Origin of the sequence: Pseudomonas sp. MH9.2 (assembly GCF_034353875.1) — a bacterium.
Classification (GTDB): domain Bacteria; phylum Pseudomonadota; class Gammaproteobacteria; order Pseudomonadales; family Pseudomonadaceae; genus Aquipseudomonas.
Map to the genome: position 1 here is coordinate 5,380,195 of NZ_CP133784.1, position 115,343 is coordinate 5,495,537.

At 56.6% G+C, this 115,343-nt stretch carries 92 protein-coding genes and 7 pseudogenes (1 of these 99 running past the window's edge); 63 read left to right on the top strand and 36 right to left on the bottom strand.

Translation table 11 applies throughout. The annotated features are described in order from the left end of the window. Positions 1-301 precede the first annotated feature (301 nt). Positions 302-1,870, top strand: a pseudogene (locus RHM55_RS24870) (IS3 family transposase). 135 nt (positions 1,871-2,005) lie between these two features. Here RHM55_RS24870 and RHM55_RS24875 read toward each other — a convergent pair. The 6 genes and pseudogenes from RHM55_RS24875 to RHM55_RS24900 all read right to left on the bottom strand — a co-directional run bounded on the left by RHM55_RS24875 (position 2,006) and on the right by RHM55_RS24900 (position 7,479). Then, complete coding sequence (locus tag RHM55_RS24875) at positions 2,006-2,167, bottom strand: hypothetical protein (protein ID WP_322178779.1); 162 nt, start codon at positions 2,165-2,167, stop codon at positions 2,006-2,008. Positions 2,168-2,413: 246 nt separating this feature from the next. Next, positions 2,414-2,536 carry a hypothetical protein gene (locus tag RHM55_RS24880; protein ID WP_322178780.1) on the bottom strand — a complete coding sequence of 41 codons (123 nt, stop codon included), beginning with the start codon at positions 2,534-2,536 and terminating at the stop codon, positions 2,414-2,416. A 122-nt stretch (positions 2,537-2,658) separates the two neighbouring features. Continuing rightward, the gene (locus RHM55_RS24885) at positions 2,659-3,117 is read right to left on the bottom strand and encodes a winged helix-turn-helix domain-containing protein (protein WP_322178781.1); all 459 of its coding nucleotides are present in this window, start codon (positions 3,115-3,117) and stop codon (positions 2,659-2,661) included. A 331-nt stretch (positions 3,118-3,448) separates the two neighbouring features. Continuing rightward, entirely contained in the window at positions 3,449-4,156 is a 708-nt protein-coding gene (locus RHM55_RS24890) for a winged helix-turn-helix domain-containing protein (RefSeq protein WP_322178782.1), read from the bottom strand. 1,018 nt (positions 4,157-5,174) lie between these two features. Then, a pseudogene (locus RHM55_RS24895) lies at positions 5,175-6,164 on the bottom strand (IS5 family transposase). A gap of 352 nt (positions 6,165-6,516) precedes the next feature. After that, on the bottom strand, positions 6,517-7,479 hold the full coding sequence (locus RHM55_RS24900) for an IS30 family transposase (protein WP_322178783.1): 963 nt from the start codon (positions 7,477-7,479) through the stop codon (positions 6,517-6,519). A gap of 920 nt (positions 7,480-8,399) precedes the next feature. Between RHM55_RS24900 and RHM55_RS24905 the strand changes: the two genes are divergently transcribed. Then, a complete protein-coding gene (locus RHM55_RS24905) occupies positions 8,400-9,488 on the top strand; it encodes an IS630 family transposase (protein ID WP_322178784.1) in 1,089 nt (362 codons plus the stop codon). A gap of 13 nt (positions 9,489-9,501) precedes the next feature. Here the strand turns inward: RHM55_RS24905 and RHM55_RS24910 are convergent. Further along, positions 9,502-9,798 (bottom strand): annotated as a pseudogene (locus RHM55_RS24910) (hydrolase or metal-binding protein); the annotation flags it as partial. Between the two features lie 26 nt (positions 9,799-9,824). Continuing rightward, positions 9,825-11,219 (bottom strand): tyrosine-type recombinase/integrase, encoded by a 1,395-nt coding sequence (locus tag RHM55_RS24915; RefSeq protein ID WP_322178785.1) that lies wholly within the window; start codon positions 11,217-11,219, stop codon positions 9,825-9,827. Positions 11,220-11,755: 536 nt separating this feature from the next. Between RHM55_RS24915 and RHM55_RS24920 the strand changes: the two genes are divergently transcribed. From RHM55_RS24920 to RHM55_RS24945, 6 genes are all read left to right on the top strand, one after another. Further along, the gene (locus RHM55_RS24920) at positions 11,756-18,367 is read left to right on the top strand and encodes a DUF3320 domain-containing protein (RefSeq protein WP_322178786.1); all 6,612 of its coding nucleotides are present in this window, start codon (positions 11,756-11,758) and stop codon (positions 18,365-18,367) included. Positions 18,368-18,667: 300 nt separating this feature from the next. Beyond that, a complete protein-coding gene (locus tag RHM55_RS24925; RefSeq protein ID WP_322178787.1) occupies positions 18,668-19,561 on the top strand; it encodes a hypothetical protein in 894 nt (297 codons plus the stop codon). 29 nt (positions 19,562-19,590) lie between these two features. Then, entirely contained in the window at positions 19,591-19,980 is a 390-nt protein-coding gene (locus RHM55_RS24930; RefSeq protein WP_322178788.1) for a hypothetical protein, read from the top strand. A gap of 387 nt (positions 19,981-20,367) precedes the next feature. Then, positions 20,368-21,444, top strand: coding sequence for a hypothetical protein (locus tag RHM55_RS24935; protein ID WP_322178789.1), 1,077 nt, complete (start codon positions 20,368-20,370; stop codon positions 21,442-21,444). Positions 21,445-21,503: 59 nt separating this feature from the next. Further along, entirely contained in the window at positions 21,504-21,854 is a 351-nt protein-coding gene (locus RHM55_RS24940) for a hypothetical protein (protein ID WP_322178790.1), read from the top strand. Between the two features lie 96 nt (positions 21,855-21,950). Then, positions 21,951-22,352, top strand: a complete 402-nt coding sequence (locus tag RHM55_RS24945) for a hypothetical protein (RefSeq protein ID WP_322178791.1) — start codon at positions 21,951-21,953, stop codon at positions 22,350-22,352. Positions 22,353-22,963: 611 nt separating this feature from the next. Here RHM55_RS24945 and RHM55_RS24950 read toward each other — a convergent pair. The 4 genes from RHM55_RS24950 to RHM55_RS24960 all read right to left on the bottom strand — a co-directional run bounded on the left by RHM55_RS24950 (position 22,964) and on the right by RHM55_RS24960 (position 24,942). Further along, positions 22,964-23,260 carry an OprD family outer membrane porin gene (locus tag RHM55_RS24950; protein WP_407074678.1) on the bottom strand — a complete coding sequence of 99 codons (297 nt, stop codon included), beginning with the start codon at positions 23,258-23,260 and terminating at the stop codon, positions 22,964-22,966. After that, entirely contained in the window at positions 23,185-23,355 is a 171-nt protein-coding gene (locus RHM55_RS26115) for a hypothetical protein (protein ID WP_407074679.1), read from the bottom strand. The genes RHM55_RS24950 and RHM55_RS26115 overlap by 76 nt, the downstream gene beginning before the upstream one ends. Positions 23,356-23,497: 142 nt before the next feature. Then, positions 23,498-23,974, bottom strand: coding sequence for a MarR family winged helix-turn-helix transcriptional regulator (locus tag RHM55_RS24955; protein ID WP_084317873.1), 477 nt, complete (start codon positions 23,972-23,974; stop codon positions 23,498-23,500). A 110-nt stretch (positions 23,975-24,084) separates the two neighbouring features. Then, positions 24,085-24,942, bottom strand: a complete 858-nt coding sequence (locus RHM55_RS24960) for an MFS transporter (protein ID WP_322178792.1) — start codon at positions 24,940-24,942, stop codon at positions 24,085-24,087. Between RHM55_RS24960 and RHM55_RS24965 the strand changes: the two genes are divergently transcribed. Next, complete coding sequence (locus RHM55_RS24965; RefSeq protein ID WP_322178793.1) at positions 24,928-25,908, top strand: AraC family transcriptional regulator; 981 nt, start codon at positions 24,928-24,930, stop codon at positions 25,906-25,908. The two genes, RHM55_RS24960 and RHM55_RS24965, sit on opposite strands and share 15 nt — an antisense overlap. A gap of 18 nt (positions 25,909-25,926) precedes the next feature. On the opposite strand, the gene RHM55_RS24970 is transcribed toward RHM55_RS24965, so the two are convergent. The 7 genes from RHM55_RS24970 to RHM55_RS25000 all read right to left on the bottom strand — a co-directional run bounded on the left by RHM55_RS24970 (position 25,927) and on the right by RHM55_RS25000 (position 34,282). Continuing rightward, complete coding sequence (locus RHM55_RS24970) at positions 25,927-27,408, bottom strand: methyl-accepting chemotaxis protein (RefSeq protein ID WP_416152035.1); 1,482 nt, start codon at positions 27,406-27,408, stop codon at positions 25,927-25,929. A 105-nt stretch (positions 27,409-27,513) separates the two neighbouring features. Beyond that, complete coding sequence (locus RHM55_RS24975) at positions 27,514-28,278, bottom strand: class II aldolase/adducin family protein (RefSeq protein ID WP_322178795.1); 765 nt, start codon at positions 28,276-28,278, stop codon at positions 27,514-27,516. A 23-nt stretch (positions 28,279-28,301) separates the two neighbouring features. After that, the gene (locus tag RHM55_RS24980) at positions 28,302-29,288 is read right to left on the bottom strand and encodes a 2-dehydropantoate 2-reductase (protein ID WP_322178796.1); all 987 of its coding nucleotides are present in this window, start codon (positions 29,286-29,288) and stop codon (positions 28,302-28,304) included. A 107-nt stretch (positions 29,289-29,395) separates the two neighbouring features. Beyond that, positions 29,396-30,190, bottom strand: coding sequence for an ABC transporter ATP-binding protein (locus tag RHM55_RS24985; protein WP_322178797.1), 795 nt, complete (start codon positions 30,188-30,190; stop codon positions 29,396-29,398). Next, complete coding sequence (locus RHM55_RS24990; RefSeq protein ID WP_322178798.1) at positions 30,187-31,989, bottom strand: branched-chain amino acid ABC transporter ATP-binding protein/permease; 1,803 nt, start codon at positions 31,987-31,989, stop codon at positions 30,187-30,189. Before RHM55_RS24990 ends, RHM55_RS24985 begins: the two co-directional genes overlap by 4 nt. Continuing rightward, the gene (locus RHM55_RS24995; RefSeq protein ID WP_322178799.1) at positions 31,986-33,023 is read right to left on the bottom strand and encodes a branched-chain amino acid ABC transporter permease; all 1,038 of its coding nucleotides are present in this window, start codon (positions 33,021-33,023) and stop codon (positions 31,986-31,988) included. The genes RHM55_RS24990 and RHM55_RS24995 overlap by 4 nt, the downstream gene beginning before the upstream one ends. A gap of 107 nt (positions 33,024-33,130) precedes the next feature. After that, on the bottom strand, positions 33,131-34,282 hold the full coding sequence (locus RHM55_RS25000) for an ABC transporter substrate-binding protein (RefSeq protein WP_322178800.1): 1,152 nt from the start codon (positions 34,280-34,282) through the stop codon (positions 33,131-33,133). A gap of 777 nt (positions 34,283-35,059) precedes the next feature. Between RHM55_RS25000 and RHM55_RS25005 the strand changes: the two genes are divergently transcribed. From RHM55_RS25005 to RHM55_RS25070, 14 genes and pseudogenes are all read left to right on the top strand, one after another. After that, positions 35,060-36,172: an amidase gene (locus tag RHM55_RS25005; RefSeq protein WP_322178801.1), complete on the top strand. Its 1,113-nt coding sequence runs from the start codon at positions 35,060-35,062 to the stop codon at positions 36,170-36,172. A gap of 26 nt (positions 36,173-36,198) precedes the next feature. After that, on the top strand, positions 36,199-37,371 hold the full coding sequence (locus RHM55_RS25010) for an acyl-CoA dehydrogenase family protein (protein ID WP_322178802.1): 1,173 nt from the start codon (positions 36,199-36,201) through the stop codon (positions 37,369-37,371). A 26-nt stretch (positions 37,372-37,397) separates the two neighbouring features. Next, the gene (locus RHM55_RS25015) at positions 37,398-37,757 is read left to right on the top strand and encodes an IacB protein (protein WP_084317862.1); all 360 of its coding nucleotides are present in this window, start codon (positions 37,398-37,400) and stop codon (positions 37,755-37,757) included. Between the two features lie 16 nt (positions 37,758-37,773). After that, on the top strand, positions 37,774-38,307 hold the full coding sequence (locus RHM55_RS25020; protein WP_322178803.1) for a nuclear transport factor 2 family protein: 534 nt from the start codon (positions 37,774-37,776) through the stop codon (positions 38,305-38,307). Positions 38,308-38,360: 53 nt separating this feature from the next. After that, a complete protein-coding gene (locus RHM55_RS25025; RefSeq protein WP_322178804.1) occupies positions 38,361-39,635 on the top strand; it encodes an aromatic ring-hydroxylating dioxygenase subunit alpha in 1,275 nt (424 codons plus the stop codon). Positions 39,636-39,650: 15 nt separating this feature from the next. Continuing rightward, complete coding sequence (locus RHM55_RS25030) at positions 39,651-40,130, top strand: aromatic-ring-hydroxylating dioxygenase subunit beta (RefSeq protein ID WP_322178805.1); 480 nt, start codon at positions 39,651-39,653, stop codon at positions 40,128-40,130. A 10-nt stretch (positions 40,131-40,140) separates the two neighbouring features. Then, positions 40,141-40,881: an SDR family NAD(P)-dependent oxidoreductase gene (locus tag RHM55_RS25035; RefSeq protein WP_322178806.1), complete on the top strand. Its 741-nt coding sequence runs from the start codon at positions 40,141-40,143 to the stop codon at positions 40,879-40,881. Between the two features lie 79 nt (positions 40,882-40,960). After that, positions 40,961-41,920 (top strand): PDR/VanB family oxidoreductase, encoded by a 960-nt coding sequence (locus tag RHM55_RS25040; RefSeq protein ID WP_322178807.1) that lies wholly within the window; start codon positions 40,961-40,963, stop codon positions 41,918-41,920. A 19-nt stretch (positions 41,921-41,939) separates the two neighbouring features. Then, positions 41,940-42,440, top strand: a complete 501-nt coding sequence (locus tag RHM55_RS25045) for a flavin reductase (protein WP_150632634.1) — start codon at positions 41,940-41,942, stop codon at positions 42,438-42,440. 226 nt (positions 42,441-42,666) lie between these two features. Continuing rightward, positions 42,667-43,944, top strand: a complete 1,278-nt coding sequence (locus RHM55_RS25050) for an OprD family porin (RefSeq protein WP_322178808.1) — start codon at positions 42,667-42,669, stop codon at positions 43,942-43,944. Positions 43,945-44,147: 203 nt separating this feature from the next. Beyond that, positions 44,148-45,220, top strand: a pseudogene (locus RHM55_RS25055) (alpha-hydroxy acid oxidase). A 215-nt stretch (positions 45,221-45,435) separates the two neighbouring features. Continuing rightward, the gene (locus tag RHM55_RS25060) at positions 45,436-46,542 is read left to right on the top strand and encodes an NAD/NADP-dependent octopine/nopaline dehydrogenase family protein (RefSeq protein ID WP_322178809.1); all 1,107 of its coding nucleotides are present in this window, start codon (positions 45,436-45,438) and stop codon (positions 46,540-46,542) included. After that, entirely contained in the window at positions 46,539-47,537 is a 999-nt protein-coding gene (locus RHM55_RS25065) for a 3-hydroxybutyryl-CoA dehydrogenase (protein WP_322178810.1), read from the top strand. The genes RHM55_RS25060 and RHM55_RS25065 overlap by 4 nt, the downstream gene beginning before the upstream one ends. 135 nt (positions 47,538-47,672) lie before the next feature. Then, positions 47,673-48,296 (top strand): NIPSNAP family protein, encoded by a 624-nt coding sequence (locus tag RHM55_RS25070; protein ID WP_322178811.1) that lies wholly within the window; start codon positions 47,673-47,675, stop codon positions 48,294-48,296. On the opposite strand, the gene RHM55_RS25075 is transcribed toward RHM55_RS25070, so the two are convergent. Both RHM55_RS25075 and RHM55_RS25080 read right to left on the bottom strand, forming a co-directional pair. Beyond that, positions 48,263-48,712 (bottom strand): ATP-binding cassette domain-containing protein, encoded by a 450-nt coding sequence (locus RHM55_RS25075; protein WP_322178812.1) that lies wholly within the window; start codon positions 48,710-48,712, stop codon positions 48,263-48,265. The two genes, RHM55_RS25070 and RHM55_RS25075, sit on opposite strands and share 34 nt — an antisense overlap. Positions 48,713-48,743: 31 nt before the next feature. Next, positions 48,744-49,226, bottom strand: a pseudogene (locus tag RHM55_RS25080) (transposase); the annotation flags it as partial. A gap of 335 nt (positions 49,227-49,561) precedes the next feature. On the opposite strand from RHM55_RS25080, the gene RHM55_RS25085 reads away from it, so the two are divergent. Further along, the gene (locus tag RHM55_RS25085; RefSeq protein ID WP_322178813.1) at positions 49,562-51,244 is read left to right on the top strand and encodes a penicillin-binding protein 2; all 1,683 of its coding nucleotides are present in this window, start codon (positions 49,562-49,564) and stop codon (positions 51,242-51,244) included. A gap of 390 nt (positions 51,245-51,634) precedes the next feature. Here RHM55_RS25085 and RHM55_RS25090 read toward each other — a convergent pair whose 3' ends face one another. From RHM55_RS25090 to RHM55_RS25100, 3 genes are all read right to left on the bottom strand, one after another. Beyond that, complete coding sequence (locus RHM55_RS25090) at positions 51,635-52,576, bottom strand: IS5 family transposase (protein ID WP_322178814.1); 942 nt, start codon at positions 52,574-52,576, stop codon at positions 51,635-51,637. Positions 52,577-52,680: 104 nt separating this feature from the next. Further along, on the bottom strand, positions 52,681-53,058 hold the full coding sequence (locus RHM55_RS25095; protein WP_322178815.1) for a cupin domain-containing protein: 378 nt from the start codon (positions 53,056-53,058) through the stop codon (positions 52,681-52,683). 29 nt (positions 53,059-53,087) lie between these two features. Then, positions 53,088-55,124, bottom strand: coding sequence for an NADH:flavin oxidoreductase (locus RHM55_RS25100; RefSeq protein WP_322178816.1), 2,037 nt, complete (start codon positions 55,122-55,124; stop codon positions 53,088-53,090). 135 nt (positions 55,125-55,259) lie between these two features. Between RHM55_RS25100 and RHM55_RS25105 the strand changes: the two genes are divergently transcribed. From RHM55_RS25105 to RHM55_RS25125, 5 genes are all read left to right on the top strand, one after another. Next, positions 55,260-55,919, top strand: coding sequence for a TetR/AcrR family transcriptional regulator (locus RHM55_RS25105; protein ID WP_322178817.1), 660 nt, complete (start codon positions 55,260-55,262; stop codon positions 55,917-55,919). Between the two features lie 33 nt (positions 55,920-55,952). Then, positions 55,953-56,792, top strand: a complete 840-nt coding sequence (locus RHM55_RS25110; RefSeq protein ID WP_322178818.1) for a pyrroline-5-carboxylate reductase family protein — start codon at positions 55,953-55,955, stop codon at positions 56,790-56,792. 143 nt (positions 56,793-56,935) lie between these two features. After that, positions 56,936-57,835 (top strand): ABC transporter substrate-binding protein, encoded by a 900-nt coding sequence (locus RHM55_RS25115; protein ID WP_322178819.1) that lies wholly within the window; start codon positions 56,936-56,938, stop codon positions 57,833-57,835. 127 nt (positions 57,836-57,962) lie between these two features. Continuing rightward, positions 57,963-58,853 (top strand): proline/glycine betaine ABC transporter permease, encoded by an 891-nt coding sequence (locus RHM55_RS25120; protein WP_322178820.1) that lies wholly within the window; start codon positions 57,963-57,965, stop codon positions 58,851-58,853. Further along, a complete protein-coding gene (locus RHM55_RS25125) occupies positions 58,843-59,952 on the top strand; it encodes a glycine betaine/L-proline ABC transporter ATP-binding protein (protein ID WP_322178821.1) in 1,110 nt (369 codons plus the stop codon). The genes RHM55_RS25120 and RHM55_RS25125 overlap by 11 nt, the downstream gene beginning before the upstream one ends. Before the next feature lie 746 nt (positions 59,953-60,698). Here the strand turns inward: RHM55_RS25125 and RHM55_RS25130 are convergent. Next, a complete protein-coding gene (locus RHM55_RS25130) occupies positions 60,699-60,824 on the bottom strand; it encodes a LysR family transcriptional regulator (protein WP_322183108.1) in 126 nt (41 codons plus the stop codon). Between the two features lie 90 nt (positions 60,825-60,914). Here RHM55_RS25130 and RHM55_RS25135 point away from each other — a divergent pair, with 90 nt between their 5' ends. Beyond that, the gene (locus RHM55_RS25135; protein ID WP_322178822.1) at positions 60,915-61,418 is read left to right on the top strand and encodes an ABC transporter permease; all 504 of its coding nucleotides are present in this window, start codon (positions 60,915-60,917) and stop codon (positions 61,416-61,418) included. Positions 61,419-61,573: 155 nt separating this feature from the next. On the opposite strand, the gene RHM55_RS25140 is transcribed toward RHM55_RS25135, so the two are convergent. Genes RHM55_RS25140 through RHM55_RS25150 form a run of 3 tightly spaced genes read right to left on the bottom strand, consistent with a single transcriptional unit; the run spans position 61,574 to position 66,002 of the window. Next, positions 61,574-63,964 carry a serine hydrolase gene (locus RHM55_RS25140; RefSeq protein ID WP_322178823.1) on the bottom strand — a complete coding sequence of 797 codons (2,391 nt, stop codon included), beginning with the start codon at positions 63,962-63,964 and terminating at the stop codon, positions 61,574-61,576. Next, the gene (locus tag RHM55_RS25145; protein ID WP_322178824.1) at positions 63,916-65,187 is read right to left on the bottom strand and encodes a putative glycoside hydrolase; all 1,272 of its coding nucleotides are present in this window, start codon (positions 65,185-65,187) and stop codon (positions 63,916-63,918) included. Before RHM55_RS25145 ends, RHM55_RS25140 begins: the two co-directional genes overlap by 49 nt. Continuing rightward, positions 65,184-66,002, bottom strand: a complete 819-nt coding sequence (locus tag RHM55_RS25150; RefSeq protein ID WP_322178825.1) for a polysaccharide deacetylase family protein — start codon at positions 66,000-66,002, stop codon at positions 65,184-65,186. The genes RHM55_RS25145 and RHM55_RS25150 overlap by 4 nt, the downstream gene beginning before the upstream one ends. Positions 66,003-66,344: 342 nt before the next feature. On the opposite strand from RHM55_RS25150, the gene RHM55_RS25155 reads away from it, so the two are divergent. Beyond that, positions 66,345-66,905 carry a nitroreductase family protein gene (locus RHM55_RS25155; RefSeq protein ID WP_322178826.1) on the top strand — a complete coding sequence of 187 codons (561 nt, stop codon included), beginning with the start codon at positions 66,345-66,347 and terminating at the stop codon, positions 66,903-66,905. A 79-nt stretch (positions 66,906-66,984) separates the two neighbouring features. Here RHM55_RS25155 and RHM55_RS25160 read toward each other — a convergent pair whose 3' ends face one another. Further along, complete coding sequence (locus tag RHM55_RS25160) at positions 66,985-68,004, bottom strand: helix-turn-helix domain-containing protein (protein ID WP_322178827.1); 1,020 nt, start codon at positions 68,002-68,004, stop codon at positions 66,985-66,987. A 638-nt stretch (positions 68,005-68,642) separates the two neighbouring features. Here RHM55_RS25160 and tssA point away from each other — a divergent pair. From tssA to RHM55_RS25280, 24 genes are all read left to right on the top strand, one after another. Then, positions 68,643-70,196, top strand: coding sequence for a type VI secretion system protein TssA (tssA, locus tag RHM55_RS25165; protein ID WP_322178828.1), 1,554 nt, complete (start codon positions 68,643-68,645; stop codon positions 70,194-70,196). 99 nt (positions 70,197-70,295) lie between these two features. After that, a complete protein-coding gene (gene tssB, locus RHM55_RS25170; RefSeq protein WP_219060056.1) occupies positions 70,296-70,793 on the top strand; it encodes a type VI secretion system contractile sheath small subunit in 498 nt (165 codons plus the stop codon). A gap of 3 nt (positions 70,794-70,796) precedes the next feature. Continuing rightward, positions 70,797-72,281, top strand: coding sequence for a type VI secretion system contractile sheath large subunit (tssC, locus tag RHM55_RS25175; RefSeq protein ID WP_322178829.1), 1,485 nt, complete (start codon positions 70,797-70,799; stop codon positions 72,279-72,281). A 160-nt stretch (positions 72,282-72,441) separates the two neighbouring features. Beyond that, on the top strand, positions 72,442-72,930 hold the full coding sequence (locus RHM55_RS25180; RefSeq protein WP_322178830.1) for an Hcp family type VI secretion system effector: 489 nt from the start codon (positions 72,442-72,444) through the stop codon (positions 72,928-72,930). 71 nt (positions 72,931-73,001) lie between these two features. Then, positions 73,002-73,421, top strand: a complete 420-nt coding sequence (gene tssE / locus RHM55_RS25185; protein WP_322178831.1) for a type VI secretion system baseplate subunit TssE — start codon at positions 73,002-73,004, stop codon at positions 73,419-73,421. A 3-nt stretch (positions 73,422-73,424) separates the two neighbouring features. Continuing rightward, a complete protein-coding gene (tssF, locus tag RHM55_RS25190) occupies positions 73,425-75,140 on the top strand; it encodes a type VI secretion system baseplate subunit TssF (protein ID WP_322178832.1) in 1,716 nt (571 codons plus the stop codon). Further along, positions 75,104-76,111 carry a type VI secretion system baseplate subunit TssG gene (gene tssG, locus RHM55_RS25195; RefSeq protein ID WP_322178833.1) on the top strand — a complete coding sequence of 336 codons (1,008 nt, stop codon included), beginning with the start codon at positions 75,104-75,106 and terminating at the stop codon, positions 76,109-76,111. Before tssF ends, tssG begins: the two co-directional genes overlap by 37 nt. After that, positions 76,112-78,844, top strand: coding sequence for a type VI secretion system ATPase TssH (gene tssH, locus RHM55_RS25200; RefSeq protein WP_322178834.1), 2,733 nt, complete (start codon positions 76,112-76,114; stop codon positions 78,842-78,844). A 36-nt stretch (positions 78,845-78,880) separates the two neighbouring features. Then, entirely contained in the window at positions 78,881-81,502 is a 2,622-nt protein-coding gene (locus tag RHM55_RS25205; RefSeq protein ID WP_322178835.1) for a type VI secretion system Vgr family protein, read from the top strand. 33 nt (positions 81,503-81,535) lie between these two features. Then, positions 81,536-84,145 (top strand): DUF2169 family type VI secretion system accessory protein, encoded by a 2,610-nt coding sequence (locus RHM55_RS25210; RefSeq protein WP_322178836.1) that lies wholly within the window; start codon positions 81,536-81,538, stop codon positions 84,143-84,145. After that, positions 84,138-85,088 (top strand): pentapeptide repeat-containing protein, encoded by a 951-nt coding sequence (locus RHM55_RS25215; protein ID WP_322178837.1) that lies wholly within the window; start codon positions 84,138-84,140, stop codon positions 85,086-85,088. The genes RHM55_RS25210 and RHM55_RS25215 overlap by 8 nt, the downstream gene beginning before the upstream one ends. Before the next feature lie 9 nt (positions 85,089-85,097). Beyond that, a complete protein-coding gene (locus RHM55_RS25220; protein WP_322178838.1) occupies positions 85,098-85,745 on the top strand; it encodes a DUF3540 domain-containing protein in 648 nt (215 codons plus the stop codon). 13 nt (positions 85,746-85,758) lie between these two features. Continuing rightward, positions 85,759-86,166, top strand: coding sequence for a DUF4150 domain-containing protein (locus RHM55_RS25225; RefSeq protein WP_322178839.1), 408 nt, complete (start codon positions 85,759-85,761; stop codon positions 86,164-86,166). Positions 86,167-86,320: 154 nt separating this feature from the next. Continuing rightward, on the top strand, positions 86,321-86,938 hold the full coding sequence (tssJ, locus tag RHM55_RS25230) for a type VI secretion system lipoprotein TssJ (protein ID WP_322178840.1): 618 nt from the start codon (positions 86,321-86,323) through the stop codon (positions 86,936-86,938). A 63-nt stretch (positions 86,939-87,001) separates the two neighbouring features. Continuing rightward, complete coding sequence (gene tssK, locus RHM55_RS25235; RefSeq protein ID WP_322178841.1) at positions 87,002-88,384, top strand: type VI secretion system baseplate subunit TssK; 1,383 nt, start codon at positions 87,002-87,004, stop codon at positions 88,382-88,384. After that, on the top strand, positions 88,381-89,049 hold the full coding sequence (locus RHM55_RS25240; RefSeq protein ID WP_322178842.1) for a DotU family type IV/VI secretion system protein: 669 nt from the start codon (positions 88,381-88,383) through the stop codon (positions 89,047-89,049). Before tssK ends, RHM55_RS25240 begins: the two co-directional genes overlap by 4 nt. Continuing rightward, a complete protein-coding gene (locus RHM55_RS25245) occupies positions 89,049-92,993 on the top strand; it encodes a type VI secretion protein IcmF/TssM N-terminal domain-containing protein (protein ID WP_322178843.1) in 3,945 nt (1,314 codons plus the stop codon). The genes RHM55_RS25240 and RHM55_RS25245 overlap by 1 nt, the downstream gene beginning before the upstream one ends. After that, the gene (locus RHM55_RS25250; RefSeq protein WP_322178844.1) at positions 92,990-96,175 is read left to right on the top strand and encodes a response regulator; all 3,186 of its coding nucleotides are present in this window, start codon (positions 92,990-92,992) and stop codon (positions 96,173-96,175) included. Before RHM55_RS25245 ends, RHM55_RS25250 begins: the two co-directional genes overlap by 4 nt. Then, entirely contained in the window at positions 96,168-96,815 is a 648-nt protein-coding gene (locus tag RHM55_RS25255; protein WP_322178845.1) for a two component system response regulator, read from the top strand. The genes RHM55_RS25250 and RHM55_RS25255 overlap by 8 nt, the downstream gene beginning before the upstream one ends. 156 nt (positions 96,816-96,971) lie before the next feature. After that, positions 96,972-98,318 (top strand): coproporphyrinogen III oxidase, encoded by a 1,347-nt coding sequence (locus RHM55_RS25260; RefSeq protein WP_322178846.1) that lies wholly within the window; start codon positions 96,972-96,974, stop codon positions 98,316-98,318. A 22-nt stretch (positions 98,319-98,340) separates the two neighbouring features. Continuing rightward, on the top strand, positions 98,341-99,729 hold the full coding sequence (gene hemN / locus RHM55_RS25265) for an oxygen-independent coproporphyrinogen III oxidase (protein ID WP_322178847.1): 1,389 nt from the start codon (positions 98,341-98,343) through the stop codon (positions 99,727-99,729). A gap of 103 nt (positions 99,730-99,832) precedes the next feature. Continuing rightward, positions 99,833-100,636, top strand: coding sequence for a CbbQ/NirQ/NorQ/GpvN family protein (locus RHM55_RS25270; RefSeq protein ID WP_322178848.1), 804 nt, complete (start codon positions 99,833-99,835; stop codon positions 100,634-100,636). Further along, positions 100,620-101,207 (top strand): cytochrome c oxidase subunit 3, encoded by a 588-nt coding sequence (locus tag RHM55_RS25275; RefSeq protein WP_322178849.1) that lies wholly within the window; start codon positions 100,620-100,622, stop codon positions 101,205-101,207. Before RHM55_RS25270 ends, RHM55_RS25275 begins: the two co-directional genes overlap by 17 nt. A 10-nt stretch (positions 101,208-101,217) precedes the next feature. Continuing rightward, the gene (locus RHM55_RS25280; protein WP_322178850.1) at positions 101,218-101,475 is read left to right on the top strand and encodes a cytochrome C oxidase subunit IV family protein; all 258 of its coding nucleotides are present in this window, start codon (positions 101,218-101,220) and stop codon (positions 101,473-101,475) included. Positions 101,476-102,875: 1,400 nt separating this feature from the next. Here the strand turns inward: RHM55_RS25280 and RHM55_RS25285 are convergent. Beyond that, positions 102,876-103,253, bottom strand: a complete 378-nt coding sequence (locus RHM55_RS25285) for a helix-turn-helix domain-containing protein (protein WP_322178851.1) — start codon at positions 103,251-103,253, stop codon at positions 102,876-102,878. 48 nt (positions 103,254-103,301) lie between these two features. Between RHM55_RS25285 and RHM55_RS25290 the strand changes: the two genes are divergently transcribed. Next, entirely contained in the window at positions 103,302-104,117 is an 816-nt protein-coding gene (locus tag RHM55_RS25290) for an SDR family NAD(P)-dependent oxidoreductase (RefSeq protein ID WP_322178852.1), read from the top strand. Between the two features lie 18 nt (positions 104,118-104,135). Here RHM55_RS25290 and RHM55_RS26120 read toward each other — a convergent pair. The 3 genes and pseudogenes from RHM55_RS26120 to tnpB all read right to left on the bottom strand — a co-directional run. Then, positions 104,136-104,615 (bottom strand): annotated as a pseudogene (locus RHM55_RS26120) (IS66 family transposase); the annotation flags it as partial. Positions 104,616-104,678: 63 nt separating this feature from the next. Further along, a pseudogene (locus RHM55_RS26125) lies at positions 104,679-104,891 on the bottom strand (IS66 family transposase); the annotation flags it as partial. A gap of 82 nt (positions 104,892-104,973) precedes the next feature. Then, positions 104,974-105,309, bottom strand: coding sequence for an IS66 family insertion sequence element accessory protein TnpB (gene tnpB / locus RHM55_RS25300; protein WP_322178854.1), 336 nt, complete (start codon positions 105,307-105,309; stop codon positions 104,974-104,976). 419 nt (positions 105,310-105,728) lie between these two features. Between tnpB and RHM55_RS25305 the strand changes: the two genes are divergently transcribed. From RHM55_RS25305 to RHM55_RS25320, 4 genes are all read left to right on the top strand, one after another. Beyond that, a protein-coding gene (locus RHM55_RS25305) for an IS3 family transposase (RefSeq protein WP_416151993.1) occupies positions 105,729-107,098 on the top strand; the annotation gives its coding sequence in 2 pieces (ribosomal slippage) (positions 105,729-106,197 and positions 106,197-107,098; 1,371 coding nt in all). A 215-nt stretch (positions 107,099-107,313) separates the two neighbouring features. Next, positions 107,314-107,754 (top strand): cytochrome c, encoded by a 441-nt coding sequence (locus tag RHM55_RS25310; RefSeq protein WP_322178855.1) that lies wholly within the window; start codon positions 107,314-107,316, stop codon positions 107,752-107,754. A 3-nt stretch (positions 107,755-107,757) separates the two neighbouring features. Continuing rightward, the gene (locus RHM55_RS25315; RefSeq protein WP_322178856.1) at positions 107,758-109,185 is read left to right on the top strand and encodes a cbb3-type cytochrome c oxidase subunit I; all 1,428 of its coding nucleotides are present in this window, start codon (positions 107,758-107,760) and stop codon (positions 109,183-109,185) included. A 78-nt stretch (positions 109,186-109,263) separates the two neighbouring features. After that, complete coding sequence (locus RHM55_RS25320) at positions 109,264-111,105, top strand: nitric oxide reductase activation protein NorD (protein ID WP_322178857.1); 1,842 nt, start codon at positions 109,264-109,266, stop codon at positions 111,103-111,105. Between the two features lie 27 nt (positions 111,106-111,132). Here the strand turns inward: RHM55_RS25320 and RHM55_RS25325 are convergent, their stop codons facing one another. Together RHM55_RS25325 and RHM55_RS25330 are read right to left on the bottom strand one after the other, a co-directional pair. Further along, positions 111,133-111,324, bottom strand: a complete 192-nt coding sequence (locus tag RHM55_RS25325) for a protein DnrP (protein ID WP_322183110.1) — start codon at positions 111,322-111,324, stop codon at positions 111,133-111,135. 5 nt (positions 111,325-111,329) lie between these two features. After that, the gene (locus tag RHM55_RS25330) at positions 111,330-112,013 is read right to left on the bottom strand and encodes a Crp/Fnr family transcriptional regulator (RefSeq protein WP_322178858.1); all 684 of its coding nucleotides are present in this window, start codon (positions 112,011-112,013) and stop codon (positions 111,330-111,332) included. A 531-nt stretch (positions 112,014-112,544) separates the two neighbouring features. Between RHM55_RS25330 and RHM55_RS25335 the strand changes: the two genes are divergently transcribed. Both RHM55_RS25335 and RHM55_RS25340 read left to right on the top strand, forming a co-directional pair. Beyond that, positions 112,545-113,735, top strand: a complete 1,191-nt coding sequence (locus RHM55_RS25335) for an NnrS family protein (RefSeq protein ID WP_322178859.1) — start codon at positions 112,545-112,547, stop codon at positions 113,733-113,735. A gap of 28 nt (positions 113,736-113,763) precedes the next feature. Next, entirely contained in the window at positions 113,764-114,201 is a 438-nt protein-coding gene (locus RHM55_RS25340) for a hypothetical protein (protein WP_322183112.1), read from the top strand. A gap of 87 nt (positions 114,202-114,288) precedes the next feature. Here RHM55_RS25340 and ytfE read toward each other — a convergent pair whose 3' ends face one another. Then, positions 114,289-114,963: an iron-sulfur cluster repair protein YtfE gene (gene ytfE, locus RHM55_RS25345; RefSeq protein ID WP_322178860.1), complete on the bottom strand. Its 675-nt coding sequence runs from the start codon at positions 114,961-114,963 to the stop codon at positions 114,289-114,291. A gap of 151 nt (positions 114,964-115,114) precedes the next feature. On the opposite strand from ytfE, the gene norR reads away from it, so the two are divergent. Next, a protein-coding gene (gene norR / locus RHM55_RS25350; RefSeq protein ID WP_322178861.1) for a nitric oxide reductase transcriptional regulator NorR crosses the window boundary here: on the top strand, positions 115,115-115,343 show its beginning. The gene runs 1,301 nt beyond the window's last position; 229 of the gene's 1,530 nt are visible here — the first part of the coding sequence; it begins with the start codon at positions 115,115-115,117; its stop codon lies off the right edge, out of view.

Below are 115,343 nucleotides of genomic sequence, written 5' to 3' on the forward strand. Positions count from 1 at the left end.
TCCGGTAGTGACTGTCAGGTTAAGTTCAGTTGATATTTTTAGCCCGGCCGTTCTACGCTGGGATCCTTGCTTCGCGTGAAGTAATGTTTCAACTTCTATCCAGCCCATTTTCGGTCGTTCAATGTAATTATCTCTATGCGGGTTCGCATGTGTTCACCGTACCGACTATTTAGTACTCATTCGGCTATGGCTGCCAGAAGGGGGGGCTCTCGCGATTGATAACCTGCCCCCGGTGTCAGGCTAGTTGTCGCCTGAGCTGATTTATCAAAACGATAGATCGGGGGCATAAAAGAGAGCTGTAATGTCGAGCTATTCACCTGAGCGTAAAGCGGCCCTTATCAATAAATTACTGCCGCCTCAAAACATGTCCGTGGCCGCGTTGTCGCGTCAAGAAGGCATCTCTCAAGCCACCCTGTATGCTTGGCGAACCAAGCTCAAAGCAGGAGGCGCAGTGGTGCCCGGAGATAAAAGCAGTGCCGATAACTGGTCGGCTGAAGCCAAGTTCGCAGCTGTGTTGCACACGGCCACGTTGAGCGAGATCGAGCTGAGCGAATACTGTCGCAGCAAGGGTTTGTACCCAGAGCAAGTTAGCGCTTGGCGTCAAGCCTGCATCAGTGGCCAGCTGACAGCCCAGGCACAGCGCCAGGCCGAGCGAGAACAGGCGCGCGCCGACAAAAAACGCATCGCCGAGTTGGAGCGCGAACTGCGGCGCAAGGACAAGGCGCTCGCTGAAACCGCCGCGATTCTGGTGTTGCGAAAAAAGATGAATGCCTTCTGGGGAAACGACAGCGAGGACGTCTGACCTCGCTGCCAGAACGGCAACAACTCGTTGAACGTTTTAACCAAGCCGTTGCTTCTGGTGCGCGCAAATCTATTGCCAGCGCGGAGATCGGGCTGTCGCTGCGCATCCTGCAACGTTGGGCCCTGACACCAGTTATGCAGGCCGATGTGCGCACCACCACATTACGCCCGCGACCGCCCAATGCCCTGAGTGAACAGGAACGTTTCGCTATTTTGGAGGTGTGCAACAGCTCGCCATTCGTCAGCCTGCCGCCCAGCCAGATCGTCCCGATACTGGCCGATCAAGGCCGTTATCTGGCCTCAGAGGCCACCTTTTACCGCGTCCTGAAGGAAGCTGATCAGCAGCACCGACGTGGCCGCAGCCATGCACCGCACAAGCATGCTACGCCGACTACTCACCACGCAACCACAGCCAATAAGGTCTGGTCTTGGGATATCACCTACTTGCCATCGCCAGTGCGTGGGAAGTACTACTACCTGTATTTGATCGATGACATCTACAGCCGAAAGGCTGTGGGCTGGGAGGTTTACGAGCAAGAATGTGGCGAGCTGGCGAGCTGGCGAGCTGGCGGCTGAACTGATGCAGCGCACCGTGCTCACCGAACGCTGCGCCGGGCGGCCCTTAGTGCTGCACTCGGACAACGGCGCACCGATGAAATCGGTGACGCTGCTGAGCAAACTTTACGAACTCGGCATCGCCCCATCACGAGGGCGACCACGGGTGAGCAACGATAATCCCTACTCAGAATCGCTGTTTAGAACCCTGAAATATTGCCCGCAATGGCCTACTGGTGGATTTGCAGATTTGGACGCGGCACGCAGCTGGGTGCGCGACTTTATCCGCTGGTACAACCACCAACACCGCCACAGCCGCATCCGCTTCGTGACCCCGGCACAGCGTCATCGAGGCGAGGATCAAGAGATCTTAGCCAAGCGTCATGCGCTGTATCAGCAAGCCCGCAATCAGCATCCACACCGCTGGTCGGGTGCGACACGCAATTGGCAGCCCATCGGTGCTGTCACACTCAATCCGGAAAGGGACTTACCGACACTGAAAATAGCCGCATAAAAACACAGCTGACGCGACAACTACCTTGCAAAACGCCGCCTGCACCTCGCGGTGCATCGTTACATTGTCCAAAGGCGGTCTTGATTCAGTCTTCTAGATTCACCCGGTGACACGGGTGGTTCCCTCCAAGTGGGATCAACTTCTGTAATCGACTTCGTGTCGCACTTCGGAGACGTTGTTGTCGATCGGTAAGCCGCCGGCTTTCACGCGGCCGCGACCCTTGACAACACGCGGTGCAGCTTCCGGGTCGCGCGACATTAGCGCAATAGACTCCGCTTCCTTGTCTGATTCGATCATCATGATCCCTTGAAAAATTATTGGCTCGTTTCATTAGCTTCATCGCCCACGCCAGCAGCCTGAGTCTGGCCTTTCTGATTGTCGCCGTGTTGCTGCTGGGTGTTTCGCTGAGTGGACGTATCTTGAAGGTATGAATCCCTAAGGTTCAGGGCCTTGGTGTCGTTGGCAACGAAGACGCCAACAGATCACAGATCAATACATAGTGCGGAGCTTCCGGGGGCATCTGCGCTGCGAATTCGCCAGACTTCAGCGACAGTTCTTCGAGCGAGGCGCGAGGCCGAGCCGGTCGGCACCACCCAATGCATCGGGTAGGCGGGCCAGTAACGTGTTGCGCACTGAGTCGAAACGCAGCACATCAGTGCTGGACAATAATGTCCTTGGCTGACTAGGGAATAGCAATGAAGTCAGTTTGGAGATTGTAAAAAAGGCAGTAAAGAAAGTGATGTATTGACGCGGACTTTTTTGTTATTGGCGCGACATGATCTTTATTATTACGACACTTTGATTCTTTGGATTAGGCAATAACCGCGATTCCTCACGGATCGTAGCAGGCGCTCTCCATTAGAAAAGGTACTGAATTTCTCTTGCAACCTACTCAGGCACATTTCAAGGCCACGGTAGTGAGCGGGGTCTCGATGGATGCAAAGTATGAGCTCTGCCTTGCTACATACTCGTCGGTCGCTAAGGAGTAGCTGTTTGATTAGCAACGACTCTATGTTTGTGAGCGGGATTTTTTTTCGGTCGTGGACCAAGGTTTGTTGGTCGCAGCTAAACCACCATGCCTCATGATCGGGGTGCTGGATTTTAACGTGATCTATATGGGGTGCGTGAACATAATCAAAGACATATTTCTGCGATGAAATGCTCGGTGCGTGGATAACAGAGCTCGCAGTTATCCTCTGGTTTTGTGTGAGTGATTTAGCGTACTCGGACAAAATCGAAATCTTCAAGTTAGGACCCTCTCTGTGAGAAATGCAGAGGAATAATGGTTTTTTTGTCCATCCAGTAAATTGCAGTGTTGCTTTAAATTTGGATGGATAGTGCTCGTGCTGTCACCCAAACTACCGGGCTATTGTTGTTGAGAGCCTTTGGCAGTGATGACATTTTTTTGATTTCACTTCGGGTTGTGATATGCATCCGTGCACCAGGTGATTAAATGAAAGTCTGTTCAGTTTTAAGGTCGATTCACTAGGTGTTTCAATAGTAAGGTTGTCCATACTTGAATGTTTCTCGTCAGATGATGGATGCCTAGGTTTTTAGTAGTGGTCAGGTGTTTTATGTCTATATAATAATCCCCCGGCACAGTCTATAACCAAAGCCCCGCACGTTTTGAATGGCATTGATGTCGTAGGTGCTTTTTATTTTACTACGCAGCCTGCTGATTTTTTTTTCCAACGCGCGAGGATCATAGAATTTTATATTCAGCTCAAGAACTCTGGCGATATCGTCATGGCTTAGAATGTGCTGTTTTGCACATATCAAAGCGTCCAGGACTTTCATTTCTGTATAAGAGATCTCTAGTTTATTTAAATGTCCGCGCAAGCATAGACATGTTCGGTCTAAAACAAGATGTATTTTCTTTTCCAGTTCAAAGTTATGAAATGCTTTGGAAAGAAAGTTTTCTTTTTCAGTGCGTTCGGCCGGTATTGTAATGCAATGGTCAACACCTGCTATGTAGCAGCTTACCTTTTTAAATGGCTTCGTGTGTGTGATTAATACAATAATACTCACAAGAAAATGCTGGGTACGGATTTTTTTTACGAGTTCTAATCCTTCATTTAAGCATGCAGGTGCGTCGATCTCAATGATGATTGCACTTGCGCTGGCTATGTCGGAAATCTTATCGAGTGGCGTACTGTATTCTAAAACATCTACATGTACAGTTTCCGACACAGTCAACTGCCTTAAGCCTTCTGCCAATGCCTGCGTATGACCAAACGCTACAATCACAGTATTTTTTTGTCCCTTCGAGCACGATGTATAATCCATTTCAACTACCCAAATACTTGAATATGTATGTTTGTCATCTTGCCATATTGGTTCATTCTTAAATTCGACAATTTATAACATTTTTTTATGGGGTATTGTTCTCAGTCTTTGCCATTTCGTATCCCGACGTGCGTCAGAATGCGTAAGCGCGCCTGGCATGATTGCATCGATAGCGGCAGTGCAGTAGCAGCTCTGTGACCTCGCTTGCTCTTAGTACATTTGCATGAGTGCATAGTGAAAATAGACATAAGGAGCATGCCGTAGACTGATACCCACAGAATAAAGCCCACTGGTTAGCGGTTTCGCCTTAGAATCAAGCTGGCAGCATTTCGTCAGGGCGGCTATAGCCCGTGAATCGATCTCATTGTTGGATATCCGGACGTAGTTATTCGCACTCGCCCCTTTTAAGAGTCGTGTGTGAGAGTTTCTTGCATACACTCGATAAGCATCCCCGCAAAAGCCTGCTAGGTGTCCTATGTTGTATTGCTGTGTTGTAGAATAAGCGTTGGTTTCATCAAGTTCGTCGCTTTTCAGCTCAATTTCTGCATGATGGGTGCAGCTTTCTATTGATCATTAACTTTGCCTCCGCCATCCAAGGGTTGGGCAGGGAAAAAGTATGGTCAGTCGCAGAGTGTTTTTCGTCACGGGTCGAAAGCTCTGGCGTAGGTGCCGTCAAGCTATTGAAAAGCTGATTCAGTATTTACGTCGAGATGTGCCTTCATATCGATGACATATCTATTTCCTGTTTCGGTCCGAAAAAAATTCCGAAATAGCTTGATCTACCAATATCCAGGATGTGCACTGATCTGTCGGTACACAGTCAGGTAGGTGCTGCTCGCCATTGCATAGGAATTCAAAACTCTTCTATGGCTAAGGACGGTCTGAAGTACCCACCGATTTTTGATGCCCTCACTACTTGAGGCTCAAAAAATCATAAGTCGGCGAAAATCAGACCTTTCTTGTCCTTAATCCACGGTTCTTTCCTCTAGTCGCGCTGTTTCAGGGCAATTGGCCCGCATTACAGACGCACCTCGCCCATACCCATCAGCCGTTTTCGCACCATCCACAGGTTCGACAAAGCGAACAACGTTGTTTGCTGCGCGATGTTTTTCGACAAACCACGAAAGCGCACTTTCGTATAACCAAACTGGCGCTTGATCACGCGAAACCGATGCTCAACCTTCGCCTGCACCTGCACCTGCACCTGCACTTTCGCGTATTCGATCTTGCGTCGCATGCGCCCGATCAGACTCTTTTTTGCGTGCTTTTTATAGCGGCTTGGCCGGGCGGCAATCGACCAGGTCATCTTGCGATCCTGATGCTCGGGACGTTTGTCCACGCCGGTGTAACCGGCGTCGCCACACACTTAAGTTTCCTCACCGTGCAGCAACTGATCGACCTACGTCACGTCCGCCACATTCGCCACCGTGCCCACCAGGCGATGCACTAAACCCGACTCGGCATCAACGCCGATGTGCGCCTTCATCCCGAAAAAATATTGGTTTCCTTTCTTCGTCTGATGCATTTCGGGATCGCGTTTACCCTCTTTGTTCTTGGTCGCACTCGATGCATGAATGATCGTCGCATCGACCACCGTGCCTTGGCGCAGCATCAAACCACGATCACCCAGATAGCCATTGATGACCTGCAAAATCCCGCCTGCCAACTCATGTTTTTCCAACAAGCGGCGGAAGTTGAGGATCGTGGTTTCATCGGGAATCCGATCCAGGTGCAGCCCCGAAAACTGGCGCAGGATCGTGGTCTCGTAGAGTGCTTCTTCCATCGCCGGATTGCTGTAGCCAAACCAGTTCTGCATCAGATGTACCCGCAACATGGCCATCAACGGATACGCCGGCCGGCCCCCTTCGCCTTTTGGATAATGCGGCTCGATCAAGGCGATCAACCCCTTCCAGGGGACGACCTTGTCCATCTCGCTCAGGAAAATCTCACGGCGGGTTCGCTTACGTTTACCTGCGTACTCAGCATCGGCGAAAGAAATCTGCTTCATGGGGCTTAACCGTTCAGCTCATGTGATGGAGGACATTTCACCAGATTTGGAAACCTTTTTCAGAGTTTCCCTAACGACTTATTTTGCAAACAAACATCGCGCCGTAGGCGATATTTTCACTGAAATCAGTCGACACTCAGCCAGAAATATGTGTTTAAGAGCTTTCATGAAGCTAGATGTTCATATGTTAACATGATAGTGAAATGATGGCATAGTGATGTCACTATCTGTACGTTTCAAAAAGCAAAATTCTTGTGCAAGAATATATTTTGTATATGAAGTGTACAGGTTTGTCGTGATATTTTTTTGTTCAAAATCGTTAACATTGGTTCAGGTTTGTTCTAGCCTGAATTCAACACATAAGTGCAACGCTCACCCCCGCATAGACTTCATACGGTGTCTTCCAGCCCAGGCGTTTGCGAGGGCGTAAATTTATCTGCGCGACCACACGGTTTACAGCAGCAACCGTCAGCTTGCTGAAGTCACTGCCTTTGGGAAAATACTGGCGGAGTAAACCGTTGGTATTTTCATTCGTGCCGCGCTGGCAGGACGAATACGGGTCGGCAAAATAGACCTGGCAACGGCTCTTGTTCGCGATGCGCTCATGGCCGGCAAACTCCTTGCCGTTGTCCAGCGTCAACGTATGCACCACATGCCCATTGAACTGTAAATTGATCGCCCGAGTGACTTGGCGGCTATCTGAGCGCTTGACCGGGTAAGCGCTCAGATAGCCGCTTTTACGCTCAACCAGAGTGACCAAATTACCGCCCACCCCATGCACTGTGTCACCTTCCCAGTCGCCCAGCCGTTCTCGAGTTTCGACCTCAGCAGGACGTTCAGTGATCGACACCCGATTTCGCAACTGTCCCCGCCGGTCGTGGCTTCCATAGCGTTTACGGTAACGCTTTCGACGGTGCCGCAGATGCGTATAAAGCTCGCCGCCGCCCTGTTTGTCGGTGGCAATAAACCGATAAATCCACTCATGACTGACCGCCTGATCTGGTCGCTCTTGCTTGAGCCGATGACAAATCTGCTCTGGGCTCATTCCATGGTTGAGCCATATCGCAAGGTGATGACTCAACCAGGTAACCGGTTTGCAAAACTTCCGAGCCCCAGCGCGCCGGACATCACTTTCATGGGTCGCCGAAACCGCCTCGTAAACATTTTCAGAACGGTTGCGGCGAACCTCACGACTAATCGTCGAAGGGTGCACGCCCACCTGTTTAGCAATGTTTGCTTGGCTCTCTTTAGCCCTCAGACCCGCTTCAATCTGGTAACGTTGGCCATGAGTCAGCTGCCGGTAAGGCGTGGTCATCTGCGCTTGAATCCTTTGGTGTGAGAGCCTGGATTCTACCGGTGGCTGGCTCTCTGCCTCTCGTTTCAAGCGTTGCAGTTATTCTATGAATTCAGGTAGTTAAGACTGAAAATGGTTAATGACATGCCAAAGAGTCTCTGTTTTTCATGGGGTTGTCGCATCAGCCGCCTAACGATGCTGCTTGCTGCTCGATTCCCCAATTGTTTTTTCAAGCATAGGCAGACCCCCGGTAGCGACGCATATACTAACGAAAATGTACAGGATGGTTAATCTCGTCAGTAGGGAAGGGCCCGCATCAGTGCTGCGCGTGAACAAAAAAAAGAAAAGTCAGCGAAGGACACACGTGTTAGCCGCAAAGCATGATGGCAGAAGAGTTCGGTCGAGGTACTCGGTCTCGGATAGCGGTTGAAGTTATGAAAAGTGTGTGCGGTTATCGCCCCGTTTCGAAAATGTGGCGGTGCTTTGGCGCTGTTCCAGAATGAAAATCCGCAACCTTTTAGAATCAAGATGCGGCTTCTAAGGGTGTCAGTTCCGGTTAGAGGAACGCTTGTGCTTCGTAAAGAGAAGTGAGGTAGCGCTCGCGCATTCATGCGTGAGGAAAGGAAGGCCAGAAATATTCGATTCCCTAGGGAGGGCATGTATCTCTTTGGTCAAGCCGGGAATGGTACGCCCATTTGCACTCACTCATGAATAAGGCCGATGCGGCTGACGCACACCCACTGACAAGGCGATGCCAAGACCTTTCGTTTCGGTCGGTTTTCCGCTTGGGTGGGACGGGTTCTTCTACAGACCGGCATACCTAAACAGCGTTCGCTCAGTCACAGTTGCCGAACTCGACCATCTATTGGACTGAGCGGTTAATTCATTTATCTAAAGATAACGATATACTGTGCATCCAATGTCATGGATTGGTTATGCACATGGCCCGACCGACTTCCCCCTTCGCTTTAACGTCTTCTGATTTCATCGCCCTGCAAGGTTGGTTGCGTATGAGGACACTGGAACAGAGCCTCGTCCAGCGAGCGCGCATCCTGCTTCTACTGGCTGATGGATTGACGCCCAAGGCCGTCAGCGAGCAGTTGCAGGTCACGCCGCCGACGGTATTCAAGTGGCGAAAACGTTATCTGGAGGCGGGAATCGAAGGGTTGAACGATCTGCCGCGCAGCGGCCAGCCACTCAAACTTGGTCCCGAAAAAATCAACGAAATCCTGACACTGACCACCCGGCGCGTCCCCCAGGAAGCCACTCACTGGAGCGTTCGTTTGATGGCCAAGTATGCGCGGGTTACCACGTGGCAGGTTAGGCAGGTCTGGGCCGCTTCCGACCTCAAACCCCATCGTTTGAAGACCTTCAAAATCAGCAATGATCCTCATTTCGCCGACAAGGTCGTCGACGTGGTCGGGCTCTATCTGAACCCACCGGATAATGCCTTGGTGTTGTCGATTGACGAGAAAACCCAGATCCAGGCGTTGGATCGCACACCGATGCTGCCACTACGCCCAGGTCAAGTTGAACGTCGCACGCATGATTACAAGCGCCATGGTACGGCGAGTCTGTACGCGGCTTTCGACATCATGACCGGCCAAATAATCGGACGGATTACCCAGCGCCATCGAGCCGAGGAGTTTTTGGCTTTTCTGCAACAGATTGACCGCAGCACGCCAGCCGGACTGGATCTGCATGTGATTCTGGATAACAGTTCGACCCATAAAACTGCTGCAATCAAGCAGTGGCTGGAAAAGCACCCGCGTTTCAAATTGCACTTCACACCGACCAGCGCGTCTTGGCTGAACGCCGTGGAAGGTTGGTTTGCGCAGCTGGAAAGACGAGCGTTGTACCGGGCCGCCTTCACCAGCGTCGCCGACCTGAGGGCGGCTATCCGACAATTTATCGAGGCTCACAATGAGCATTCAGCCAAGCCGTTCAAGTGGAATAAAACGGCTGAGGCCATCATTAGCTCGGTACACAAGGCGAAGCTGAGCGTGATAAAAAATAAATTAATGGACTAGCCGCTCAGGCCACTAGTGGGTCATCGTCTCCGATCACTACGTTCAATCGTCCATATGGTTTGCAGGCATTGCCCTTCGCCAGAGAGCAAGCGTCCGGCGAAGGGCAGGGCAGGGACTTGATGCCGTCCTCACACTGGCGTTTACACGTTTCGCCATTGCCTGCGCACAGCGGTAGTCCAGTGTTACGGTCGAACAGGCTGTACTCTGCGCGGAAGTTCAGATCGGGCTCATTGAACAGCACGCGAATAGGAATGTTGCGGATCTTGCCGTTTTGGGATTTACGAATCTCCTCGTCGAGCGGGTGCAGCAACAGGCGCTTCGATTAGAACGGTCGCATTAATTCTCCGTCTCAGCGGAGATCGATATTGGCGCGTGAGGGTTACCCGCTTCAAAGTTTCTGAGTGTTTCCAGGTGCTCGCCAAGTAAATTCCAGGCGGTGGCCATTTCGGTGGCGTAGCTGTGCCGCTGATAGATTCGTTTCATTTTGTTATCTTCAGTGTGATTCAGGCAGCGCTCAGCTACTTCTGGTAATACTCCCAGTGCCGTCATCAGAGTGGCCCCTGTGCGACGTAGGTCGTGCGGTGTCCATTTGCCACTTGGTAGTAGCAGGGATTGGGCTTTGGAGCTGCGCCGGCTCAGAGTCCCTTGTTCAGGCTGGCGTTGACGGTCCCCTAGTTGTTTGGTCACGGTCTTGGAGCTGACAGGGCCGCTGTTATCTGTATTTGGGTAGCACCAGGTTGATTTGCCGTTAATCTGTTGTGTTCGCTTGAACTGGGCAACTGCAAAGTTCGACAGGCTGACGAGATGTGGTTTTCCATTCTTACTGTTTTCGCTGGGAATTAACCAGGTGCGCTGCTCAAGATCGATATGCTCCCATCTGCTGCTCAGCAGCTCACCAATACGACAGCAGGTGGATAGTGCAATCCAGATGGCCGCTTCGGTTGTCACCAGCAGACCGGCTTCCGGAGCTTTTTGGGAAAGGTTGCGTATCTCGTCATCATTTAAGACTCGATCACGCTCGACATCTTTACCGCCAATTTTGGCTTTGCGAATCCCAGCACTGGGATCGTGTTCGATCAGGTCGCGATCTACTGCAAATCGGAACATCTGACGCATAAGGGAGAAGGCTATTTTTGCAGCACGATTGACGCCACGCGAGAGCATTACATCAGTTACTTCTGTGATATGTCCCTTTTTCACGTCAGCTACCGCGATGTTGCCTAGAAAAGGTAGTACATCTTTTTCGAACATTCGGCGCACCTCCGCGCCTCCGTCCTTGCGATTGATCAAATCGACTTTGGCCCAGTGTTCAAATAGTTCAGTAACGCTCTTTCGGGCAGCTTGGCGGGCGAGCTCGGTTGCTGCAGTAGCTTTCTCAGCATTTAGCTGTGCCACCTTAGCGTCGCGGGCAGCGATACGTGCGGCTTCTTCGGACTCAAGATGTTCACGGATATTTTTGATGCCTGTTTTGTGCAGGCTCGCGAGTTCCATTGCTCTTTGTCGTGCATCCGACAGAGTCATGGTAGCGGCATCGTCCCCCGGACCATACGTACCAATTGGCAGAGCGTATCGCTTGCCTGCCTCGTTTGTGTATTGGAAATAGAAAAGGCGATCCCCGGCCGGGGTGATTCGCGCCAAAAGGGAGCCATGGCCCCAAATTGCTACTTCACTCATCCATTTATGAGTGTGGCCAGGCTTCGCCTTCATCGCCTTATCTGTGAGATTGGCCACGGTTATATCCTTGGTAGTGAATTGGTAGTGAATTGAGAGGAGCTTTAAGCGGATGATAGCGGATGCCAATGGACGTATGTAAGAGGATTGTCCAGTAATTTCAAGGGGGTAAGCTGTAAGCTTGGATTTTGTAGGGCTCTATTGGACGGTTATTCACCTTTATGGGGTGCTAGGGGTCGAGTGTTCGAATCACTCCGTCCCGACCATATAATTCAAAGGGTTGCGAGATTTTATCTCGCGACCCTTTTTTATTTGCCTGCGTTTTTACCCCTACAAATCGGCTGGCTCTGGGTAGATTTTCGGATGTGATACCACTATTGAAATTTGTCCCGTGGACTTCGGGCCCAGCTTGATAATTGAGTTGCATCGGTCTCTGTAGGTGGACATTCGATGATGGGATGAGAAATCAGCGACGACCAAAGGCACATTACGGCTCTCACTATAAGAGATATCATCCCGCCATCAGCTCAAGAGGGTCCCCCCCTGGCCGGCCAATTCCGGCCAGCCCTTGGGCATAACGACAAGGATTGTTGCGCATGGACGACATCGTTCAGCCCCTCACGCCCCAAGAAGAAGTTCAGCCTAAAGAATTAAAAATCCTTGCCACTTTGGTGGCGAAGCTGAACCTTGCGGATTTCCAGAACGCAATCCCGGTTATTCGCGAGCTTCGTATATCGAACGAGACGAGTGATCGCTTCATCAATGCCACTCTTACCCTTACCTCGGCTCCCGAGGTATTTAAGTCCAAGATCTGGCGTATCGACGAGATCGCTGCAGATAGCTTCCGGGTCATACCTGGGCTTGATCTTGTCTTGGACGGCCCGTTGTTGAGTCGCCTGACAGAAGCAGAGATGTCGACCTTTACGTTCGTTCTTGAAACCGATGACAAGGAGGCGGAGAGCGGTCGCAAGGAAGTTGCTTGGTTTGAACAGGTCGTAGACCTTCTGCCCAGAAACCAGTGGGGCGGATTGCGGCATATACCAGATATGACGGCGGCTTTTGTTCAGCCGAATGATGCGGCGGTTGAAAGGTTGCTCAAACAGGCGGCCGAGTTGCTTCGTCTTAGCGAGAAGCCATCCGCACTTGATGGATATGAGGGAGGCCCTAAACGAGCCTGGCAGTTGGCATCTGCAGTGTGGGGCGCGGTGGCGCGCATGAAGCTCGACTATGCGTTGCCGCCAGCTAGCTTCGAACAATCAGGACAGAAGATTCGTAGCCCCAGTCAGATTTCTGACTCCGGGTTGGCTACCTGTCTCGACTTGACTCTGCTTTTCTGTTCGGCATTGGAGCAGATCGGTCTTAACCCGGTGATCGTATTCACCCATGGTCATGCTTTTGCTGGTTTGTGGCTTAAGCCTGAAGAATTTACGACTGCAGTGGTGGATGATGTCATAGCAGTACGTAAGCGAGTGAAGCTTCAGGAACTCGTGCTGTTTGAGACCACTCTCATTACCCACAGCTCAATACCGCCATTCTCTTATGCGGTAGAGATGGGCACGAAACAGGTAGCCGAAGACGCTGAAAGTGTATTCGAGATGCTGCTGGATATCCGTCGCGCTCGTCTGCAACGTATCAAGCCACTCGCTAGCTCAGAGGCTCAGATCGCGCGTGTAGCCGTTGCTGAATCTGATGAAGCCCCATCGCTTCTGGTGGAGGAGGGGATCGGCATCGCCGATGACAACATTGAGGTGCAGGTTGAGGATCTGTCCAAGCTCGACCCAGCAGATCGCCTCGGCCGTTGGCAGCGTAAGCTTCTGGATCTGTCGCTTCGGAATAACTTGCTCAACTTTAAAATGGGTAAGCGAGCTCTGAAGCTTGAGTCTCCTGATCCAGGTGCGCTTGAGGACATTCTTGCAGGTGGACAGGCGCTGAAGCTGCTGATTAGGCCTGATCTGATGGATGGAGCAGATCCGCGGGAGCGCGCACTCTATGAGCAGCGTGAGCGAGAAGATGTTCGTCGTCGCCATGCTGAAGATGCTCTCAAGCGTAGGGAGGTATTCGTTGCGCTGACGTCCGCCGAAATGGATGTCCGGCTAACTGAGTTATATCGAAGCGCTCGTACTGCTTTGCAGGAAGGTGGCTCCAACACACTGTTCCTGGCCATCGGTTTCCTTAGTTGGACGCGTGAGGATAGGGCTGGGCAGAAGTACAAAGCGCCACTGGTCTTGGTTCCTGTCACTCTGGAGCGTAAGAGCGCACGCTCCGGATTCACTATGGTGCTGCACGATGATGAGCCTCGTTTTAATCCGACTCTGATCGAGATGCTGCGTCAAGACTTTGAGCTGGGCTTGGGTTCGCTGGAGCAGGAACTGCCTCGGGACGACTCTGGTCTGGATATCGCCGGAATTTGGAACAAGGTTGGTCATGCGATCAAGGACATCGCAGGCTGGGAGCTTAACGAGGACGTTGTGCTCTCGATGTTCTCGTTTGCTAAGTATCTCATGTGGAAGGATCTTGCCGAGAATGCAGAGCACCTTCGACAGAGTCCTGTAGTTCAGCACCTTCTGGATACGCCACGCGATTCGTTCATCTCCGATACCCCGTTTCCGGAAGCTGAGTCGCTGGACCGTGATTACGGCCCGACTGATGTGTTTTGCCCACTGCCATCTGATTCATCTCAGCTTGCTGCTGTGATGGCAGCAGCCAAGGGCAAAGACTTCGTTCTCATCGGCCCACCTGGCACGGGTAAAAGCCAAACGATTTCCAACATGATCGCCCAGTCGATCGCTCAAGGACGTCGGGTGCTGTTCGTGTCTGAGAAAATTGCTGCCCTGGATGTCGTGTACCGGCGCTTGCGTGAAATCGGTCTGGGTGAGTTCTGCCTTGAACTTCACTCCAGCAAAGCTCGAAAAACGGATGTCCTTGCTCAGTTGCAGTCGGCTTGGGAAGCGAAAGGGCAGGTAGACGCTGGCGCATGGGAGGTTGAAGCGCAGCGGCTGGCTTCCCTGCGTGACAGCCTCAATATTTATGTCGAGCGTCTGCATCGCCGGCACCGCAACGGCTACACCATCTACGATGCCATCGGGACGGTGACATCGGGTGTTGATGAGGCAGTAGCTCCACTTGGTTGGCCATCTCCGGACACGCATGATCAGAAGGCTATGCTTGAGCTTCGAGAACTGGGCGACCGCCTTGAAGTGAACGCCCAGGCTGTGGGCTACAGTCAGTTGGCAGGCAACGCTTTGTCCGCGGTAGGCCAAGCAGAGTGGTCGCCTCATTGGCAGCAACAATTCGTGCAGGCTGCTCGTGACGTGCTTCCCGCTGTGCTTGAAGTCCAGCGAGCTGCTGATCGTTTTGTTGAGTTGTCCGGGCTTCCTGTTACGGAGTACACCCCAACAGCGCTTGAGGGTCTATCGATACTTTCTCGAGCACTTCCTGCTGCCGCCGGGCAGGATTGGCGTTTCGCACTGCGACTCGATGCTCGCTCGATTTCTCAGCGTCTGAGTGACGGTTGTACTTGGGTCGATGAGCACCGGGACACTAACTCGAGGCTCTCCGCTCTCTGGCCCTCTCGTATTATTGCTGAAGCTAAACAAGGCATTGATCTGCTGCAGCAACGCCGCGCTATTTTCGTTGATCTAGGCCCGGCCTGGCCACAAAGTGTCACTGACGTTATTGGGCAAGCTGTCACATTGCTGGGTCAGATAGACGACCTCAAGCACCAGCTAACGGCGTCCTACGGCGACTCCATTGAAGCACTTGATACCGAGCTCCTGCTGCGCGAGTGGAAAGATGCGGAGGAGTCTTTCTGGCCTAAGTCTTGGTTCGGAAAACGCCGAATCGCTGGACTATTGGCTCCGACGCAGACGTCAACAGGTGAAGTCGATAATGCCAAGGATCTCGCTACTTGGGTAGAGATTCGAACGGTGCGTCGAGCAATCGACGAGCTGGAGCCGGGTCATGAGTGTGTTGCTGTTTGGCAAGGTGCTAAATCCGAAGCAACGCATCTCGCGACAGCGATCAAGCTGCAAGAGGCCATTAGGCTTCAGAAAAATGACTCCGCCTGGATCGATGACGGCTTGCAATTGGTTGAGCAGGGCCAGCTTGGTGATGAATTGAAGGAGGAACTCCGCCGGCTGCGTGCGCTGACTCGTCTCGATGCTGGGTTAGATGAGCTGGTCGATCTCAGTTCAGCAACTAGCTCTCTCTGGAGCGGTTTGACCACTGATATTGACGTGCTGACTGCAGCGCTGCGCTTCCAGGCTGAACGACGTGACATTGAAGAACGCGGTCGGCTTGTCGACGATCATCCTCATGTAGAGGAAGGGCGATGTGGCTCGTCGTTCAAAGCTGATTTTGAGTTGCTCAAGAAAAGAGCAGCAGTTGAACGAGAGTTGGTGGATCTGGCTGATCTGCGAGAAATCGTTCCTGTCTGGAATGACTTGAAAACGAAGGTTGACGTCGCACGTAGGGCGGTAGCGTTCCAAGGGGAGATGGCTACTGCGGTGGCGAAGCTAGCACTCAATCCTGAGCAGGTCGCGGCCTACAAAGCACCGCTTCAAACTTTGCTGGGTGATGGTAACGCATTACTTGAGCCGGAGGCTGCTATAGCCATTGCCGGCGTTACCCTTCGCGAAAAGCTTGAGCTGCTCCAGGAGCGAGCAGCGTACCTGACTGCCTTCGGTCATTTCACCGAAATGGGCGTCATCGAAACTGCCAACCTGGCACTAAGTGATATCAAGAAAAACTGCGAAACTGTCGTCTCGTCTGAATCGCGTCTCAAGGCATGGTGCGCTTGGCGGAAGGTTCGCGATGAGGCCTACGCTGTCGGCCTGGCTCCGATTGTTCAATCGATGGAAACAGGAGCCATCACCTCTGGAAAAGTCCGTCGTGTATTGGAAGTAAATTATGCCCGCTGGTGGCTGAACACGACGGTGGACAACGAAGAGGTGATCCGGACATTCGTCAGCGTGGAGCATGAACAGCGCATTCGTGATTTCCGGGCTTTGGATGACAAGTTCACCGAGTTGACCAAGGACTGGCTCCGAGCTCGGCTGTGTTCCGACCTACCAAGCCAAGACAGCGTGAGTCGCTCTTCAGAATGGGGAGTCCTGCGCCATGAGATGGGCAAGAAGACCAAGCATATTCCATTGCGTGAGCTGATGAGTCGTGCGCCAGAAGCGCTAACCAAGCTGACTCCATGCTTGCTCATGAGCCCTCTCTCCATTGCCCAGTATCTGCCGCCTGCCTCAACACCATTCGATCTCGTTATCTTCGATGAGGCATCTCAAATACCCGTCTGGGATGCCATCGGCGCGATGGCCCGAGGGAAGCAGGTGGTGATGGTGGGCGACCCGAAACAGCTCCCTCCAACTTCATTCTTTAACCGAGCTGAGTCGACCGCTGAAGATGAGGATGTAGAGGATGATCTCGAGAGTATTCTGGATGAGTGCATCAGTGCCAACCTGCCGATGCGTAACCTGAACTGGCACTACCGTAGCCGCCACGAGAGTCTGATCGCTTTCTCGAACCAGCGTTACTACCAGTCGAAGCTGGTGACCTTTCCATCACCGTTTACGGCCGACAAAGCGGTACGGTTGTGCCCTGTCCCGGGTGTGTATGACAAGGGCGGGGCGCGAACCAACTTAATTGAAGCAAGATATTTAGTTGCTGATTTGGTTGCTCGCCTACAGTCTCCGGCCTTCCGCAAAAGCAGGCGAACCGTAGGGGTCGTAACCTTTAACGGCGAGCAGCAGAAGCTCATCATGGACATGCTGGATGAGGCTTGCCGGAAAGACCCATCACTCGACTCATATTTCGCTGAGTCCGAGCTGGAGCCTGTGTTCGTCAAGAACCTTGAGAGCGTTCAAGGCGATGAGCGAGACATCATCTATTTCTCGACCACCTACGGGAAAGACGCCGCCGGTGTGCTGTCCATGAACTTCGGCCCGATGAACCGCCCTGGTGGTGAGCGTCGACTGAACGTGGCTATAACCCGTGCTCGCCGGGAGCTTGTGGTGTTCTCGACTTTGCGACCAGAGCACATTGATTTGGCTCGTACGCAAGCGATTGGGGTGCGAGATCTCAAGCACTTCCTGGAGTTTGCAGAGCGTGGCCCGCAGGCACTCGCAGAAGCTGACTTTGGTAGCGTGGGAGGTTTCGACAGCCCATTCGAAGAAGCGGTTGCAGCGGCCTTGGCTAAAAAGGGGTGGCAGATACATACCCAGATTGGCGTTTCCTCCTTTCGAGTAGACCTTGGGGTTGTTCACCCTGATGCTCCTGGACGGTACCTTGCCGGTGTGGAATGCGACGGTGCTACCTATCACCGCAGCGCCACCGCTCGCGATCGTGACAAGCTCCGTGAATTTGTACTGCGTGGACTTGGCTGGGAGATCGCTAGGATATGGTCAACGGACTGGTGGGTTGATGCAGTTGGAACTGCCGAAAAGGTACATCAACGTCTGAACGAGCTCCTTGCTGAGTCCCGAGCCAAGCAGGCTGTCATCAATGCCGCTCAAGAGGCAGAGCGACTGAAAATCGACGCGGCTATGGCTGAGGTCATTGAGGTAGTGGATCAGGTGGCTGTGGTCGCCGCAGCCAATGATCCCTCAGGCGCATTGCCTGAGTTGAAGTATGCCAAGGCGGCATTTATCAGGCCAGTTGAAGATGTCCTGGCTTTTGCTCGTCCCGTTGAACATTTGGTTTATAAGGAAGCCGATCCTCGTCAGGCGGTGGGGTTGGTCGATCCAGATCAGTTTTTTGAGCCGAGTTACACAGAAACGTTGGAGCAGATGATTGCTCATGTGGTAGCGGAAGAGGGACCGGTTCTGGACACAGAGCTCGCAAGGCGCATTGCCCGGGCTCATGGCTGGGTGCGAACCGGCTCACGGATACGTGATCGCGTTGACCAAATTGCCCGGGCACGATTCCGTTCACATGAAGAGGAGCAGACAGGAGTCTTCTTCTGGCCTGCTCATATCGAGTCGGACACCAGTGTCGTCTTCCGTAAGCCCGGCGACGAAGATTCCACGAGAGGGCTATCTGAAATCTGCCTGCAAGAACTGCGTGCTTTGGTTGATGAGATGGTGCAGCGGGGCCACGAAGGGGAGTCTTTGATATACGCGGTTGCGAAGGAAGCTGGTGTAAGCAAGCTTGCTCATGCGGGACGTCAGCGAATTGAGAAGGCCATACGTCAAACGGCGGAGTAGCGAGAAGGAGGGGATAAAGGTATCCCTTATTTGTGGATGATTGGCCATGCCCTCGCGCTGTGATGCGTGGAGTACAAATGCACTCCTTCTGGGCCCCTTTGTATTTTCAGTTTCCAGGTTCTCAGGTGATTCAGACAGAGCTAGGAGCTATGTTAATGTGCCACCACATGAACGGTATGGAGAGTCGTGATGGGTTGGAAAGGGACTGTACGTTCGCTGCAAGCGTCTGCGCGGCGATCAGAACGTAGCGCTCATCGTCGGCAGCATGAGCTCGATAAGGGACAGAAAGAGTACGCAAAAATGGAAGCGCTGGAGCAAGCAGCGTATGAAGTCGATGTGTACGAAAATCACATAGATATCCTCCTTTCGATGCACAAGGATTGTGCCGAGCCTGTGAAATGGAAGCGGCTCCTCTCCAATCCAGAGCCTAGACAGCCACTCAAGAGCGGTACTCTTGAGCAAGAAGCTACACATGCTGCCGCTACATATCGCCCCAATTTCTGGGCTCGCCTCTTCAAGCTAGAAGCTCGTCAGCGCGTAGTCCTGATAGGCAAGATTGGCGCTGCACAGGCGGAAGATGAAAGGCAATATCAGGCTCAGTTTGACGAATGGAAAACTGCCTATTCCGAGTGGGCAGAGGAGAGGGATATTGCGATCCGTATCCTTGATGGTGACCGTCAGGCAAAGTTAGATGCCATCGAAGCTTTTGAGTCGTTTGAAGAAATCTCACACCTCGGCTCAGCCATTCAGATGATTGTTCATGAAGGTGGTGTCCTAGAAGCCAGGGTCGCTATCCATGGCTCCGGCGTGATTCCGACCGAAATCAAATCTCTCCTCAAAAGCGGCAAGCTGTCGACCAAAGCTATGCCTGCTGGGCGGTTCAACGAGCTTCACCAGGACTACGTGTGCAGTTGCGCCCTGCGAGTAGGTCGAGAGTTGTTGGCAATCCTGCCGGATGACCTAGTCATCGTCACCGCTCTGGACAATGTGCTCAACAGCTCGACAGGTCATATGGAGGAGCAGCCAATTCTGAGTGTTGCGTTCTCTAGGCCAACCATTGACGGGCTTAACCTCGAAACCATCGATCCGTCTGATGCGATGAAGAATTTTTTCCATAACATGAGCTTCAAGAAGGGCGCCGGATTCTCGACCGTTGCCGCCCTTGATGCTCAGCGCTTCGCCGTAACCGCATAACTGAATCATCTGAGAATCCAGAGAATGACATGGCAAACATGAAACGAATTGGCTTGTACACAGGCATATTGGGAGCCTTGGCATCAGTGGCGGCGCTCGTCCTACCGACCCAGGCGGTTTCGCACAGCTCCAGCGGTAACAACAGTCCGGTAATTTCTGGCAACGGCAACAACGTCAGCTATCAATCCGGTTTTCCCGATCTTGAAACGATAAGAGCCCAGCGTCCCAACATCAGTGACCAACAATACGCTGCAATTGAGCCTGGCATGACATATGAACAGGTGCTGGACATCGTCAAGATTCCCGGTAAGGAGGCCGCCAGCGGCGGCAACGTGCAGATCTATACGTGGGGTACGGAGGTGTACGTATATATGGTGGTGACCTTGGTGGGTGGCAAGGTTCAATCCAAATCTCATTGATGCGATGACCGCATATCCGATCTCTATTGTCGGCGATAATTCTTCAGGCTGGGGGGTTAGGAAGGCGTTTCTGGTAAGGGCTTTGGAAGCGCTCGACCTTGCTTGGTAGCACGGTCAGTACAGTCGATACGTTGATAAACGTCGACTGCGTTAGGTCTCTGCAAGAAGCGATTCCAGGATCCTCCACCACGTTGAGTAGGATTTGACGTATGCGGTTTAGTTACAAAACAATTGATTCCTGCAAGGAACGCACAGCATTGGAGCACCATGGACAGAACTCTCCCTATCACCATTGACGAATCTACGTGGCCAGGCCCTGGGGTGCCTCCTCTTTTCCCTCGGTCTTTCAAAAAGGGGCGCAGTCATTACGATTTAAATATACCGTCAATGCTCCTGATGATCGGCTATCTGACGACGCCAGCGGCGACGACGGGAGTCACGCTGAGTGAGTTCTGGGCATGGGTTAGATATCTAGCAGCAATCACCCCTGGTGATGCGGAGATGAAGCTAACACATAGCTTTGCAGAGCTTGACGCTCACCAGAAGACTATTTTGAGCGATGACTTCGGCATGGGAGTATCTATGCTTTGGCTCACAGATAAACTAGATCTAGATCTGATCGTCGACGGCCGTTATTTCATGCAACAGTACGCGGCGTCCTTGCTTGTAACGCAGCGTCGAATTGCGAAACGAGGACCTAATAAGACTCCCGATTTTGTAGCCAGGGATACAAGGGGTCGATGGCATGTCATTGAATGTAAGGGAACACAGTCGGGTGTTGACTACAGCGAGCGGCAACTCTCAGGAGGAATAGCTCAGAAGCAATCTCTGCTTTTCCCCAAAGGACACGTCGGACAGCGCCTTGTATGTGGGCTTACTATCGGCATCGAAGGAGCAGAAGGAAGCCGTTTGAAAGTGATTGACCCCGTCCCCGATGAGCCAGTCGAAATTTTGTCCCAGGACCTACCAAATGCAACTGACGCGGCTACAAGGGGTGTCATGTCCAAACTATTGCGAATGGCAGGGTTCGAGATCTCGGCAGAAGCTGTCGCTTCGCCGTCTGGGAAGGTGCTAGCTTGGGGAGGAAAAGAGACACGAGCAGCAGAAGATAAGCGTCACCAGTTGATAAAAGAACGTGATGTGATAGCACGAGCCGAGTTGAGTGATGCTGATAGTCACAAGCGGCTGTTTGATGAAAAGTTCATTGGTCGTGAAACGCGTATTGAGCTCCCTCGGGCAATTCGAGTGGGGGGCGACTTTGTATCCCACGTCATCGTGCGACAAGGCATCAACCGCGATGCTGTGAGTGAGCTTGCCGAGCAGCCAACAATCGTTGAGCTCATTAAGAATTCTGAATTCGATTGGCCAGAACTGATTGGCCGAAACAGAACTACATCAGACGGTTTCTCAGCCTCGCTGGACATCGGCAAGCTATTCCGTGCCGAGCTTATTCTGCGCCGCTAGAGGGGGCGGATCGAAACCAGATACTGAATTGCCCCACAAATCAACGTAAGGAGTTCACGATGACGAAAGAAGTTTCCACAATTGAGTCCGCAGCTAGCCTGACGGGCATAGACCTCAACAAAGCTGTTGCCGAAGCTCAAGAAGTCGGAAAACTGTTTGAGAGAATGGGAATTAAAGAAGCCACCCTTCACAACGGAAACTACTTCAACCATAATCTTGAAAACAATACAAAAACCGTCGTGACTGAGGGTTGTATCGTCCAAGAGCAAGAGAATACGGTGACCGTTATTCTGAAGAAAATAGATGCAAAATCTCTTGCCGCCGTTTCAGAGATTGATGGTCAAACACAAAAAGCTCTAGGGTCATTCGTTGGAAAATCTCAACCGTGGATCTCTCAAAATAAGGAGTAACATATAACAGTTGGTTCAAGCTGTTCGCTCCGCTAACTTTGGACGTCGCGCAAGCAGAGCTTGCGAACGTCCTTTAGCTAAACGTTAGGAGGATTTATGGCTGAAATTTCCTGTATAGACCGAGATGGGCAGTCTCGAATTTATACATACACCGTCACCAAAAACTTCCAAGAGAGCGAGTGGTCTTATCGATTCAGGTCAATCCCTCCTCCTGAATCTGGTGAGGCGTTTGAAATAACCGTGAGCCTTATTTCTGGCTCAGAGGTTCAAGTTATAGCTATGTACAATAATGGTGAAAGTGAATACGAAGCTAAAGGCATACCAGATTTCGGTATTCCATTGATTGCCTCTGAATTACAAAAAACTGTATGTTCAAGTCCCAACCTTTGTATGAACGGTGTATTTCGCACGCCTCAGGCCACCAAAGTTTGGCAAAGGCTTGTTGACAAAGGGCAGGCTATGTATTCGGAAGCAGAGGACGTGTATCGCACCTTTTAATAATGGGTTCAAGTCGCTCGTTTCGCTCATTAGGATGGGCTAAACCCCCCGGGGTCGTTGGCGGTCAGCGACTCGAGTTCTTTTATGGTGATTTTGGCCATAAAATCGGTTCCCCCTAACTTTTCCCCCCACAAAAACGTCGGCTCTTGATGGACGTTACTGGACTCTTGTGGAGCAGAACACCGCTGGAGCTCAAGTAAATACCAGCTTAGAAAAATCCAGAGTAAAATTTTGGAAGCTTTCGAGAAGTATGAAAAAGGAGATGGGGTGCTAGGGGTCGAGTGTTCGAATCACTCCGTCCCGACCATATAATTCAAAGGGTTGCGAGATTTTATCTCGCGACCCTTTTTTATTTTTGGTCGTTTTTACCCCTACAAAACGACTGGCTCTGGGTGGAATCCTCAGCTGATTCCAAGGTCGGTGTTTGTTCCGGGCAGGGCTTTGGTCCAGCTTGATAAGTGAGCTGGATCGACGATTTCGACCACGCTAATGCAGCGCGATCCAGCGGTAAGAGCCTCCTCAGAAGCGATGCTCATCGCTGTCCCGTTGCGTGGACACTCCGGTGCGCAGTGAGGCGTGGCGCAGGGCAATCTCAGGTCCTTCAGCGGGCCCTACTGGACCACGTAGCTCACGGTCAGGTTACGTTCCCACTCACTTTTGTCGCCAGTGGGAGTACGTATGTTTGAGTCGCTCTCGTACATGCCCAGGAAACTCAGGCCGGGAATCCCGACTTTCGCAAAGTCATAGTTATGGCGAGCCAGCCAAGTGGTTTCCCCGGCGCGCTGGAACTTGCCGATCTGAAGCAGGCGGTCGAGCCGTCGCCCTGGCTCAATCAGACTGCATCGCTGTCGCCGCTGACTTGTTGCAGGCCGGCGGCGAAGGTGGGGCCGTTCACTAGGTAGGTGAATTGCGCGCTGCTCAGGCGACTGTCGACCTTGCCTTTGGTGACGCCGTCGCCGTAGTAGTACTGCAAGGTCATGTCTTTGGTCGCTCTGTAATTCACGCACTGCGCGATTGCCTGTAAAGGGATCAGCTATCGATGGTGAATGCTGTGCCTATAAAAAGCAGAAATCTAAATCATCGGATTTCTGCTGTACACGGCCGCTATTCAAGGCGTGCAAACTATCGCCAATGCCCATCGCGGGTCAGTCTTCCGGCAGGTTATTGAATATTTTTTCCAGCGTTCCGTTCAGTTTGGTGATCTGGGCTTCGGTCAGGCCTTTGAAACTGGTGCGGAAGATATCGCTGGTGCCGTGCTGGATTTCTTCAATGGTATGGCGGCCGACATCGGTGAGTGAGACCTGAGTCACGCGTCCGTCGCTGGCGCTGGTGTTGGTTTCTACCAGGCCGTCGGCTTTCATGCGATAGACAATTTTGGTGATGGTCGAGAGCTTCGCGATGGCGTGGATGGAGATTTCCGAAATGCTCGACTCGCCATTTTCCTTGAGGATGAACAGAATCCGCCAGCGCGGTATGTCCATATCGATTTTTTTCAGCGCTTTCTCCATGGCCATGGAGTAGCGACCGTGCAGGCGAGCCAGCCAGTAGAAGGGAAACTCTTCCTTCTTGAAGTCTTCGCTGGCGGGGTTGTATCGGCTCAGGCGCTTTTTCGGGGTGGTCATAAAGGTTGGCGTAGTCTTTCAGGTGAGCGGGTTTGATAGCGGGCGTCATTGTCGCGCCGCCCGCGGCAAAAAACCAGCAGACACGCCGTAGCGTGCCTCAGGTGAGGACGTCAGGCCAGGCCTTCGTGTTTGAGGCTCTCACGGAAGTGGCGGCACCCCTTGATCAGCAAGAGCAGGGTGAGTGCGACGGCGAAGGCATTTAGCAGGGAAATCGATGAGCCGACCATGGCCGGATTTTTGAATAGCCGGTCGGTGAGCAGCGCGACCAGCGTGGTACCAAGACCCAGGCCGATCAGATTGGAAATCAGCAGGAACAGCGCGCTGATCTGCGCTCGCATCTGATTCGGCGGCAGGATTTGCATGGCCGCGGTCGAGGCCGGCATTGGGAACGAAGCGAAGAACATCGCCGGTGCCAGCAACGCCACGGACATCCACAGTTCGCTGACCTTGGTGAACGCGATGGCGGGCACGGCCATGCCGATCGCTCCGATGACTCCCGCACGGATCGGCGCATCGCTGTAGCCTTTTTTCGCCAGCCAGTCGATCAGCCAACCGCCACAAAACACGCCACTGGTATTGGCCAGCAGCACCACGATCCCGAGCATGTAGCCGGTATCGCTAGGGGCGAGGCCGAATTTGCGCATATAGAAGGCCGGGGTCCAGCTGAGCATGCAGAACAGTGTCATCGCGTAGAACGAAAACCCCAGGTAGTGGCAGAAAAAGGTCTTGCGGTGCACTGTCAGGAACTTGAATGCCTGTTTCATGCTGGGCGCGTGGACATTACCCGCCGCATCCAGCTTCAAGCCCTTGTTTGCCTTGACTCTATGCATCAGGCGCAGAGGCTGTTCCGGGCGCGCAGAAAGCGTTTGCGTGGCGTGAAAATTGCTTTCCATTTCCACTAAATTATCGACGTGCCTGCGGGTAACGGTGTCATTTTCTGGAGGTGCTTCAGCATGTTCGATCAACACTCTTCGCTCCGTCATCATTGCCTTCTGAGTTCCGGCGGGTTTGGCGAGGTCAAGGATCGGGTCAGTCATTACCTGTGGCCCCACCAGATGAAAATGCAGCAGGGCGGCGCCCTGCAATCGCAGCTGTATGGCGTGTTTTTCGGCAGCTCGGCGTTGTTCGATCTGCACTACGGTGCACCGGTGGAAATCGACGCCGGCGATATCAGTGGCTACTACCTGATTCGGGTCACCCTGGAAGGCAGCGGCATGGTCAGCCTGGGCAAGCAGAGCGCGATTTTGCGCAAGGGTGGGCTGACCATTTCTTCGCCTTCTGAACGCAGTTTTATTCGTATCGACAAGGACTGCCGCAACCTGATTTTGCGCGCCGATCGCCAAGCCCTCGAGCGTCAGCTGCAAGTGTTGCTCAACCGGCGTTTGCGTCAGCCGTTGCTGTTCGACATTCAGGTCGACGCCGAGCATCAGGGCATGGCGACGGTAAGGACCACCCTGGATTACATTTGCAAGCTCTATGGCGACGCCAGCCAGACGCTGCTGACCTCGACCATGGGCGGGAGCCTGTCGGACTATCTGCTGTCGGTGCTGCTGACGCAGTTGCCGCACAATTATTCGGTCGATCTGCTGCAAGACCAGCGCCAACCAATGCCTCACCACGTCAAGAAGGCCCGCGACTTCATCGAACAGCACCTGGCCGAACCGATTGCGCTGGCGGGCCTGGCGCAGTTCTGCGACGTGTCGATCCGCACCTTGCAAAATGGCTTCACGCGGTTTCTTCAGCAAACCCCCAGCGACTATGTCCGCACTCGTCGGCTGGCTTTGGTTCACGTAGCCCTGCAGCAGGCTGGCCCGACCGACAGCGTGACGGATATCCTGTTGCGTCACGCTGTCGCCAGCTTCGGTCATTTCGCCATGCAGTACCGCAAACAGTACGGCTGCCTGCCTTCCGAGACCCTGCGACGTCAGGCCTGATGCATGAGGATGAATCGTTCAGCCCTGTAGAAACCGATGGGCCAGGTCGAGTTGGGAGTTGGCCAGTTGATGCAGCTCCTCGCCGATCTGGGTACTGCGTCGGGACTGATCGCTGCTGGTTTGCGCCAAATTCACGATCTGGGAAATCTGGCCGTTGATCTCTTGCGCGACTTGACCTTGCTGTTCGATGGCCGAGGCCATTTGCAAACTCATGCCGGAGATCTGTCCGACTTCCTCGCAGATGCGCCGCAACGCGGTTTGGACCTGCGATACGTCTTCGCTTGATTCCCGCGCGGCCGATTCGCCGCGTTGCGCTGTGGCGAGGGCCAGGGCGCTGCCTTCACGCAACTGCTCGATGGAGCGCTGGATTTGTTCAGTGGATTCGCGGGTGCGGGTCGCGAGGCTGCGTACCTCATCGGCGACCACTGCGAAACCGCGTCCGGTCTCGCCGGCGCGTGCCGCTTCGATGGCCGCGTTCAGCGCCAGCAAATTGGTCTGTTCGGCGATACTGCGAATCACATGCGCGACGCCGCTGATTGATTCGATCGATTCCGCGAGGCGGCTGACGGCTTGGCCAATTTCCTCGACCGAGGTGCACAGGCCGGTCATCGAACGCTGGCTTTGCCCGGACATCCGGTCACCATCGCGAGCCAGGCGGTCGACGGCTTGGGTGGCTTCGGCCGCGTGTTGCAGGTTGCGCGACAGCTCTTGGATCGTGGCACTCATTTGATGGACCGCCGCGGCGGACTGCTCGGCTTCTTCAAGTTGCCGTTGCAGGTGCCCGGATTGGGTCTGCACCAGTGTCGACGATTCTTGCGCGCGTTGACGCACGGTCTCGCCGTTGATCCGGATGCGCGACATGACCGTGCGCATCCGCGTGTTCTGGCTGTTAAGGGCCATGTCAAAACGGTTGGCAACGCTGGCGCTGCCTTCCTGAAGCGGGGCCAGCAACGCGTCGCTGTAGACCTGATCGTGCCGGGCCATGATCCGGCGGACGTCCGCATGTTGTCTGGCTCGCCATTGCCAGCTCGCGGCGAATACTCCGCCGAGCACCAGAAGGCCGGGTGCCAGGTCGATCTGTCCGACAACCATGGCGCCCGTGACACCAAACCCCAGCAGCCAGGCGATGCCCTGAGTGCTGGCATGCTCCTGCATGCGCCGGGCAAAAGTCAGTGGGCCGTGGCCGTCATTCAAGCGTCGATAGAGTTTTTCCGCTCGCAGGCTTTGGGCGGCGTCCATCGGGTGATACGCCGTACCCAGCGCATTCAGCTGACCGCCCTCCAGCAGTGGCACCACATAGAGATTGCACCAGAACGTCGTGCCCTGTTTATCGCGACCCATCATGGGCGCTGTCCAGGGCACGCCGCTGCGCAAGGTCTCCCACATACGATCAATGACTCGCTTGGGCATCAGCGGATGATTGATCAGTTCGTGCGGTTGGTTCAGCAGCTCCTCTCGGGCGTAACCACTGAGCGCCACATAGGCATCGTTGCAGGCCATCAGATGGCCGAGAGTATCCAGGCGCGAGATCGGGATTTCTGGCTGCGCCGCAACGATGACCGGTGGCGTGTATTCCTTTGACTTAGCCACTGAATGCTCCCGCGATTACCAGCACTGGCCGCGTTCGGCGCGCATTTTGCGAACCATGGCGTCGAAAAATTTTACAGCGAAGCCGCTGTCCCGAATGAGCATGGCCGTGAGTTCGGCACACTTCTGGCTGATCGCTTCAGGCAGCGGATTGTCCTCACCGCCCAGAGCGCCGGCCTGGCACTGGATTTCGGCGGCGCGCTGCACTGTCCACAGCAGGAAGAACGCCTTGGCAATGCTGCTTTCGCCGACGGCAATGCCGTGATTGCGCAGCACCAGGATGTGCTTGTCACCAAGGCTGTCGATCATCCGCGCCTTTTCGTCGTCGAACAGCGTGATGCCTTCGAAGGTGTGGTAACCGATCCGTCCGTAGAGTTGCGCACCGTAAAAGTCGTTATGGGCAAAACCGGCCTTCTTCATGACGATGGCCGATATCGGCGTGGTGTGCGTATGGATCAGGCACTGGATGTCCGAACGGGCACCGTGCACCGCGCTGTGCAGGGCGAAACCGGCTGGGTTACCGTCGTAGGGCGAGTCCTCGAGCTTCTTGCCGTGCAGGTCGACTTTAAGCAGGTTCTCTGGCGTCACTTCGGTGTAATTGAGGCCGAACGGGTTGACCAGATAATGGTGCGCCGGGCCAGGAAGGCGTGCGGAAATATGGTTGAAGATCGTCTCGGTCCAGCCGAAGAAATCCACCAGGTGGTAGCAGTGCGCAAGTTGCACGCGCAGTGCCCATTCCTCGTCGCTGTACGCATGCGGTTTTGCCATTAGGGTGTGGTCCATGTCGGAGTCCTTGTCGTAGTGAGTCAGTGACGGGCCTGTTCGCCGCGAAAGCGTGCCAGGGCAATGAGGTGTCGAGTAACGGGCATCGGGATCGCCATGCCATCGGCCAACTCCAGCACTGCGTCGCCGATGGCGGCCAACTCCAGAGGGCGACCTTTTTCATAGTCCTGCAGCATCGAGGTGCGCACCGCGCCCATGCCGGCGCCGAGTTCGAGAAAGGTCCGTGGATCGATGCTCACGCGCGCGCCGTACGCGGCGGCCGTGAGCAAGGCTTCGTGCAGGCAACTGCTGACCAGGTCGCGCAACTCCGGCAGGCTGTAAAGTTGATCAAGCGTCGCGCCGGTAATCACTGAGAGCGGGTTGGAGGTGAGGTTGGCGATGATCTTGGTCCACAGATTGTCGCGAATGCGGTCGGTGGCTCGTGCTTCTATGCCGACACTTTCGATCAGTGCGCGCACACGCTCCAGCCGGGCGCTAAGGCGGTTGTCAGGCTCACCGAAAATCATCAGGTGCGGGGTGTTCGATTCAGCCACGGCGTTGGCCGGGCAGTGCGCGGTGATGAACACCACGCAGCCGATCACGTGGCGCAGGTCCAGGGCCTGGTTGAGTGTCGACTGCGGATCAACCGCGCTCACCCGTTGCCCTTCGTAGCGTCCACCTTCACCGTGGAAGTACCACCACGGCACGCCGTTGATCACCGGGATCACCGCCGTCTCGGCGCCGATCATCGGTTGCAGTTGTGGCAGCAGGCTGGCCAGGGCTTGTGCCTTGGTGCAGAGAAAAATCAGGTCTTGCACGCCAAGGCTGGCAGCGTTGTCGCTGGCCTCGACTCGCACATGATGATGACCGTCCAGATCGGATAAGTGGATGCCGTCACGGCGGATGGCGGTCAGGGTTTCACCTCGGGCCAGTACGTTGACCGTATGGCCGTTACCCGCAAGACGGGCCGCTAGGGTGCAGCCGATGGCACCGGCGCCGGCGATGCCGATGCGCAAGGAGGAAGCGTTCATCGTGACTCCGGATTATTCACAAGGGGGCGATAGGTTGTTGAACACAACAACAGTCCCCTGTAGGAAGGCCGGCTTGCTAGTAAGCCAGCTCCTGCAAGGGCGCGGTGTCAGTTGGCGAGCATTTCCTGATGCTTGCTGGCCAGGCCGAGATAGGCTTCGATCACGCGTGGGTCATCAGCCAGTTTCTGCGCCGGGCCTTGCATGGCGATCTGACCGGTTTCCAATACATAGGCGTAATCGGCTACCCGCAGGGCGGCACGCGCGTTCTGCTCGACCAGCAGAATCGATACCCCTTGCTCACGCAGCGCGGTGATGATGCGGAAGATCTCCCGGGTAATCAGCGGCGCCAGGCCCAGGCTCGGCTCGTCGAGCATCAGCAGCTTGGGCTTGGCCATCAGCGCCCGGCCCACGGCGAGCATCTGCCGTTCACCGCCGGACAACGTCGCCGCCAATTGCTCGCGGCGCTCCCACAGGCGCGGGAACAGTTCGTAGATTTCGCCAAGCGTTTCTCTGTAGCGACGGTCGCCCCGGCGATGGCGTTGAAAAGCGCCGAGCAGCAAGTTGTCGGCCACGCTCATGCTGGTGAACAATTCGCGTTTTTCCGGCACCAGGCCAAGGCCCCGCGAGACCATCACTTCCACTTCCGGCAAGGTTTCCAGGCTGCCGTCGAAATGCACCTGACCCCGGGAGCCAAGCACGCCCATGATGGCCGAAAGCAGGGTGGTCTTGCCGGCGCCGTTGGGGCCGATCACCGTCACAATCTGGCCCTTGCCGACGGTCAGGCTGGCGTCGCTCAGCGCTTCGACCTTGCCGTAGGCCACGCTCAGGCCTTTGATCTCCAGCACGGCGTCGTCGACTTGGTTGCGCGGTGCGAGGTGCGGTTCCACTTGCATGTTCATCATTCAACTCCTCCCAGATAGGCTTCCAGCACGGCCGGATCCTTCTGTACGTCTTCGGGCAAGCCCTGGGCGATCCGCTGACCGAACTCCATGACCACCACGCGATCGACCAGGCCCATGACGAAGTCCATGTCGTGCTCGACCAGCAGAATCGCCATCCCTTCGCTGCGCAGGCGACTGAGCAGGATGCCAAGGGCTTCTTTTTCTTTCAGTCGCAGGCCAGCGGCGGGTTCGTCGAGCAGCAGCAGGCACGGATCGGCGCACAAGGCGCGGGCGATTTCTAGAATCCGCTGTTGGCCGAGTGCCAGGCTCCCTGCCTCTTCATACAAATAGTCGCCCAGGCCTACGCGCTCAAGCTGACGTCTGGCTTCGCCGAGCAGTTCGGCTTCCTCGCGACGATCAAGGTGCAGGGCCGCCGCCAGCACGCCTTGTTGGCCACGCAAATGCGCGCCAATGGCGACGTTCTCCAACACGCTCATGTTGCCCAGCAGCTTCACGTGCTGAAAGGTGCGACTCATGCCCATGCGCGCCACTTGCCGGGAGTTCAGGCCGTTGATCTTTTGACCCATGAACAGCACATCGCCGCTGCTCGGTGTATCGACGCCGGAGAGCTGGTTGAACATGGTGCTTTTGCCGGCACCGTTGGGACCGATCAGCGCGAGGATTTCACCCGAACGGATTTCCAGGCTCATGTCGTTGTTGGCCACCAGTCCGCCGAAGCGCTTGGTCACATTCCGCGCCTCAAGGATCAGCTCGCCATGTTTGGGCAGTTGCCGGCGGGGAATGGGTGCAGCCTTGGCGTCGACATTCAGGACCTTGGCGCGGACCCTGAACCGGGCCGGTATCAGGCGCGTCAACAAGGGCCACAGACCACACGGTGCGCGCTGCATAAGCACCACGATCAGGATGCCGAATACGATGATTTCGTAGTTGCCGGTGTTACCCAGCAAGTGCGGCAACCAGTCCTGCAACCATTGTTTGAGCATGGTCAGGACGCCCGCGCCGAGCAGGGCGCCCCACACGCTGCCGACACCACCGATCAGGGCCATGAACAGGTAATCGATGCCCATGTTCAAACCGAACGGCGTTGGGTTGACGAAGCGTTGGGTGTGCGCATAGAGCCAGCCGGAAATGGCCGCGAACACCGCAGAGATGACGAAGATCACCATCTTCGAGCGGAAGGTGTTGACCCCCATCGACTCGGCCATTACCTGGCCTCCCTTAAGTGCGCGAATGGCGCGGCCTTCGCGAGAATTCAGGAGGTTCTGCGTGACGACGATTGCCAGCAACAGCAGGGCCCAGATCAGGTAGAAAATATTCTCGCCCTTATCCAGCTTCAGGCCGAACAATGAAATCGATGGCAAGCCGCCGACGCCGGTATGACCGCCGAGGGATTCCAGGGTGCCGAACAAGTAGTACAGCGAAAGGCCCCAGGCAATGGTTCCCAGCGGCAGGTAATGCCCTGACAACTTGAGTGTCAGGGCGCCGAGAATCAGTGCCACTGAGGCGGTGAGCACCACGCCCGCCAGCAGCGTCAGCCACGGTGACGCTCCGGCCCAGGCCAACCATGCCGGCAGTTGTTCAGTGGTGGTCAGGTAGGCTGAGGTGTAGGCGCCCAGCCCGACGAACGCGGCCTGACCGAAACTGGTCATGCCGCCGACACCCGTGAGCAGCACCAACCCCAATACGACCATGGCGTACATGCCGATGTAATTGAGCAGGGTGACGTAGTACGGCGGCAACAGCAGCGGCGCGACGCCCACCACCAGTAACAGGGCAAGCAACAGATAGCGCGAATTCATTCTTCTTCCTCCACATGACGACTGGTGAACGAACGCCAAAGCAGGAACGGAATAATCAGCGTGAACACGATGATCTCTTTGTAGATACTGGCCCAGAACATCGAGAATGCTTCGATCAGGCCCACCGCCAGAGCGCCGAGCGCGGCGACCGGATAGCTAACCAGTCCGCCGATGATCGCGCCGACAAAGCCTTTGAGGCTGATGACGAAACCGGAATCGAAATACAGCGTGGTGATCGGCGCGATCAGGATCCCCGACAGCGTGCCGATCAGCGCGGCGAGCAGGAAGGTCGACTTGCCCGCGAGGGTCGGCGAAATACCCATCAGCCGGGCACCCATGCGGTTGACCGCGGTGGCACGCAGGGCTTTGCCATACAGCGTGCGCTCGAAGAACAGGTACAGCCCGACGATCAGCCCCAGGGACACGGCCAGCACCCAGAGCGTCTGGCTGTTGAAGGTGACCGGGCCCAGTTCCAGGCCAGCTTCGGAGAACGGTTGGGTGCGGGCGCCTTCAGGGCCGAACAGCAACAGCGCAATACCGACCATGCTGACGTGCACGGCGATCGATACAATCAGCAAGACCAATGAGCTGGCCGAGGCGATCGGCTGGAACACCAGTCGGTAGATTTGCGGGCCCAGCGGAACAACCAACGCCAGCGTCAACAAAGCCTGGACCGCCATCGGCAATTCGGCCAACGGCAAGGTGTTGATCAACACCGCCAGCAGGCCTGTATAGCCAAGCTTGAAGAGAATGCGCACGGGGAACCGAAAGGCCTGGCTTGAACGTGCCGCGCCCCATACATCGAGTGCACAGTCGATCAGCGTCAGGCCGAGCAGCAGCCAGACCAGAGCAGTCGGGTGACCGCTCTGCAACGTGGCCATGGTCAAGGCGCCGTAGGTCACGAATTCACCCTGGGGAATCAACAGGATCCGGGTCACGGTGAACACCAGGAGGATCGACAGGGCCAACAGCGCATAGATCGCGCCGTTGGTCATACCGTCCTGGCCCAGCAGCATGGCTATCTGGAAATTCATAATGAGAGCTCTTTTCTACAGATTGAATATCAGGCCCGATTGCCGGCGCGGGTTGACTCGCCGGCAATCGGGCAGGGCGCGCAGTGGGCTGTGCGCCCGGGTTTCGATCAGTTGTCGTGCAACAACATCCAGTTGCCGTTCTTCACCACGATCAATTCGCGACCGCGCTCGTCGAAGCCGCTGTGGTCCTGAGGCGTCATGTTGTAAACGCCTTGGGTGCCGGCCAGTTCGTGGCTTTGCTCAAGCGCATCACGCAGGGCTGCACGAAATTCGGGAGTGCCCGGTGCCGCTTTTTTGGCTGCAATCGGGATCGCCTGCTGTAGCAGCAGACCGGCATCGAAGGTGTTCCCGCCGAAGGTCGCCGGCTTGCTGCCGTTGAGCTTTTCGTAGGCCGTGGTGTAGTTGCTGGCGATTTTCTTCGAAGGATGGCTGTCCGGGATTTCATCCAGTACCAGCATCAGGCTGGCCGCCAGAATGGTGCCCTCGACTTTCTTGCCGCCCAGCTTGAGGAAGTCTTGCAGCGCCGCGCCGTGGGTCTGGTAGACCTGGCCGCGATAGCCCTGATCGAACAGGGTGGTCTGCGGCATCACCGCCGAACTGCCCGGCGCTGCGACCAGCACTGCATCGGGGCGGGTGGCGAGAATTTTCAGGCTCTGCCCGGTGACCGAAGTGTCCTGGCGCTGAAAGCGCTCGTTGGCCACGACCTTGATATTCTGCTGCGCTGCCAGGCCGGCCATGACCTTGGCCCAGTTCTCGCCATAAGGGTCGCCGGTGCCGATGAAGCCGAGAGTTTTCACGCCTTTTTTAGCCATGTGTTCGAACAGCGCCTTGGCGATCAGGTCATCGTTCTGCGTGGTCTTGAATACCCATTTCTTCTGCTCGGTCATTGGCAGCACCACTGCAGCGGTGCCGACCGGTGCCAGCAATGGCACGCCTGCCTCGGCGACGAACTGGATCACGCCCATGGCGTTGGGCGAGCCGCTCGGGCCGATGATGGCATCGACATTTTCTTCGTCGATCAGCTTCTTCAGCGCCTTCACCGTAGCGGTCGGGTCGCTCGCATCATCCAGAGAAATGTATTTCACCACCTGGTCGCCGGCCTGGGTCGGCAGCAACGGCACGGTGTTTTTCTGTGGTAGTCCGACCAGTGCGATCGGTCCGGTGGAGGAGGTAATGACACCGACTTTCACATCCGCCTGCGCAGCGGCGGCGCAGGCGGCACTCAACAACAACGTGGGCACGGCTTTTCTGAAAAGCATGACTTTCTCCGAAGAGTTGCAACGCTGCAAAAGGCTAATGGCCAGCCTTCCCGACCACGACGTGGTGCGAGTACGGCCCTGTTTTAGTTATCGAACTGTGGCGACACCCATGGTTTGTTACCGAGCCATCAGGGTGCTGCTCGACCATGAGCGATCGGTCGAAGGCGAAGAGGGCAAAAGCAGATTGCATGCCAGAAATTTTTCGGTGCAAGGCAGAAAGCCGTTACTGCGATGCCTGATGCGAACGCTTTGAGGCGGGCCGGCCAAGGTGATCCGAAGGGCTGGCAGTGGGGCATGTTAAGGGCGGGAAAAACCCGCAGCACGCCATATCAAACAAGGCTTTGATCTGGATCAAGGAAGCGCTCAAATGACCAAAAACCACCTGATAATAAAATCAAAAAACAGTGATTTTTTACGCTGTTTTTGGCTGTAATTTTTGGGCTGATTTATTTTTTCCTGTTTGCTTTTTCAGCGAGGCCTCTGCTCAATATTTTTCTGAATGTTTCGATGCTTTCTGTTCGTTAAATACAATTAACTAACTGATTTATAAGGTAAAAATATAAAATATTCAGGATTTTTCGTTTTTACGGCAGTGTTACCAAACTGCACGCCGTTGGTGCGAAAAGAGAAAGTCTGCACCGAAAATACACACTCTTTTATTTGGTAAAATTCAATTGACATTTCACGTAAATATTACGATTTTAGATTTAAGCGTTTTCCCCGGCCCTCGTGCCGAGGTCATCCGTTCTGGTGACACATAACGAGCAGGTAAAGAACATGTCGATCGTTGTTGAGGATTTAGCCTTAGGAGGGAATGGCCTTTCGGTCATGGTGAAAGACACCATCGATATCGCCGGCTATCCGACCCGCGCTTCAAGCCGCGCCCTGGCCGATGCGCCGGCGGCAGGCGAACATGCACGCGTGGTCCAGTCTGTTCTGGATGCGGGCTGCCGGATCACCGGTAAAACCAGCCTGCATGAATTGGCATTCGGCACCACCGGCCTCAACGCATGGACTGGCACGGCCTCCAATCCGCGCTATCCGGGCTATATACCGGGCGGCTCTTCCAGTGGTTCGGCAGCTGCGGTGGCGGCAGGCCTTTGCGACTTCGCGCTGGGCACCGATACCGGCGGTTCGGTACGGATTCCAGCGGCGTGCTGTGGTGTATTTGGTCTCAAGCCAACCTTTGGTCGTGTCAGCCGTCAGGGTGTGATGCCTGCGCGCAGTACCCTCGATTGCGTAGGTCCCCTGGCACGGGATATGGAACGCTTGATTGAAGCGATGCACATCATTGATCCCTCGTTCGCCTCCATCCCGGTGCCTGAGCATCTTGCTATCGGCGTGGTCGCGGTAGAGGCCAACGAACAAATCCACTCGGTGGTGAACCAGGCGCTGGGCCGTTCGCGCTTCAAGTTACTTGAGCAGAAGCTGCCTGGCATGGCCGCCGCGTATGACGCCGGCATGGTGATCATCAACGCCGAAACCTGGGCAGCGTGTGGCCATCTTCTGCAAACCTGTCGGGTTGGCAGCGATGTCGCCGACCGTCTGCGCGCGGCCAGTCTGACCACGGCCGAGTCCGTTGAAGAAGCCGAAATCATCCGTCGCGCGTTTATCGCAGAAGTGGACGCAGCCTTGGCCATCACCCCGATTCTGGCCATGCCGACCATGCCCGACTTCCCGTTGCTGGTCGCCGACGCGGCCGACACTCGCGCCGCCCTGGGCATGACCTCCCTGGTGCGTGCTTTCAACCTTTCCGGTCATCCGGCTCTGAGCATTCCTCTGGAAAGCGCCTCGGGACTTCCGGTCGGCCTTCAACTCATTGCCGCCCATGGCGCGGACGAACTGCTGTGTGCAGTCGCCCGCGAACTGGTCCGGCGCCTGGAAGAGTAATCGTGATGCTTACTATGGAGAAACCCATGACTGCGCCAAGCGAGCTGAATCACCAGCGCTGCGTGCCGATCACGGCGAATGAAGCGTTTCAGAAACTGCTGGTCGAGATTCGTGCGCGTGCTCGAAGCGAAGAATTCGACCAACAAAAATTCATCTCGCAGGACGTTATCGAGCAGTTCCGCAAGCTCGGCGTCTATCGGGCTCTGGTGCCCAAACGCTTCGGCGGCGACGAGCGTTCGCCGGCCGAGTTTTGCCAGATGGTGGAAGATATCTCGTTCGCCGATGGCTCCGCCGGTTGGGTCGCCAGCTTCGGTATGAGCCCGGTTTACCTGGCGGCGTTGCCGCTGGAAACCATCAAGAAAATCTATGCCGATTCGCCTGACGTGGTGTTCGCCGGCGGGATCTTCCCTCCGCAGCCTGCATCCTTTGTTGACGGTGGCCTGGAGGTCAATGGGCGCTGGAAATTTTCCAGCGGTTGCATGGGCGCGTCGCTCATCGGCGTGGGTATCAGCCCGAAAAATGGCGAGATGCTCGGCCTGCCACGACTGGCGGTGATGCCTCGGGAAAAGGTCAGAATCGAGGAAACCTGGAATGTCGTCGGCCTGGTCGGCACTGGTAGCCATGATGTCGTCGTCGAAGGCGTGGTGGTGCCGGAGGAGTGGACCTTCGTACGCGGCGGTCCATCGAGTCTTGACGAGCCGTTCTTCCGCTATCCGTCACTGTCGTTCGCCACACAGGTGTTGTCTGTGGTTGGCCTGGGCGTTGCTCGTGCGGCACTTGATGAGTTGAGCGGCATGGCCAGTGGCCGAATCTCCGTGACCGGTGCGCCGTCGTTGTCCGACCGGCCGCTGGCCCAGGTCGAGATGGCCAAGGCCGAAGCGTCGCTGCGCGCTGCACGTTCGTGGTTCTACCAGTCCATCGACGATGCCTGGACCAGCGTTCTGGCCGGCGACCCGGTGAGCGTCGAGCAGACCAATATGCTGCGCTTGTCTTCGACCCACGCCACGCGTGTCGCCGCCGATGTTGCGCGCACCGCGCAAATGCTATCGGGAATGAGCGGGGTGTACCGCACCAGTCCTCTGTCGCGTTTTGTCAACGACACCCAAGTCATTACCCAGCACGCCTTCATGGGCGATATGACCTACCAGAACGCGGGCGCGATCTTCTTCGGCAATAAGCCGCTGCCTGGCTACCTGTAATTTTTTCCTACTGATTGGTGAACCCCATGACCGATAAAAAAGCCCTGCGAGTTTTGTTCTGCATAGGCATCAACCAAAACTTTTTCGATGCTCCGCGTCCTGAAGCGCTGGAAGTCTGGGCCGCTTTCGGCGCCATGTGGAACGGCATCGCCGACCTGCCAGGCGTCACCGTGCTGGGCAACATGGACGACGATCAGAGCATGGTCGGCCCGTCTGCCGGCTGGCCCTGGACGACTTACTTGCTGGCCGATGTACCCGACATCGAAACCGTCCACGCCGCCTGCAATCTGTTTCGCACCACGGATGTCGGCAATGGCCCTTACAAACTCTGGAAGTATTGCAAGGTCGAGGCCCGTACCGGTCGCGAACTGATCATCCAGCGCTGAGTCGAGAGAAGTCGCCATGTCATCACAAGAGCATTTGCGCGCACTGGAACAGCGGCTCGAGCAGTTGGAAAGCGAGAACGCGATCCGCGCCTGCATGAATCGCTACATGTCTTTGTGCGACGAGCTGGGCGTGGATTCCCCGCTCGAGGAACTGGCCGGGTTGTTCACCGAGCAGGCGATCTGGGAAGGTAAGGGTGCCAAGTACCAGAATAGCTTTGGCGGTTACCACGGGCGTGAGGCGATCAAAGCGATGTTCGCAACCTACATGGTCGAACCGGCGCACTTTTCGCTGAACGTGCACTTCCTGACCTCGGAACTGATCCGGGTCAGCGGTGAGACCGCAGATGCCAGTTGGGTGATGTTGCAGACTTCGACCTTTGCCTCGGGTGCCTCGCACCTCAACAGCGCCCGCCTGACCGTGCGGTTCGCCCAGAAAAAAGGGCAGTGGCGCATGGCGCATTTTCAGACCGAGAACCTGTTCAGCCGACCGGTAGACACCTGGAACAATGCCGCGCACCTGCCCGTACCTGGTAAGTCCGGCCAGTCCTGAAAGTAACACCCAGAATTCTTAGAGTCGGCGAATAATGCCGACGAGGAGTGATCGTGAGTAACCTGATAAACACCGTAACGCTCGACGCCAGTCCTTCCGATCTGGTCCTGCATGACCGCGTTCACACGTCGCTGTACACCGACAGCAAAATCTTCGATCAGGAGCTGGACAAGATTTTCTACAGCACCTGGATCTGGGTCGCTCACGGCAGTGAGATCCCGGAGTCCGGCAGCTACAAGAGCACCTATATCGGCAAGCAGCCGGTGATCGTCGTGCGCGACCGCAAGAAAGAAGTGCATGTGTTGCTCAACCGCTGCCGCCATCGTGGCGCAACGGTGTGCGAACACAAGAAGGGTAAGACCAACAGTTTTGTCTGCCCTTATCACGGCTGGAGCTATGCCCTGGATGGCAGCTTGCGCGGTGTGCCGCACCCGGAAAGCTACGCCGATTGCCTGGACAAGGGCGAACTGCCTTTGGTCAGCCTGCGTGTCGAGCAATACAACGGCATGATCTTCGCCACCTTCAAGGATGACATCGAGCCCCTCGCTGACTTCCTCGGCCCGGCAAAGAAGTGGATCGACCTGTTCATGAAGCAGGGCGCCGGCTACCCGGTCAAAGTGGGTGGAGAGCACCGCTTCCGCTTCCCCGGCAACTGGAAGATCCAGCTGGAAAACACCACCGACGCCTACCACTTCCCGCTGGTGCACAAGTCGTTCCTGTCGTCCGTGGATGAACAGACTCTGGAGCTCTTCGACTTCGTCGAAGGACCGGGCTACGTCGAAGACCTCGGCAACGGACACAGCGTGATGGTGATGATCCCTGACCTGGTCGACCTGGAAGCCAACCTCGACTTGCCGATCCCTGAGCGTTTCGAAGACCTGGCCGCGCAGTTGCGCGCCGAAGGCCAGGACGAAGAATCGGTCCGTCGCATCGTGCGTGCGGTCGGCGGTTCGGGCTTCAACCTCAACCTGTTCCCGAACATCGCTTGTTCCATGGCGTTCTTCCGGGTGTTGCAACCGATCGCGGTGAACGAAACCGAAATCCATCACGCCGTCATCACCATGGACGGTGGCCCGGCCGTGGCCAACCGCTATCGCCTGCGCCTGCATGAGCACTTCCAGGGCCCGATGGGTTTTGGTACCCCGGACGATTCCGAAGCCTGGGAGCGCGTACAGCGCGGCGCCAGTGCCGGCACCGATCTGTGGATCATGCTCAACCGCGGCTTGCCGGGTGAAAAGGCATCCGAAGACGGGCTGGTGAGCGATGTGAGCGCCGAGACCGGCATGCGTGCTGGCTACCAGCAGTGGAAAAAGATGATGTCGGCCTGAGTGACGGAGAACACCATGAACAATCTGCAATTGCTCAACCAAGTCAGCGCTTTCATCTGGCAGGAAGCGGACATGCTCGATCACGGCGATTTCGTCGACTGGCTCGATCTGTGGACCGAGAACGCGACCTACATCATCCCGATCGATCCGCTGGAAACCGACTTCGAGAACACCCTGAACTACGCCTACGATGATCACCACATGCGTCAGTTGCGTGTCACCCGATTGACCAGCGGCGAATCGATTTCGACCACCCCGCGGGCACGCACCGTGCGCAGTCAGTCGCGCTTTCGCGTGCTTTCAGATGAAGACGGAATTGTCACCGTGCGTTGTGCGCAGAACCTGCGTGAGTTCCGCAAGGATGTGCTCAAGCAGTACACCGCCGATGTCACGTTTGAACTGGTGCGCAGCGGTGACAGTTTCAAGATTCAGCGCAAGGTGATCCAGCTGATCAACTCCACCGATACCCTCGCCGGTATCGGCTACATCCTCTGAGGACGTTGCCATGACACAGGTTGCATTGGTCACCGGCGCGGCCCAGGGGCTGGGCAAAAGCATTGCCGAGCAACTGCTGAACGCCGGCTATCGGGTCGTGATCAGCGACCGTTCGCTGGAATCAGCACGGGTCACCGCCACTGAACTCGATGCCACGGGTGAACGGGTCCTGGCGCTCAAGCTCGATGTATCGAGGAAGGCCGATTTCGAAGACGCGCTGGCGGCCGTCGTGGCGCATTGGGGTGAATTGCAGGTGGTGGTGAACAACGCCGCGATGACCATGACCACACCGGTGATGCAGATCAGCCCGGAAGAGTTCGACCGTGTTGTGAGCGTCAATCAGCGCGGCACTTTTGTCGGCTGCCAGGTGTTCGGCAGCTATCTGGCGGCCCAGGGTTACGGGAGGATCATCAACATGGCTTCCCTGGCCGGGCAGAACGGCGGCACCGCAACCGGCGCGCATTACGCCGCATCCAAGGGCGCCATCATTACCTTGACCAAGATCTTCGCCAAGGAGCTGGCGGCGTCCGGTGTCACGGTCAACGCTATCGCCCCGGGCCCTATCGAATCGCCGGCGGTGCGCGCCGCCGTGCCGCCCGAGCGCCTGGAAAAACTGATAGAGGCGATCCCGGTCAAGCAATTGGGTAACGCCGCGTTCATCGGCAAGCTGATCGTGCAACTGGCCAGCGAAGACGCCTACTTCACCACCGGGGCGACCTGGGATGTGAACGGCGGGATCTTCATGCGCTGAGTCCACGGTTACACGGTTTGAAAAAGCAGTCGGGGGTGCCCAGATGCGCCCCCTTACAACGAAATCGGGATGGTCCTGTATGAGCGATCAATTATTGAAAGTCGTCGTGCGCAAGCGTGAAGAACAGGGCGAAGGTGTTGTCGTACTGGATCTGAGTGATCCGACGGGACAGCCTTTGCCCGCCTTCGAGGCGGGCGCGCATGTCGATATCCACCTCAAGACCGGTCTGGTTCGCCAGTATTCGCTGTGCGGTGATCCGGCCAACGCAGGCGCCTATCGCTTGGGCGTACTCAAGGATCCCGCCTCGCGTGGCGGTTCGGTGGCGGTGCATGAACTGCTACAGGAAGGTCGTGAAATCGAGATCAGCCTGCCACGCAATCACTTTCCGCTGGCCAGCGATGCCAGGCGTTCGATCCTGATCGGCGGCGGTATCGGCATCACCCCGATGGTGGCCATGGCTTACGCGCTGAATGCCCGCGACAGCGATTTCGAACTGCATTATTGCGGTCGTTCACGCAGCCGCAGCGCCTTTCTCGAGGAGCTGGGTAACGCTGCGTTTGCGTCGCGGTTGAACACCCACTTTGACGACGAAGCCGCCGACCAGAAACTCGACCTACCAAAAGTGCTGGGCACTCCACAAGCTGGCGTACACGTGTATGTCTGCGGACCGGCCGGTTTCATGGACTGGGTCATTGCCCAGGTCCTGGAAGCGGGGTACGCCGACGATCATGTGCACCGCGAATACTTCCAGGTCGAAGTCGACGCTTCGGGCGCCGGTTTCGAAGTGGTCGCCCAGCGCAGCGGCAAGACCGTACAGGTTGCCGAGGGCCAGAGCATCGTCGATGCGCTGACTGCCGTGGGCATCAAGATTGAAGTGTCGTGTGAGCAAGGCGTTTGCGGCACGTGCTTGTGCGACGTTATCGAAGGCGAACCGGATCATCGCGACATCTATCTCACGGATGACGAAAAATCTGCCAATGACCAGATTCTGGTGTGCTGTTCCCGGGCCAAGTCCAAGAAACTGGTGCTGGATATCTGATAGACCGGAGGGTAAGACCATGGTCGATACAACTGGATTTCGTAACTCAATGGCAATGCTTGGTGGCGCGGTTTCGGTCATCACCACCGATGGTCCTGCGGGTCGTTTCGGGTTTACCGCTTCGGCGGTGTGCAGCGTGACTGACCAGCCACCGACGCTGTTGGTGTGCATGAATCGCTCGTCGTTTTCCAACGTGCATTTCAAGAGCAACGGTGTGCTGAGCGTCAACGTGCTGACCCCTGGGCATCAGGAGGTGTCGGGGGCTTTTTCCAACCGCAATCTCGATACCGAACAGCGCTTTTCCTGCGCATCATGGAGCACCCTGGAGAGCGGTGCGCCGTTGCTTGATGAGTCACTGGTCAGTTTCGACTGCCGTATCGCCCAGGCTCATGAAGTGGGATCGCACACAATTTTCTATTGCGAAGTATTGGGCATCCGTAATGGCGACAGCCAGGAAGGCCTTGTGTATTTCAATCGCGCCTACCACCGTTTGGGGGATGCCTCTAAAGCAACTTCCTGATGTTGGATTGCCCCAAAAAAACGATAAGACTTTCCATGATCGTTGAGTGTTTAAAATAACTATAAAGCGGTTTTCGCTGTTCTGGCGAACGACTGCGTTACGACTTTTTTGCAGTAAGTGGTTATAAAAATAATACTGCGGATTGACTGCCAAAGTTTCACTTTTGCTGAATTGATCTGCTTCCACTAGTCGTGCCTTCGTGCATGTAAAAAAGAAGGAAAGTTTGATGTTCCAGAAGAGCTGGGTAAGCCGTGGCGTCACCACCGCGGCCGTGATGGGGATCTTCACACCTGTGGTTGCGCAGGCTGACTTCGTAGACGACAGCCAAGTCAGTCTGGGGATGCGCAACTTCTATATCGACCGCGATTTCAAACAGCATGATGCGCCGCAATCGCGGATCGGCAGTTGGACCCAAGGCTTCGATTTTCGGGCGATCTCGGGTTACACCGAAGGCACGCTACAGTTTGGCCTGGACCTCTCGGCGCAGTACGCCTATCGCCTGGACGGCGGCGGTGGCCGTGGTCCGGACAGCATCATTCCGTACGACACCAGCAAGGGCGAACAAGTCCGGGACTATGGCCGTGCGGCGCTGACCGGCAAGGTTCGTTACAACAAAACCGAACTCAAGATAGGTGAACTTCGACCGACGTTGCCGGTGGCTTACATCGACGACTCCCGGCAATTAATCACCACCTATCACGGCGTGCAGCTCGAATCGAAAGACGTGGACAACCTGACGCTGACCGGTGGCCGTTTTACCGAGATCAGCTCCCGGGAGTCTTCCAATACCGAGAAGATGTACTTGTTCAATGGGCCCGACGTTAAACGTCGCAGTGACGGTTTGAACTTTGGGGGCGCCACGTATGCGTTTACGCCGAACTTGTCCGGCACTTACTTCTTCGGCCAGTTGGAAGATATCTACAAACAACACTATCTCGGTTTGACTTATAACCATGATCTGGGGGCCGGTTACGGCGTGAAGACCGACCTCCGTTACTTCAATAACAGCGAGGACGGCAAGGCGTTATACGGCGACATCGACAACAGGTCCTACGGGATCATGACGACCCTGAAGAAGGGTGCCCATGCTTTCGGTGTCGGCTATCAGCGCATGCTTGGCGAGTCGACATTCCCGACGCTCAACGGCTATGCACCGCAGCCTTACCTGGTGAACTGGTCGACAGTGGCGTTCGTCAAGCCGAACGAAAGCTCCTGGCAATTGCGTTATGACTACAACTTCGCGGGCATCGGTTTGCCGGGTCTGAAATTGATGACGCGTTACATGCGCGGCACGGGTGTCGACCGGGGCAACAATGCCCTCGACCAAAACGTCGAAAGCGAACGCAACATCGTGCTCGGCTATGTGGTGCAAAGCGGTCCGCTCAAAGATGTGGGTTTCGAATGGCGCCGCATTGACGTTAAGACGCGTTATGGCAATGGCAGTGCGTCGGGTGCGGACTATCAGGAGAACCGCCTGATCACCACCTACACCTGGAAGTTCTGAAATCCCCCGGGAGCCGTTCGCGGCTTCCGGGTTGCCCGCGCATCGGGCAAAGGTTTTTCAACACTGGTTTTCCTTTGCCCGGATCGCTCCTTCCGGGCTTTTTTTCGCAGCGGTTTTTATCCGCCCTACGAGGATGACCTATGCGTCGTTTCTATACCGGTTCTGACTTGAATCGTGTGCACAGCATTGCCGAACTGGCCGACATGGCTCGGCGACGCGTGCCTTACTTCGTCTGGGAATACCTCAGCGGCGGCGCGGAAGCCGAATTGACGCTCAAGGATAATCTCGACGCGTTCAGTGCTTATGGCCTGCACGCCAGAGCCATGGTGCCCTGCCATGCGCCCGACACGTCTCGCGCGTTGTTCGGCAAGGTGCTGCCAATGCCGATGCTGATCGGGCCGACGGGCTACAACGGTCTGTTGCACCGCGATGCCGACATTCACTTGGCCAAGGCTGCAACGGCACGTGGTTTGCCGTTCAGCCTGAGCACCGCGTCCAACACTTCACTTGAAGACCTCGTCGCGGCGGCGCCTGATGTCGACCTGTGGTTTCAGCTGTACGCCATGCGCGATCCGGCGGTGCAAAAAAACCTGTTGCAGCGCGCCGCCGCTGTCGGTTGCCGGACTCTGGTGTTGACCTGTGATGCGATGGTGCTAGGCAATCGCGAGTGGGACCGACGCAGTTTCGCCAGGCCGCGACAGCTGACATGGCGCAACAAGTTTGACGTTGTCCGTCACCCGCGTTGGCTCAAGCAAGTGATGTGGCCATCGGGGCTGCCTGGCATGGGCAACCTTGAACCTTACTTGCCGCCGAGTGAGCGCAATCCCTTGGGATCAATGGCGTTTGTCGGCAAGCAGATGGACACCTTGCTCGATTGGGACATGCTGGCGCGTTTGCGTGATCAATGGAGCGAGCCATCGCCCTCGGGCTTGACGGTGTGGTGGTGTCCAATCACGGCGGCCGCCAACTGGACGGTGCCCTCGGCAGCCTCGATGCACTGGCGGCCATCGCGCCTCAGGCGAAAGGCAAACTCAGCCTGCTGCTGGATGGCGGGATCCGGCGTGGCAGCGACATCGTCAAAGCGCTCGCGCTGGGGGCCGATGCCGTGCTGCTAGGGCGCTCCACCCTTTACGGCGTGGCGGTGGCAGGTGAAGACGGTGCTGGCCGGGCGCTGGACGTATTGACGGAAGAACTGGCGCGGACCATGAACCTGATGGGCTGCACCCACCTAAACCACCTTGACGGCGACAGCGTGTTCGAGCGACGACGCGCTTGAGCATTTGTGGGCGCGAGCTTACTCGATGGCGGCGTGTCAGACGAAATCAATGTTGAATGTACCGGCCCCTTCGCGAGCAAGCCCGCTCCCACACTGATCGTGGTCGCACTCGACCAGTCTATTGCGTTGCAGAATCGGAATGACGCTTGCGCGTTTCGCGCAGTGGCTCGCCGGGGCCGTTGCTAGGATCGAGGCTCTTCTACAGGAGTGCTTTCATGAATATCAGTGTTATCGGCGGCGGTCACGGTTGCTACGCGGCAGCGATAGAGTTGGCGGAGAAAGGCCATTCGGTGCGGTTGTGGCGCCGAGACAGTGCCGCGCTGGAAAAACTGCAAGGCCTCGGCCATCTGCTCGTGCGCGACTTTCGTGGCGAACGACGCTTGAGCCTGGGGCAGGTCGGGGATGCCCTGACCTTGACGGCCGATCTGGCACAGGCCGTGGCCGATGCTCAGTTGTTGGTCATTGCCTTGCCGTCGACCTCCCACGAAGCCCTTGCCAGCGAACTGGCTCCCTTGTTGCGCGACGGGCAAGTGGTGTTCCTGCCGCCGGGGACGTTTGGCAGCATGATGTTCGCCCAGGCAATGGCGAAGGCGGGGAATCACAGCGAGGTGGCGTTTGCGGAGACCGGCACCTTGCCCTATCTGGCGCGTAAGCATGGCGATAACCAGGTGGTGATCAGCGGCTACGCGACCCGTCTGCCGACCGGAGTTTTTCCGAGTCGTTTGAGCGAGTCGGCGTTCGCCGTATTGCGCGAGGCTTACCCCAGCGTCGAACCGATCGAAGATGCACTCAGCGGCGCGCTGATGAACGCCGGGCCAATCATTCATCCGCCGTTGATCCTTATGAACGCGGGTCCACTTGAGCATTTCGAGACGTGGGACATTCACAACGAAGGGACTGTACCTTCGATTCGTCGCGTGACCAATGCCCTCGACGCCGAGCGTATCGCCGTTCGTGAAGCACTGGGCTATGGCGCACCGCATTTCCCGCTGGCTGATCATTACGCCACCGACGGCGATGAGTGGATGTACGGTCGCGGCGCTCACGGCAAACTGACCGATAGCGGCGATTGGCGTGAAGACATCGACCTGCAAAAGCACCGCTACATGCTTGAAGACACACGACTGGGCTTGTCGTTTCTAGTGTCGGTTGGGCGCTGGGCCGGCGTGCCGACACCGGTCGCTCAGGGCCTGTTGAACCTGGCCACCGTGGTCAGTGGCATCGACCTGTACGCCGAGGGTCGAACCCTGGAAAACCTCGGGCTGGATCAACTGAGCCGCAGCGAAATGGCGCAGTGCATGAACCAGGGGTTGCAGGCATGAGCGCCGATCCGCAACGCATCTGTATCGTCGGCGCGGGGCGCATGGGCGAGGGCATTGCTTTAGCGTTCATGTTCGCCGGACTGCCGGTGACCCTGATCGATATCAAACAACGCGAGCCCGTGGCGCAGGACCGCTACTTCCGCCAGATCGAGGGCCACTTGCGCGGCGAACTGGCAACGCTTGCGCGTTTGGGATCACTCGATCCGGCACAAGTCGAACAGGCGATGAGCCATTTACGCTTGAGTGATCGCGAAGGCAGTGGCGACGATTTGCACAGTGCCGCTGTCGTGTTCGAAGCCGTGCCTGAAGTGCTTGAACTCAAGGCCCTGACGTTCGCTTGGCTGAGTGCTGCGTGTGGCGATGAAACGATGATTGCATCGACGACATCGACCTTTCTGGTGACGCAGCTGGCGGCATTGGTCACGCACCCGCAACGCTTCGTCAATGCCCATTGGCTGAACCCGGCGCTCCTGATGCCGCTGGTCGAAGTCAGCCGCAGCAAGGACACTTGCCCGCAGGTGGTGCAACGCCTGATGGCATTGCTCAAGCGCATCGGCAAAGTGCCCGTGCAATGCTCCCCGGCAGCCGGTTACATCGTGCCGAGAATCCAGGCACTGGCGATGAATGAAGCGGCGCGAATGGTCGAGGAGGGGGTGGCCAGTGCCGAGGACATCGACACCGCGATTCGCGTTGGTTTCGGTCTGCGTTTCTCCGTGCTGGGGATGCTTGAGTTTATCGACTGGGGCGGCGGCGACATTCTGTTCTATGCCTCCCATTACCTGGCTGAAGCCATCGATCCACGTTTCCTGCCACCCAAAGTCATTGCCGAGAACATGGCGCAAGGGCGGAACGGGCTGCGCGAAGGTCAGGGTTTTTATGATTACCAGGACGTTGACTTGGAGGCCTACAAACTGCAGAGGCTGGGTGAGTTCACCCGCAAGCTTGAGTTGATGGGGCTGTCGCCGGTGTTCAACGGTGGCGTGGCAACGTCCTGAGCGCGGAAGCTGACGTGTGATCGCGACAGCTTCACGACTTGGTTGCACAACCGGCGCGCCGTTATGGCTGCGTCGGTTTTTCCGTGGTGGATGCAGGTCATCCATGCATTTGTCTGGTCCTGAATCGAGGTTGTCATGAAACTGTACGAATTGATCACGTTCACCGTGCGGGTGCGCACTGTTGCCACTGCCATGGCTTGTCTGGAGCAGCGACTGGCCGTCGATGACGCCGCAGTGAAACTGGTCGGCTGCTGGGCGTCGGAAATCGGCCCGCTGAATCAGATCGCGGTGTTGCGTGGTTTTGTCGACGAGGCGTCTCGCCAGGCTGAGCGCGAACGTTATCTGTCGAGTGCCGACGTGTTTGGCATCGAGGCGTATCTGACGGACATGCGCGTGGAAAGCTACACGTTGTTTCCCTTTATCCAGCCACTGTCTGCCGGGTGCCACGGGCCGTTCTATGAACTTCGCGTCTACGACCTCATGCCATCGGGCCTGGCTCCCACGCTCAAGGGCTGGGAAAAAGCCGTAGGGCCACGAACAGACGTGCAGTACTCCCCGGTGTATGCCGCCTTCTACGCCACTGACGGTCAACTGCCGCGTTACCTGCACATCTGGCCTTACGCCTCACTCGAACAACGACTGGACGTGCGCGCACGTGCCGTACAGGACGGCGTCTGGCCGCCGGAAAATTCAGGCCCGCAACTGCGCGACATGCATTCGACGATCTACCTGCCTGCGAGCTTTTCGCCACTGCAATGAGATTTGCCGAACCCTTTGTAAGCAAGGCCGTTCCCCCAGAAGGGGAACGTCGCACCACGAGCCTTGGGTTTCAGACGCCCAAGTAGCGCCAGGATAATTCTGGTGTTTCGGCCAGTTGCACATGCATACCGTGCCAAACCTGTCGGCCCTTTTCGATGATGTGATGGCAGTCGACCGCCCGGGCCATTTCCTTGAGGTTCTTGTAGGACCAGAATCGCCTCGCCTTCGGCTTTCAAGCTCGCCAGGCAACTCCAGATGGTTCCGCGAATGATCGGCGCCAAGCCTTCGGTTGTCTCGTCGAAAATCAACAATTGCGGGTTGGTCAACAGGGCGCGGGCGACCACCATGATCTGCTGTTCGTCACCAGAGAGGGTTTTCGACAACTGATCCTGGCGTTCCTGTAACCGTGGAAACAACTGGTAGATCCGTGCCAGGTCCTACTTACCCTGGGTCGCGTTTGCCTTCCTCGTTTTTGGTCGAGCCGGGCGCGTGAATAATCGAGGCGTTGACAATAGTGTCCTGACGCAGGGAAAGACCTTTTTCCTGCAAATAACCGTTGATGACGGCGAGAATCGCAGGCGTCAGCGAGTGTTTCTCCAGCAGGTGCCGGAAGTTCATGATCGCAGTGTCTTCAGGGATCGGCGCACTCAGCGTGAGATGGGCAAACTGGCGCATGGGGGTGATTTCATAGAGCGCTTCTTCCATGGCCGGGTCGCTCAGGGCGAAACAGTTTTGCAGCAGATGAATGCGCAGCATGGTCTCCAGCGGATACGGTTTACGGCCACCACCAGCCTTCGGGTAATACGGTTCGATCAACCCCAACAAACCACTCCAGAGCACCACCTGATCCATTTCGGCAAGGAAGCGTTCACGACGGGTTTGCTTGCGCTTGCCTGCATATTTGAAATCGGAAAAGCTCATCTGACTCATGCGAGGCTCAGGTCAGGTGGTGAGGGTGTATTCCAGCACATTTGAGGACTTGTTCGGAGAATCCCTAGCATGCTGTGGGGTACTTGCCACGTCGCAAATAGGCCTCATGGTAGGTCGGACGAAAATGCTCAACATCCGGCTAGCCACCAATTGTTATGTTTTTTTGGAGAGAGAGCAAAAAAACATAACATCAAAACTTCAACATAGAGATCAACAAAAAATAAACCTTTTACATGGATATTAATATACGAAGCTGTTTCTGGATATTACAAAGCAAAAAAACCACAAGTTCGTTAGGCTGATTTGCCGTCGCACGAATAAATCAGGAAACCTACATGAGCCTCCTAACGCGAAATCCGAGATTTATGACGGTTTTAGTTATTTTTTGCTCTCTAGCGATAGTCCTTATGGCGAGAATTACCTATCTTTCTATTTTTTCTCATGAGTTTCTAAACGACGAAGGCCGCAAACGATCTACGCGCCTAATTGAGACAATTCCAGTTCGCGGCACCATTTTTGACCGATTCAATCAGCCCATGGCGGTCTCTACCCCCGTAAGCACAATATGGGTTAACCCTAAACAATTTTCTCCAACAAAACAGCAAGTAGAATTATTAAGCGAGCATCTTAATATTGATGCTTCACGAATTAGCTATTTGAAATTGAATACCCAAGGAAAATCGTTCGCCTATTTAGCAAGAAGGGTTTCTCCAGAGACCGCGAAAAAGGTAGAAGCCTTGTCTATTTTCGGAGTTTATGAGCGAAAAGAGTACAAGCGATTCTACCCCCAATCATCGATGTTAGCTCAGACGTTAGGCTTTACCAATATTGACCAGAAAGGCATCGAAGGCATTGAGCTAATGTATGATCAGCGACTTTCAGGAGCGTTTGGCCTTGAAGAGCTCACCTTGAACTTACACAAACGCGTCACAAGAGAAATCCTTGTTCACAAGCCCCTGACTCCTGGAAAAAATGTATACCTGACAATAGACTCCACCCTGCAATACTACGTTGAAAAAGCGCTATGGAAAGCACTTGCATATAATAAAGCCCAGTCTGTGAGCGCAATTCTTATACACGCAAAAACAGGAGAGATACTGGCGATATCCACAGTGCCTTCATTCAATCCTAATTCTCGAAAAAGCTTTAGCCCGAATGTGATTCGAAATCGTGTATTTACTGATGTGTATGAGCCGGGTTCAGTAATAAAACCATTCAGCATGGCCGCCGTGTTAACGGCAGGTATCGTTGACAAAAACGCTATGATTCAGATAGCGCCAGGTTTTGTTAAGATCAATGGCTATACTATTCGTGATGTGGGAAGGGATGATCAGTTAGATCTAGCAGGTATCATTCGTCGATCCTCTAATGTTGGCATGAGTAAAATCGCAATACCAACAGGTGGAAAAATCATCTCTCAAATGCTACTTGACCTGGGATTCGGAAATAGCACCTCCGTCTTTTTTCCTGGAGAAAGTGTTGGTTCTGTTCCAACTAGGACAGCATGGTCGGATATAGCCACTGCGAGCCTTTCATACGGATACAGTTTGTCGGTCAATTTGGCTCAATTGGTTCAGGCCTATACCGTTTTTGCAAATAATGGAGACCTGATTCCATTATCGATAATAAAAAACGAAGCTCATCCACCCCGAAACGTCATGAAACCGGAGGTCGCGAACAGGATTCTGGAAATGCTGGTGCACGCAGTTGATGGGCCTGGGGCAGGAGGAAAGCGCGCAGCAATCAAAGGTTATGTAATTGCCGGAAAAAGCGGAACATCACGCAAGGCGTCCAGAGGCGGATATCAAAACAACGCATACAGAGCCATGTTCGTGGGTATTGCACCGGCCAATGCACCTGAGTTCATCATGGCTGTTTTGGTGGATGAGCCCACCGCTAAAGGTTACTTCGGAGGAGCGATTGCAGCACCTATTTTCAAGGAGGTTTTAGAGGACGTGCTTCGCATCAGAAATGTACAGAGTGATCAAAGCCAGACTCTACCAGCAGTCCAGGGTTGATTTGACACAGAACGTTTTGCGACGGCCTGACATTAGGTAGAAGCGAACATACCCGACGTTCATCAGGGTGGCACTTTTTTATCAATGAAAGTCATTCGTTGAGATCTATCACAGCCTTATATCTGTTGAGCTTTTGAGTGCGTAGGGCATCACAATACATGATCCATGGGCCTCAATCCGCGACACCAAAGGCCCCATGAGGGACTCATGCCCCGGGCTGACAAAATCAGCTGCCAACTAGGGAGGGTCTGAAGTAAGCAGCCGTTTTTAACGGCCTCGCTGTTTGAGGTTCAAAAAACGGCGACTGAATCGAAAATCAGACCTTTCCTCCTCTCAGTTCAGTTCGCTGTTTTTTGCTGAATAACACCTTTTCAGGGCTAATTGTCCGCATCACAGGCGCACCTCGCCTGCATTCAACAGCCGTTTTCGCATCATCCACAGGTTCGATAAGGCAAACAGTGTGGTCTGTTGTACGGTGTTTTTCACCACGCCTCGGAAGCGGACTTTCGTATAACCAAACTGGCGCTTAATCACCTGGAATGGATGCTCAACTTTGGCCCGGACTTGAGCTTTCGCGTATTCGATTTTTCGGCGTATGCGACCGATCAGGCTCTTTTTTGCATGCTTCTTATAGCTACTGGGTCGCGCTGCGATCGACCAGATCATCTGCCGGTGTTGATGCTCCGGACGCTTCTCCACGCCGGTGTAACCGGCATCGCCAGAGACGTAAGTTTCCTCGCCATGCAGCAACTGATCGACCTGAGTCACGTCCGCCACATTCGCCGCCGTACCCACTACGCTATGCACCAGACCGGATTCAGCATCGACACCGATGTGCGATTTCATCCCGAAATAGTACTGATTTCCTTTCTTTGTCTGGTGTATTTCGGGGTCGCGTTTACCATCCTTGTTCTTGGTCGAACTGGGCGCATGAATGATCGTCGCATCGACCACAGTACCTTGGCGTAGCAGCAAACCTCGGTCGCCCAAATAGCCGTTGATGACCTGCAAAATTCCACCGGCCAGCTCATGTTTTTCCAACCGCCAGCGGAAGTTGAGGATCGTGGTTTCACCCGGAATCCGATCCAAATGCAGCCCGGCAAACTGGCGCAGAATCGTGGTTTCGTAGAGGGACTCTTCCATCGCCGGGTCGCTGTAGCCGAACCAGTTTTGCATCAGATGAACCCGCAGCATGGCCATCAACGGATACGCCGGACGACCGCCTTCGCCCTTCGGATAATGCGGCTCGATCAATGCAATCAGGAAACGCTCGCGGCGGGTTTGCTTACGTTTGCCAGCGTATTCGGCATCAGCGAAGGACATTTGCTTCATCGGGGCTCAACCGTTCAGTTCGTGGGACAGGCGTTTTTCACCAGATTTGGAAGTCTTTTTCAGAGTTTCCCTAACGCTTTCTGTCCTTCGTATGCAGCTCCTGTTCACCGGCGGGTATAAATCACCATCAAAATAGCCCCTTGTACCGACCCTGCACTGTGTGCCGCGTCCGGAGCCCGGCAACAGTAGTCGCCGACGTTCAGTGTTCTATCCTGATCATAAAGTGAGCCTTGCAGTACGAACAGTTGTTCAAGCTCCCCTTTATGGGTATGGCTGGCGACATGAGCGCCTGCGTCGACTTTCATCAATAGGGTCTTTTCACCGCGTTCGGTGTCCTCGAACAGCGGTTTGATCCAGAAACCTTCAGCCGTTGTCGGCAGCCAATCATCAGCCGAAGACGAGTAATAGGTAGAGCCTTCGACCGGCCCGTGAGTGCCGTGTTTTCCAGCGATTCTCCAGAATGGTGTTTCATTTTTTGACATGTTTGTCTTCACCTGGGCAGCGGGTTCGTTTACAAGTCCTTGACCAGTCTCAACGCATCGTAGATCGCTGCGTGGGTGTTACGCGCAGCCACCGCATCGCCAATGCGAAACAACTGGAATCTGCCCTCCGGGTTGGTCACTAGCTGTTGCGGGTTGCCGACGATCAGGTCCTGATGTTCAACCACGCCACCGTTGCTCGAGGCGGATTTCAATTCGAAGTACAGTTCGTCCAGCGGTCGGGTGCCGTGGTTGACCACCACTTGATCGACCCGCCGGACCTTGCGTGCACTGCCGTAGTCACTGTCGATCATCGCCAGCAGATATTGACCTTCGCGCTCGACGGCGAGCAGTCGGAAGGTGACGGTGAAGGTGGTGTCCAGCGCTTGCAGTGAGCGCATGTAGGGCACCAGGTTCATCGCCATGACTTCCGGTGCGAAGGTCCGGTCCGGTGTCATGATCTCGATTTTTGCGCCACTTCGGGCGATGAACTCGGCCGCCTGCAGGCCCGCATGATCACCGGCGTCGTCGAACAGCAGGACATTGCGCCCGGGTTTCACATCCCCGGAGATAATGTCCCAGGCCGAGACCACCAGCTCATTGCCTGCCGAGAGAATCTCGGTGTGGGGCAGGCCGCCGGTGGCGATTATCACCACGTCCGGGTTTTCGTCGTGGACAGTGCTGGCCTCGGCCCAGGTATTGAAACGAAAGCTGACACCTCGGGCCATGCACTGGGCCATGCGCCACTCGACGATGCTGATCATTTCCCGCCGCCGCTCCGATTGCGCAGTGAGCCGAACCTGGCCGCCGGCCTGGTTGGTGGCTTCGAATACCACTACCTCATGACCGCGCTCGGCCGCCACTCGCGCCGCTTCCAGCCCGGCGACACCAGCACCGACAATCACGATTTTGCGTTTTCTCGCCGCCTTGGGGATGTCATGAGGCATAGTGGTTTCACGGCCGGTGGCCGGGTTGTGGATGCAATAGGCCGCACCGCCCTGGTAGATCCGGTCCAGGCAATAGTTGGCTCCGACACAGGGGCGAATATCCTCTTCGCGTCCCTCGATAATTTTGCGCACGATATGTGGATCGGTCATGTGCGCGCGGGTCATGCCAACCATGTCGATCTTTCCCGAGGCGATGGCATGGCGGGCGGTGGCGACGTCCGGAATTTTCGCCGCATGAAAGGTGGGGAAGTCGGTGGCGGCGCGAATCTCTCCGGCGAAGTCCAGGTGCGGCGAGTTGCGCATGCCCTGGATCGGAATTACGTCGGTCAGGCCGGCGTCGGTGTCGATATGGCCGCGGATAACGTTGAGAAAGTCCACCATGCCGCTGTCTTTCAGGCGCCTGGAGATGTCCAGACCGTCGGCCGGGGTCAGTCCGCCGGGCATTTGCTCGTCGCCGGTATAACGCACGCCGACGATGAACTCATGGCCGACGCGCTGGCGAATGGCGCGGAGGATGTCGAAGGTAAAACGCAGCCGGTTGTCGATGGAACCGCCATACGGGGCATCGAGGTCGTTGGTCAGCGGCGACCAGAACTGATCCATCAGATGCCCGTAGGCCTGCAGTTCGATGCCATCCAGGCCCGCAGCTTTCATCCGCTCGGCGGCGTCCGCATAGTCCTTGATGATTCGTTCCACATCCCAGTTTTCCATCTTCTTCGGGAAAGAGCGATGGGAGGCTTCGCGCTCGAATGACGGTGACACCACGGGCAACCAGTCCCCCTTGTCCCAGCGTGTGCGCCGACCGAGGTGGGTCAACTGGATCATGACCGCCGCGCCATGTTCGTGGCAGGCGTCGGTGAGGTCTCTCATCCAGCCGACCACCTCATCCTTGTAGGCCAGGATGTTGTTGAACACCGGTGGGCTGTCTCGCGAAACCGCAGCAGACCCCGCCGTCATGGTCAGGGCCACGCCAGCCTTCGCCCGTTCAACGTGGTAGGCGCGATAGAGGTCCTTGGGCATGCCATCTACGGGATAGGCCGGCTCGTGGGCGGTGGTCATGATGCGGTTTCTGAGAATCAGGTGCTTCAACTGATAGGGCTGGAGGAGCGGATCATTCAGCATCGTCAAGACTCTCCGGAAGAGGGCAAGGACCTAAGTTGAAATTACGTTAGGGTGAAATGTACACCTGTGTCAACAAGATAGACATAGGTGTACATTTTACTTGCGCGGTATCGGGTGAGCGACTAGGATCGAGTCATGAACGAACAAACCAAAGCGGTAGAAACAGGCTGGAGAGGGTCCCTGGAAGGGTGGCTCGATGCAGCGTATGAAAGCCTGACCGAGTGCGGTGTCGACACGGTGCGGGTGATGCCACTGGCCAAAAAACTGGGGCTGTCGAGAACCAGTTTTTACTGGTTTTTCAAGGATCGTGAAGAGCTGCTCGTCGCATTGATCGAGCGCTGGCGGGTGAAGAATACTGGCAATCTGATCGCCCAGACCGAGTGTTATGCCGAAAGCATTGCTGAGGCGATGCTCAACGTTTTCGACTGTTGGCTGAACCCGGACCTGTTCGATTCTCAGTTTGAATTTGCCATGCGCAGCTGGGCCTTGCAGTCCGCCGAAGTGGCCGAACATATCCGGGTGGCCGACATTGCCCGGCGCGAAGCCCTTATCCGGATGTTCGTGCGTTTCGACTATGCATTTGACGCCGCCGATGTGCGGGCTCGAACGATTTACCTGACGCAGATTGGCTATATCAGCACCAACACCCGAGAGGATGTCGGGGAGCGAATGCGGCGGATTCCAGAGTACGTGAAGATATTCACCGGCCAGGAACCACTGGATCGCGAATTGAAACGCTTCTACTCCCGCCATGGGTATGTGATGGATGAAGTTTCACCGCCAACCCCTGACTGACCGCAACTTCTGACTGACGAAGGCAGGTTCAAAATGTTCGACGAGCCCACGATAGGTATTATCGGCGGATCGGGATGGCTTGGCCGCTCGATAGCCCAGGCGATGCTCGACAGGGCTTTTATCCAGCCCGGTGCGTTGGTGCTTTCGAACCGCTCCGCAAGCAATCCATTATCGAGTCCCAAGTGGTCGCAGGTGATGGTAACGCGCAACAATCAGGAACTGGTGGAACGTTGTGATGTGGTCATCGTGTCCGTACGCCCCGAGCAGTTTGTCGATGTAAAGATTTTTGCTGAAAACCGACTGGTGATTTCGTTGATGGCCGGCGTGTCCCTGGAAGACGTGATGCAGCGTACTGGCAGTCGGCAGGTGATTCGCGCCATGGTCAATGCCGCCGCAGAGATCGGCAGGTCCTATACGCCCTGGTTGGTCACGCAAGAGGTCACCGACGAGCAGAAAGCGTTCGCCCAGCGGCTGTTCGAAATCTTCGGCAGCGCCGATGAAGTCTTCACCGAACACCAGTTGAATTACCTGACAGCGCTGGTGGGAACAGGGCCTGCTTACCCGGCGTTGCTGGCTCGCAGCCTGTTCCAACATGCCGTGAACAGTGGCTTGCCTCCCGCCATTGCCCGACGCGCAGCCAATGCGGTGGTGGTGGATGCCAGCCAACTGATCGGCAATGGACACTCCGTCGATGAACTCCTGCAAGCGTTCGTCAGCTATCGCGGCGTCACAGCTGCGGGCCTCGAAGCCATGATTGCAAACGGCTTCGATAAAACAATAAAAGCAGGTCTGGATTCGGCGACCTCAGTCGCCAGTTCGATGAGTCCAATTGCCCATTCTGCTGACACGAAAGAAGGTCCAATGACGCGGTAGTTGGCCCTCCTTAACTCTGGCCGCAATCGAGGTTAGCGTTTATGAATATAAAGTTTTTCTCGAAGACAGGACTTGCACTAGGGATCATGGCCTTCAGTGGTTGGGTATCAGCGTCTGAGTGTGGTGATGTGACGATCGCCAACATGAACTGGCAATCGGCTGAAGTGATGGCCAACGTTGACAAGCTGATTCTCAATGCAGGCTACGGTTGTAATGCCGATCTGGTGACGGGGGATACAGTACCAACCATCACCTCAATGGTCGAAAAAGGTCGGCCCGATATCGCCCCTGAAGGTTGGATCGACCTGGTTCCTGAGGTCGCCAAGACGGGTATTCAAAGCGGTAATCTGGTTCAGGCAGCGAGCTCGTTATCCGACGGTGGCTCTCAAGGCTGGTGGATTCCGAAATACATCGCCGATGCCCATCCGGACATCAAGAGTTTCGACGATGTGAAGAAGCATCCCGAACTCTTCCCGGCCCCTGACGACGCAAAAAAAGGCGCGATCTACAACGGCCCGCAAGGTTGGGGCGGCACCGTGGTAACGGCCCAGTTCTACAAAGCCTACGGGTTTGAAAAGGCCGGTTTTGTGCTGGTTGACACCGGTTCGGCGGCGGCGCTGGACGGGTCCATTGCCAAAGCCTACGAGCGCAAGGCGCCTTGGCTGGGGTTTTATTGGGCACCCACCGCCTTGTTGGGCAAGTACCCAATGGTGAAGCTGGAAAATGGTCATGCTGTCGATCCGGTGGAGTGGAAGCGTTGCAACACGGTCGCCGACTGTTCTGATCCCCAACCCAATGGCTGGCCGATCGATCGGGTATTTACCTTGACCACCAAGTCCTTCTCCACTCGTTCGCCAAACGTCATGGCGTACCTGAACAAGCGCGCCTGGTCCAACGAAACGGTGAACAAACTGATTGCCTGGATGACCGATAACCAGGCCACCGGCGAGGAAGGGGCCAAGTACTTCCTGAAAAACAACGAAGCACTCTGGCGTCAGTGGGTCACTCCCGAAGCGTCTGGCAAGATCAAGGCTGCGCTTTAAACCCTCGGGTCAATGCAGCCCGTTGCGGCATGCTGCATTGCCCCTTGCGCGCCGATAAAAATAAAAACACCCGTGTATTGAAATGACCTGCCAGCGTTCTTACGGTCTTCTACAAAAGGGGAATGTTATGGAGTGGCTATTAGGCTTTCCACATATGGAGGACGAAAGACTTCGGGCTTTGAAAAAGGCCATCGACGGTGCCTTTCGCAATTTCACCAGCACCTACGGCGATAGCTTCGAAGTTTTTTTCCAGCCGTTGCAAACTTTCCTCAATCAGTCCGAAAGGTTCATGACCACGACGCCATGGCCGATTATCATTTTGCTGGTTGCCTTGATTGCCTGGTTCGCCAGCCGCAGCTGGAAAATTGTCCTGGGTTGCGTGCTCACGCTGATGGCGATCGGGTATCTGGACATGTGGACCGACACGATGAAAACTCTGTCGATGATCTTCGTTTGCACCGTGATATCCATTGTCATCGGCTTGCCGACCGGCATTGCCATGGCCCGCTCTAATCGTCTGCAGAACCTGGTCAGCCCGGTACTCGACGTAATGCAGACTCTGCCGAGTTTTGTCTACCTGATTCCGGTGGTGATGTTACTGGGCATCGGCAAGGTCGCGGGGCTGATTGCGGTGGTGGTCTATGCTTTGCCACCGATGATTCGTCTGACCAATCTCGGCATCCGCCACGTCGATGCCGAGATGCTGGAGTGCGCCGACGCTTTTGGTTCGTCCGGTTGGCAGAAACTGAAAAACGTCCAGTTACCTCTGGCATTGCCATCGATCATGGCTGGCATCAACCAGACGATTATGATGGCGCTGGCCATGGTGGTCATCGCGTCGATGATCGGGGTTCAGGGGCTCGTGCAACCGGTGCTCAAAGCCATTTCCAACCAATACTTCACCTTGGGCATGTTCAACGGCCTGGCCATTGTAGGCATTGCGGTGATCTTCGACCGGGTCAGCCAAGCCTACGGCAGAAGATTGCAAAAGCATCTGGAGATGGTTCATGGCCACTAATCTGACCAACGATTTCGGCATCGAAATCAAGCATCTCTATAAGATTTTCGGTTACCAGGCGCAAGCCAGTATCGAGCGCGTCAAACAGGGCATGAGCAAGGCTGAGTTGCTGAGCAATCACAGTCATGTGCTGGGTTTGAAGGACATCAATATCAACATGCCCTCTGGAGGCATTCAGGTGATCATGGGGCTTTCCGGGTCGGGCAAATCGACCTTGATCCGCCACATCAACCGATTGATCGAACCCACGGCCGGCGAAGTCATCGTCGGTGGCGTGAATGTGCTCAAGATGAGCCCGAGCGACCTGCGGGAATTTCGCCGGCATAGCATTTCCATGGTGTTTCAGAAGTTCGCGCTACTACCGAACCGGACCGTGCTCGACAACGCAGTCTATGGTCTGGAGATCCAGGGATTGCCTCGTGGCAGGCAAGTAGAGATCGCCAGGGGCTGGCTGGATCGGGTTGGGCTCAAAGGTTACGAGGGGCGCTATCCCAATCAGCTGTCCGGAGGCATGCAGCAACGTGTCGGCCTAGCCCGGGCACTGGCCAGCGATGCGCCGATCCTGTTGATGGATGAAGCGTTCTCGGCACTTGATCCGTTAATCCGCATGGACATGCAATCGGTGCTTCTGGATCTGCAAAAAGAGATCAGGAAGACCATCGTGTTCATTACCCATGATCTTGATGAGGCGCTGCGCATAGGTGATCGTATCGCGATCTTGCGTGACGGTGAGGTGGTGCAACAAGGCACCCGGCAGGAGATCGTCATGAGTCCTGCCGACGATTACATTGCTAACTTCGTCAAGGAAGTGAACCGTGGCCGGGTGATCAGCGTCGAGGCAATCATGCGTCCTTTTGTTAGGGTGAAGGCCGGAACAATGCTTGCAGTGCCCATGGGGACGTCACTCGAGTCTGCGGTCAAACGACTGGTTGAAGCGGGACTCGATGAATTGGTGGTCACTGACAGCCAGGGTCGGCCTGTGGGGCAGTTGGCGCTGAAGTCGATTATTGCGACGATGGTCACCTCGACAGTGAGTGAGGAATCGCAGGTGGTTCAGCTACGAACCGCGGCGAAAGCGACACGGCTCGCCGAAGAGTAATTATCTTCGTTTTTGCCCAGTCGGTAACATTGTGCCTGGGTTTTGTCTGACGAGTTCGTGTCCCAGGCGTTGGTAAAAAATCGTGCGTCATGCACCACGTTCGATGCGATACCGTAGTAATAGTGGGACACCTGCATACGTAAATCAGGAAACAGACAACGAAGGTGGCCCGAAGCTGCAAACGGAGCCTTACACCATCCGTTGAGCGTTGTCGGTGGTGCGTGTGTCGGGGGATTTTCGTGTTCAAGGTTCTTTGTGTAATACAGTCTGCTTTGGCCTGTTGTGTTTACAAAGTCGGACCGATCAAACTGCTCGGATATTGGCTGGTGAAAACGCCATTTTTGCACGCTGCTATGTGAAATCTGAGCCCGGGTAGCCTCTGCCAAAAGTAAGGATTTCAATCTCAGGCGCGTATTTTCTGCCGTGGAAGCCAAGGTTGGCGTTTTAACAGAATCGGCCGGTTGCTGCCGGTCGCGACAAGTTGCTAACAACCCGAACCGACTTTGGCAACAGGACTGTGAGGAAGTGCCCGTGACCTAGGAAGCGCAGGGGAAGGGCGAAGAAGAGGAGAATGAAGAGGATGGTTGATGGAAGGTGCTTAGTGTGCCGAGGGTGGGAGCGATTGGCTCCATGTTCAACGGAATAAAAGCCGGCAGGTTTTTACCGTCAACGTCGCGGTAAAGCGGTATCCATTTGCGCACGAGATTGGCGTTGATGCCGTGGCCAGACGCTTGCGCACGGCCGACTCAGCATGAGTTTGGGCTGCACCAGTACCGACTCTTCCGAAGCCGATACATCGTCTTCGCGCAGGAGTGATTGAATAGCTTCACTCCGCATTCACGTTCCAGTTGGGAAATATGACGGCTGATCATTGATTGCGGTACGTCGAGTGCCACGGCCGCTTGGGTCAGTGACTTTTCACCCTTGGGTTCTCCACCCAAGCAGCCCAGGTTGACGGCTTTATGTCCGATGCAGCCTTGACAGACAAAGGCTATGACTCCGCCGCCTTCGTCAAGGCTTTTGCCGCCGGTCTCCGCGGGCTGGTGCAAGCTATCGTGGTCTATCTGATAGCTATCGCTTTGCAGGTGGAAATCAGATGGGAGTTGCTGCCGATTTTCACCGTTGCCGCGGGTGTGTTCGTCGGCTCCTGTATTTTTTCGACCTTTTCTCTGGTCATTGCTTGCATCGTCAAAACCCGTGAGCGTTTTATGGGGATCGGCCAGGTATTGACCATGCCGCTTTTTTTTGCGTCGAATGCTATTTATCCATTGGAACTGATGCCTGGTTGGTTGAAAGCCATTGCGGTGGGCAACCCGCTGACCTATTTGGTGGACGCGTTGCGCGGGGCCATGATTGTCGGCGGCAACAGTGTTTATGCTGTGAGTACGAGTTTTTCGGTGATGCTGTTTGTTTTTGCCATTCTTTTGCTGCTGGCCTCCAGGCTCTACCCAGGGTTGGCTCGCTAGCCTTGGTGGGTAAACCTCTCAGTATTGATTTCGAGCCGGTCGAGCCAATGTGGTTCGCTTGATCTACGGACTGGGCATACGCGTTGCGAGTGCACCGCTATTGCTAGGGTGTCGACGTTGACTACAGGCTGCACGGGTTGCGCACAGTGTCGAAGTCAATAACGCAAATTTTCCTGCCGTAGTCGCGCGAAGCGCTCAAGCGGTGCTGAGTCGAGCGCTTGCGCGGCGTCAGGCGCAGCACCGTCACGAATCGCTTGCCACACTGTTTGCGAGCCGATCGAATCGCGGGTCGCAGTAAGATTGAACGTGTCGGGATAGAGCGCGTGCAGTGTGGCAAGCAGCGCCAATCCCAGGCTCGCTATGGGACGTCGCGCTGGCACTGCGTCACGAGCGATGCTCACGCCATGGCAGAGCTGACCGTGCCAGGTTGACTCGGTGGGGACGAAGTCGAGCGGCTCGAAATGCGCGCCGACGTCAAGCGCATTCAGCGTGTGTGCGAGCCGAGCCGCGTCGATCCACGGTGCGCCGATCCACTCGAACGGATGCGGTGTGCCACGACCCACACTCAGATTCGCGCCTTCGAGCAAACCGACATCCGGGTATAGATCGAGCTGGGGCAGCGTGCGCAGGTTCGGCGATAGCGGCACCCAACCGAGACCGGTGTCTGCGAAGGCCATCGTGCGTCGGTACCCCTGCATCGGCACGACGCGCAGATCTGCACCAATGTGCTTGTTGCGGTTGAAAAGACTCGCCAGCTCGCCGATCGTCATGCCGGGCTGCAGCGGCGCAGGGAAATAGCCGGTGAACGATTCGTGGCGGCTGTCCAGTACCGGTCCGCCGAATCGCTGCGCACCGAGCGGATCGGGCCGATCCAGCACGAACAGCGGAATGCCACGCGCCGCTGCGGCCTCGAGAGCGTAGCCAAGTGTCGTCTCATAGGTGAAGAAGCGCACGCCGGCATCCTGAATGTCGAAGATCAGCGCATCCAGTCCGTAAAGCGAACTGGTCGGGAAGCGCCGCGCCGCGCCATAGAGACTGTGTACGGTAAGGCCCGTCGCCGTGTCGAGTGTGTCGCCGACTCGCTCGTCCATGTCGATGTTCAGCCCATGTTCAGGCGAGAACAGCGCTGCCAGCCTGACGCCTGGCGCGTGCGCGAGTACGTCGATGGTGCGCCTGCCCTCGGCGTCGAAGCCGCTGCGATTGGTGATCAAGCCCACGCGCATGCCAGCGAGCGGTGCAAACCGCTGCGCCTCGAGCACATCGATGCCGGTCTGCACCGGCCCCGTCGAGGTTGGCAGGCGATCGGCGGCACGCAGCGCTGGCAATGCCGACGGCAGCAACCGGCCGATTTGCGCGACGTTCGCCGACGCGGCCCGGCTTGTCAGCAGCGCGAGCAACTGCGCACGAAGCGGGCGCGCGTCGCCGCTGTCGTCGGGGTATACGCGGTTGGTCAGGATGACGATGAATTGGCGCGTCACCAGATCGATCCACAGGCCCGTGCCGGTGTATCCGGTGTGGCCGATGATGCCAATCGGCGGCAGGCGGTCATGGTTCGGCGCGAACGGTGCCGTCAGATCCCAGCCGAGGCCGCGCCACGGCGCGGTCGCGAGTGGCGAGGCGGCAGCCGCGAGCGCGGCGATGCTCGCTGGTCGCAGAATCTGCTGGGTACCCGCGCGCCCCTCGTTCAGCATCATCTGCGCGAAGCGGGCGAGGTCGTCCGCCGTGGAAAACAGCCCGGCGTTGCCGGATACGCCGCCCATCCATTGGGCCGTCGGATCGTGCACGCGGCCGCGGCGGATGCCGGCCTTGTTGGCGATCGTCGGCGCACTGCGTGCCACTTGCCCTGCGTTCGGCACAAAGACCGTGTCGCGCATACCGAGCGGTCCGAAGATGTGAGCCCGGCAATACGCGTCGAGCGGAAGGTGGGTGATGCGCTCGACCAGTTCGCCGAGCACCACGAAATTCAGATCACTGTAGATGACGCGTTCGCCTGGTGCGCTGCGTAGACGCTGCGCAGCGATAGCGCTCAATACGCCTTCGCGGCCCGGATGCCGTGGCCGCGCAGGCAGGTCTGGCAGCAGCCCTGAGGTGTGCGCAAGCAGGTGACGCACCGTCACCGCGTCTTTGCCGTTCGCCGCAAAAGCGGGCCAATACTGCACAACAGGTACGTCTAGGTCGATGCGGTGTGCTTCGGCCAGTTGCATGATTGCCGTGGTGGTCGCGATGACCTTGGTCAGCGACGCGAGATCGAATTCGGTGCTCAGCGTCATCGGCTCGGGGTCGGGCCTCGTCGCGCGTTGTCCAAAGGCTTGGCGATAGAGCACGTGCGTGGCGTCCCCAATCAGGACGACGGCACCCGGAACGCGTCCGGCGGCGATCTGTCCCTCGACGATCTGTGCGGCTTGCAGGCGCGCCGCCGTATCGAAATCGGCGGCGCTCGCGATCTGCACCGCCGTCGCCATTCCAACCAGTATCGCCCAGCGCTTCAGCGCACCGATCAACGGAGCGGCAAATCGGCGGCGTCGTAGTGATTGCGCGGGTTCCATAACATCCATCCATTGGTGCCAGCTGCGTCGGCAGCGGTTATCTGGGCACTGATCGCCGCCGCGTCAAACAGGCGATGGTCGAACGCATAGTCGCGAAAGGCCTGTAGCCACGGACGAAAACGCACGCCCGGTAGATGGGTGCGATGCACCGCCTCCGCCAGGGAGCGCCTGACGATCTGACCGGGATCAGTGATCGGGTTGGTTAAGCCCGGCAGCCCCCAGGTGAAACCGGACGGGTACAGCATTGGCGAAATATAGTCGAGCGGCTCGCCTAGCAATTCGATTTGCTGGCCGATCGCGGTATCGTCGAGATTCCAGCAGACGTAGCCGAAGATGTCTGCGGAAACGAATACGTTGTAGGGCGCTAGCCGTGTGCGTGCGGCCTGCAGGAAGCCGACGATTGCCGCAGTCCGGTTGGCCCGAGTGTTCGGCAGGGCAAAGCGTAGCCCGCTCTTGTCGGGAAAGCGCACATAGTCGAACTGGACCTCGTCGAAGCCCATCCGTGCCGCCTCCTCGGCGACATCGAGATTGTGCTGCCATACGTCGTGCGAAAACGGATCCATCCATTGCAGGTTCTCGCGATCACGCCACGGCGTGCCTTCTGCGGTGTGCACGCTCCACTCCGGATGCGCGTCGGCCAGTGGGTCGTCCTTGAGTACCACGATGCGTGCGATCAAATACAGGTGTTGCGTATGCAGCCTGGCAAGCAGCGCCGGAAAGTCCTGTTCCTGTGCTGCGCGCGTGGTTACTCGGGCCGCCGCGCCAATTGCCTCGCGCGCCGCACTGCGATAGGGCGTCAGGCCGCGGTCGCCCTTGACGTCGATGACGAGTGCATTGATCACGGTGCTGTCAGCAAGGCTGACGGCCTTGTTGCGCAGAGTCGCGCTGGTCACGCCGAACACCGACAGATAGACCGCTTTCGGGCGAAACGGGGTCAGCGTGAGCATCACGGGCGTTTCACCGGACACTTTGGCCTCGGTACGCAGATACCCTGGGGCGCGGGCCGCGACGCTCTCGGCCGAGTGAGCGGTCTCGAACCGGCCGTGTTCGTCGGTTCGCGTCACACCGGCCGACGTCGTGATGATCGCGCCGGCAAGTGGATTTCGCGTACTCGAGTCGAGCACGACACCGGTGACGGCCAGGGCGCCTTGCTCGGTCAGCAGGGCAGTGACGGCCAGCAGCGCCGGGATCGCGTGTCGCCTGAATACGCGGATGAAGGTCATCGTGCGTTCCCCGCTGCGGGCATCGGCAGTGAGTCCGGTTCGCCGAGCAAGTGCGCGAACGCCCTTGTGCCGTAGGCATCGGTCATCAGAAAACGTGGCAATGCGAGCAGCCGCGCGTGCCGGTCTGCCTTGTGCGCCTCCAGTGTGACGGCGACTGTGTAACCCTCTTCGGAGGCGAGCGCGATCAACTCGTCGTCGTAGATGCCGAACGGCCACGCGAGCATGTCGACATGGGCACCGGTTTGCGACTCGATACGTTGACGCGATTTGTCGAGTTGTGTGCGGACGAATTGCTGGAAATCCGCCGGCGTACGGTGTCGGCGCTCGACGTTGAAATTGGGATGCCAGAACGTATGCGACTGGATGTCAATGAGCCCGGTCTGTCTCAATGTACGCAATTGCTCCCAGGTCAGCGCATAGGACGCGTTCGAGATCGCCGATGGATAGATAAACAGCGTGACCGGAAACCGCTCGCGCAACACGACGGGCAGCAGTTTGTCGAATACCGAACGATGCCCGTCGTCGACGGTGATCGCCACTGGCTTCGGCGGTAACGTCGCATTGGGATCCCGCAGCCAGCCGACCACCTCGCGCAGCGGCACGATGTGGTAGCCATGCTCGCGCAGGACACGTAACTGGGTTTCGAAGGTGCTCATGCGGACGGTCATGGAGTCGTCCGCCGTCTCCGAAAAACGGTGGTAAACGAGGATTGTGACGCGCGATTCGGCGCTCTGAGCAGCTTCGTCCGATCCCCAGGCAAGCTCGCAGATGCACACCAGCACGGTGTACACCAAAAGCCGGATCAAGCGGCTCATATAAGCAACCCGGGGTCCGTGGTTGGCGCCAGCAGGATCGGGCGGAACGCGGGACTACCGTCGATACACGCCATGGTTTTTTCGTACATATCTGTACTCCTGCGTGAGTCATTTTCACCCGCGTTGCGTGTCTCGCGAGAGCGAGGCGTATCCAGTGTGCGTTGAACGCGCATCGTCCTTCTGATGCAGATCAATGTCGCGCAACGTGGAGCCGCTCAGGTTGGCGCGAGTGCTAGACGAAACGAGGGGAGAGGCTGGTCCCGCCTTGATTTGATCTAAATCAATGTTGAATCGTCGTTGGCGGGCGACGTTGTGAAACGACACTATTTGAGGCTTGCCAGCATGAATATCAACGACGCGATTTTGGGGCGCCGCTCGACACGGGAGTACACGATAGAACCCGTTGATGAACAAATCATTCGTCGATTGATTAACGCCGCAGCCCATGCGCCCAGCGCGGTAAACCAACAACCGTGGACGTTCACGGTGATACGCGATCAAGGACTGCTGGATCGAGTCTCGCGCGAAGCGAAGGCCTGCATGCTCGCGACGATGCCCGCAGCAACCCAGTCCGAGCACTTTCATTCAATGCTCAATGATCCAAATTTCCAGATCTTCTACCACGCGCCGGCACTCATCTTGATTTCGGGGAACACGCAAGGTCAGTGGGTCGTCGAAGACTGCGCATTGGCTGCCGAGAATCTGATGCTCGCCGCGTACGCTGAAGGGCTAGGCACCTGTTGGATCGGTTTCGCCCAAAGTTTTCTTAATACACCGGAGGGGAAGCATGCACTTGGTCTTCCCGCCGAGTGGAAGCCGGTTGCGCCAATCATTGTTGGCCACCCGAAATCCGTGCCTGTCCCCGTTAAGCACAAGGAGCCAGAGGTCCGCTGGATTGGCTGACCAGGGCGACGCGTTATGGGGTCGTTCCCGTCAATAGGTCGCATCACTAAGTGCTTCAGGCAGTGGCTATGCTGCTGCCTTATACAGGCTCACACTTTCGCTGTGCAGCCATGATGCGATGGTCCTGCGGGGACATGCCATAACTGCGGCTGAAAGCGCGGGTAAAGTCCGAGGCGCTTTTGAAGCCCAGGCTGTAAGCGATTTCAATAACCTGCCGATTGGGGTATCGCACCAATTCGTCTGCTGCTTCACGCAGTCGGCAATTACGGATGTAGCGGCCCAATCCGCCCTCATGCTGGAACAGCCGATACAGCGTATGGCGTTGCAATTGTACCGCCGACAGAACGCTCTCCGGTGTCAACCAGGGTTGATACAGGTTGTCTTGCACATAGCGTCTGGCTTTGTCGAACATTGCGCTACGCGCCGCCGCCCTGACGTTGCCCCCCAGTTTGGCCTGTTTGGCAAATGCGCCGAGCATTAACTGAATGCCGATATCGAACGCTGTCGTTGCTTGATTTGGATTCATGTTTGGCAGACGTTTCGAGAGTGTCGCGACATGCTCGATCATCAGTTGGGTAAGTGGTGTTGTATTGGCGAAGACGCGGCCATGGATCGACTCTGCGTGTGGTAGCGCGGCGTCCACTATCGGTCGCGGTACGAAGAATGTCAGTACCCGACAATGGCTTCGGTGCATTCTTATCGGTTGGTTCATGTCCATGGCGACAATGCTGGCCTGAACGGGGTTGCGGCTTTCAAGGCCACCGCCCTGAATAGAGTCAATACCGCCCTCGGTGAACACTTGGAAAACGTAATCCCGGACGCTGTCCGTCGAGATGCGTGCGACCGAGCGATCAAGCAGCAAGGCGTCACTCGAGCAATCGGTGAACAGTCGAGCCCCTAACGTATAACGATCGATACAGCCGTTAAAAGGTGACTCGACTGACTTGGACGAGGGCAGTGCGTCAATGACGTGCCCAACCCGACGGCGCCAGGCCAAAAACTGATTGGAGACTGGCTCCGCGCTGACATTGAAGTGATCGGGAGCCTGGCGTGCACCGAATGGGAGTTGAAGCGATTGAGTTGACGCGAGACTGTTCATAACTTCACTGCTGACCAGTAGATCAAGGTTTGCATCGATAACCGGACCGGAATGGCGCCCATTGAATGTAGGCCGAGGTTTCATTTAGGCAGCCATTATCGCTGTACGGACCCGTGCGTACCTGCTTTTTTTCAGCGCTATGAAAGTTTTTCCGCTTTCGCTACAGGAACCCCATGCTACTCATACGGTATAGGGGATACCGCATAGGCTAAAAATAGTTCAAAAACTGCAACGCACGGTCAAGCTGTACAAAAAAAGCCTGATAAGTTCCGTGCAGGTTCGTATTTTAAAACAGTTATTTTTATTTGAGTTTGTCAGGTGTTTTTTTTGCACTGAATAAGGGCGACAGTCTTTTTTTGCTCTTCGGTGGTGCGCTGTTAAAGACGCGGCGCAGATCAATTCAGGTGTTCACCTGATGTTGCCGACGGGGGTGTCAGCGCATTCTTGTCCGGCGGTTTAGTCGGCGGCCATCGCACGCTCTTAATGGGGCGTTGGGTCGAGTGAGTTGACATCTATTTGATTAATTAGTCATTGGAAATAATGCCTTAAGTGCAGCAGTGATCTGGGCATCGACAGCAAAGTTCTTTTGCGTGCATGACGGTGTATCAAGCGGCATATCGATGTAGCAGGAATGACGGATGAGTTGTCTCGATCAGGAGTTGGGTTCGTTTGCGATCAGCGTGGCCAGTCCGGCTGGCGCCAATCCTCGAGAAGGCGCTGCCTTTTCGCTGGCGCAAATTGAAGTTGAAAAGCTGACCAATATTCATGCCGAATCCGGAGTGGACTGGCAGAAAGTGGCTGACACCTGCGCAAAAGTTCTTCGCGAGGAAGGCAAGGATTTCAATGCTGCGGTCTGGTTGTTGTGTGCCTGGACCACGCTCAACGGTATAGCTGGCCTTGCGACCGGGGTACACGTACTGCGCGAAATGCTCGAGCAGTACTGGGACACGTTGACGCCACCACCAGCCCGATTGCGTGCTCGGCGTAACCAGGCCGAATGGATGCTCGAATGGCTCACGGCGAAGGTCGAAGAAAGCTTCGAACCGGTGCCTGGCGATCAGTTGGCTGTCTTGCTCGAAAACTGGGACGCCATCGATCGTTTTTGGCGCGACAAGGACGCTGACGGTCCGAGTTTCTTTGCGTTGCGTCGACGGTTGTCACAACTGCCCGTGCAGGCCAGCGTCGAGCCAGCATTTGTTGCGCCTGAGCCTGTTCAGCCGGTCGAGTCTATCGCCGTGGCAGTACCGGTTCCGCAGTCTACTTCGGTACCCGGCAAGGCACCGCCGACGCTTGCTCCGGTCCATGTATTGGACAGCTTTGAAAACGATGAGGCGATTGAGAGCGCCGTAGACGCTGTGTTTGCGTCGTTAACGCCGCTGGTAGCATTTTGTCTCGACGCTCGTCCGACGTTGCCGTTGCTGTTTCGCCTGAACCGACAGTCGGCCTGGACCACCTTGCAGCAGGCTCCGCCCGCGCAAGGCAACACCACACGTATTCCTCCACCTTCGGAAGCCGAACTGCAGAGTTTCAGCCGGTTGCAGAGCGCTGGCGAGCCGCTGGATATTGTGCGTTTTTGCGAAGGCCGGCTGAACACGTATCCATTTTGGCTTGACCTTAATCGAGCCAGTCATGCAGCGCTTTCGCGCCTCGGCTCAGGCTCCCTGGCCGGGCTTGCGAGCCTTTCCCTGGAGACTCGGCATTTTCTGGCACGCCTGCCGTCGCTGGTCGAACTCACCTTCGCCGACGGTCAGCCGTTCGCCGATGGGGCAACGCGTAGCTGGCTCGAAGGGTTGGCCCCGGCGGTCAGCGCTGGGGCTGGGGATGCTGTGCAAACGCTGATTGACGGTGCAGGGCGAGAAGCCGCTGACGGACGTCTGAACGATGCATTGGCCAGCCTGCAAGCGAGCCTGCGCGAGGCCGGCAGTGGCCGCGACCGGTTCCGTTTGCGCCGTGCCCAATGCGAGTTGCTGCACCGTTTCGAGCCCCGTGCCCAGTTGCGAGTGGCCCTGGATGTATTGCTGCAAGAAGCAACGGAGCAGGGGTTGGATCGTTGGGAACCGGATCTGGTTCGGCCTTTATTGGAACTGGCGTTGGTTCAAGAGGATGGCGGTTCAAAAACGGTATGGGCGCAGCAGTTGGCCGCCATGGATTTGCCCGCTTTCTGGCGTCTGGCCAGTCCACAGGCAAGTTGAGTTCAGCAATACGCGATACCTGACAGACATACGCATATCAATGCCATGGGTTTTCTAACGGCTGCGTTGAGCGAGCCCGCTAAACAGGAGTGAGATTAAATGGCTAGTGAAGGTTCAGTCGCGCCTAAAGAACGCGTCAACATTGTGTACAGCTCCGACACCGGTGGCGCCCAAGAGCAGGTTGAGCTGCCTCTGAAGCAACTGGTTATCGGTGACTTCACCTTGCGTGAAGACGACACGCCGGTTGAAGACCTCAAGCCGATCCGCGTTGACAAAGACAACTTCACCGATGTGCTCAAGGGGCAAAACCTGAGCCTGCAGTTGGCGGTGCCCAATCGTCTGGCGGAGAACGCCCCGGAAGACGAGCAGATTCCTGTGTCGCTCACTTTCCAGTCCATTCGCGACTTCGAGCCCGATGCCATCGTTGCCCAGGTTCCTGAGCTGCAGCAGCTGATTGCCCTGCGTGACTCGCTCAAGGCGCTCAAAGGCCCGATGGGCAACCTGCCGGAATTTCGCAAGCAACTTCAGGCCCTGATGAACGATGACGGTGCCCGCGAGCGCCTGCTCTCGGAACTCGGCGTAAAGGACAAGGAATAACCCATGAGTGAAGAAAAAAGTCAGGCCGCGAGCAGCACTGGTCAAGCGGTCGAGTCCGTTTCGTTGCTGGATCAGTTGGTAGAAGCCGCCCGCGTCAAGCCGGGCGATGAAGCTTATGCGGTTACCCGTCAGGGACTCGAAGCCTTCGTCACCGAGCTGCTCGAACCGGCAAGGCAGACCGAGAAAGTCAGCGCGGGGCTGATCGACGACATGATCGCCACACTGGACGCCAAGCTTTGCCGTCAGGTCGACGCCATCATTCACAACGAGAAGTTTCAGAAGCTTGAGTCGTCATGGCGCTCGCTGAAGTTTCTGGTCGACCGTACGGATTTCCGTGAGAACAACAAGCTGGAGATTCTTAGCGTCTCCAAGGAAAAGTTGCTCGAAGATTTCGAAGATGCTCCTGAAATCACCCGCTCGGGTCTGTACAAGGCGGTGTACACCGCTGAGTTTGGCCAGTTCGGTGGTCAGCCGTTCGGCTCCATCATCGGTAACTACGAGTTCAATCCCGGCGCGCAGGACATGAAGCTCCTGCAATCGGTCGCCTCCATTTCGGCCATGTCCCATACGCCATTCATTGCCTCGGCTGGCCCACAGTTCTTTGGTATCGACAGCTTTGCGGACTTGCCCAATCTGAAGGATCTGCAAGCGGTCTTTGAAGGCCCGCAGTTCACCAAGTGGAACGCGTTCCGTGAAAGCGATGATGCCCGTTTTGTCGGTCTGACCTTGCCGCACTTTTTGCTGCGCACGCCTTACGGCGAGGACACTGTTCCGGCCAAGACCTTCCGTTACAACGAAAGCGTCAGTGGTGGTAACAACGATTTCCTGTGGGGCAACGCCGCGTTTGCGTTTGCCAGCCGCTTGTCTGACAGCTTTGCCCAGTACCGTTGGTGCGCCAACGTGATCGGTCCGCAGGGCGGGGGCACGGTCGGCGACTTGCCGATCTACAACTATGAAGCCATGGGTGAAACCCAGACCAAAATTCCGACCGAAGTGCTCATCTCCGAGCGCCGCGAGTTCGAGCTGGCCGAGCAAGGTTTCATCGCGCTGACCATGCGCAAGAACACCGATAACGCGGCGTTCTTTTCCGCCAACTCGTGCCAGAAGCCCAAGTTTTTCGGCAATGACAAAGAAGGCAAGGAAGCTGAGCTGAACTACAAGCTCGGCACCCAGCTGCCATACATCTTCGTGGTCAGCCGCCTGGCGCACTACATCAAGGTCATTCAGCGCGAAAACATCGGTACCTGGAAAGAGCGTGGTGACTTGGAATCTGAACTCAACACCTGGATTCGTCAGTACGTGGCCGACATGGATAACCCTGCGGCCGGTGTACGCAGCCGCCGTCCATTGCGTCAGGCCGACATTACCGTCAGCGACGTTGACGGCGATCCAGGCTGGTACCGCGTAGGGTTGAAGGTTCGTCCGCACTTCAAGTACATGGGCGCTTCTTTCACGTTGTCGCTGGTCGGCAAGCTCGACAAGAGCTGATTTGGCAGAGCGAACGAATGACTTAAATGTCGTTCGTTCAGGTGTTCACCCGAGGGTCATCGCCTCGGGGGTTCCATAAGATGGATTCAACGCAACGACACAGGGCCACACGTTCTGATCGGTGCCTGAAAACTAACTGATTAAACCCGGAGTACACGTTATGCCAATGCCATGCTACCTGAGTATCGAAGGCCAGAACCAAGGCAAGATCGAAGGTTCAAGCAGTGTTACCGGCCACGAAGGGATGATCCTCGTACAAGCCGTTGAACACCTGATCGATATTCCCAAGAACCCGCAGACCGGCTTGCCCGCAGGCAAGCGTGTTCACCAGGGCATGACCCTGACCAAAGAGATCGACAAGGCTTCGCCGAAGCTGCTGCAAGCCCTGACCTCCGGCGAACAACTCAAGTCCGTTGTGCTTGAGTTCTATCGCATCTCGCCCAAAGGCACGGAAGAAAAGTACTACACCATCACCCTGAGCAACGCAGTGCTTGTTTCGGCCCGTACCTGGGTACCCAACGTATTGAGCCCTGAGTTCAAGCAAATGGGCCACATGGAAGACATCGGCATCACTTACGAAAAAATCGTCTGGACCTGGGTGCCGGACGGCATCGAAGCCGAAGATTCGTGGCTGGCGCCAAAAGCGTAAGCAAAGCCTGAGTCATCCTTCACCGCCCTGGTTCAGGGCGGTGTTCTTTCAATTTCAGAAGGTACACGGCGTTGAGAGAAAAACGATTGCTGGAACGCATCACGGGCTTGCAGGTTGAAACCGGCCGCACGCACCTGACCCAGGCGGAAGTGCTTACGCAGTCAATCGTTCAGCACCTGCAACGCATCTTGAACACCCGGCGCGGCAGCGTGCCAATCGACGCCGATTTTGGCGTACCCGATTTCACCAATCTGGCCGGTTCGTTTGCGACCGGCGAGACCACGCAAATAATTGAGAACATGACTCGCATGATCGCCCGCTACGAGCCTCGGTTGAAGTCGCCGCGCATTCTGGTCGCCGAAGGCGCTCAGGAAGTGTTGTCGCTGAGCTTCAGCCTTGAAGGCCTGGTGGCGATTGATGATCGGGACATTCCCATTCACCTGGCAACGCGTGTGTCTTCGGACGGCCGCGTTTCCCTGGCGATGCACTAAGTCATGCTCAACAACCATTATCAAAGTGAACTCAACCACCTGCGCCGCCTGGCCGATGAGTTTGCCCGTAGCAACCCGGCCCTGGCACCGCTGTTGGGTGTGGACTCGGCCAATGATCCGGATGTCGAGCGCTTGCTCGAAGGTGTCGCCTTTCTCACCGGGATGGTTCGCCAACGGCTGGACGACGAGTTTCCCGAGTTCATTCAAGAGCTGGCGCAGCTGCTTTATCCACATTATCTGCAGCCATTGCCCTGCCTGACACTGCTTCAATTCCAGCCCCGCGGGCCGTTACAACAAGCCACGCGTATCGATGCCGGATGCGAGGTCGCCTCGGTGCCTGTCGATGGACAGCGGGTGCGCTTTCGCAGCACTTCGGCGGTAGACCTCGAACCGCTGCAACTGATCGGTACACGCTGGGATGGCGGTGCCGGTGAAGAACGCAGTCTGGTCCTGGATTTCGCTTTCACCACCGCCGATCCAGATGACTGGCACGCTGACACCCTGCGTTTCTATCTCGGCGATGGCTTGGTGGATGGCTGCAAGTTGTTGCGTCTGCTGCAGCTCAACCTGCGTGAGATTCGTATCTGTGCGCAAGGGCAGCCCATGACGTTGCTGCCAGCCAGGCATTTACGTGGCCTGGGGTTCGATGCGAGCAATGTCTTGCTGCCTTTTCCCGACACCGCCCATCCTGCCTATCGCTGCTTGCAGGAGTACTTCGCGCTGCCCGAGAAGTTTCTTTTCGTCGAGCTTTCCGGTTTCAAACAGTGGCGTGTCAGGGGCAAGGACGGCCGATTCAGCGTACGTCTGATGTTCGAGAGCTTGCCGGACTGGACGCCGAATCTGTCCGCCAACAGTTTCATGATGGGGGTAACCCCAGCGATCAACCTGTTTGCCCAGGAAGCGCACCCGTTGCGCATCGACCACAAGCAAGTCGACTACCGCATCCAGCCCGCCGATCATGGCCAACGCATGAGCATGCGAATTCATTCGGTGCTCAAGGTCAGCGCTTATTCTGCCGCAGGGGGCGAGCGGCAGTTGGAGCCGTTCAATACGTTCTCGCAGCGTGATACCTACAACTTGCGAATCCGACAGTCGACTATCGACGCTCACGGCTATGACCATTATTTGAGCCTGCCCTACCGCGAAGGCAAAGTGCCTGGCGAGATGACGCTGTCCATCGGTTTGCTGTGTACCAATGGCAAGTTGCCGGAAAGCTTGCGTCTGGGTGATTTGAATCAGCCCACCGACAACACGCCACCCAGGGTCGAATTCAAGAGCATTCGCAGTATTACTCCGTGCCAGCCTCCCAAGTTCGACGACAAACTGTTGTGGCGCATGCTTTCGCAGCTCAATGCCAATCACTTCCGCCTGGCTGATCGCGACTACCTGCGAGGCCTGCTGTCGCTCTATCTGCCTAGCGTCGGCGAAGGCGCCCAGGACGCCAACGAGCGGCGAATCGATGCTATCGAAAACGTCACGGTTACCCACGAGCGCCGTTTCATTCGCGGGCTGCCCATTGAAGGCAGCGTGGTCCGGGTCGAGTGCCGGGGCGACCACTTCCTGAGTCCAGGCAATTTCTACATGTTCGGTTGCGTGCTCGATGAATTTTTCGCTGGCTGTACAGCTATTAATAGCTTTACCGCTTTCACGCTGTTCGACAGCGTCAACCATGAGACCTTGAAATGGCCAGCGAAGATCGGGCACCAACGCCTGCTGTGATCGATCCGCTGCTCGATGACGGCGGCGACTATGGTTTTTTCCAGGCCTTGCGCCTGTTGCGATTGCGTTTCCCGAGCGAAAAAGATTTCGTCGAGAACGTGCGGGTCCGGCCACGGCTAGGGCTTGGATTTCCCCAACGGGATATCGAGCGTATCGAGCAAAGCGAAGATGGCCGCTATCGGATAGAGGCCAACTTTTTTGGCCTGTATGGCGTCACCTCGCCGTTGCCGACGTTTTACACCGAAGACCTGATCGACGAGCAACTGCAGGGCCATTCAGCGGGGCGCGACTTTCTCGACATCCTGCATGCCGCGCTTTACCCACTGCTGTTTCGGGCTTGGGAAAAGCACCGGATCTGGATTGATATTACCGAGCGACGGGACGTCAAGAGCCTGCGCCAGCTACAGGCATTGATCGGCATTGCGGATGCGCGTCCCGAGCAACGGGATCAATCCGTCGATCTGCTGCGTTATGCCGGTTTATTCAACCAGCACCCGCGCTCGGCCCTCGGCCTGCAACAGTTGGTCAAGGCGGTGCTCGAAGATGTGCCGGTGGAAGTGGTGCCCTGTGTCGAGACGCGTCTGCGCATTGACCGTCCGGCGCGCACTTACCTGGGAATGCAGTGCGGTGTATTAGGCGAAAACAGCCTGCTCGGTCGAGAGGTCATGGACCGCAGTGGCACGCTGGATATCCGCCTGGACTCACTGAGTGCCGAGCGTTTTCACGGGTTGCTGCCAGGGCAAGCGCTTTATCAAAAGCTCGAACGGTTGGTGGCGTTGTACCTGCAGACGCCGCTACGCAGCCGATTGGTCATGCGTCTTGCTGCAGATGAGCAGCAATGCGCTTCGCTGGGGGGCGGCTGGCAGCGGCTCGGCCTCGATACCTGGCTGGGTGACGGCGACACACAGGACGACGTTGTATTCATGCTTACGGCCGAACACGGACCAATGCTCGAAGAGAGGGCTCGATAGATGATTCAGGTAGAACTCAAACCGCTGTTCGCAAGGCTCAATGTTTACAGCACCAAGGCCCTGGAGAACGCGGCGGGCCTGACCCTGGCGCGCACTCATTACGAGATTTCCCTGGAGCACATGCTGCGTCAGTTGCTGGAAGATCCGAATGCCGATGTGACGCGCATCCTTACGCGATTCGAAATCGATCCGATGCGCCTGCGCGCGCTGCTTGACGACGGCCTGGCGCAGCTGAAAAACGGTAATCCCGGGCGGCCGGTGTTCGCCAGCCTGCTCACTGAGTGGATTCAGGATGCCTGGCTGATTGCCTCGCTGGTGGTCGGCACCGGGCGGATTCGCGGTGGCTCGCTGCTGCTGGCGCTGATTTCCCGTCTGGGTTACTACACCGCCGGCACTCGTTACGGCGAAATGCTCAAGCCCATTTCCGCCGATGCCCTGACGGCTGAATTTTCCCACCTGTTGGGCGGCTCCAGTGAAGGTCCGCTGGACAGTCTGCAATCCGGCTTGGGGTCTTCTTCGGTCGCCAGTGCAGGCGGTATCGCGCCCGCCGCTGAAGACAATATCGGTCGCTTTTGCGAAGACCTTACCGCCAAGGCAGCGGCGGGGCGCATCGACCCGATTTTCGGCCGCGATGATGAGATTCGTCAGATGATCGACATCCTTGCCCGACGCCGTAAAAACAACCCTATCGCCGTGGGCGAACCCGGTGTGGGCAAGTCCGCCGTGGTCGAAGGCCTGGCGTTATTGATCAGCCAGAACGAAGTGCCGGACTTTCTTAAAAATACCCGCCTGCTGAGCCTCGATCTGGGTGCGCTGGAAGCGGGCGCCAGCGTCAAGGGCGAGTTCGAAAACCGCCTGTGTGGCGTCATCGAAGAGATAAAGGCATCTACCACGCCGGTGATCCTGTTCATCGACGAAGCACACATGCTGATCGGTGCTGGCGGCGCGGCAGGGGGGTCCGATGCGGCCAACCTGCTCAAGCCCGCATTGGCCCGTGGCGAGTTGCGCACCATCGCCGCCACGACCTGGTCGGAATACAAAAAGTACTTCGAGAAAGACCCAGCCTTGGCGCGCCGTTTTCAACTGGTCAAACTGGATGAGCCGAGTGTCAAAACCGCCGTGCTGATCTTGCGTGGTCTCAAGGGTCATTACGAAAAAGTCCACGGTGTCAGCGTGCGTGATGACGCTATCGTTGCCGCCGCCGAATTGTCGGATCGCTACATCACCGGGCGCTTGCTACCGGACAAGGCCGTAGACTTGCTCGACACCGCCAGCGCTCGGGTGCGGATCGGCCTGGGCATCAAGCCTGCCGAGTTGGAGCGCATGGAGCGGCAGTTGTCCGGTCTGGCTCGCGAGCTGAACGCACTGGAGCGCGACCGCGCCAACGGTTTCCCTGTGGAAGACCTGCGCCTGTCAGATATCGCAGACGAACAGGCTGACATTGACGACAGGCGTGCCGTGCTGGAAGCCCGCTGGCTGGCCGAGCGTGATGCAGCGGTACGCGTTCTCGAAGCCCGTAAGCAGCTGACCCTGAAAGAACAGGATCTGCCGACACTGGCTGAGGGCGAAGCTGCTCAGGTACTGGCATCGCTGGGCGAACGTCAGGCCGAGCTGGATCAGGCCCGCGAGGCGCTGGCTGCGCTGCAAGGTGACGAACCGCTGCTGTTCACCGAAGTCAATCCGGATGCGATTGCCAAGGTCGTCTCCGACTGGACCGGCGTGCCGCTGGGCAAAGTGCTGCGCGACGCTGCGGGTGGTGTGCTGGCCTTGGCCGATAACATCAAGACGCGCATTCGCGGTCAGGACACTGCCGTCGAACAGATCGCGGAAATCCTTAAGGCCGCGCAATCCGGCCTGCGCGATCCGCAACAGCCTTTGGGAGTATTCCTGCTGGTCGGTCCATCGGGTGTCGGCAAGACCGAAACCGCCTTGGCCGTGGCCGAACACTTGTTCGGCGGCGAGCAGGCGATGATCTCGGTAAATATGAGCGAGTACCAGGAGAAGCACACCGTCAGCCGTCTGGTGGGTTCGCCTGCCGGTTATGTCGGTTTCGGCGAAGGCGGCATGTTGACTGAGGCGGTGCGCAAGCGTCCGTATTCGGTGGTGCTGCTCGATGAAGTGGAGAAAGCCCACCTGGACGTGGTGAACATTTTCTATCAGGTCTTCGACAAGGGCAGCCTGTCCGACGGCGAAGGACGGCAGATCGACTTCTCCAACACGGTGGTGCTGCTGACCAGTAACCTGGCCACCGAAGAAATCCAGAACCTGTGCATCGATGGGCGTCCAGACCCGGACACCCTGGCGGAAAAGATCCGGCCGACCCTGTCCCGCCATTTCAAACCTGCGTTGTTGGCGCGCATGACCATCGTGCCGTTTTTCACCTTGGGCAGCGAGCAACTGGCAGGCATCGTGCGCCTCAAGCTGGGCCGGCTCAGCGAGCGCCTGCTGGCCTCGTCGAAAGTACGCCTGACGTTTTCGGAGGAGGTCGCCGACGCCATCGCCGCACGCTGCACAGAAGTGGAGAGCGGAGCGCGCAACATCGACTTCATTCTGCGCAAAAGCCTGACGCCGCGTTTGTCCGACGTGTTGCTGGGGGCGATTGCCGATCAGCGCCCGCTGGCCGGGCTACATGTGGCGGTGGGTGGTGGCGGGGAGTGGGTGATTACCCAGGTAGAGGCCGATGCGATCAGGTCTTTACCCGAGGGTGAAGCGCTGCTTGAAACCCTAGAGTGACCGCTCGTTTACCTACTGAAGAACAAGGATTGATTGATGGCTCTCAATGATCACGCGCTCTGTACTTTCGCCAGCCTTGCACCCTCGCTGTTGCTAGAAACGTTGTGGGTGCAGCAGTGGCAGGGCGAGGAAAAGCTCTCTCAGCCGTATCGTTTCGAGGTTCGGCTGGCCACGATCAATCCCTTGTTCGATGACGAAGCGCTACTTGGCAACCGAGCGGTATTGACCCTGAGTGATGCATTGGGTTTGCCGCACCCCTATCAGGGCATGGTAACGGAGGTCGATTATCTCGACGCCGATTCCCTTTATTACTACTACCGTGTGGTGCTGGAACCGCGCTTTGTGCAGTTGCGTCATTTCCGCTTTTCCGAAATCTGGCTGGACAAAAGCCTGCCGGAACTGATTCGCGACGTGCTCAAGCTGGCTGATCTGAATGTCGAAGGGCCGGGTATCAACGGTTTGCCCGGTTCGGCTTATGACTTCGATATCCGCCTGCCTCTGGCTGATGATCCGCTGACACAGGCGACTTTTACCTGCCAGTTCGAAGAAACGAGTTTCGCCTTTATTTCACGTCTTCTTGAATATTTCGGTGTGTATTACTTCTTTGAACAAGGGCCTGACGGAGAGGCGCTGGTGCTGTGTGGCGACAGGCTTTACCAGCCGCAACTCCCCAGTCTTCTGACCTATCGTCGTCAAGATTCGGAACTGGATGTAGGCCGGGTCCTGGCGGTAGCCCGTAGCTTCGAGCGCAAGCTGGTCCGGCAAGCGGCGGGAGTCACGCTACAGGACTTTTCCGCGACCAACGCGCAGTTGAAGTTAGAGGTCAACGCCTCGGTGGCAAGTGCCAGCCTTGGGGCAGATGCCTCACTCGAACAACGCACGGCGGTATCGAGTTCGCCTGTATTTATCGGCGGGCAAGGGCTATATGGCGAGCACTTCGGTTCCCTCGAACAGGGGCAATGGTTGGCCAATCGACGCGCCCAGGCCATCGGTTGTCGTCAACGGGAGTTTCATGGCGCCGGTCGAGCCACGGGGTTGCGCGCAGGCTATCCTATGCTGTTAGTGGGCCATCCGCGTCCGATGTTCAATGCCGGTTATCAAGTTATTGAAGTTCACCATGAGGGTTATCAGCCGTTGCCGGGCCTGGGCTCGGAGGGTGAAGGTCCGGGGCAGGGCATCAACACCCGTTTTATCGCCTTGCCCGGCGATGTGCAATTCCGTGCACTCTGTGTCACGCCCCGGCCTTATGTGCAGGGTGTGCTCAGTGCGGTAGTGGATGGTGATGAAGACACCGGTCGCCCACTGCTTAACGATAAGGGTTGCTACAAAGTCAGCTTTCCGTTTATTCGCGGCGCAAAGAACGCCAACCGTGGCTCGGCCTGGTTGCGCATGGCGACGATATCCAATGGATCAAGTCATGGCATGGCATTTCCGTTATTAAAGGGCACGGAAGTGCTGGTGTCTTTCCTGGGGGGGGACCCTGATCGGCCCGTTATCACCGGCAGCGTACCCAACTCGGAAAACCCAGCGCGAGTCACGATGGCCAATGCGACACAAAGTGGCATTAACACACCGGGTGGTCATTATCTGGCGATGGAAGACAGTGCATCAGGGCCGATGATGAGTATGGGAGCCCCCATCGGCAATACTAAATTGACCCTGGGTGAGGGCAATGTCAGCGGTGCTCATCTGCAAACCGATAATCATATGCGGTTGGCATCCAACTCGTACAAGCACGAAGTCTCCGACATGTACTCTCATAGCATGGGAGGCGGATTCAGCGTTTCGTCAAATGGCTCGCAAAGTAAGCAGAGTGACGCCCCTCCCGCGACTGATTCCACATCCACATCCACGAAGCCGGCGGCATCAGCAAAATCGCATGACGTCTTTCCTGCTTTTTCGCACACCGGGAGATTCCAGGATTATCAGATCGCACCGACTGCGACGTTTACGCCGTCTTGGTCAATAAAAATGGAGGCGACGCTGGAGCAGACCTCTGCGTCGATAGGTTTGCTGAAGCAAAGCTTGAGTGTCATGGGATGGGAGGTTGCCGTCAGTATTGCCGGACCCAAAACGACATACACGCTACATCCGGGAGTAAAAAAGTTTAAACATGGATGTGAAGAGTTACTTGCGGCGAGGGCGGAAAAAGTGCTCAACGCTCAGAAATCCCACGTCAATGAAGCGAAGTTATCAGTGAATTCTACGGTAACGACAGGTACCCACGTTCATAACACAACGGCCTTGGTCACTTTTAGCTGCGGGCCGCACAGTATTTCGTTAACACCGTCCGGGATATCCATTAACTCAGCGATTCCGGTTTCTATTAATGCCGATGTCAATATCAATGGCAGTCTTGTTGTTTCCAATACGGGTATTTTCAAAAACTGCACGACGGAGCTTCTCAAGGTGGGCAAGTCGATAAGCGCTACACAGATCGCATGTTTATCGTTCAAAAGCCTGACCTCCAAACAAGGTGTTCCGTTTGTTCCGAGTGTAGTGGTAGAGGAAGTTGCGATGATAGCGGCCATGAAAGCCGCTGGTCTTGTGCAAAAAGCAACAGAGGCGGCGGCCAAAACAATTAATGCGGCCGCAGCGGCTGAAAATAACGCGGCCCAGATTGTTCGGGCGTTGGCAGCGATAACTCCAGCTCCCTGACCGTGCGGCATTCATTCTCCGAGGACGCCGTATATGAACTATAAGCTGGATGAGCATTGTCTTTTGTTGACCGCCCGCTACCAGGCTCTGAAGGTGCCGTATCTGGTAGCCACTGTTTGCATCTTGATTGATGCCAGCGGAAACCCGTTATCTACCGAGGCTTGTGTTGAGTGGATCAACTCACGATTTTCAGGTAAACCTTTTGATCATGGATTAAAAAAAAGCGTCGGCACTTTTGCCGTTCATGGGCTTGCTTTTTCGCTTAACGAAAAGCAACGCGATGGTATGGCTGTCCGCGTTCGAATAGGGTCTTGCGACAAAACCCTTCACGTTTTCCCTTCTCGAGTGTGGAGGCGCGAATTGACGGGCTGGAGTGGCGTTGCGACGGCTCGGCTTGATGCTGTCGCGCTGGATTTTGAACACGCATTCGGGGGCGCTGGTTTCTCAGATAATCCTGATGGAGTGGGTTACGTAGACGAACCGGATCGGATTGCCGGTAGCGCGCTGGCCCAAATCGAATATCCTTTACCAGGACTTCGAAGCCCTCTAGAGCGTCTACCGCTGGCCAGTTTTCTGCCGCTACCGCCTCAATGCTCAGAACGCCGTTCATTCATCGGGACGGTTGATGAGCGGTGGCAGGCTGACGGTGCTCCATGGTTGCCGGCGGATACCGACGTGCGCTGGTTCAACGAAGTCGCTGAGGATCAATGCCACAATCAATACTGGCGAGGGGATGAGGCATGGTCGGTGATTGGTATGCACGCCCGATTTCCAGAATTGACGGGGACGCTGCCCGGGCTAAGGCCCCGGTTGTTTGTCGAGCATGCGGACTCGGCGCTGAATATTACTGAGGTATTACTCGACCTGGACACCGTCTGGCTGTTTCCAAACGAGGAATATCAGTTGCTGCTGTACCGAGCACAATTGCCGCTTCACGAAACCGATGCGCAAGACATCGCAGCGTTGGGTGTGGGATGTGAGCGGCGCAACGACCCGATTCTGAGTAAGGAAGAATGGGTCGACAAACTGTGGCCACAAGCCGAGGTCGAACCCCTCCAGGCAGCAATGGTTTCACTGCCAGTTGATGACGAAGTTATCTTGAGCGCACTTGAGGCGGATGCAAATATAATTTATGCAGAAGTCGCTAATATGCATCAACAAGGCATCGAGTCAGCAAAGAAAATTGCCAGTCGTTTGGGGCATCCATTTGACCCGTCACAGTATCCGCCTCCGGCTCGCCCTGGTTTTGCCGCCGCCATAAGGCGAGGCGAGATAGCGCCGGTCCCGATTTTCGATGCGGTCGCACTTGAGGCTGATCTTCGCGCATCGGTCGCAGCAGCGCTCGAACGGGCGCACCTTTATGTTGAGCAAATCGCCAAGCGCATGAACCGTAGCGCTGAATCGATTTATGGTCAGGCAGCTTCTGCTGATAGCACAGCTGCGGGCCAACAATTTAATGCGTTCTCGATGGTTTCTCGACTGCCCCTGTCGACCGCTAAAAAGGCTGAATATCAAGCCAAAATTGAAGAAGGGCTTACCCAAGCCAAATCGGTGGAAGCTGAAATCACTCGTGCAATCGCTGAAATGACCTCGCAACTAACTGGGGGAACTGAGTATTTGCCTGAGGTTCTATCGACCTTACCTGCTGTTAGTTGGACTCGCGAGCTTTTGGAGGCCGCTCACTCGGCCTCACAATCGTTGATCGGACAGCGCTTTCTGGATATTGATCTTTCTGGCGTCGACATGAGCGGCGCAGTTTTGAGCGGCGTGTATTTTGAACGTTGCCAACTCAAGGATGCAAAGCTGAACGGTGCCGCGATGAATGATGGAGTATTCATCGATTGTGATCTAACCCGGGTCAATATGTGCGAAGCACACCTGAAAGGTGCGTTCTTCCAACATTGCAATATTGACGACGCGAAGTTCAGTGGCGCGAGGATTAGTGAACTTTACGCCACCGGATGCAGCCTCCTGCGAACACAATTTACAGCGGCCATCCTGCCTCAAGCACAGTTCGTCGACTGTGCATTGGACAACGCCGACTTCACCCGTGCCGGACTGGCCGGTGCAAGCTTTCACACCTGCACGCTGACGGCGGTGAGTGCCGTTGAAGCCGACCTGTCAAAATCCAGCCTGCATGCCTGCGCGGTGGACTGTTTGCAGGTTTCTGGCGCCGATCTTGAGCAAGCGTCCTGGTCGCAAGTGACCGGCACTGCAGTGGATGCCAAAGCCGTGAAGGCAGCTAATTTTCGCCTTGATCAAAGTTGCCAGTTGTCCGGTATCTGCCTGGATGCTGCGCAATTACAGCGGGCCAGTTTTCAAGGCGTGAATCTACGGGGGGCCAGTTTAAAAGGCACGACTCTGAAGAAGGCGCTTATCAGTCGCTGCGATCTGCGAGACAGCGACGGTTACCACCTGAACGCGGTACAGGCTGACTTCACCGGCAGTGATCTCAGGCAGGTCCGTTGGCAAGGAGCAAATCTGATGGAGGCGCGGTTACGTAAAGTGCAACTGGACGCAGCGGACCTGACCGGTAGCAATCTATTCGGTGTCGTGACCGAAGCGGTCCGTGGCAAGGACGTTGTACTGGATCGAGTTCTGCTAGGGCGGTGTCGTCTGAAAGAGGATCTCGCCCATGTCTAAGCAAACATTGACAGCTGACCAGTTGCAAATGCTGGTCGCGGATCATGAACCGTTAGTGGGCCTTGATCTGGAAGGCGGAAACTACCGCGCAATTGATCTTCGCAATGCCCGTTTTGAGCGGGTCAATGCGCGTGGGGCCATCTTTTCCCAGGCGCATCTTGACGGCTGTTCGTGGATATCCAGCGAATTGTCCGCAGCGCAATTCGACGACTGTACGTTTACGGACTCAATGCTGACCGATTGCACGTTAAACGGGGCGAGCCTGCTAGGTGCCCGACTGGATCATGGTCTATGGCTGCGCTGCTGTGGCAATGACTTGGATTTGCGCAAGACCAGAATCAAGGGTCTGTCGGTGATCGAGAGCGTATTTGCCCGCGCGCGTTTCAACGAGGCAACCATGGAGTCCAGTCAGTGGGACACGTGCACCCTGACTGATCTGCAAACCGCTCAAACTCGCTGGTCACAGACACGCTTTATCAATTGTCTGCTGGAGCGGGCGCGTTTCGCCGCAATTGTCCTCCATCAATGCGCCTTTGATCGTTCGACGCTGACGGATGCGGATTTCACGGGGTGCGATGCCCAGTCAGCGTCTTTCTACCAGAGCCAGGGTCAACGAGTGGTGTTCAAAGGCGCACGCCTGGACAAAGCTATTTTTTCCAATGCGCAGATGTCAGGTGCCGATTTCACTGAGGCCAGTCTGAACATGGCGTGTCTCAATAACGCCGATTTATCCGATGCAATGTTGTCCAGGGCTTCGCTTGAGTATGCGCTGTGCGAGGAGCTTCATGCGCCGAAGGCAAGCTTCATCGACGCCAACCTCAACGGTGCCGACTTTCACGGCGCCGACCTCGCCCATTGTGACTGGCGCGGTGCCAACTTAGACGCCATCCGTCCCGAAGACAGCGAGCGCCTGGCGGCGCAACACTGGCTACCAACCCTATAGGAACCAGCGATGCAAGAAGCCCTGAACTTTATCGACACCCCTGCTGTGTTGCGCCATGCACAGATCAATGCGGTCAGCGGCGAACGTTTTGGCGTCGTCAGCACTCAAGGCTATCGCTACTGGTTGAAACCGGCCATGGGTTGCCTGCTTCAGCCTGCCGTCGGCGACACGGTGCTTATTACTCTGGCGGGGGAGGACGGCTACATCCTTAGCGTTCTGGAGCGCACTCAACTGCAACCTGCTCAACTGCGTGTAGAGGGTGACGTGCATTTCAACCTGCCCAGCGGCGCATTGAGCATTGAAGCCCGAGACGGCCTTTCGCTGGATACGGGCCCCATGCTTGCACTGCGTGCCGATCAGGCGGTGGCGCATTTCGCTGAGGCTCAAGTCGGCGTCACGACGCTCAGCGTCACTGGAGAGCGTTCTGACCACTATTGGAGCGAGCGCAACGACAGCGCAATCAGGCATTGCGAAAAAGCTGTGCGACATACCGCTAGCTACATTCAGAGCCGCCGTGAAGTCGAAGGTCATGAGGAACTGACCTCGGGGTCGCTTCGCCAGCGAGTCGACAAAGACTGGAGCCTGCGCGGCGAGACGCTTGATTTGTTTGGCGAAGTCACCGTTGCCGTAAGCGGCGAACGAATCAAACTGGGCTGAAAAGGACGTAGCTATGTACATGCTCAACAATGGCGGAGCGACCGCAAATTCCACGGTGCCTGACATCTGCAAAACGCCTACGCCTGCGGGGCCGATGCCAATGCCTTATCCCAATACGGCTGATACATCCATGGCTGATCCAGGCGGGTTGGTAATGGCGGTTTTGGTCTGTGGTTTGCCTGCAATGAATCTCATGAGCAAGGTCTTGTTGAGCAATGGCGATCAGGCTGGCGCGGCGGGGGGCGTGGTGAGCGGCAAAATAATGGGCTCGATGGCGTTTATTGATGGCAGCGCCACGGTCATGGTTGGTGGCATGCCCGCCGTGCGGCTCACCTCTCAGACAGCTCACAACGGAACCCCGCCCAACACCATGGGCATGGTCTCTGCGCCAAGCCAGACCGTGGTCATGGTCATGTCCTGAGTCAATCACCTTGAAGTAACAGTCGCCCTGATGGCGAATGGATAAAATTGGGTTAGAGGAGTGGTGTGATGAACATGCTTAAAAGTGGAGGGGTGACGACCCGCTTCACTGCTTTCAATAGGTGCAAAGCGCCGACACAAGCACTGGTGCTCGAATGATTAAGGTATTCGCGATACTGCTCACACTCTGTCTGCTGCTCACCGCCTGCAGCAGCCAGGAACTCACCCCCGAGCAAAAGGCCCTCACCGAACTCAAATGGGACTACACCGAGAATGCCATCGAGCTGAGCTTTACCGCCGATAACGATCTCAATCAGTACGACGGCCAGGCGCATAACCTGTTGGTGGTGGTCACGCAGTTCGATCAGATCAGTGCGTTTTCGGCCTACACCGGCAGTTCCCAGCAATTGAGCAGTCTGTTGCTGATGAACAGCGCGCCGACCGGAATGATCGGCCTCACGCGGCTGTTCATCGAGCCGGGTCAGAGCAAGCAGTTGAGTCTGCCTCGGCTCGAGGGCGCGAAGATGGTCGGCATCTCGGCAGGCTACGCCCACCTGGACCCGATGCGCAGCGCCAAGCTGTATCAGATCGGCGTCGACGTTACTTCCACTGGTTTCTTCAGCAAAACCTGGACCGCCACGCCGCGCCCCATCGCCATTGACCTGCTCGTAGGGTCCGAGGCTCTGCTGCGTGGCAAGGAAAGTCGTCTTGCGCTGCCCAAGCCTGTGCAACCCAGAGAAGGCGAGGTGCGCCTGCCGGGCGCACAGGACTGACTTTTTTATCGTGAGCGTTGCAGTCGCCACTTTTTTTCAATCTTTTGCCCGAACGCGAGCCCTATGAATATCGATCAGTTGTTGTATTGGCACCAGGGCTTGTTTCTCCAGCCTCAGCATTTTCAACAGAACGATGCCCGTATCGAGCATCGTCTGACCCGCACCACGGAGTTGAACCATCCTTACCCGTGGGGCTTGATCTCCCTGAAGATCAACGAATCTGCATTGGTTGCCAAACAGTGCCTGCTGGATCAATTGTCGGTGCGCTTCCCCGAAGGCACGTTGGCTGAGTATCCAGGTAATGCGGTGCTGGAGTCGCGTACCCTGGACTTGGGCGACTTCAGTGGCGGCCGCACGCTGTTTGTGGGTCTGCGCCGCTTACTGCCAGGCGATGCCAACGCGCAAGTGTTCGAGACACTGTCCGACGGTTCTCGGGCGGAAGCGCGCTTTGTCGTGGCCGCTGACCCGGAAGTGATCGGTGACCGTCTCGGCAATTCCCCGGAAGCGCGGGTGCGCCCAATGTCTTACGTGTTGCGGCTGTTCTGGGAAGACGAGCTGGAGCATCTGAGCGCGTATGAATTGTTGCCGATTGCCCGTCTTGACCTCGACGGCGACCGCGTGCGACCTGCGCAGCGCTATGTGCCGCCGTCGGTCAACCTGGCAGCCTCACCGATGTTGCTGCAAACCCTGCGCGAAGTTCGCGACGAATTGGTCGGCCGGGCGCGACAGCTGTCGGTGTACAAGCAGCCGGGTGAATCGCGTCGGGGCGATTTCGACGGTGCTCAGGTCAACCATCTGATGGCCCTGGCGGTACTGAACCGTTATGGCCCATTGCTGACCCACATGCTGGAAACGCCGCAGGTTTCGCCGTGGCAGCTTTACGGCACCCTGCGCCAGTTGGTCGGTGAGTTGAGCCTGTTTTCCGACGTCTGCGACATGCTCGGTGAAACCCCTGATGGCCGCTTGCTGGTGCCGCCTTACAAGCATGAAGAGGCCGGGGTCGCGACCATTGCCCTGGTGGCCCTGATCGGCCAGCAACTCAATGAAATAAGTATCGGCTCCGAGTTGCTTGTGCGCCTGCAATTGCAGGAAGGTCTCTATCAAGCCGAGTTGCCGGACGCCTTTTTCGGCCCGCGTCATCGTTATTTCCTGGTGGCTCGCAGCGCGGTCGACCCTGTGTGGCTGGCCGAGGGCTTACCGCTGGATGGCAAGCTGGGGGCGGTCAGCGTCATGGAAGGGCTGGTCAATCGCGCGTTGCCCGGTATTGAACTGATCTACCTGCAGGTGCCCCCACAAGGCCTGCCAAGGGTAGCGGGGGCGTTGTACTTCCGCCTGGAGACACTCAGTGATGGCTGGGAAGCGCTGCAGCACGAGCATCAGGCTGCGTTTTTCCTGCCCCAGCCGCCGGCTGACTTAATCATCGATCTGGTGGTGGTGCGTACATGATCAATCCCCGCCTGGCTGAATGCTGGATGTCGATATTTGATGCTGCCAAGAGCGGCGTCATCGATCCTGCGCAATCCTACGAAACCCTCGCGCCGGGGCTGATCGTGTTGCTCGACGCCGCTGCCAATCGTGCCCGCGAATTGCACGTTGCCGAGGCTGATGTGCGCGAGGCGCTGTTCGCTGTGGTGGCCTGGATCGACGAAACAGCCATGTCTCGTGATTGGCCAGGCGCTGCACAATGGCGTCGTGCGCCGTTGCAACGTCATTACTTTTCAACCAGTCGTGCCGGCGTTGAGTTCTTTCAACGCCTGGAGGCTTTGCCCGAAGCGGCGGTGGGTGCCCGTGAGGTTTTTGGCCTGGCGTTGTTGAGCGGCTTTCAGGGCCGCTACGCGACACGTCCGGGTGGCGAGCTGGCTCAGTACCGCCGGTTGTGCCTGGAACGGATCATCCTCGATAACAAAATGGTGCCGCTGGATGCCACCAGCCATCTCTTTGAACAACCCGAAGACCAGTTGCCGAAACGGGTTCGTGTGGTACGCCGTGGCTTGCCCGGTATTTCGCTGCTTCTGCTGATTGGGATTCCCTTGATTGTGTTGACCGTGCTTTACATCAGTTTCGACCTCTCGCTGGGTCGACAAGTCAGCCAATTGCTGGAGATGCGCTGATGTTGAAGAAAGCGGGGGTCTTGTTGCTCTGGGTGTTGCTGCTGGCAAGTTTTGCGCTGGTGCTTTGGGGGCTGGCGCTCTATGAGGATTGGCCGCTGTGGTACGTGCCGGCCATTTTTATCGGGACCATTTTGTTGGTTCTGGCCGCTCGCTGGATTGGGCGACGCTGGTACGCCTGGCGCTTGCGTGCGCGAATGAAAAGCGAGTTGCCACAGAGTCGTCGCGATGAGGCTCCCAACCTGGATCTGGACTGGAACAGCGGTGTGCGCATGCTGCGCCATTCGCGTCTGAGTCGACTGGGTTCACCGCTGTACGTGTTGCCCTGGTTCCTGATGCTGGGCGAGAGTGGCAGTGGCAAAAGCAGCGTGTTGGTCAACAGTGGATTGACTTCGGCATTGCGCTCGACCAGTCGTGGCAAGCAGGCAATGCCTACTGGAACGCTCGACTGGTGGTTCCTCGAACGGGGTGTGATCATCGATCCTGCAGGCCGCTTGGCTGAAGGTAATAGCGACGCTGGCCCGGAATGGCGGCGTTTGCTTTACTGGCTGCTGCGTTCGCGGCGTCGCGAGCCGCTCAACGGTGTGTTGCTGGTGATCGACAGCAAACGCCTGTTGACCGATTCTGATGAGCGTTTGGCCGAGCAGGGACACAATCTGCGTCGCCGTCTGGATGACTTGGTGAAGGTTTTCGGTGCCCGGCTACCGGTGTATTTCATCATTACGGGTGCCGAAGCCGTGCCTGGTTTTGCGCAGTGGGGTGCCGCATTGACACCGCCACAGCGTGAGCAACCCTTTGGCTTGCTCAGCCAGCACCGTGCTGGCGGGGCGGGCGCGTTTCTCGATGAAATGTTTGGCGGACTTGGCCAGCGGTTGTTCGATCTACGCATAGAGCTGGGCGTGCGCGGCGTGCCTGACCCAGATGCTTTTAGCCTGCCGGAACGCATCGGTGATTTGCGGCCGCGTCTTGAAAAGCTTCTGTTGCCGGCTTTTGACGCGAATCCCTACAGCGAGCCGCCTCTGCTGTGCGGGCTATTCCTTACGGCTCAAGGGCAGGATGCCGACGCTCAGCATGAAGGCTGGTTCAGCCATGATCTGCTGGGGCAGCTGTTGCCAGGGCAACGTTATGCTTATCAGTCCATTGATAGCTGGCATCGTTGGCGGCGTCTGCTCGCTCATGCCGCAGTCATTGGCTGGCTGGGGCTTTGCGTCGGTTTCGGCGCATTAATGATTTATGCCGACCGTCACACCGAGGCGGTGCTCACCGAAGCGCTTAACGAGCCTCCTGCTACTGAAGACTTCGCAGGCGGAATGGAAACCGATCTGGATGCGTTGCGCCGTTTCCGGCAGGCGCTGATCAACCTGTCTAACGAGCAGCAGGGTGGCTGGCGTAGTTTGCTGCCGTTCTCACGCCACATCGAGCAAGTACAGGAACACTATCGTTCTGATTACGTGAGGCTCTTCGACAGCGAAATACGCACCCCTGTATTCGATGGTTTCATTTCGCAAAACCTGCGCAACGCATTGAACAGCGGTGACCCTCGATTGATTGCCGCTTACGCAGAGTTTCTTGTGCGACGGATCAATCTGCTCGACGCACGCCTGAATAATCAGTCCATGGACGAACTGCCGGTGCCAGGGTCGGAGGTGGGTTTTTTGAATCTGATCTACGGCTCTAAAACCACGATCAGCGCCGGGCAACTGGTGACTCTGGGGACCAGCTATCGCTCTTACCTGGCATGGCAAACCGATATGGCGCAGATGCAGACCCAGCGGGCTGCCTTGCTGGGCCAGCTCGAAAGCATGGGCCTTGAGGGTCGTCCCTTGGCGTGGCTGACGGCGTGGGCGGACTTTCAGGGCAATCTACAGCCGATCCTGCTCAGCGAATACTGGGCCGACACCGACAACCCAGGTTTGAGCCTTTCCGGGGCCTTTACCTTGCAAGGGCACAGTGCGATTCTGGGTTTTATCGATGAACTGGGTCGGGCCAGTCGCGATCAGAATGTGTGGAAGGCGCAAAGGATACGGTTTTTGGATCAGTATCAGAGCGATACCCAGGATGCCTGGTATCGCTTTATCCAGGGCAGCCTGCTGAGCGCGCAAACGCGATTGAAAACCCGTAGCGACTGGCAGCAAACCCTGAGTGTGGTCGGTACTCCCAATGATCCGTTCTTCAAGCTGCTGCACCGCAGTGCGGAGCGGTTTGCGCTGATTCCGATTGAACATCGGGCTCCATGGGCCAGTCGGGCGGTGGCGATGGATCGTCTGCTCAAACTGGCCAGTAACGACGATCTGCATGCCGATGCTGGCGCGCTGGGCAGCTTGAAAGTCACCAACGCCCTGGGCGGCGATGTGCTCAAGGGCATGGCCAGTGGAGGTTCTGTCAAAACGGGCGTGAATGTCGTGCGTGACGAGCTGACACAGGCCCGAACCCTGGCGAAATTTCAGCAGTTGATGAAAGGTGTTGTCATCGACCTGCAGAAAAGCGATGCGCAAGCTTTCCAGGTCGCGCTCGATACCTGGGGCTTTGGTGCCGATCCTGCAGTCAAATCTGCGCCGCTTTGGGATGCCGATACTATTCGTGTCGATTTGATTCAGTCACTCAAAGGTCCTGATCCGCGAGAGGATGTGGTCTGGTCGCTGCTAACGGGGCAGCTTGATTTCGCCTCGCACTACGCGTCCGAAGTGGCGGCCTGCCGTCTGCAAAGTGACTGGAGTGGCCAGTTGCTCAGCTCAATCCAGGGTGTGCGCGATCCGGTCATGCTCAATGAATTGCTTTATGGCGATCGTGGGCAGCTGCCGGTTTTCATGAATGGTTCGGTGAAAGCCTTCCTGCAGCGCGATGTACAGCGCTACAGCGGGCGTGAAGCACTGGGCGTTCAGATTCCATTGACTGGGGCTTTCTATGCGTATGTCAGTCGCATGCAACATGCCCAGAACGATCTCGTCAGTGCTCAGCGGCAAAGCCAGGCTCAACTAGCTACCGAGCAGCAAAGCAAGCAGGCTCTGGATGCCGAGCAGAAGACCCTGGCCGCGCAACGGGCCGAGCTCAAGCAGAGTATTGCGACGCTGCAGGCCACCGCGGCGGTGGTTGAGCTGTCCGCTACGCCATCGCAGGTCAATATCAGCGCCCGTTCGCTGCCGCAGCAGACGCGTCTGACGATGCAGTGCAGCGGTCGTTCAACGGTACTGGATAACTTCAACTTCCCGACCAGCGCCAGTTTTGTCTGGGCGCCGGGAGCCTGTTCGGACGTCGCTCTGGAAATCAGCTTCGCCAACTTCAAGCTGACCAAACACTGGACCGGAGACCGCGCGTTCGTGGATTTCCTGCGGCTGTTCAACGGGGGGCAACACACCTTTACCGTCAATGACTTCCCTAGCCAGCGCAATGTGATGGGCAGCGAGAACTTGATCGGCATTCAGCTGACCTACCGTCAGGAGGGAGGGCAGGCTTTGCTGGACAAGTATCGCCAGGCCGATCAGTTGCAGATACAGGTCAACGTTATCAATGAACGATTGAACAGCATCGCAGGGCAGCTCACAGCCATGGACACTCAGGCAGCAGCGATGAATGTCAGTCTGGCAGCCCAGGGTTCGCCGGTTCAGCAAAGTCTTGCGAGTATTCAGCCGCCAACGCAAATCGCCTGGTGCTGGACGCCGAGGCCGGTTGATACAGGTTTTGCGGCGGGTGAAGGCCTGCGTCTGGATCTTGGCATCTATGACAACGAGAAGCGCTTGAGAAACCTTGAAGCACAATTGCGCACGCTAGGTTTCGCTACCCAACGCGAGCCGCTGCAAACGGGGACTGGTGGGACAGGGCAGAGGCTGCTGGTGGTGTCGCTGCGCGACGATGCGGCCGCACAACGGGCTATTCGTGACATTGCTAACAAGATGGGGGTTGCTGCAAAGCTTGACAGTACTGCCTCTAGCACAGTCGGCATGCGATGAAGGGCTGGCGAAATTCTCTGGCGTTGCGCATTACCTGCGTACTGGCGCTTGTTCTGGCCTTGAGCTGGTGTGTGGCCGCCGGGCTCAGCGCCTGGCGGACTTATCAGCAGTTGCAAAGCGAGGCGCTGGATGATCTCAGTCAGCGCCTGCGCCTGCTCTCCAGCGTGGATAACGATGATTTTCGAGACGCGGAGGAGGGCGCCAAGCGGCTCATGACGCGTTGGAATAACGGCGCGGCCAAAGAGTTTGGCAGCAACATTTTCCAGCGCAGCACCATGCATTGGGTACTCAACCAGGCGCAGCAAAGCGATGCGGACAACGCCGTCAGCATTGATGTGTTGGCCCGTGCAGCCTCTGCGGCTGAAGCGTTTGGTACTGCCGGTCAGTCGATGACCGTGGATACGTTTTTCTATTTTCCAGAGGTCGGCGCGGCTTTCTCCACCGAGGTCGACATCCCTTCAGGTTTTGTGCAAGCTCGCACCGCTCATTTACGGGAACTGTTTGAACGTCTGACACCCGGCGGTCCCGATGTTGTCTGGGATGGGCCGAACTACGACCCACTGCTGAATCGACAGTTAATCAGTGTTGCTGTGGTATCGAGGGATACGTCAGGCAAGCCATTGTTCATGACGGGTTATGAGTTGAAGCTTGATGAACGTCTGGCGCGTATTGAGCAGTTGCTCAACGGCTATCCAAGTCTGCTTCTGGATGCACACGGTCGACGGGTTGCCGACCTTTCCGGCAAGTCGATGGACGCGGTATCTCCGGATGCGCTGAAACATCTGGTCGCGGGCTTTTCTGTCAAGACCGATTTCCCGCAGATCGGTCGTTTCGATGACGACACACCTATGGTCATCGCTCGACTGAATCAACCGAACTGGTATCTGTTGACGCTCTATCCTCAAGCGCAATTACGCGCTGGTGCGCTGGGGCTGATTCTCAGAGAAGTGCCTTTTGCGGTGATCGGTTTCATCTTGCTGACCCTCGGTTTGCTCCTGGTATTGCGTCGGGAGTTGGCACGACCATTGGCCCTGTTCGCCCGGGAAATTGAACTCACGGTTCGCGGTGACGACCTGTCGCGCCGTTTGCCAGTGGTTCGAGAAGACGAACTCGGGCGCTTCGCCATGGCCTATAACAGATTGCTCGATGCATTGCAGGCCCAGCAAGCCGGTCTGGAAAATCTGGTGGAAGTACGCACTCACGAGCTGCAAACCGCCCGTAGAACGGCAGACCAGGCGAATCAGCTCAAAGGCCAATTCCTGGCTAACATGAGTCACGAAATTCGTACGCCGATGAACGCTGTCATTGGCATGAACCATCTATTGGCGGACACGCCGCTGGCGCCTCAGCAGCGGCATTTCGTCAAGGCTATACGCGAAAATTCCGAAGCCTTGCTGGCGTTGATCAGCGACATTCTGGACTTCTCAAAAATCGAGTCAGGTAACCTGAATATCGAGCGGATCGAGTTCGATCTGACTGAGGTGGTGGAAGAGGTTACGGAGCTATTGGCACCGCGCGCCGCTGAAAAGGGCGTGCGAATGATCTGCCAGATCGCTACCAATGTGCCGGGGCAGGTGATGGGAGATCCGTGGCGACTGCGGCAGATTTTGCTTAACCTCTTGAGTAATGCCGTCAAATTCACGGCCTGCGGTTCGATCCAGCTGGCGGTTTGGCGGGGTGACGATGACATGCTCGGGTTTCAGGTCGTCGACACCGGCATCGGTATTGCACCGGCGGCACAGGCTGCCGTGTTCGACGCTTTTTTGCAGGCGGATGCATCCACCACTCGGAAGTACGGCGGCACCGGCCTGGGTTTGTCGATCAGCCAACGTCTGGCGGGCCTCATGGGCGGTGTTATCGAGTTGCAGAGTCAGCCAGGTGTGGGGTCGACATTCAGCCTGATGTTGCCATTGCCCAACTGCCCGGCCCGGGCGGCCGACGCCCCGAGGTTGTGGGGTTTACGGACCTTGGTGGTTGATGAGCACGCTGATGAGCGAGAGGCGTTGATGGGGATCCTCGGCCAGTGGCAGATGCTGTGCCAAGGGGCCGCGTCTGCTGAAGATGCATTGAAAATGATGCGTGAGCAAGCACAACTGGGCGTCATGTTCGATCTGGTATTGGTGAATTGGCGTTTGCCTTTCGTCGATGGTGTGGCGTTCTCCAGCCTGTGCCGTGCTGATCCGCAGCTGGCATCCGCGCGCATCGTGCTGATGGCTTCGCATGTCGAGTCGTTGATGTCTGCCGATGAACTGCGCGCCCATGGCCTGGCAGCGTGTGTCGTCAGGCCGCTGCGTCGCCAGCATTTCTATCGGAGCTTGTGCGAGGTCCAGAGTGGCGCCACTCCGACGCTCAACGAAGCGCTCTCTCCTTTGCGGACCCTTGAGCGTCATGAATACGGTCTTGATGTGTTGGTCGTCGATGATATCGCCACCAATCGGGAAATCACGCAGCTGTTCCTGGAACGTTTCGGCCATCGGGTCAGCCTGGCCCGCGACGGGGTCGAGGCCCTTGAAATACTCGCCCGCAAGGTTTTCGATGCGGTGTTGATGGACGGGCAAATGCCGCGAATGGACGGTATGGAAGCGGTCCGTCAACTGCGCTCCGGGCAGTCGGGTGCGCTGGATGAGGAGGTTTACGTCATCGCCCTGACAGCCAACGCCATGAGCGGTGATCGTGAGCGTTTTATTGAGGCCGGTGCCAATGACTACCTGGCCAAGCCGGTGCTGCCTATGCAGTTGTTCGATGCGATAACGCGCGTGATTGTGCGACAGCTGGAGCGCGGGATGGAGTTGTGCACTGTCGCACCCTCGCTGCCCCCTACAGTGACGGCATCCATTGCGCCTGCCTTATCGATGGTCGATGAACAGGATCCGTTGCGCACGCCACGCTTGCAGCGCCTGTTCATCGAAGATTGCCTGGCGTTGTTGGCTCAGCTCAATGATGCCGTAGTACGGTCCGATCATGGCGCAGTCGCGCGTATCGCTCACAGCCTCAAGGGTAGCGCCGGACAATTCGGAGAGCAGGGTCTTGAAACAAGTGCTGCTTTGATGGAACAAGCTGCCTCGCAATCAAACGTCCCGGCGATGACCGCCGCAATGCTGCAACTGGACAGACACCGTTCGATCCTTGCTGCCCGCCAGCCTGTTGCCCTTTCCGAGACTGGATATCCAAACAATGCCTGACTGCCGTTTATTGATCGTCGACGATCACGGGATGATCCGCGAAGGCTTGCGCGCCTTGCTTGCCAATGCCCCTGGAATAGTTGTGGTGGGTGAGGCGCAAGATGGTCATGAGGCCATTGCCCTGTGTCGCAGCTTGCAGCCCGATGTGGTCCTGATGGACCTGAAGATGCCACTGCTCGACGGGGTGTCGGCACTGACCCTGATTTGCAGACGCTGGCCGAAAATATTGATCATAGCCCTGACATCCGACGTCTCCGAGCACAATGCGGCTCTGGCGCTGGAAGCCGGCGCGGTCGGTTATGTACTCAAGCGCAGTCGCAGAGATGACCTGCTGCAAGCGATCACCCAGGTTCGTGCAGGGAAGATCTTTATTGATGCTGGCCTCGACGCCTCCCAGGTCATTGCTCTGCGCAATAGCGGTGAAACCGCCAGCGGCATTACACTGACCGAGCGCGAGCGCCAGGTACTCAAATTGGTCGCCGAAGGGTCCCGTAATCGCGATGTTGCCGAAATCTTGTGTATCAGTCTCAAGACCGTGGAGACCCATCGACTCAATGTCATGAAAAAGCTGGACGCACACAACGCTGCAGATATGACGCAATGGGCTTATCGGCTTGGTCTTCTTGGAGAGGGTCAATAGCGTGCGTCGGATAGAGGTGTGAGGGGGCGAATTCGCTTTGCAGCCCCGTCATCATTCTTTTCACGTTACGCAAAAGGCAGGTGCTTGATACAAATCAAGGAGCATCGACCGGTAAACCCTGACACTGGCGACCCGCAGCCAGTCTCGGAGACCGTCATGCTCGATTTATTTCACACCCCCAGCGAGCTGAACATTCGGCGCGATCACGGCGTGCTCGACCCAAACTGTCATGCTGACACTCAAAAATTTCATGGCGGTATAGGCTCTCTGGATTTGCTTCGTGCATTGCGCGGCAGTCGTCAGAAACAACGCCCGCTGTCCCTGAACGTGCAGTTACCCTCCAGCCTGAAGCCTTCGGTGTGTTCCCCGCGCGATATCGCGTGTGAGCGCAGCAGTATCGAACAGTACCTTCAACGTCTGGAGCATGAGATCGATCTGGTCGGTTGCCACCTGGGTGCCGAGCAACGGGTCGAGCAGTTTCATCTGGCCGGCGGTACACCCGCGATTGCCGATGTGCAGCGGCTGATGAGACATCTGCGCAACAGGTTCAACTTTCTCGACCATGATTGCGGCGACTACAGCATTGAGGTGGATCTTCACCATACTGACTGGGCGACTATGGGTTTGCTGCGCGATCAGGGCTTCAATCACGTCAGTATCGGTGTTCCAGACATCGGTATTGACAGTGAAATGTCAGTTGCCTGTTATCAGAACCCGGCTCCGATCCAGTCGCTTATCGATGCCGCGCGCACCTTCGGCTATCGATCCATCAATGTTGATCTCGGTTATGGTCATGCATGGCAGACGCCCGAGAGCTTCGCGCTGAAGCTGGCGACCATTATCGCGCTGGAGCCGGACAGGCTCCAGGTGTTCGACTATGCCCAGCCGCCACAACGCTATCGGCCGGTGATCGGGGACAACGTCGGAGCGCCGTGCAGCCAGGACGATAAAAGTGCGATGCGCCAGATATGTTTTGAGCAACTGGGTGCTGCAGGCTACCACTACATCGGCTTGGGGCAATTTGTCAGGCCCGATGATGATCTGGCGATCGCTCAGGAAAGAGGCCGGTTACGCCGTAACTGTCAGGGCTTCACCAGCCACGGCTATTGCGATCACGTCGGCTTCGGGATAGGCGCCATCAGTCAGATTGATGATTTGTACGCGCAAAACACTGACGATCTGCAGCACTACCAGCGACAACTGGACCGGGGGCAGCTGACAACCTGTCGTGGCTGGCGCTGTGAGGCCGGTGATCAGGTTAGAGAAATGGTCATGGAGCGCCTGGCGTGTGACCTTGAGCTGCATATCCATGCCATCGAAACGCGTTATGGACTTATTTTTCGCCAGTACTTTTCATCCGCCTGGCCTTTGCTGGAGCAATTGAGTCGGGATGGGTTGATTGAGCTGTCAGACCGTTTTATTTGCATTCTTCCTGCCGGTCGGCCGGAAGTGGATGCCATCTGCAACCTGTTTGAAAAGGATTTGGGCGATGCAAGGCATTAACCCAACTGAGAGTTGATTGATCATGAATTCTGCGTTTGATTTCAATCGAGCCCTGGTCGAAAAGTATGACCGCCCAGGGCCGCGCTATACCTCTTATCCCACCGCGCCACAGTTTCATCAGGCGTTTGCCGTTGACGACTACCAGCGCGCTGCCCGGGACAGTAATCAGGCGACCGTTCCCAAGTCGCTGTCGGTGTATATCCACATTCCGTTCTGCAAAAGCCTTTGCTACTACTGTGCCTGCAACAAAATCATCACCCAGAAAACTCATCGCGCCGTCGAATACCTGACGTACCTCAAACGTGAAATTGTCATGCAGGCGGCCTTGTTCGACAGCACCCGCAAACTCACGCAACTGCACCTAGGCGGTGGCACGCCGACGTATTTGACCGACGAGCAGTTGGCTGACCTGATGGACTGCCTGCATCAAGCCTTTGATATGGATGACAGTGATGATCACGAGTTCTCCATTGAAGTCGACCCGCGCACCATCAGCACCGAGCAGATTCAATCGCTGCGCCAGTTGGGCTTCAATCGCCTGAGCTTCGGCGTGCAGGACTTCGACCCCGACGTGCAAGCTGCAGTTAATCGGCAGCAAAGCGAAGAACAGATTTATGCGCTGGTCGCGGCCGCTCGTCAGGCTCGATTCAAGTCGGTCAGTGTCGACCTGATTTACGGCCTGCCGTTGCAAACCGTAAAGAGTTTCGATGTCACCCTCGGCAAGATCATCGCACTGCGTCCGGACCGGATTGCCGCCTACAGCTATGCCCATCTACCGGAACTGGTGCGCGCGCAACGGCTGATTCGCCCAGCGGACATGCCGCCACCTGAGCGCAAGCTGGAATTGCTTGAACTGACCATCCGCCGTCTGACCGAGGCCGGTTATGTCTATATCGGCATGGATCATTTCGCCTTACCGGAAGATGAGCTGGCGTTAGCCCGCGCAAACGGCACCCTGCAACGCAATTTTCAGGGCTATTCAACCCATGCCGACTGCGATTTGATCGGCCTTGGCGTATCCGCTATCGGTAAGGTCGGTGACAGCTACAGCCAGAGTGTCAAGGAGCTTTCCCAGTACTACGCGCGTCTGGATCAGGGGTTGTTGCCGGTGCATCGAGGCTACAGGTTGAGCGCCGATGACATGCTGCGTCGCGAGCTGATCAGCGATCTGATGTGTCACGGCCGGATCAGTTTCGAAAAATTTGAAACGCAGCATGGCATACGCTTTACCGAGTACTTTGCCGATGCGCTGGCGCAACTGGACGAGCATGTTAGCGACGGGCTGCTGCAGATTCACGAGGATGTGTTGGTGCTATTGCCGCGAGGGCATTTGATGATGCGCAGTGCCGCTATGGCGTTTGATGCCTATCTCGGCGGCGAGCAAAAAGGGCAGTTTTCACGCACCGTTTGACGGCGATCAAGTTTGCCGGCCATGCCGCTTGCCAGGTTGTCATGGGCACCCGTAGCGTGGCCCTCACACTCGCTGTTGAGTCCTGCTTTTGCATGAGGTGCCCATGGACCGTACGCATTCTTTCGAACACAAGGCCGAACCGTTCTACCAACCACTGGACAATGAAGAGACGCTGTTCGAGCAAGCCTGGCGACATGGCATGCCGGTCCTGATCAAAGGCCCCACGGGCTGCGGCAAGACCCGGTTTGTTCAGCACATGGCCCATCGGCTGAAACTGCCGCTGTACACCGTGGCGTGCCACGACGACCTGAGCGCTGCCGACCTGATCGGCCGTCATTTGATTGGTGCACAGGGCACCTGGTGGCAGGATGGGCCGCTGACCCGTGCGGTGCGTGAAGGCGGCATCTGTTACCTCGACGAAGTGGTCGAGGCGCGTCAGGACACGGTGGTGGTCTTGCATCCGCTGGCCGATGATCGTCGAGAGCTGTTCCTGGAGCGCACCGGGGAGATTCTGCAGTCGCCGCCGTCCTTCATGCTGGTGGTGTCTTACAACCCCGGTTACCAAAACCTGCTCAAAGGCATGAAACCCAGCACCCGACAGCGCTTCGTGGCGATGCGCTTCGGCTATCCGCCGGTGGCCGATGAAGAGCGCATTGTCGCCAGAGAGGCCCAGGTGGACGTCGCGCTGGCGGCGCAGGTGGTCAGGTTGGGACAGGCCCTGAGACGGCTGGATCAACATGACTTGGAAGAGGTCGCATCCACCCGGTTGCTAATTTTCACGGCAAGAATGATCCATTCCGGGATGAGCCCGCGTGAGGCGTGCATGGCCTGTCTGGCTGAACCGCTGAGCGATGATCCGCTGACCGTTGCCGCGCTGATGGACGTGGTTGATGTCCACTTCTCCTGAAACCGCTACCGCGTCTCAGGGACATTTACCGGGCGATCTGGCGATGTGGTTTTTTATCCTCGCCGAGCTCTCGGTATTCGCGATCCTGATCCTCGTGTTCGCGGGGACCCAGGCACTGAAACCCCAGATGTTTAGCGAAAGCCGCCAGTTGCTAAACAGTTCCACTGGGTTGGCAATGACCTTGAGTCTGCTCACCGCAGGACTGTTCGCCGCGCTGGCTCAGGAACAGGTCAGGCAGTCGAGGGCCGGTTGCGGCGCGGTCTTTCTGCTGGCGGCGTTGCTGGCTGCCAGTGTCTACGTGGTGTTGAAACTCACTGAATACCGGCATCTTCTGGCTTTAGGGCTGGGCATGGAGCACAACACCTTTTTCACTCTGTACTGGATCCTCACCGGATTTCATTTCCTCCACGTGCTGCTTGGCATGCTGATTCTAGGCTGGCTGGCCGAGCGTTGCCGGCGTCGTCTGTATTGCGCCAACAACTGCAGCGGGCTGGAATCCGGCGTGCTCTATTGGCACATGGTCGATCTGATCTGGGTGGTGCTGTTTCCGCTGGTCTACATCCTGAATTGACGAGGTACTCATGTCCGCTTCCAGGGTTCTGATTGCCTGCTGGGCAGGGCTGGCCACGTTAAGTGTGTGCACCGTGGTACTGGGGCACGCTGGTGCGACTCTGCCGCTGTCCATTGCCATCTTGCTGGTCGCCGTTGGCAAAGCCTGGCTGATCGCCGACGGCTTCATGGAAATGCGCCACGCGCCGCGACTGTGGCGCAGGTTAATGCTGAGCTGGGCGGTGGCACTGGCCGCGGTTGTGGGGCTGACACTGGTGTCGGTCGCTTAACCAACCTGAAAAAGCAACGGTTCCGACCATCGACGCATTGCCTCGGGAACGCCTTTTGGCCTTTTTCCTTGAAGCGGCAGATTTCCCATTCGGTTAGGTAGTTGGGAATGGCCCACAGCGTCATTTCGCGGCGTTGGCGGTTGAAGCGGGTAGGGATGATGGCGGCGCGTTTGTTGTGATTATGGCGCCAGACGCCGAGGCCGATGAATAGGGTTAAAAAGCAGGTGTATAGGGCCGCAGAAAAAATTCGGATTTATCCTACATCAAAAGTTGGGCTCTCCTGCATTTTTAGCTGGGTTGGCTTGGCAAAGTCGCCGTTTTTAAGGGAGAAGATCGGCATGAACAAATCCAGAACACTGCAGCCCATGTACTTGTCAAAACTTACAGGTTTGAGTGCAAGACTCTCTGTTGTACTGATTTTCTCTTCTTTGTTGGTCGGATGCGGCGGGGACGACAAAGCACCTACGGTTGAATGGTTTGTCGACAATCCATCCGAGATATATCGAACCCTACGTCGCTGCGACCACCCAACAAAGTACAATCCTATGCCGCACTACACGCGGTGTACTAATGCACGATCTGCATTTTACACTACGAGTATGAGTCAAAGGAAACTTGAAGAAGAAAAGAACTTGGCTGCTGCAAGAGATACTCCTGAAGATCTTAAAACGATTGAATGGTACGAATATAATCGCCACGCACTAATCGCGAAAGTTAAGGCGTGCAAGGAGAATACGGGGAACGTAACTGTTGAGTTTCACGTCGGATGCTTAAAGGCTAATCGAGCAGCAATGAATAGGTACATGCGTGGGCAGTTTTGGTAGACAAAAAACCTGTTCCAGTACCCTTGGTCAGTCAATTAAAGCTAAATGTCTGGTGGGATTATTCCCGATCCAGCTCTATCGGACGGCCATTGGTATCGACCGAAGCGCTGATATCCGCTACGCGGAGCTGATGACGAGATTTGAAATCGCTGAGGCTAAAAAAACTTGCTAATGGTGCCTGCTGATCAACTTCTAACGCAGAACTTCGGCAAAAATTTCGGTCGTCGCGCGCGTGGGCTGACATGTGTACAACGTTTGAACTTGCTCGATCATACGCGGCAGTTCTTCACTCGGTTTAGCCCATTGCGAAGACCACACACCCTGGTCGGTCATGCACTCCGCGCCGCATGGCCTTCGCAGTCAGTACCGATACAAAACTGACCCAGCTTCTGGCCGTTAGGTCGTAGGAGCTGACTTGTCTGCGAAGACCATACATGCGGTCCGCCTGGCACACCCTTGGCCCGCCAGGGACAACATACAACGAGCAAAGGCGACAGATCGCGATGGGAATAAACGCCTTGAGCCGATAAGTCGAGGTAAGCGTCTGCGGACCACACCTTGCTTTTCGATTGCAGTTTAGGACGGATGGCTTACCGAAAACCTACGCGTAGCTATGAGAACGGGAAGAAGCTGCCTACCCATTTTCGACAGTTGATATTCAACCCTCCGAGGTAACTCACCGAAATCAACCCGCTCAATCAGACCATCATTAGCCAGCTGCCGCAGTTGCTCCGTCAGTACTTTTTGCGTGACGCCTGGCAAATCCCGCTTTAGCTGCAACGTGCGCATTGAGGGATCGGCGTAGAGCCTGAAAAGAATGGGTAATTTCCAGCGCCCCTGGATCATCTGAATCACACGAACCACGTGCGCGACTGAACCCTCGGCCCCAAGACAGATTTCACGCTCCTCCTGAGGGATAGGCACATAAAGGTGCGTACTGGTTTTGTCCATCATCTAGTTCTACCTTACGAAGTTAACAGTATTGTAAAAGGGAACTGGCACGTGGACTTGAGTTTGAGCGGTAAGAAGGCGCTGATCACCGGCAGCAGCAGAGGGATTGGCGAAGCAATCGCCAGGAAACTCGCCCTTGAGAAAGCCGTCGTCATCGTCCATGGTCGCGACGAAGCGCAAGCAGAAAAAGTGGCCAATGAGATCATTGCCTTGGGCGGATGTGCTCATGTTGTGCTGGGTGATCTTACACACGATGACGAGGTGCAGCAGTTGGTAGAGGCGGCGGAAAAGCTCGCCGGATCGATAGACATATTGATCAATAACGCTGGCGGCTCGGGTGGCGTGAAAGAAAGCTGGCATGATACGCAGCCTGCCTCATGGGCGTCCGCCTATGATCGAAATGTTCTTGCTGCTCTAAGGGTCACGACGCGCTTATTGCCCAAAATGCAGGAAGCGAAATGGGGGCGGGTGATCAATATTTCCAGCCTTGCTGCAACGATGCCACCACCCACTGCGCCAGATTATTCGGCTTGCAAGGCCGCGATCAACGCAATGACTGCATCCATGGCAAAAGCAGTAGCGGCTGATGGAGTGACAGTCAATGCTATCTCTCCCGGTACGATACACAGCTCGACACTTGACGCGCGATTTCGCGAGGTAGCCGATGAGCGAGGCCTATGCAGCAAAGATGCGCCATGGGAAGAAATCGAACGCCTTGTCCTGCCAATGTTTGCTCAAGTTCCCGTAGGTCGAGTCGGCCAGTTGGATGAAATCGCAGCGGCCGTTGCATTCCTTGCCAGCCCAATCGCGGGGTACATTACGGGCATCAATTTAAGGGTCGATGGCGGTCTTTCCCCCGTTCTCTAGTTCTCTTGCCGGGTGATGTTAAGCGGGCGCCCACTTATGCGGCAGCAATTTCGCAATCTCACTTGCCCGCTGCGTCGGCAGGCGCGTGAGAACATCCCTCAAATAGGCATACGGAGCATGCCCGCTGAGCCGCGCAGACTGGATCAAGCTCATGATCGCCGCCGCCCGTTTTCCACTGCGTAACGACCCTGCGAAGAGCCAGTTCTTGCGCCCCAACGCCCAAGGCCGGATTTGGTTCTCCGCCCAATTGTTGTCTATGGGTACGGCCCCGTCATTGAGGTAGCGCGACAGCGCTACCCAGCGTTTCAGGCTGTAATCCAAAGCTTTGGCGATGGCTGACCCTTCGGGCACAAGCTGGCGCTGGGCGCTCATCCAGGCATGTAGCACATCGATAATCGGTGCCGCTTTTTCCTGCCGTATTCGTTGTTGGATGTCCGGTTCCAACTCTTTTACTTCACGCTCTATTTCGTACAGCGCGGCGATGTAGTGCAGGGCTTCAAGTTCGGCTTCGATGGCGGCGATATCTGTATCGATCAGGTCATCGAGCAAGCTGACCTGTGCCGGGCTCAGTTGTTCGCTGCGCTTGGCAAAATTGAAGCGCTTGAGCAGTGCAATCTCGTGGGCCAGTATCTCGTTGACTGCCTTGTGATGGTGGATCTGCTTGTCCATCGTCTCGACTTTTTGATCAAGACTCACGACGCGCTGTATCAACTGCGCAGCCAAGGCGCGCAGTTGCTCAGGGTCTAATTGGTCAAGTTTCGCAAGAGAAGTCATACCGCTGATTTTGCCAGAGGAGACTTTGGGTGACGATAGACTGATTGGACAATTGTGCTGGCGAGTCGGCCATGACAGGGCTCTAAAGCACGGTTATAACACCGCCGGAACCGACTCTTTGCCACGGTAATCCGAGCACCAGCGCCTGGAGTTGTTCAGCGTCCAATTCAAGTTCTGAGCCGTGTCGGACACCAGGCCAGAAAAACCGTCCCTGGTGTAGTCGTCGTGCTGCGAGCCAGATGTCTACGCCGTCATGCACCAGCACTTTCAGCCGATTAGCGCGGCGGTTGGCAAACAGATAAGCAGAGTGCGGCTGCGCCGCACCGAACACCGCCACCACCCGCGCCAGAGCGGTTTCGGTACCGGTGCGCATGTCCATCGGCGCGGTGGCGAGCCAGATGGAGTCGATGCGGATCATCGCAGCAGGTCTCGAAGAAAGGTCGCGCAGGCTGCCGCGCTTTCGGTCGGCCAGTTCACTTTGACCGTGCCACGCGGGTGTGGGATTTCAACGCAGATATTCGGTGATGCCGCTTGCGAATTTGCTCCGGCCAGCGGCATGGGTAACGGAATAAAAGCAGGTTGCAGCTCCGTGTTTTTTTGCGTTTGCACCCGAATCCATTTGTGGACGAGGTTCGCGTTGAGGCTATGGCTCAGCGCAGCGCGACGCTGGCAATCGAGGCTCCGGGCTGGGCGCACTCTTGAATGACTTGGGCTTTGAAGGATTTGGAGTAGGAACGGCATTGTGGCTGCATGAAATACCCGCTTAAAAGGCTAGAGCTGGTGCCCACTTAAATTGATCTGACCCCGAAAAGTTGGACATCACCATCGGGGGGGGGCATGAAAAAATACACAGAGCAGGCGAAGCTAGCGGCAGCACAGGACTATTGCTCCGGTACTGGAGGGTTAAGGGATGTAGCACGCCGCCATGGCGTAAATTTTTCATCCCTTCGCCAATGGGTTTCGGCTTATCAGGCGCTGGGCATCGCGGGCATCAAAGGCAAGAAGAAAGTCCATTACAGCCCTGAGTTCAAGTTGAGTGTTTTGCAACGCATGCGCGAGGAAAAACTGTCGTATCGCCAGGCCGCCGCACTGTTTGATATCCGGAGATTCGACATTATTGGCCAATGGGAACGTCGGTATGATGAAGGCGGTTTGGATGCCTTGTCCCGGCAGCCAGGAAGCGGACTTCACAAAAGTATGAAAAAACCCATCCCGTCCATTCAGCCTGAATCTTCGGACGACGAAGCTCGTACGCGTGATGATTTGCTGGTCGAATTGAACCAGTTGCGGATGGAGATTGCTTATTTAAAAAAGCTCGATGCCTTGGTTCAAGTGAAGGAACGATTAGCGCAGCGGAAAAAGCGCAAATCGTGATTGAACTGAGGCAACAGCATCCTCTGGAAGGCCTTCTTAAAGTGGCCGGCCTGGCCCGCAGCACGTTTTACTATCAACAAAAGGTGCAGCAAGCCGCTGATAAATACGCGGTTCTGAAGAGCAGAATTTGCTCAATTTTCGAGGAGCATAAGGGCCGTTATGGCTATCGCCGTATCACCGCAGCCGTTCGGCGATGTGGTCATCTCGTGAACCACAAAACTGTTCAGCGCCTCATGGCCGAACTTCAGTTGAAAAGCCGTGTGCGCCTCAAGAAATACCGCGCCTACAGAGGCGAAGAGGGCCAGGTAGCGCCGAACCTGCTGAAACGGAAGTTCGATGCCAAACGACCGAACCAGAAATGGGTAACCGATGTGACGGAGTTTCGAGTCGGCGGGCAGAAGCTTTACCTCTCACCGATCCTTGACCTCTACAACGGCGAAATCATCGCCTTCAAGACCGCTAGGCGCCCGCTGTTCGACATGGTCGGTGCGATGCTACGGCAAGCGTTTAAGCGACTGCGGCCGCGCGATAAACCGATCTTGCACTCCGACCAGGGATGGCAATATCGAATGCCCGTCTACCGTCGCATGCTGAACGAGCATGCAGTAAAGCCAAGCATGTCCTGCAAAGGAAATTGCTATGACAATGCGGCTATGGAAAGTTTTTTTGGCACGTTGAAATCCGAGTTCTTTTACCTGAACAAATTTAACAATCTCGATGAGCTTGAAACAGGGCTGGGCGACTACATACACTACTACAATCATTCGCGAATCAGGCTGAAGCTAAGCGGTCTGAGCCCTGTTGAATACAGGACTCAAGCACGGCGGGCATAGAAGGCATCCAACTTTTCGGGGTCAGATCAAATTTAAGTGCACACCATGTCTTGGCTTTGCAGGGCTGGGTAGATGACTTGGCTGGACGGATACAAGTCGAGCGACTTTTTGATGTGAATACCCGACTAAAACCATCTGACTTTCTTGATCGCCATCAAGCAGGTTTCAGCCCTTAGCTTCCTATCATGGACAGGCCAAGCAAAGAGGAAGCGGCTATGTCAGAGACCTTCACAAAAGGCATGGCCAGGAATATCTATTTCGGGGGAAGCGTGTTCTTTTTCCTGATATTTCTGGCCTTGACCTATCACACGGAACAGACCTTTCCAGAGCGCAGCAATGAAGCGCAATTAAGCGAGTCGGTGGTACGCGGCAAGTTGGTCTGGGAGCAAAACAACTGCATCGGATGCCACACATTACTGGGCGAGGGCGCTTACTTCGCGCCTGAGCTGGGCAACGTGTTCCAACGGCGCGGTGGAGAGGAGGGCTTCAAACCCTTTCTGCATGCCTGGATGAAAATGCAGCCGCTGGGCGTACCAGGTCGGCGAGCGATGCCTCAGTTCAACCTGAGCGATCAGGAAGTGGACGACATCTCCGAGTTCCTCAAATGGAGCTCGAAAATCAATACCAATGGCTGGCCGCCAAACAAGGAGGGCTGAGAGATGAGTATTGCTAATCCACATCTGAAATTCGCCTCGCAAGCCGTGGCCAAACCTTACTTCGTGTTTGCCCTGATTCTGTTTCTCGGTCAGGTGGTGTTCGGTTTGATCATGGGCCTGCAATACGTGGTGGGGGACTTTCTGTTTCCGGCCATTCCCTTCAACGTGGCGCGGATGGTACACACCAACCTGCTGATCGTCTGGATACTGTTCGGCTTCATGGGCGCCGCCTACTACCTGATTCCGGAAGAGGCCGACCGCGAACTGCACAGTCCCAAGCTTGCGATCATCCTGTTCTGGGTATTCGCCGCCGCGGGTGTGCTGACGATTCTGGGCTATCTGCTGGTGCCTTATGCGGGCTTGGCCAGGCTGACCCATAACGAGCTGCTGCCGACCATGGGCCGGGAGTTTCTGGAGCAGCCGACCATCACCAAGATGGGCATTGTGGTGGTGTGTCTGGGCTTCCTCTACAACATCGGGATGACCCTCCTCAAAGGTCGCAAGACCACCATCAGCATGGTCATGATGACCGGGTTGATCGGTCTCGCGGTGTTCTTCCTGTTCTCCTTCTACAACCCCGGAAACCTGGCTCGCGACAAGTTCTACTGGTGGTGGGTGGTGCATCTTTGGGTCGAAGGCGTGTGGGAGCTGATCATGGGCTCAATGCTGGCCTTCGTGCTGATCAAGATCACCGGTGTGGATCGGGAAGTGGTCGAAAAATGGCTCTATGTGATCATCGCCATGGCGCTGATTACCGGGATCATCGGCACCGGTCACCACTTCTTCTGGATCGGTGCGCCTGAGGTTTGGTTGTGGGTCGGTTCAATCTTCTCTGCACTGGAGCCGCTGCCCTTCCTGGCCATGGTGATATTCGCCTTCAGCATGGTGAAGAAACGTCGTCGGCAACACCCGAACCGCGCGGCGACGCTGTGGGCCAAGGGCACCACGGTGACGGCCTTCTTCGGCGCTGGCGTCTGGGGTTTTCTGCATACCCTGGCACCGGTCAACTTCTACACCCATGGCTCGCAACTGACGGCGGCTCACGCCCACCTGGCCTTCTACGGTGCTTACGCGATGATCGTGATGACCTTGATCAGCTACGCCATGCCACGCTTGCGCGGGCTCGGTGAAGCAGCGGACGAGCGCTCGCAGACCCTCGAGATCTGGGGCTTCTGGTTGATGACCCTATCGATGGTGATGATCACGCTGTTCCTCACCGCTGCCGGGGCTGTCCAGATCTACCTGCAACGCTGGCCGGTCGATGGGGTCGCGTTGCCGTTCATGGCCACTGTCGATCATCTGCAAGTGCTGTTCTGGGCCCGTCTGGCCAGCGGTGTTGGTTTCCTCGCAGGGCTGCTCTGTTATCTGTTCAGTTTCAAGCAGCGTGGTCGCGCAGCCATGCGCGCCCCGGCCGCTGTTGTCCCTTCATGAGCCGGTACAACGGCTAGAAAAGGTCGGCCCGGCTGATACAGCGGGCCGTTTTTTTGGTGTCCAAAAAGGACGAATCCCATGGCCTTTACCGTCGAACTGGAAGAGTGGGTAGGCAGTGTCTGGCATCGCTTCATCACGCGGCGCGCCAGCCCGGATTTCCCGGAAGCGCGGGTTGAGCTGGTCAGTCAGCAACGACCGCTGGCGCTGTTGTTTCGCGCCATGGGCGGCGCCAGTGGCATAGGTTTGGAAGCCGCCAGCGACCGTGATCTGTTGCTGCGCCGCAACGTGCTGCAGCAGATCGCCGGTACCTGCAAGCAAGTGCCATTGGCCTGGTGCGACGAGAATAATCTTCGTCTACCGTCGAGCCTCGCGGTCTTCCCTGAGGTCGCATTGAATGAGGAACTCTATCGTTGGCTGGCGCTGCTGGCGGCACAGGCCGGCCAGATGCGTCACTGGGGTCGGGACAATCAGCGTTGGACGCAGATGCTGCTGCAGCGCTACCCCGCGTTGCATTCTCGCTATAAACGCCTGGTCGATGCCCATCTGCAATTGCGCCCGGATCCGGCATCGTTGTGCGCCGGCGAAGCGGCACTGGAGCGGGCGCTATGCCAGGCGTTGCGCGTACCGGGCAGTGTCGAACATTTTCCGCGCTGTGAACGGGCGGCTTGGCCGCTGCCGTTGTGGCTATACCCACCGCAGCACCTCGCAAGTCCGCAGGCCGCCGATCTGAGCGAAGAGTCGGAAGAGTATCTGGCTACGCCTCCCGGCGAGCAGAAAGGCGGACGCAAGCGCGCCAAGCGGATTGACGAGAGCACTAGCAAAGGCGGGCTGTTGGTGGTGCGTCTGGAGAACCTGTTCAGCTGGACCGAACACGTGGATCTGGATCGTTGGTCGGACGACAGCGAAGACCCGGACGCCGCCAGAATCGCCGAGGACCTGGATGAGTTGACCCTGTCGCGTACGCGTCTGCGCAAAGGTGGCGGCCTGAAGCTGCACCTGGACTTGCCCCCGGCCGATGTCGACGATATTCCGCTGGGCGAGGGCATCAAGTTGCCGGAATGGGACTACCGCAAGCAGCAGATGCAGGACGGCTTCGTCAATCTGCAAATGATGCTGCCGCGCGATGGCGAGGCGCAACCGTTGCCGTCACGGCTGAAGGCCTCGGCGCACCGTTTGCGGCGTCAGTTCGAGCACTTGCGCAATGACCGCCAATGGTTACGCCAGCAACCCCAGGGCTCAGAGCTGGACATGCAGGCCTGGCTGGATTTTCACGTTGAACGTGAGCATGGTCAGTGCGCCGAACGGGGGCTGTTTATGGAGCAGCGGCAAACGCGTCGCGACTTGGCGTGTCTTTTGCTGGCCGATGTGTCGATGTCCACCGATGCCCACCTGAACGATGAGCATCGCGTGATCGATGTGGTCAGGGACAGCCTGCTGCTGTTTGGTGAAACCTTGTCGGTGCTGGGGGATGATTTCGCCCTGTACGGATTTTCCTCGCTGCGTCGTCAGCAGGTGCGCATGCAGGAGCTCAAATCGTTCACCCAACGTTATGACGACAACACTCGCGGCCGAATTCAGGGGCTTAAACCAGGCTATTACACGCGCATGGGCGCAGCCATTCGCCAGGCCACGCAACTGCTGAGTGGCTGCAAGCGGCGGCGCAAACTGTTGCTGCTACTGACTGATGGCAAGCCCAATGATCTGGATCTCTACGAAGGTCGCTACGGTGTTGAAGACACTCGCGAGGCGGTGTTGGAGGCGCGGCGTCAGGGATTGACGCCGTTCTGTATCACCATTGACCGCGAGGCCGGCGATTACTTGCCGTATATGTTTGGCGCCAATGGCTACACTTTGATCCGCCAGCCTGAACAACTACCCCTGCGTTTGCCGCAGCTGTATCGCCAGCTGACTCAGCCTTGAGCCCAGGCTTGAACATCGCGGTGCGGCTCAATTGATGCTGCGCGGCAGCCAGAAAAACATCGTCACGCAAAAGATCGTCAGGCCGATGCAGAACCACATGAATCGGCGCTGCCGACGTTCTGAGGCGTGTTTGGCCAGCGCCGGCAGGGGCATGCCGCACTGGTGGCATTCGGACTCCTGTGAAGGGTTCGCGTGTTGGCAATACAGACATATGGGCATGTCACTCACTCGAATTGTTCCAGGCGCAGGCGATCAAGAATCTCGATCTGACGACCGTCTTGAGTGATGATTTTTTCGTCGATCAAGCGGCGGATGATTCGTGAAAACGTCTCCGGCTGGATCGAGAGATGCCCGGCAATCAGTTGTTTGGCCATTGGCAGTTCGAATTGGCTGTCAATGGTTTGCAGGCGCATCAGTTGCGTCAGCAGATACCGTACGACCCGGTGGGTCGCATTTCTCAGCGACAGGGTTTCGATCTCGTTGACCCGTTGGTGCAGGCGTACACACAACTTGCCGAGCAAGGCGAAGGTCAATCGACTATTGCTCTGCAGCAGGTGCATGTAGGTGTTGTTGGATATTCGGTAGAGCTGAGTGGGGCAGACCGCTTCGGCCGATGCTACATAATTTGGGGTATCCATCAGCATCATCGCTTCGGCGAAGGTTTGCCGATCGCCGATGACTTCAAACACCTTCTCCTGCCCGTCGGGCGTCAGGCGGTAGATCTTCACCGCTCCGGCAATCACGAAATAGAACGAGTCCGCCAGCTCACCCTGGCGAAACAGCGGCTCGCCTTTGTCGATGCTCAGCAAGTGGCTGGTACTCATTAATTCATCCATCTGTTCTTCATTCAATGGCTCGAACAAATGATGACTGCGCAGAATTTGGTGGTGGACGCGATGAAGCACCATAAAAATTCATCCTGAAGGTTGGGGAGAGGGACGGCTATCAGGTCAAATGAGGCCTAGAGACACACCGCTGGCCACGGCCACGATCGAGGTCAAAACCACAAACCATGCCAGTGGCTGAATGACTTTTTTCATGACGACTCCGGGTAATCGAGTGGGGGGAAGTTTCTTTGAAAGCCTTCATGCTTGAGCAAGACGCGGGCCATGCCCGGAGGCCCTTATTTACGGCGGGTATCAAAGACCGAGGTTAAAAACACCCTGTGCTTTATGGTTAAAAAAACCATTAAATGGTCAATTTTACCCTGCATGATTCAGCTGTCATGGTGAGAGTGCTTGTCTCACTCGCCGCAGGCGGGGCGGCTCGGCCCTGATTGGCTTTAGGGCACGCCCTTTGCAGACTCGTATTGGGCTACAGACGGTCAATCTAACCCCCCGACAGTTTGCAAGCTTGATGTGTGACAAATATCGCTCATCGTTAATACCAATGATTGAACTGGGATTTACCCGCTGGCAGTAAGGTAGAGGAGTGGCTTTATGCAAGTACTTGACCGCCGTACAGCGATGGCGATTGTGCCGCTGTTACGCCTGGCCTTCAGGCCATTTTTCCTGGTCGGCTGTCTTCTGGCGTTGCTGGCCATACCGCTCTGGCTGGCAGCCTTGAGTGGCGCGATATCCAGTTGGCAGCCTGCAGGCGGTTGGCTGGCGTGGCATCGGCATGAGCTGCTGTTCGGCTTTGCGTTGGCAATTATCGCGGGTTTTCTGCTGACTGCCGTGCAGACCTGGACCGGTCGTCCTGGCATCAGCGGCAGACCGCTGGCGGCTCTGGCGCTGGTGTGGTTGTTCGCACGACTGGCCTGGTTGGCGAATGTGCCGTGGCCACTGCTCGCTGTTCTGGAGCTGGCTTTCCCGCTGGCGGTGGCGGCGCTCATGGGCTTCACCCTCTGGAAGGTGCGGCAGAAACGGAACTACCCGATTGTGTTGGTGTTGCTGCTGTTGACCGCGGCTGACGGGTTGTCTGTGTACGGCCTGGTTGACGGCCATGAAGGCTGGCAGCGTCAAGGCGTTCTGACTGGCATCTGGCTGGTGGCGGCGATGATGGGTTTGATCGGCGGGCGAATCATTCCGTTTTTCACCCAGCGCGGCCTCGGTCGGGTCAATGGCGTTGCCGCCTGGCCCTGGCTTGATCGCTTGTTGTTGGTGGGCTCACCGTTGGTGGCGCTGTTGTATGCCGCCGGACCTGCGCTTAACCCCAATGTATGGGTCGGCCTGCTGTTTGCAGTGTTGGCAGCAGGGCATTTGCTGCGTCTGGTTCGCTGGCATGATCGGGCGCTCTGGCGCGTGCCGTTGCTGTGGTCGTTGCACCTGGCCTATGGCTGGTTGGCGGTGGCCTGCGTGGGCATGGCGTTGTGGCATTTCGGTGTGCCGGTGAACCCGAGTCTGGCGGTGCATTGCCTGACGATAGGTGCCATGGGCGGCTTGATTCTGGCGATGATCGCGCGGGTCACTCTGGGGCATACCGGTCGTGCGCTGGAGCCGCCGTCAGGCATGACCCTGGCGTTTATTTTGCTGAACCTGGCATGTCTGAGTCGGGTGGCGCTGGTGCTGTTGTTTCCGTTGGGGGCGTTATGGCTGGCGGGGCTGTGCTGGGCGTTGGCGTTTGCGCTCTATGCCTGGCGCTATGGACCGATGCTGCTACGGACCCGGGTTGATGGCCATCCAGGATGAGCAGACGAACTGACGGAGGTTGCCAATGATGTATCCCTTTTTGCTGGTCACTCATCTGCTGGCGGCCATCGCCTTTATCGGCACGCTGTTTTTCGAGGTGTTCATCTGGCATTCCGCCCGCCAGCAGTTGGCGAACGGTGGGCAACTGATGGCGGATCAGGCGATTGCGGTGCGCTCGCGCAAGGTGCTGCATGGGGTGGTGTTGCTGTTGTATGGCGCTGGCATCGGGCTGGCGTGGCAGCACCGTGGTGTATTGAGTGAGCCGCTGGCCAGCAGTTTTGGCACGCTATTGAGCCTGAAAATCGTTCTGGCCTTGAGCATCATCGGGCATTACTTGCTACTGGCGTATTGGCTGAAAAGCGCACGGATGACGTCGGTCCGCGCCAACTGGATTCGCCGCAGCATTCTTGGACACATGCTGTTGATCGTGATCCTGGCCAAGGCCATGTTCTATTGGCACGGTTGATCATCTCATCATCGTAGCTTCATCCAACCCAGGAAAAACCCGCGTCAACCGGTTGGCCGACGCGGGTTTTGTAGTGCAGGCAAGTGATCAATGGCGAGGGTTCAGGGCCTTGACGAACAGCACGTTGTTTTCCAGATGGATGTGCTGCATCAGGTCGTCTCGAAATTCCAGCAGCCCGCGATAAAGGGCGCGCCAGGTATTGCAGGCATCGGCAGGCGGGGTGATGTTGTCGGTAAGGGCGAGCATTTTTTCCAGGGCTTCACCGTGTTGATCATGTTCAAAGCGCAGCACCTGGATCGGTGGTGCGGCCCGGGGGCCCATTCCCTGTTGCAGCATCGGGAAGAGCACTTGTTCTTCCTTGAGCATGTGGCCTTCGAGTTCTTGCTGCATGTCCCGCAGGTGGTCGGCCAGCCCATTGGGGCAACTGCTGCGTGCACCATGGACCTGCTCGACACGGCGGGCCAGGCGGATCAGTTCCGGCAGTTGCTCGCGGTGGCGGGCGTGGTAGCGCGCCAGGATATGGGCGATCAACAGTTCCTCGGTTTCGTTGCGCCAGTCATGTTGGGTTTCACCGGCGTCTTGCAAGGCGTGGAGCGCGTCTGCAATCAGCAGGGGATCGAGGCCTTTGCCGAGGGCTGCTTCACGCAGGCTTTTTTGCCCGCCGCAACAGAAGTCCAGATTGAAGGCGTGAAAAGTCCGGGTGGCGCCGGGAATGTCGCAGGCCAGTTGGCCGAGACTTTGGTCCAGAAGGGTCAGGCTCATCGGGTTTCCTTTTAGGTTTCACAGGTTACCAACCCTTTTGCATCCGGCATGCCATAGTTAACCTATTGAAAATACTCGATTAATTTTTTGTTGTGGTGATAAGTACCCTGGCAGCCTAGGGTGAACAGAACCATAAAGGGTGATTATTACCATGCTGCGTGAAAGCCTGGCTGCTGACTTGATCGTCGAGCTGCCGAATGCCGTGCGTTTGCAACGGCTTGTCCACACCCTGCGCGAGTACTTCCACAGTGGCGCCGTGGGGTTGCTGCGTCTGGACGATGACAGCCTCAGGCCAGTCGCGACGGTAGGACTGGTTCACGAAGCGCTGGGGCGGCGGTTTGTCATCGCCCAGCATCCTCGACTCGCGGCGATCATGGCCT

Coding starts and splice junctions, on each gene's coding strand:
- RHM55_RS24875 (WP_322178779.1), bottom strand. CDS start 2,167: ATGATCGAATCAGACAAGGAAGCGGAGTCTATTGCGCTAATGTCGCGC.
- RHM55_RS24890 (WP_322178782.1), bottom strand. CDS start 4,156: ATGGATTATACATCGTGCTCGAAGGGACAAAAAAATACTGTGATTGTA.
- RHM55_RS24900 (WP_322178783.1), bottom strand. CDS start 7,479: ATGACCACGCCTTACCGGCAGCTGACTCATGGCCAACGTTACCAGATT.
- RHM55_RS24905 (WP_322178784.1), top strand. CDS start 8,400: ATGGCCCGACCGACTTCCCCCTTCGCTTTAACGTCTTCTGATTTCATC.
- RHM55_RS24920 (WP_322178786.1), top strand. CDS start 11,756: ATGGACGACATCGTTCAGCCCCTCACGCCCCAAGAAGAAGTTCAGCCT.
- RHM55_RS24925 (WP_322178787.1), top strand. CDS start 18,668: ATGGAAGCGCTGGAGCAAGCAGCGTATGAAGTCGATGTGTACGAAAAT.
- RHM55_RS24930 (WP_322178788.1), top strand. CDS start 19,591: ATGGCAAACATGAAACGAATTGGCTTGTACACAGGCATATTGGGAGCC.
- RHM55_RS24935 (WP_322178789.1), top strand. CDS start 20,368: ATGCTCCTGATGATCGGCTATCTGACGACGCCAGCGGCGACGACGGGA.
- RHM55_RS24940 (WP_322178790.1), top strand. CDS start 21,504: ATGACGAAAGAAGTTTCCACAATTGAGTCCGCAGCTAGCCTGACGGGC.
- RHM55_RS24945 (WP_322178791.1), top strand. CDS start 21,951: ATGGCTGAAATTTCCTGTATAGACCGAGATGGGCAGTCTCGAATTTAT.
- RHM55_RS24955 (WP_084317873.1), bottom strand. CDS start 23,974: ATGACCACCCCGAAAAAGCGCCTGAGCCGATACAACCCCGCCAGCGAA.
- RHM55_RS24965 (WP_322178793.1), top strand. CDS start 24,928: ATGTTCGATCAACACTCTTCGCTCCGTCATCATTGCCTTCTGAGTTCC.
- RHM55_RS24970 (WP_416152035.1), bottom strand. CDS start 27,408: ATGGCCTGCAACGATGCCTATGTGGCGCTCAGTGGTTACGCCCGAGAG.
- RHM55_RS24975 (WP_322178795.1), bottom strand. CDS start 28,278: ATGGACCACACCCTAATGGCAAAACCGCATGCGTACAGCGACGAGGAA.
- RHM55_RS24980 (WP_322178796.1), bottom strand. CDS start 29,288: ATGAACGCTTCCTCCTTGCGCATCGGCATCGCCGGCGCCGGTGCCATC.
- RHM55_RS24985 (WP_322178797.1), bottom strand. CDS start 30,190: ATGATGAACATGCAAGTGGAACCGCACCTCGCACCGCGCAACCAAGTC.
- RHM55_RS24990 (WP_322178798.1), bottom strand. CDS start 31,989: ATGAATTCGCGCTATCTGTTGCTTGCCCTGTTACTGGTGGTGGGCGTC.
- RHM55_RS24995 (WP_322178799.1), bottom strand. CDS start 33,023: ATGAATTTCCAGATAGCCATGCTGCTGGGCCAGGACGGTATGACCAAC.
- RHM55_RS25000 (WP_322178800.1), bottom strand. CDS start 34,282: ATGCTTTTCAGAAAAGCCGTGCCCACGTTGTTGTTGAGTGCCGCCTGC.
- RHM55_RS25005 (WP_322178801.1), top strand. CDS start 35,060: ATGTCGATCGTTGTTGAGGATTTAGCCTTAGGAGGGAATGGCCTTTCG.
- RHM55_RS25010 (WP_322178802.1), top strand. CDS start 36,199: ATGACTGCGCCAAGCGAGCTGAATCACCAGCGCTGCGTGCCGATCACG.
- RHM55_RS25015 (WP_084317862.1), top strand. CDS start 37,398: ATGACCGATAAAAAAGCCCTGCGAGTTTTGTTCTGCATAGGCATCAAC.
- RHM55_RS25020 (WP_322178803.1), top strand. CDS start 37,774: ATGTCATCACAAGAGCATTTGCGCGCACTGGAACAGCGGCTCGAGCAG.
- RHM55_RS25030 (WP_322178805.1), top strand. CDS start 39,651: ATGAACAATCTGCAATTGCTCAACCAAGTCAGCGCTTTCATCTGGCAG.
- RHM55_RS25035 (WP_322178806.1), top strand. CDS start 40,141: ATGACACAGGTTGCATTGGTCACCGGCGCGGCCCAGGGGCTGGGCAAA.
- RHM55_RS25040 (WP_322178807.1), top strand. CDS start 40,961: ATGAGCGATCAATTATTGAAAGTCGTCGTGCGCAAGCGTGAAGAACAG.
- RHM55_RS25045 (WP_150632634.1), top strand. CDS start 41,940: ATGGTCGATACAACTGGATTTCGTAACTCAATGGCAATGCTTGGTGGC.
- RHM55_RS25050 (WP_322178808.1), top strand. CDS start 42,667: ATGTTCCAGAAGAGCTGGGTAAGCCGTGGCGTCACCACCGCGGCCGTG.
- RHM55_RS25060 (WP_322178809.1), top strand. CDS start 45,436: ATGAATATCAGTGTTATCGGCGGCGGTCACGGTTGCTACGCGGCAGCG.
- RHM55_RS25065 (WP_322178810.1), top strand. CDS start 46,539: ATGAGCGCCGATCCGCAACGCATCTGTATCGTCGGCGCGGGGCGCATG.
- RHM55_RS25070 (WP_322178811.1), top strand. CDS start 47,673: ATGAAACTGTACGAATTGATCACGTTCACCGTGCGGGTGCGCACTGTT.
- RHM55_RS25085 (WP_322178813.1), top strand. CDS start 49,562: ATGAGCCTCCTAACGCGAAATCCGAGATTTATGACGGTTTTAGTTATT.
- RHM55_RS25090 (WP_322178814.1), bottom strand. CDS start 52,576: ATGAAGCAAATGTCCTTCGCTGATGCCGAATACGCTGGCAAACGTAAG.
- RHM55_RS25095 (WP_322178815.1), bottom strand. CDS start 53,058: ATGTCAAAAAATGAAACACCATTCTGGAGAATCGCTGGAAAACACGGC.
- RHM55_RS25100 (WP_322178816.1), bottom strand. CDS start 55,124: ATGCTGAATGATCCGCTCCTCCAGCCCTATCAGTTGAAGCACCTGATT.
- RHM55_RS25105 (WP_322178817.1), top strand. CDS start 55,260: ATGAACGAACAAACCAAAGCGGTAGAAACAGGCTGGAGAGGGTCCCTG.
- RHM55_RS25110 (WP_322178818.1), top strand. CDS start 55,953: ATGTTCGACGAGCCCACGATAGGTATTATCGGCGGATCGGGATGGCTT.
- RHM55_RS25115 (WP_322178819.1), top strand. CDS start 56,936: ATGAACTGGCAATCGGCTGAAGTGATGGCCAACGTTGACAAGCTGATT.
- RHM55_RS25120 (WP_322178820.1), top strand. CDS start 57,963: ATGGAGTGGCTATTAGGCTTTCCACATATGGAGGACGAAAGACTTCGG.
- RHM55_RS25125 (WP_322178821.1), top strand. CDS start 58,843: ATGGCCACTAATCTGACCAACGATTTCGGCATCGAAATCAAGCATCTC.
- RHM55_RS25130 (WP_322183108.1), bottom strand. CDS start 60,824: ATGATCAGCCGTCATATTTCCCAACTGGAACGTGAATGCGGAGTGAAG.
- RHM55_RS25135 (WP_322178822.1), top strand. CDS start 60,915: ATGTCCGATGCAGCCTTGACAGACAAAGGCTATGACTCCGCCGCCTTC.
- RHM55_RS25140 (WP_322178823.1), bottom strand. CDS start 63,964: ATGGAACCCGCGCAATCACTACGACGCCGCCGATTTGCCGCTCCGTTG.
- RHM55_RS25145 (WP_322178824.1), bottom strand. CDS start 65,187: ATGACCTTCATCCGCGTATTCAGGCGACACGCGATCCCGGCGCTGCTG.
- RHM55_RS25150 (WP_322178825.1), bottom strand. CDS start 66,002: ATGAGCCGCTTGATCCGGCTTTTGGTGTACACCGTGCTGGTGTGCATC.
- RHM55_RS25155 (WP_322178826.1), top strand. CDS start 66,345: ATGAATATCAACGACGCGATTTTGGGGCGCCGCTCGACACGGGAGTAC.
- RHM55_RS25160 (WP_322178827.1), bottom strand. CDS start 68,004: ATGAACAGTCTCGCGTCAACTCAATCGCTTCAACTCCCATTCGGTGCA.
- tssA (WP_322178828.1), top strand. CDS start 68,643: ATGAGTTGTCTCGATCAGGAGTTGGGTTCGTTTGCGATCAGCGTGGCC.
- tssB (WP_219060056.1), top strand. CDS start 70,296: ATGGCTAGTGAAGGTTCAGTCGCGCCTAAAGAACGCGTCAACATTGTG.
- tssC (WP_322178829.1), top strand. CDS start 70,797: ATGAGTGAAGAAAAAAGTCAGGCCGCGAGCAGCACTGGTCAAGCGGTC.
- RHM55_RS25180 (WP_322178830.1), top strand. CDS start 72,442: ATGCCAATGCCATGCTACCTGAGTATCGAAGGCCAGAACCAAGGCAAG.
- tssF (WP_322178832.1), top strand. CDS start 73,425: ATGCTCAACAACCATTATCAAAGTGAACTCAACCACCTGCGCCGCCTG.
- tssG (WP_322178833.1), top strand. CDS start 75,104: ATGGCCAGCGAAGATCGGGCACCAACGCCTGCTGTGATCGATCCGCTG.
- tssH (WP_322178834.1), top strand. CDS start 76,112: ATGATTCAGGTAGAACTCAAACCGCTGTTCGCAAGGCTCAATGTTTAC.
- RHM55_RS25205 (WP_322178835.1), top strand. CDS start 78,881: ATGGCTCTCAATGATCACGCGCTCTGTACTTTCGCCAGCCTTGCACCC.
- RHM55_RS25210 (WP_322178836.1), top strand. CDS start 81,536: ATGAACTATAAGCTGGATGAGCATTGTCTTTTGTTGACCGCCCGCTAC.
- RHM55_RS25215 (WP_322178837.1), top strand. CDS start 84,138: ATGTCTAAGCAAACATTGACAGCTGACCAGTTGCAAATGCTGGTCGCG.
- RHM55_RS25220 (WP_322178838.1), top strand. CDS start 85,098: ATGCAAGAAGCCCTGAACTTTATCGACACCCCTGCTGTGTTGCGCCAT.
- RHM55_RS25225 (WP_322178839.1), top strand. CDS start 85,759: ATGTACATGCTCAACAATGGCGGAGCGACCGCAAATTCCACGGTGCCT.
- tssJ (WP_322178840.1), top strand. CDS start 86,321: ATGATTAAGGTATTCGCGATACTGCTCACACTCTGTCTGCTGCTCACC.
- tssK (WP_322178841.1), top strand. CDS start 87,002: ATGAATATCGATCAGTTGTTGTATTGGCACCAGGGCTTGTTTCTCCAG.
- RHM55_RS25240 (WP_322178842.1), top strand. CDS start 88,381: ATGATCAATCCCCGCCTGGCTGAATGCTGGATGTCGATATTTGATGCT.
- RHM55_RS25245 (WP_322178843.1), top strand. CDS start 89,049: ATGTTGAAGAAAGCGGGGGTCTTGTTGCTCTGGGTGTTGCTGCTGGCA.
- RHM55_RS25250 (WP_322178844.1), top strand. CDS start 92,990: ATGAAGGGCTGGCGAAATTCTCTGGCGTTGCGCATTACCTGCGTACTG.
- RHM55_RS25255 (WP_322178845.1), top strand. CDS start 96,168: ATGCCTGACTGCCGTTTATTGATCGTCGACGATCACGGGATGATCCGC.
- RHM55_RS25260 (WP_322178846.1), top strand. CDS start 96,972: ATGCTCGATTTATTTCACACCCCCAGCGAGCTGAACATTCGGCGCGAT.
- hemN (WP_322178847.1), top strand. CDS start 98,341: ATGAATTCTGCGTTTGATTTCAATCGAGCCCTGGTCGAAAAGTATGAC.
- RHM55_RS25270 (WP_322178848.1), top strand. CDS start 99,833: ATGGACCGTACGCATTCTTTCGAACACAAGGCCGAACCGTTCTACCAA.
- RHM55_RS25275 (WP_322178849.1), top strand. CDS start 100,620: ATGTCCACTTCTCCTGAAACCGCTACCGCGTCTCAGGGACATTTACCG.
- RHM55_RS25280 (WP_322178850.1), top strand. CDS start 101,218: ATGTCCGCTTCCAGGGTTCTGATTGCCTGCTGGGCAGGGCTGGCCACG.
- RHM55_RS25285 (WP_322178851.1), bottom strand. CDS start 103,253: ATGATGGACAAAACCAGTACGCACCTTTATGTGCCTATCCCTCAGGAG.
- tnpB (WP_322178854.1), bottom strand. CDS start 105,309: ATGATCCGCATCGACTCCATCTGGCTCGCCACCGCGCCGATGGACATG.
- RHM55_RS25310 (WP_322178855.1), top strand. CDS start 107,314: ATGTCAGAGACCTTCACAAAAGGCATGGCCAGGAATATCTATTTCGGG.
- RHM55_RS25315 (WP_322178856.1), top strand. CDS start 107,758: ATGAGTATTGCTAATCCACATCTGAAATTCGCCTCGCAAGCCGTGGCC.
- RHM55_RS25320 (WP_322178857.1), top strand. CDS start 109,264: ATGGCCTTTACCGTCGAACTGGAAGAGTGGGTAGGCAGTGTCTGGCAT.
- RHM55_RS25325 (WP_322183110.1), bottom strand. CDS start 111,324: ATGCCCATATGTCTGTATTGCCAACACGCGAACCCTTCACAGGAGTCC.
- RHM55_RS25330 (WP_322178858.1), bottom strand. CDS start 112,013: ATGGTGCTTCATCGCGTCCACCACCAAATTCTGCGCAGTCATCATTTG.
- RHM55_RS25335 (WP_322178859.1), top strand. CDS start 112,545: ATGCAAGTACTTGACCGCCGTACAGCGATGGCGATTGTGCCGCTGTTA.
- RHM55_RS25340 (WP_322183112.1), top strand. CDS start 113,764: ATGTATCCCTTTTTGCTGGTCACTCATCTGCTGGCGGCCATCGCCTTT.
- ytfE (WP_322178860.1), bottom strand. CDS start 114,963: ATGAGCCTGACCCTTCTGGACCAAAGTCTCGGCCAACTGGCCTGCGAC.